At 54.3% G+C, this 113,282-nt stretch carries 110 protein-coding genes, 3 tRNA genes, 1 other RNA gene and 1 other annotated feature (2 of these 115 cut by a window edge); of the genes, 51 read left to right on the forward strand and 63 right to left on the reverse strand.

The features are described from left to right. The 5 genes from pdxY to uraH form a co-directional block, all read right to left on the reverse strand. Positions 1–291 carry the 5' portion of a pyridoxal kinase PdxY gene (gene pdxY, locus C1N59_RS11190; RefSeq protein WP_006119013.1) on the reverse strand. Its footprint begins 570 nt before the window's first position, so only the first 291 of its 861 coding nucleotides appear in the window; its start codon is at positions 289–291; its stop codon lies beyond the left edge, outside the window. Between the two features lie 56 nt (positions 292–347). Beyond that, entirely contained in the window at positions 348–1,622 is a 1,275-nt protein-coding gene (gene tyrS / locus C1N59_RS11195; RefSeq protein ID WP_110267562.1) for a tyrosine--tRNA ligase, read from the reverse strand. A 136-nt stretch (positions 1,623–1,758) separates the two neighbouring features. Further along, on the reverse strand, positions 1,759–2,415 hold the full coding sequence (gene pdxH / locus C1N59_RS11200; protein WP_033741468.1) for a pyridoxamine 5'-phosphate oxidase: 657 nt from the start codon (positions 2,413–2,415) through the stop codon (positions 1,759–1,761). Positions 2,416–2,438: 23 nt separating this feature from the next. After that, positions 2,439–2,753 carry an MliC family protein gene (locus tag C1N59_RS11205; protein ID WP_394549510.1) on the reverse strand — a complete coding sequence of 105 codons (315 nt, stop codon included), beginning with the start codon at positions 2,751–2,753 and terminating at the stop codon, positions 2,439–2,441. 275 nt (positions 2,754–3,028) lie between these two features. Further along, positions 3,029–3,445 (reverse strand): hydroxyisourate hydrolase, encoded by a 417-nt coding sequence (uraH, locus tag C1N59_RS11210; protein ID WP_006119009.1) that lies wholly within the window; start codon positions 3,443–3,445, stop codon positions 3,029–3,031. Positions 3,446–3,665: 220 nt separating this feature from the next. On the opposite strand from uraH, the gene C1N59_RS11215 reads away from it, so the two are divergent. The 4 genes from C1N59_RS11215 to ycgZ all read left to right on the forward strand — a co-directional run bounded on the left by C1N59_RS11215 (position 3,666) and on the right by ycgZ (position 5,458). After that, positions 3,666–3,899, forward strand: coding sequence for a YgdI/YgdR family lipoprotein (locus tag C1N59_RS11215; protein ID WP_054633875.1), 234 nt, complete (start codon positions 3,666–3,668; stop codon positions 3,897–3,899). A 31-nt stretch (positions 3,900–3,930) separates the two neighbouring features. Further along, positions 3,931–4,158: a YgdI/YgdR family lipoprotein gene (locus C1N59_RS11220; RefSeq protein WP_033741210.1), complete on the forward strand. Its 228-nt coding sequence runs from the start codon at positions 3,931–3,933 to the stop codon at positions 4,156–4,158. Positions 4,159–4,721: 563 nt separating this feature from the next. Next, positions 4,722–4,991 (forward strand): hypothetical protein, encoded by a 270-nt coding sequence (locus C1N59_RS11225; protein WP_033741209.1) that lies wholly within the window; start codon positions 4,722–4,724, stop codon positions 4,989–4,991. Positions 4,992–5,218: 227 nt separating this feature from the next. Beyond that, positions 5,219–5,458 carry a regulatory protein YcgZ gene (gene ycgZ / locus C1N59_RS11230; RefSeq protein ID WP_033741208.1) on the forward strand — a complete coding sequence of 80 codons (240 nt, stop codon included), beginning with the start codon at positions 5,219–5,221 and terminating at the stop codon, positions 5,456–5,458. Between the two features lie 144 nt (positions 5,459–5,602). Here the strand turns inward: ycgZ and C1N59_RS11235 are convergent, their stop codons facing one another. The 5 genes from C1N59_RS11235 to umuD all read right to left on the reverse strand — a co-directional run bounded on the left by C1N59_RS11235 (position 5,603) and on the right by umuD (position 9,392). Then, a complete protein-coding gene (locus C1N59_RS11235) occupies positions 5,603–5,806 on the reverse strand; it encodes a hypothetical protein (RefSeq protein ID WP_394549512.1) in 204 nt (67 codons plus the stop codon). 143 nt (positions 5,807–5,949) lie between these two features. After that, positions 5,950–6,591 (reverse strand): TetR/AcrR family transcriptional regulator, encoded by a 642-nt coding sequence (locus tag C1N59_RS11240; RefSeq protein WP_375096253.1) that lies wholly within the window; start codon positions 6,589–6,591, stop codon positions 5,950–5,952. A 140-nt stretch (positions 6,592–6,731) separates the two neighbouring features. Further along, entirely contained in the window at positions 6,732–7,577 is an 846-nt protein-coding gene (gene hchA / locus C1N59_RS11245) for a glyoxalase III HchA (RefSeq protein WP_394549514.1), read from the reverse strand. Between the two features lie 127 nt (positions 7,578–7,704). After that, positions 7,705–8,970, reverse strand: a complete 1,266-nt coding sequence (umuC, locus tag C1N59_RS11250) for a translesion error-prone DNA polymerase V subunit UmuC (protein WP_394549515.1) — start codon at positions 8,968–8,970, stop codon at positions 7,705–7,707. A gap of 2 nt (positions 8,971–8,972) precedes the next feature. Then, complete coding sequence (gene umuD, locus C1N59_RS11255; RefSeq protein WP_033741198.1) at positions 8,973–9,392, reverse strand: translesion error-prone DNA polymerase V autoproteolytic subunit; 420 nt, start codon at positions 9,390–9,392, stop codon at positions 8,973–8,975. Positions 9,393–10,057: 665 nt separating this feature from the next. Between umuD and C1N59_RS11260 the strand changes: the two genes are divergently transcribed. Continuing rightward, positions 10,058–10,345, forward strand: coding sequence for a helix-turn-helix transcriptional regulator (locus tag C1N59_RS11260; RefSeq protein WP_155489647.1), 288 nt, complete (start codon positions 10,058–10,060; stop codon positions 10,343–10,345). A 213-nt stretch (positions 10,346–10,558) separates the two neighbouring features. On the opposite strand, the gene C1N59_RS11265 is transcribed toward C1N59_RS11260, so the two are convergent. After that, positions 10,559–11,425: a LysR family transcriptional regulator gene (locus tag C1N59_RS11265; protein WP_162285647.1), complete on the reverse strand. Its 867-nt coding sequence runs from the start codon at positions 11,423–11,425 to the stop codon at positions 10,559–10,561. Positions 11,426–11,696: 271 nt separating this feature from the next. On the opposite strand from C1N59_RS11265, the gene bla reads away from it, so the two are divergent. Both bla and C1N59_RS11275 read left to right on the forward strand, forming a co-directional pair. After that, on the forward strand, positions 11,697–12,578 hold the full coding sequence (bla, locus tag C1N59_RS11270; protein WP_205955257.1) for a class A beta-lactamase: 882 nt from the start codon (positions 11,697–11,699) through the stop codon (positions 12,576–12,578). Positions 12,579–12,806: 228 nt separating this feature from the next. Then, on the forward strand, positions 12,807–13,595 hold the full coding sequence (locus tag C1N59_RS11275; protein WP_394549516.1) for a BPL-N domain-containing protein: 789 nt from the start codon (positions 12,807–12,809) through the stop codon (positions 13,593–13,595). 248 nt (positions 13,596–13,843) lie between these two features. Here C1N59_RS11275 and C1N59_RS11280 read toward each other — a convergent pair whose 3' ends face one another. Continuing rightward, positions 13,844–14,068, reverse strand: a complete 225-nt coding sequence (locus C1N59_RS11280) for a hypothetical protein (RefSeq protein ID WP_394549517.1) — start codon at positions 14,066–14,068, stop codon at positions 13,844–13,846. Between the two features lie 590 nt (positions 14,069–14,658). Here C1N59_RS11280 and C1N59_RS11285 point away from each other — a divergent pair. Both C1N59_RS11285 and C1N59_RS11290 read left to right on the forward strand, forming a co-directional pair. Beyond that, entirely contained in the window at positions 14,659–14,916 is a 258-nt protein-coding gene (locus C1N59_RS11285) for a biofilm development regulator YmgB/AriR family protein (RefSeq protein ID WP_033741464.1), read from the forward strand. A gap of 237 nt (positions 14,917–15,153) precedes the next feature. Beyond that, a complete protein-coding gene (locus C1N59_RS11290; RefSeq protein WP_039340546.1) occupies positions 15,154–16,011 on the forward strand; it encodes a manganese catalase family protein in 858 nt (285 codons plus the stop codon). Positions 16,012–16,057: 46 nt separating this feature from the next. Here the strand turns inward: C1N59_RS11290 and C1N59_RS11295 are convergent, their stop codons facing one another. Further along, a complete protein-coding gene (locus C1N59_RS11295) occupies positions 16,058–17,026 on the reverse strand; it encodes an apurinic/apyrimidinic endonuclease family protein (RefSeq protein WP_394549518.1) in 969 nt (322 codons plus the stop codon). A gap of 326 nt (positions 17,027–17,352) precedes the next feature. On the opposite strand from C1N59_RS11295, the gene C1N59_RS11300 reads away from it, so the two are divergent. The 8 genes from C1N59_RS11300 to C1N59_RS11335 all read left to right on the forward strand — a co-directional run bounded on the left by C1N59_RS11300 (position 17,353) and on the right by C1N59_RS11335 (position 30,946). Then, positions 17,353–17,529, forward strand: coding sequence for a con-10 family general stress protein (locus C1N59_RS11300; protein ID WP_072021692.1), 177 nt, complete (start codon positions 17,353–17,355; stop codon positions 17,527–17,529). A 513-nt stretch (positions 17,530–18,042) separates the two neighbouring features. After that, positions 18,043–20,307, forward strand: a complete 2,265-nt coding sequence (gene katE / locus C1N59_RS11305) for a catalase HPII (protein ID WP_039340551.1) — start codon at positions 18,043–18,045, stop codon at positions 20,305–20,307. A gap of 465 nt (positions 20,308–20,772) precedes the next feature. Beyond that, on the forward strand, positions 20,773–22,560 hold the full coding sequence (gene treZ / locus C1N59_RS11310; RefSeq protein ID WP_394549520.1) for a malto-oligosyltrehalose trehalohydrolase: 1,788 nt from the start codon (positions 20,773–20,775) through the stop codon (positions 22,558–22,560). Beyond that, positions 22,557–25,088: a malto-oligosyltrehalose synthase gene (gene treY, locus C1N59_RS11315; RefSeq protein ID WP_394549522.1), complete on the forward strand. Its 2,532-nt coding sequence runs from the start codon at positions 22,557–22,559 to the stop codon at positions 25,086–25,088. The genes treZ and treY overlap by 4 nt, the downstream gene beginning before the upstream one ends. Positions 25,089–25,147: 59 nt before the next feature. Further along, positions 25,148–27,220, forward strand: a complete 2,073-nt coding sequence (gene glgX, locus C1N59_RS11320) for a glycogen debranching protein GlgX (RefSeq protein WP_033741181.1) — start codon at positions 25,148–25,150, stop codon at positions 27,218–27,220. A 138-nt stretch (positions 27,221–27,358) separates the two neighbouring features. Next, a complete protein-coding gene (locus C1N59_RS11325) occupies positions 27,359–28,123 on the forward strand; it encodes a meso-2,3-butanediol dehydrogenase (RefSeq protein WP_033741178.1) in 765 nt (254 codons plus the stop codon). Between the two features lie 1,149 nt (positions 28,124–29,272). Then, the gene (locus C1N59_RS11330; RefSeq protein ID WP_394549524.1) at positions 29,273–30,484 is read left to right on the forward strand and encodes a diguanylate phosphodiesterase; all 1,212 of its coding nucleotides are present in this window, start codon (positions 29,273–29,275) and stop codon (positions 30,482–30,484) included. Between the two features lie 228 nt (positions 30,485–30,712). Beyond that, a complete protein-coding gene (locus tag C1N59_RS11335; protein ID WP_006119000.1) occupies positions 30,713–30,946 on the forward strand; it encodes a DUF4060 family protein in 234 nt (77 codons plus the stop codon). Positions 30,947–30,995: 49 nt separating this feature from the next. Here the strand turns inward: C1N59_RS11335 and anmK are convergent, their stop codons facing one another. Continuing rightward, complete coding sequence (gene anmK, locus C1N59_RS11340) at positions 30,996–32,117, reverse strand: anhydro-N-acetylmuramic acid kinase (RefSeq protein ID WP_006118999.1); 1,122 nt, start codon at positions 32,115–32,117, stop codon at positions 30,996–30,998. Between the two features lie 282 nt (positions 32,118–32,399). Between anmK and slyB the strand changes: the two genes are divergently transcribed. Further along, entirely contained in the window at positions 32,400–32,867 is a 468-nt protein-coding gene (gene slyB / locus C1N59_RS11345) for an outer membrane lipoprotein SlyB (protein ID WP_006118998.1), read from the forward strand. 46 nt (positions 32,868–32,913) lie between these two features. On the opposite strand, the gene slyA is transcribed toward slyB, so the two are convergent. Beyond that, positions 32,914–33,351, reverse strand: coding sequence for a transcriptional regulator SlyA (gene slyA / locus C1N59_RS11350; RefSeq protein WP_006118997.1), 438 nt, complete (start codon positions 33,349–33,351; stop codon positions 32,914–32,916). 143 nt (positions 33,352–33,494) lie between these two features. On the opposite strand from slyA, the gene C1N59_RS11355 reads away from it, so the two are divergent. From C1N59_RS11355 to C1N59_RS11365, 3 genes are read left to right on the forward strand one after another with little or no spacing between them, the layout of a single operon-like run. Continuing rightward, a complete protein-coding gene (locus C1N59_RS11355; protein ID WP_006118996.1) occupies positions 33,495–33,737 on the forward strand; it encodes a DUF1656 domain-containing protein in 243 nt (80 codons plus the stop codon). 5 nt (positions 33,738–33,742) lie between these two features. Further along, positions 33,743–34,600 (forward strand): efflux RND transporter periplasmic adaptor subunit, encoded by an 858-nt coding sequence (locus C1N59_RS11360; RefSeq protein ID WP_394550832.1) that lies wholly within the window; start codon positions 33,743–33,745, stop codon positions 34,598–34,600. Continuing rightward, positions 34,597–36,597, forward strand: coding sequence for an FUSC family protein (locus C1N59_RS11365; RefSeq protein ID WP_394549526.1), 2,001 nt, complete (start codon positions 34,597–34,599; stop codon positions 36,595–36,597). Before C1N59_RS11360 ends, C1N59_RS11365 begins: the two co-directional genes overlap by 4 nt. On the opposite strand, the gene C1N59_RS11370 is transcribed toward C1N59_RS11365, so the two are convergent. From C1N59_RS11370 to C1N59_RS11385, 4 genes are all read right to left on the reverse strand, one after another. Further along, positions 36,598–37,065 (reverse strand): hypothetical protein, encoded by a 468-nt coding sequence (locus tag C1N59_RS11370; RefSeq protein ID WP_039340576.1) that lies wholly within the window; start codon positions 37,063–37,065, stop codon positions 36,598–36,600. Positions 37,066–37,207: 142 nt separating this feature from the next. Then, positions 37,208–37,726 (reverse strand): superoxide dismutase [Cu-Zn] SodC, encoded by a 519-nt coding sequence (sodC, locus tag C1N59_RS11375; RefSeq protein ID WP_394549528.1) that lies wholly within the window; start codon positions 37,724–37,726, stop codon positions 37,208–37,210. Positions 37,727–37,808: 82 nt separating this feature from the next. Continuing rightward, positions 37,809–38,705: an aldo/keto reductase gene (locus C1N59_RS11380; RefSeq protein ID WP_033741168.1), complete on the reverse strand. Its 897-nt coding sequence runs from the start codon at positions 38,703–38,705 to the stop codon at positions 37,809–37,811. Positions 38,706–38,770: 65 nt separating this feature from the next. Continuing rightward, entirely contained in the window at positions 38,771–39,061 is a 291-nt protein-coding gene (locus tag C1N59_RS11385) for a DUF1289 domain-containing protein (protein WP_191091045.1), read from the reverse strand. Between the two features lie 124 nt (positions 39,062–39,185). On the opposite strand from C1N59_RS11385, the gene C1N59_RS11390 reads away from it, so the two are divergent. The 4 genes from C1N59_RS11390 to rnt all read left to right on the forward strand — a co-directional run bounded on the left by C1N59_RS11390 (position 39,186) and on the right by rnt (position 42,247). After that, positions 39,186–39,788 (forward strand): TetR/AcrR family transcriptional regulator, encoded by a 603-nt coding sequence (locus C1N59_RS11390; protein WP_394549530.1) that lies wholly within the window; start codon positions 39,186–39,188, stop codon positions 39,786–39,788. 46 nt (positions 39,789–39,834) lie between these two features. Further along, positions 39,835–40,932 (forward strand): alkene reductase, encoded by a 1,098-nt coding sequence (locus C1N59_RS11395; protein ID WP_394549531.1) that lies wholly within the window; start codon positions 39,835–39,837, stop codon positions 40,930–40,932. A 113-nt stretch (positions 40,933–41,045) separates the two neighbouring features. Continuing rightward, positions 41,046–41,453, forward strand: coding sequence for a lactoylglutathione lyase (gene gloA, locus C1N59_RS11400; RefSeq protein WP_033741163.1), 408 nt, complete (start codon positions 41,046–41,048; stop codon positions 41,451–41,453). A 122-nt stretch (positions 41,454–41,575) separates the two neighbouring features. Beyond that, positions 41,576–42,247, forward strand: a complete 672-nt coding sequence (gene rnt, locus C1N59_RS11405; protein ID WP_394549533.1) for a ribonuclease T — start codon at positions 41,576–41,578, stop codon at positions 42,245–42,247. 38 nt (positions 42,248–42,285) lie between these two features. On the opposite strand, the gene C1N59_RS11410 is transcribed toward rnt, so the two are convergent. Further along, entirely contained in the window at positions 42,286–42,621 is a 336-nt protein-coding gene (locus tag C1N59_RS11410) for a Grx4 family monothiol glutaredoxin (protein ID WP_170317969.1), read from the reverse strand. 364 nt (positions 42,622–42,985) lie between these two features. Between C1N59_RS11410 and C1N59_RS11415 the strand changes: the two genes are divergently transcribed. Then, positions 42,986–43,804 carry a C40 family peptidase gene (locus tag C1N59_RS11415; RefSeq protein ID WP_394549534.1) on the forward strand — a complete coding sequence of 273 codons (819 nt, stop codon included), beginning with the start codon at positions 42,986–42,988 and terminating at the stop codon, positions 43,802–43,804. A gap of 194 nt (positions 43,805–43,998) precedes the next feature. On the opposite strand, the gene C1N59_RS11420 is transcribed toward C1N59_RS11415, so the two are convergent. Next, on the reverse strand, positions 43,999–44,088 hold the full coding sequence (locus C1N59_RS11420; RefSeq protein WP_100208612.1) for a cytochrome bd-I oxidase subunit CydH: 90 nt from the start codon (positions 44,086–44,088) through the stop codon (positions 43,999–44,001). A 282-nt stretch (positions 44,089–44,370) separates the two neighbouring features. Here C1N59_RS11420 and purR point away from each other — a divergent pair, with 282 nt between their 5' ends. Then, positions 44,371–45,396, forward strand: a complete 1,026-nt coding sequence (purR, locus tag C1N59_RS11425) for an HTH-type transcriptional repressor PurR (protein WP_006118983.1) — start codon at positions 44,371–44,373, stop codon at positions 45,394–45,396. On the opposite strand, the gene punR is transcribed toward purR, so the two are convergent. Then, positions 45,393–46,298: a DNA-binding transcriptional activator PunR gene (gene punR, locus C1N59_RS11430; protein WP_394549536.1), complete on the reverse strand. Its 906-nt coding sequence runs from the start codon at positions 46,296–46,298 to the stop codon at positions 45,393–45,395. The genes purR and punR overlap by 4 nt on opposite strands. Positions 46,299–46,406: 108 nt before the next feature. Between punR and punC the strand changes: the two genes are divergently transcribed. Together punC and cfa are read left to right on the forward strand one after the other, a co-directional pair. Then, positions 46,407–47,609 carry a purine nucleoside transporter PunC gene (punC, locus tag C1N59_RS11435; protein ID WP_277281973.1) on the forward strand — a complete coding sequence of 401 codons (1,203 nt, stop codon included), beginning with the start codon at positions 46,407–46,409 and terminating at the stop codon, positions 47,607–47,609. Between the two features lie 284 nt (positions 47,610–47,893). Continuing rightward, the gene (gene cfa, locus C1N59_RS11440; protein ID WP_033741158.1) at positions 47,894–49,042 is read left to right on the forward strand and encodes a cyclopropane fatty acyl phospholipid synthase; all 1,149 of its coding nucleotides are present in this window, start codon (positions 47,894–47,896) and stop codon (positions 49,040–49,042) included. Positions 49,043–49,229: 187 nt separating this feature from the next. Here cfa and C1N59_RS11445 read toward each other — a convergent pair whose 3' ends face one another. Continuing rightward, the gene (locus tag C1N59_RS11445; protein WP_033741155.1) at positions 49,230–49,898 is read right to left on the reverse strand and encodes a riboflavin synthase; all 669 of its coding nucleotides are present in this window, start codon (positions 49,896–49,898) and stop codon (positions 49,230–49,232) included. Positions 49,899–50,091: 193 nt separating this feature from the next. Between C1N59_RS11445 and C1N59_RS11450 the strand changes: the two genes are divergently transcribed. The 6 genes from C1N59_RS11450 (at position 50,092) to C1N59_RS11475 (ending at position 54,161) form a co-directional block, all read left to right on the forward strand. After that, a complete protein-coding gene (locus C1N59_RS11450) occupies positions 50,092–51,465 on the forward strand; it encodes an MATE family efflux transporter (RefSeq protein ID WP_006118979.1) in 1,374 nt (457 codons plus the stop codon). Between the two features lie 152 nt (positions 51,466–51,617). After that, positions 51,618–51,694: transfer RNA gene (locus tag C1N59_RS11455), tRNA-Val, on the forward strand. A gap of 3 nt (positions 51,695–51,697) precedes the next feature. After that, positions 51,698–51,774, forward strand: a tRNA-Val gene (locus C1N59_RS11460). A gap of 10 nt (positions 51,775–51,784) precedes the next feature. Continuing rightward, a tRNA-Val gene (locus C1N59_RS11465) sits at positions 51,785–51,861 on the forward strand. Between the two features lie 344 nt (positions 51,862–52,205). Then, positions 52,206–53,618, forward strand: coding sequence for a pyruvate kinase PykF (gene pykF / locus C1N59_RS11470; RefSeq protein WP_033741152.1), 1,413 nt, complete (start codon positions 52,206–52,208; stop codon positions 53,616–53,618). Positions 53,619–53,924: 306 nt separating this feature from the next. Continuing rightward, positions 53,925–54,161, forward strand: a complete 237-nt coding sequence (locus tag C1N59_RS11475) for a major outer membrane lipoprotein (protein ID WP_006118977.1) — start codon at positions 53,925–53,927, stop codon at positions 54,159–54,161. Between the two features lie 244 nt (positions 54,162–54,405). Here C1N59_RS11475 and C1N59_RS11480 read toward each other — a convergent pair whose 3' ends face one another. Genes C1N59_RS11480 through sufA form a run of 7 tightly spaced genes read right to left on the reverse strand, consistent with a single transcriptional unit; the run spans position 54,406 to position 61,005 of the window. Then, positions 54,406–55,368, reverse strand: coding sequence for a L,D-transpeptidase family protein (locus C1N59_RS11480; protein ID WP_324019829.1), 963 nt, complete (start codon positions 55,366–55,368; stop codon positions 54,406–54,408). A gap of 55 nt (positions 55,369–55,423) precedes the next feature. Continuing rightward, positions 55,424–55,840: a cysteine desulfuration protein SufE gene (gene sufE, locus C1N59_RS11485; RefSeq protein WP_283786933.1), complete on the reverse strand. Its 417-nt coding sequence runs from the start codon at positions 55,838–55,840 to the stop codon at positions 55,424–55,426. A 21-nt stretch (positions 55,841–55,861) separates the two neighbouring features. Next, positions 55,862–57,085 carry a cysteine desulfurase SufS gene (gene sufS / locus C1N59_RS11490; protein ID WP_394550834.1) on the reverse strand — a complete coding sequence of 408 codons (1,224 nt, stop codon included), beginning with the start codon at positions 57,083–57,085 and terminating at the stop codon, positions 55,862–55,864. Beyond that, the gene (gene sufD / locus C1N59_RS11495; RefSeq protein ID WP_283786935.1) at positions 57,085–58,362 is read right to left on the reverse strand and encodes a Fe-S cluster assembly protein SufD; all 1,278 of its coding nucleotides are present in this window, start codon (positions 58,360–58,362) and stop codon (positions 57,085–57,087) included. Before sufD ends, sufS begins: the two co-directional genes overlap by 1 nt. Further along, positions 58,337–59,083, reverse strand: coding sequence for a Fe-S cluster assembly ATPase SufC (gene sufC, locus C1N59_RS11500; RefSeq protein WP_006118973.1), 747 nt, complete (start codon positions 59,081–59,083; stop codon positions 58,337–58,339). Before sufC ends, sufD begins: the two co-directional genes overlap by 26 nt. 46 nt (positions 59,084–59,129) lie before the next feature. Then, positions 59,130–60,623 carry a Fe-S cluster assembly protein SufB gene (gene sufB, locus C1N59_RS11505; protein ID WP_033741147.1) on the reverse strand — a complete coding sequence of 498 codons (1,494 nt, stop codon included), beginning with the start codon at positions 60,621–60,623 and terminating at the stop codon, positions 59,130–59,132. 7 nt (positions 60,624–60,630) lie between these two features. Next, positions 60,631–61,005 (reverse strand): Fe-S cluster assembly scaffold SufA, encoded by a 375-nt coding sequence (gene sufA, locus C1N59_RS11510; RefSeq protein ID WP_006118971.1) that lies wholly within the window; start codon positions 61,003–61,005, stop codon positions 60,631–60,633. Between the two features lie 391 nt (positions 61,006–61,396). Between sufA and C1N59_RS11515 the strand changes: the two genes are divergently transcribed. Beyond that, positions 61,397–61,801 (forward strand): hypothetical protein, encoded by a 405-nt coding sequence (locus C1N59_RS11515; protein WP_006118970.1) that lies wholly within the window; start codon positions 61,397–61,399, stop codon positions 61,799–61,801. Between the two features lie 30 nt (positions 61,802–61,831). Here C1N59_RS11515 and C1N59_RS11520 read toward each other — a convergent pair whose 3' ends face one another. Further along, on the reverse strand, positions 61,832–64,885 hold the full coding sequence (locus tag C1N59_RS11520; protein WP_185199506.1) for a D-2-hydroxyglutarate dehydrogenase YdiJ: 3,054 nt from the start codon (positions 64,883–64,885) through the stop codon (positions 61,832–61,834). A 207-nt stretch (positions 64,886–65,092) separates the two neighbouring features. Here C1N59_RS11520 and ydiK point away from each other — a divergent pair, with 207 nt between their 5' ends. Together ydiK and rprA are read left to right on the forward strand one after the other, a co-directional pair. Next, entirely contained in the window at positions 65,093–66,187 is a 1,095-nt protein-coding gene (gene ydiK / locus C1N59_RS11525; RefSeq protein WP_054633899.1) for an AI-2E family transporter YdiK, read from the forward strand. Positions 66,188–66,446: 259 nt separating this feature from the next. Next, positions 66,447–66,556, forward strand: an RNA gene (gene rprA, locus C1N59_RS11530) — antisense sRNA RprA. Positions 66,557–66,760: 204 nt separating this feature from the next. On the opposite strand, the gene ppsA is transcribed toward rprA, so the two are convergent. After that, positions 66,761–69,145, reverse strand: a complete 2,385-nt coding sequence (ppsA, locus tag C1N59_RS11535) for a phosphoenolpyruvate synthase (protein ID WP_033741141.1) — start codon at positions 69,143–69,145, stop codon at positions 66,761–66,763. A 439-nt stretch (positions 69,146–69,584) separates the two neighbouring features. Between ppsA and C1N59_RS11540 the strand changes: the two genes are divergently transcribed. Both C1N59_RS11540 and C1N59_RS11545 read left to right on the forward strand, forming a co-directional pair. Beyond that, positions 69,585–70,412 (forward strand): posphoenolpyruvate synthetase regulatory kinase/phosphorylase PpsR, encoded by an 828-nt coding sequence (locus tag C1N59_RS11540; RefSeq protein ID WP_006118966.1) that lies wholly within the window; start codon positions 69,585–69,587, stop codon positions 70,410–70,412. A gap of 151 nt (positions 70,413–70,563) precedes the next feature. Further along, positions 70,564–71,610 carry a 3-deoxy-7-phosphoheptulonate synthase gene (locus C1N59_RS11545; RefSeq protein WP_039340631.1) on the forward strand — a complete coding sequence of 349 codons (1,047 nt, stop codon included), beginning with the start codon at positions 70,564–70,566 and terminating at the stop codon, positions 71,608–71,610. Position 71,611: 1 nt separating this feature from the next. Here the strand turns inward: C1N59_RS11545 and C1N59_RS11550 are convergent, their stop codons facing one another. From C1N59_RS11550 to C1N59_RS11620, 15 genes are all read right to left on the reverse strand, one after another. Next, positions 71,612–73,048, reverse strand: a complete 1,437-nt coding sequence (locus tag C1N59_RS11550; RefSeq protein WP_033741138.1) for a protein adenylyltransferase SelO — start codon at positions 73,046–73,048, stop codon at positions 71,612–71,614. A gap of 91 nt (positions 73,049–73,139) precedes the next feature. Continuing rightward, the gene (locus tag C1N59_RS11555; RefSeq protein ID WP_006118964.1) at positions 73,140–73,874 is read right to left on the reverse strand and encodes an EAL domain-containing protein; all 735 of its coding nucleotides are present in this window, start codon (positions 73,872–73,874) and stop codon (positions 73,140–73,142) included. Between the two features lie 291 nt (positions 73,875–74,165). Continuing rightward, positions 74,166–74,624 (reverse strand): NlpC/P60 family protein, encoded by a 459-nt coding sequence (locus tag C1N59_RS11560; RefSeq protein ID WP_054633900.1) that lies wholly within the window; start codon positions 74,622–74,624, stop codon positions 74,166–74,168. Between the two features lie 66 nt (positions 74,625–74,690). After that, complete coding sequence (gene btuD / locus C1N59_RS11565) at positions 74,691–75,440, reverse strand: vitamin B12 ABC transporter ATP-binding protein BtuD (RefSeq protein WP_394549538.1); 750 nt, start codon at positions 75,438–75,440, stop codon at positions 74,691–74,693. Further along, a complete protein-coding gene (locus tag C1N59_RS11570) occupies positions 75,441–75,986 on the reverse strand; it encodes a glutathione peroxidase (protein WP_394549539.1) in 546 nt (181 codons plus the stop codon). It abuts the gene before it with no gap. A 15-nt stretch (positions 75,987–76,001) separates the two neighbouring features. Then, positions 76,002–77,009, reverse strand: a complete 1,008-nt coding sequence (btuC, locus tag C1N59_RS11575) for a vitamin B12 ABC transporter permease BtuC (RefSeq protein WP_394549541.1) — start codon at positions 77,007–77,009, stop codon at positions 76,002–76,004. Between the two features lie 99 nt (positions 77,010–77,108). Beyond that, the gene (ihfA, locus tag C1N59_RS11580; protein WP_006118960.1) at positions 77,109–77,411 is read right to left on the reverse strand and encodes an integration host factor subunit alpha; all 303 of its coding nucleotides are present in this window, start codon (positions 77,409–77,411) and stop codon (positions 77,109–77,111) included. A 4-nt stretch (positions 77,412–77,415) separates the two neighbouring features. Next, the gene (gene pheT / locus C1N59_RS11585; protein WP_394549542.1) at positions 77,416–79,803 is read right to left on the reverse strand and encodes a phenylalanine--tRNA ligase subunit beta; all 2,388 of its coding nucleotides are present in this window, start codon (positions 79,801–79,803) and stop codon (positions 77,416–77,418) included. A gap of 14 nt (positions 79,804–79,817) precedes the next feature. After that, the gene (gene pheS / locus C1N59_RS11590) at positions 79,818–80,801 is read right to left on the reverse strand and encodes a phenylalanine--tRNA ligase subunit alpha (RefSeq protein WP_394549544.1); all 984 of its coding nucleotides are present in this window, start codon (positions 80,799–80,801) and stop codon (positions 79,818–79,820) included. A gap of 71 nt (positions 80,802–80,872) precedes the next feature. Next, positions 80,873–80,998 (reverse strand) — a sequence feature (Phe leader region). Beyond that, positions 80,949–80,993, reverse strand: coding sequence for a pheST operon leader peptide PheM (pheM, locus tag C1N59_RS11595; RefSeq protein ID WP_106120997.1), 45 nt, complete (start codon positions 80,991–80,993; stop codon positions 80,949–80,951). It overlaps the preceding feature by 45 nt. A 116-nt stretch (positions 80,999–81,114) precedes the next feature. Then, positions 81,115–81,471, reverse strand: a complete 357-nt coding sequence (rplT, locus tag C1N59_RS11600; RefSeq protein ID WP_006118956.1) for a 50S ribosomal protein L20 — start codon at positions 81,469–81,471, stop codon at positions 81,115–81,117. A gap of 44 nt (positions 81,472–81,515) precedes the next feature. Beyond that, complete coding sequence (gene rpmI, locus C1N59_RS11605; protein ID WP_006118955.1) at positions 81,516–81,713, reverse strand: 50S ribosomal protein L35; 198 nt, start codon at positions 81,711–81,713, stop codon at positions 81,516–81,518. A gap of 100 nt (positions 81,714–81,813) precedes the next feature. Beyond that, a complete protein-coding gene (gene infC / locus C1N59_RS11610) occupies positions 81,814–82,365 on the reverse strand; it encodes a translation initiation factor IF-3 (RefSeq protein WP_006118954.1) in 552 nt (183 codons plus the stop codon). 3 nt (positions 82,366–82,368) lie between these two features. Beyond that, positions 82,369–84,297 (reverse strand): threonine--tRNA ligase, encoded by a 1,929-nt coding sequence (gene thrS / locus C1N59_RS11615; RefSeq protein WP_205950092.1) that lies wholly within the window; start codon positions 84,295–84,297, stop codon positions 82,369–82,371. A gap of 248 nt (positions 84,298–84,545) precedes the next feature. Then, positions 84,546–85,307: a DUF481 domain-containing protein gene (locus C1N59_RS11620; protein ID WP_006118952.1), complete on the reverse strand. Its 762-nt coding sequence runs from the start codon at positions 85,305–85,307 to the stop codon at positions 84,546–84,548. A gap of 351 nt (positions 85,308–85,658) precedes the next feature. On the opposite strand from C1N59_RS11620, the gene ghoS reads away from it, so the two are divergent. Both ghoS and C1N59_RS11630 read left to right on the forward strand, forming a co-directional pair. Further along, positions 85,659–85,961 carry a type V toxin-antitoxin system endoribonuclease antitoxin GhoS gene (gene ghoS / locus C1N59_RS11625; protein ID WP_054633904.1) on the forward strand — a complete coding sequence of 101 codons (303 nt, stop codon included), beginning with the start codon at positions 85,659–85,661 and terminating at the stop codon, positions 85,959–85,961. Positions 85,962–86,040: 79 nt separating this feature from the next. After that, the gene (locus tag C1N59_RS11630) at positions 86,041–86,934 is read left to right on the forward strand and encodes a fructosamine kinase family protein (protein ID WP_033741121.1); all 894 of its coding nucleotides are present in this window, start codon (positions 86,041–86,043) and stop codon (positions 86,932–86,934) included. Between the two features lie 4 nt (positions 86,935–86,938). Here C1N59_RS11630 and C1N59_RS11635 read toward each other — a convergent pair whose 3' ends face one another. Further along, a complete protein-coding gene (locus tag C1N59_RS11635) occupies positions 86,939–87,475 on the reverse strand; it encodes a YniB family protein (RefSeq protein ID WP_006118949.1) in 537 nt (178 codons plus the stop codon). Positions 87,476–87,628: 153 nt separating this feature from the next. Here C1N59_RS11635 and hxpB point away from each other — a divergent pair, with 153 nt between their 5' ends. From hxpB to C1N59_RS11655, 4 genes are all read left to right on the forward strand, one after another. Beyond that, positions 87,629–88,297, forward strand: a complete 669-nt coding sequence (hxpB, locus tag C1N59_RS11640; protein WP_054633906.1) for a hexitol phosphatase HxpB — start codon at positions 87,629–87,631, stop codon at positions 88,295–88,297. Between the two features lie 131 nt (positions 88,298–88,428). Continuing rightward, positions 88,429–89,019: a metal-dependent hydrolase gene (locus C1N59_RS11645; protein ID WP_394549546.1), complete on the forward strand. Its 591-nt coding sequence runs from the start codon at positions 88,429–88,431 to the stop codon at positions 89,017–89,019. Between the two features lie 149 nt (positions 89,020–89,168). After that, positions 89,169–90,560 carry an L-cystine transporter gene (locus C1N59_RS11650; RefSeq protein WP_172912410.1) on the forward strand — a complete coding sequence of 464 codons (1,392 nt, stop codon included), beginning with the start codon at positions 89,169–89,171 and terminating at the stop codon, positions 90,558–90,560. 193 nt (positions 90,561–90,753) lie between these two features. Beyond that, positions 90,754–91,164, forward strand: coding sequence for a DUF6515 family protein (locus C1N59_RS11655; protein WP_006118945.1), 411 nt, complete (start codon positions 90,754–90,756; stop codon positions 91,162–91,164). A gap of 53 nt (positions 91,165–91,217) precedes the next feature. On the opposite strand, the gene osmE is transcribed toward C1N59_RS11655, so the two are convergent. Beyond that, positions 91,218–91,553, reverse strand: coding sequence for an osmotically-inducible lipoprotein OsmE (gene osmE / locus C1N59_RS11660; RefSeq protein WP_006118944.1), 336 nt, complete (start codon positions 91,551–91,553; stop codon positions 91,218–91,220). A gap of 244 nt (positions 91,554–91,797) precedes the next feature. Here osmE and C1N59_RS11665 point away from each other — a divergent pair, with 244 nt between their 5' ends. The 4 genes from C1N59_RS11665 to cho all read left to right on the forward strand — a co-directional run bounded on the left by C1N59_RS11665 (position 91,798) and on the right by cho (position 95,815). Further along, entirely contained in the window at positions 91,798–92,988 is a 1,191-nt protein-coding gene (locus C1N59_RS11665) for a multidrug effflux MFS transporter (protein WP_006118943.1), read from the forward strand. Between the two features lie 128 nt (positions 92,989–93,116). After that, on the forward strand, positions 93,117–93,941 hold the full coding sequence (gene nadE / locus C1N59_RS11670) for an ammonia-dependent NAD(+) synthetase (protein ID WP_033741113.1): 825 nt from the start codon (positions 93,117–93,119) through the stop codon (positions 93,939–93,941). A gap of 79 nt (positions 93,942–94,020) precedes the next feature. After that, positions 94,021–94,884, forward strand: coding sequence for an aromatic amino acid DMT transporter YddG (gene yddG, locus C1N59_RS11675; RefSeq protein ID WP_394550837.1), 864 nt, complete (start codon positions 94,021–94,023; stop codon positions 94,882–94,884). Between the two features lie 67 nt (positions 94,885–94,951). After that, positions 94,952–95,815, forward strand: a complete 864-nt coding sequence (gene cho / locus C1N59_RS11680; protein WP_006118941.1) for an excinuclease Cho — start codon at positions 94,952–94,954, stop codon at positions 95,813–95,815. A gap of 198 nt (positions 95,816–96,013) precedes the next feature. Here cho and spy read toward each other — a convergent pair whose 3' ends face one another. The 6 genes from spy to C1N59_RS11710 form a co-directional block, all read right to left on the reverse strand. Then, positions 96,014–96,508 carry an ATP-independent periplasmic protein-refolding chaperone Spy gene (gene spy, locus C1N59_RS11685; protein WP_058701720.1) on the reverse strand — a complete coding sequence of 165 codons (495 nt, stop codon included), beginning with the start codon at positions 96,506–96,508 and terminating at the stop codon, positions 96,014–96,016. A gap of 290 nt (positions 96,509–96,798) precedes the next feature. Further along, positions 96,799–97,794, reverse strand: coding sequence for a succinylglutamate desuccinylase (gene astE / locus C1N59_RS11690; RefSeq protein WP_033741112.1), 996 nt, complete (start codon positions 97,792–97,794; stop codon positions 96,799–96,801). 49 nt (positions 97,795–97,843) lie between these two features. Continuing rightward, positions 97,844–99,169, reverse strand: coding sequence for an N-succinylarginine dihydrolase (gene astB, locus C1N59_RS11695; RefSeq protein ID WP_205956382.1), 1,326 nt, complete (start codon positions 99,167–99,169; stop codon positions 97,844–97,846). Further along, a complete protein-coding gene (astD, locus tag C1N59_RS11700) occupies positions 99,166–100,635 on the reverse strand; it encodes a succinylglutamate-semialdehyde dehydrogenase (RefSeq protein ID WP_394549548.1) in 1,470 nt (489 codons plus the stop codon). The genes astB and astD overlap by 4 nt, the downstream gene beginning before the upstream one ends. After that, positions 100,632–101,663 (reverse strand): arginine N-succinyltransferase, encoded by a 1,032-nt coding sequence (gene astA / locus C1N59_RS11705; RefSeq protein ID WP_033741105.1) that lies wholly within the window; start codon positions 101,661–101,663, stop codon positions 100,632–100,634. The genes astD and astA overlap by 4 nt, the downstream gene beginning before the upstream one ends. Continuing rightward, the gene (locus C1N59_RS11710) at positions 101,660–102,880 is read right to left on the reverse strand and encodes an aspartate aminotransferase family protein (RefSeq protein WP_394549550.1); all 1,221 of its coding nucleotides are present in this window, start codon (positions 102,878–102,880) and stop codon (positions 101,660–101,662) included. Before C1N59_RS11710 ends, astA begins: the two co-directional genes overlap by 4 nt. An 877-nt stretch (positions 102,881–103,757) precedes the next feature. Between C1N59_RS11710 and C1N59_RS11715 the strand changes: the two genes are divergently transcribed. After that, positions 103,758–104,849 (forward strand): porin, encoded by a 1,092-nt coding sequence (locus C1N59_RS11715; protein ID WP_162285623.1) that lies wholly within the window; start codon positions 103,758–103,760, stop codon positions 104,847–104,849. A gap of 68 nt (positions 104,850–104,917) precedes the next feature. Here the strand turns inward: C1N59_RS11715 and C1N59_RS11720 are convergent, their stop codons facing one another. The 8 genes from C1N59_RS11720 to C1N59_RS11755 form a co-directional block, all read right to left on the reverse strand. After that, entirely contained in the window at positions 104,918–105,823 is a 906-nt protein-coding gene (locus C1N59_RS11720; protein WP_033741099.1) for a bestrophin family protein, read from the reverse strand. A gap of 96 nt (positions 105,824–105,919) precedes the next feature. Next, positions 105,920–107,392 carry a YchO/YchP family invasin gene (locus C1N59_RS11725; RefSeq protein WP_394550839.1) on the reverse strand — a complete coding sequence of 491 codons (1,473 nt, stop codon included), beginning with the start codon at positions 107,390–107,392 and terminating at the stop codon, positions 105,920–105,922. 164 nt (positions 107,393–107,556) lie between these two features. Further along, positions 107,557–108,351 (reverse strand): SDR family oxidoreductase, encoded by a 795-nt coding sequence (locus tag C1N59_RS11730; RefSeq protein ID WP_162285622.1) that lies wholly within the window; start codon positions 108,349–108,351, stop codon positions 107,557–107,559. A gap of 12 nt (positions 108,352–108,363) precedes the next feature. Continuing rightward, positions 108,364–109,431: an ABC transporter permease gene (locus C1N59_RS11735; RefSeq protein ID WP_006118931.1), complete on the reverse strand. Its 1,068-nt coding sequence runs from the start codon at positions 109,429–109,431 to the stop codon at positions 108,364–108,366. Between the two features lie 16 nt (positions 109,432–109,447). Next, positions 109,448–110,974: a sugar ABC transporter ATP-binding protein gene (locus C1N59_RS11740; protein ID WP_394549552.1), complete on the reverse strand. Its 1,527-nt coding sequence runs from the start codon at positions 110,972–110,974 to the stop codon at positions 109,448–109,450. A gap of 10 nt (positions 110,975–110,984) precedes the next feature. Next, entirely contained in the window at positions 110,985–111,596 is a 612-nt protein-coding gene (locus tag C1N59_RS11745) for a DUF2291 family protein (RefSeq protein ID WP_110267593.1), read from the reverse strand. A 44-nt stretch (positions 111,597–111,640) separates the two neighbouring features. Beyond that, the gene (locus C1N59_RS11750; RefSeq protein ID WP_033741095.1) at positions 111,641–112,576 is read right to left on the reverse strand and encodes a D-ribose ABC transporter substrate-binding protein; all 936 of its coding nucleotides are present in this window, start codon (positions 112,574–112,576) and stop codon (positions 111,641–111,643) included. Between the two features lie 55 nt (positions 112,577–112,631). Continuing rightward, a protein-coding gene (locus tag C1N59_RS11755; protein ID WP_033741092.1) for a GolD/DthD family dehydrogenase crosses the window boundary here: on the reverse strand, positions 112,632–113,282 show its 3' portion. 147 nt of this gene lie beyond the right edge of the window; 651 of the gene's 798 nt are visible here — the last part of the coding sequence; its start codon lies off the right edge, out of view; its stop codon occupies positions 112,632–112,634.

Below are 113,282 nucleotides of genomic sequence, written 5' to 3' on the forward strand. Positions count from 1 at the left end.
ATGCACGATGTCCAGAATCTTTTCGCCCTGTTCGGCCGATCCCAGATAGCCGCTTAACACCGCATCACAGGTTTTCAGGCGGTCGATATCGGCGATGCCTTTGACAATGTCGGTGAGATGCGACGCCGGCATGACGGTGCCGGTCCAGTGCCCATACTGCGTATGATTGGAAAACTGCACGGTATTCAGCGGCCAGACGTTCACGCCCATACGGCGCATCGGGAACTCTGCCGCCGCATTGCCTGCATGACCAAACACCACGTGCGACTGAATTGCTAAAACGTTTTTCACTTTTTTACCCTGTCGTGCCTTGCCATAAAAAAGGGCCGGAAACCGGCCCTGAAAAGCTACTGCCAGTTGATCAGGCAGTAATGTTTTTTACCGCGGCGTAATAACGTGAAGCGGTTAAACAGCTTGTCGCTGTCGCGGAAGCGGTATTCTGCATCAGACTGCTTCTCACCGTTCAGCGATACGGCATTTGAGCCAATCATGGTGCGCGCCTGGCCGCGTGAGGGTACCAGCTCCGCTTTAACCAGTGCCTGCTGCAGATCGTCCTCAGCAGACAGCGTGATGGTGGGCATGCCGTCCTGCGCCAGCTGTTCGAAATCGGCCTCGGTCATGTCACTGAGCGCACCGGAGAACAGACTTTCCGTGATGCGTTTCGCGGCTGCCAGCCCCTCTTCGCCATGAACCAGGCGCGTAACCTGCTCGGCCAGGACATACTGTGCACGCGGCGCGGTTCCGCTGTTTTTATCTTCTTCTTCCAGGGCAGTAATCTCTTCAATGCTCAGGAACGTGAAGAATTTCAGGAAACGGTAAACATCCGCATCGGCGGTGTTGATCCAGAACTGGTAGAACTTGTACGGGCTGGTTTTCTTAGCATCCAGCCAGACCGCGCCGCCTTCGGTCTTACCGAACTTGGTGCCGTCCGATTTGGTGATCAGAGGAACGGTCAGACCAAACACCTGGTTCTGATGCAGACGACGTGTCAGATCGATACCGGAAGTGATGTTGCCCCACTGGTCCGAGCCGCCGATCTGCAGCGTTACGCCGTGCAGTTCGTTCAGGCAGGCAAAATCATAGCCCTGCAACAGGTTGTAGGAGAATTCGGTAAACGAGATCCCCTGGTCGTCACGGTTCAGACGCTGTTTGACCGCTTCCTTGTTGATCATCTGGTTAACCGAGAAGTGTTTACCAATGTCACGCAGGAAGGTCAGCACGTTCATATTGCCAAACCAGTCATAGTTGTTGGCCGCAATCGCACTGTTCGCCCCACAGTCAAAATCCAGGAATGGCGCAACCTGTTTACGGATTTTTTCGACCCATTCACCGACGGTTTCGCTGGTGTTGAGCTTACGCTCTGCCGCTTTAAAACTGGGATCGCCAATCAGACCGGTTGCGCCGCCCACCAGCGCCACCGGCCTGTGTCCGGCGTCCTGAAAACGTTTCAGGCAGAGCAGCGGTACCAGATGGCCCAAGTGCAAGCTGTCAGCAGTGGGGTCAAAGCCGCAATAGAGCGAAATTGGCCCTTGCGCCAGTTTCTCGACTAACGCGTCTTCATCCGTCACCTGGGCGATCAGGCCCCGTTCTTGCAATTGTTGTATCAGGTTACTGCTGGTCATCACTGACTCCAAATTGATCAGACTGCACCTAGGCTGGTACACAGCTTTCCGCTGAGTTGCGGAAGAAAAAAATGAGGGCTATAGCATAAAGCGCTGACGGCTTCTGTGCCAGCGCTTATAAGGGGAAAGCGCAGTTTTACGGGGCGAGTCGGTCAATTTTCCAGCCGTCGTTATCCCGTTGGTAGAGGAAACGATCGTGAAGGCGATGTTCGCCCCCTTGCCAGAACTCCATGGTGTTAAATTTTACCCGATAGCCGCCCCAAAAACTGGGCAGCGGCACATCGCCCTGCTGGAATTTCTGCTTCAGTTCCAGAAACTTCGCTTCCAGCACACCACGGGCAGAAATCCGGCTGGACTGACGCGAAACCCAGGCACCGATCTGGCTGTCACGCGGGCGGCTGCTGAAATATTTCAGGACGTCCAGCGGCGACAGTTTTTCGACTTCGCCCAGCACCATGACCTGGCGCTCCAGAAAATGCCACGGGAAATGCAGCGAAATACGCGGATTGTTGGCCAGATGTTGTGCTTTACGGCTGCCGAGGTTGGTATAGAACACCATGCCCTGCTCATCATAATGCTTCAACAGCACGATACGCTGATAAGGCTGGCCTTGTTCATCGACCGTGGCTACCGTCATGGCTGTAGGATCGGGCAATTGTGCCTCGCAGGCCTGCTTTAACCAGCTTTCGAACAGCGCCAGCGGATTATCCGGCAAATCGTTACGACGCAGACCACCGCGCGTGTATTCACGACGCAGGTGGGCAATGTTTTGCAGCATTTCATTATCACTCATCATGCACACTCACTCAGATAACGTTAACCAGCCGGTTGCAGCTCGCAGTCATTCACGACGATTTTATCGTTGCGCTCAATAAAAGCACCGTTTCCTTTAGACCAGAAAACATACTGTCCGTCGCTGTAGCGGGCCCCGGAGGCAGAAACGGTTTGCATCAGCGTCAGCGGTTTGCCATCCATGATAAAGCTGACCTGATCTTTAGCGTTATCCAGGGTGACGGTGAGCGGCAAGGTGCCACAGCGATAGTGTAACGTTTCTGGCGCGGGCGACGATTTGTGCATCAGGCTGCAGCCTGACAGCATGACCATGGCAACCACAGTTAATCCTTTTCGCATCAGCGATTCTCCTGTACGTAAAGCAGGCACAACGCGCCCTGCTTTGTTCGGTATGAAGGTTCCGGCACCGGCAGGTTAACCGTTCCGGCACAGAGGGGCAATTTAACCGATGATCGCACCCGTAGCAGCAAAAGTTTTTTTGTCCGGACGTGGCAAGGTGAAGACTGCAAAGCCAGGGTTTGGTCGGGAAAACGCGACATCGCGCGGCGATGACCAGGGCGGAGGGGGCGAAAGAGACCGGCAACAACCGGGTATTCAGGCGTTGCCGGTGAGGATTAATTACCGCGATAGGTAGAATAGCCGTACGGGCTCAGCAGCAATGGAATATGGTAATGCGATTCACTTTTGTCCATGTGAAATATCACCGGAATTTCCGGGAAAAAGGACGCGTGCTGAACCTTCTGATAATAATCTCCCGTTTTAAATACAACTTTATAATCGCCCGTTTCATATTGTTTATCTGTCGGGAATAGTGCACTAATTCTGCCGTTTTTATCGGTTACCCCTGAGGAAAGCTTAACCCACTTGCCCTGTTCTTTATGTTCGAGGTCAACAGAAATACCGGGAGTCGGCGTGCCGGTCTCCAGATTTAATACGTGTACACTCAGCGGATTCTTCATCGCGGTTGTTTCTGCCGCACAAGCAACGGAACCCATTAATAACGCTGCAACTGCACCCATTTGCCATTTCATTCTCGATTCCTTTTTTTCGTTAACCTGTCAACGAGCGTAAAGGGCCGCAGACTAAATACCAAACCGCAGGCGCTAAATGTGAAATTTCTGAGAGGAATAAATACGCTTTAGCTATTCGCGCTTTTTCTGCGCAAGTGCGTTTATTGTTTCGCTCACCGCCCTGCAAAATTCTCAAAAGCGACTATGCTGTTTAATTCAAGGTCCACTTCAAGGAGATGAAATGCATACTAAATCCCTGTCAGCTGCCGTTTTGCTTGCCCTCTCTCTGGCAACGTTAGCCGGTTGTTCTTCCAACCAGTCCATTAAAACGTCAGACGGCCGTACAATAGTGACCGATGGTAAGCCTCACATTGACAGCGATACGGGGCTGGTGTCCTATCGTGACGCCCAGACAGGCAAAACCGAACAAATTAATCGCGATCAGATCAGCAATATGAGTGAACTTGATAACTAACGGACTCAATCACAGAAATAAGGTGGATAATATGAAGAAGACTCTGATTTTACCGCTGGCAGTTTTGATCGGCATGACCGCATTAACAGGTTGTACCCGCACAAGCTACGCTATTCATACCAACGATGGCCGCACTATTATCAGCGACGGTAAGCCGTCTGAATCTGATGCCGGTTTACTGGGTTATACCGATGCCAATGGTGTGAAACAGCAGATTAATAAAGCGGACGTTAAAGCCGTTTCCGAAGTGCCAAAATAACAGCGTTGCCGCCTGATCAGGGCGGCTTTTTTATTTCCTGCCGCCTCTTCATTGCTTCACCCTCTCAATATCTTTTTATCCGGAAATAACAGATCGTCGAAAACAGTGTAATAACGACTTACACGGCATGTTCATGGCTCATATATCCTTTTGTCTTTCTGACACAGGCGCTCGCCTGTTATGGCCTTTTTCATTCCCTCTCACTTTGCTTTGCGACAATACAAACACATTAGCATCTCTTTCTTATGGACATTTTATTTACAGCGTCAGGTTGCGGTCCGGAATGCCGCTGACGGCCAGGTCACCGTGTCAGGGACCTATCGTAATTTCAGGCCAGTTCGCCACTATCTAGTGGTTTAATCACTTCAATTCTGGCGGATAAAACGGGTCTGTATAAATTTTCGCTCGCTTATTAAGGTGTTAGCCTGCGGTATGAAAGTTCACTTTTTTTAATATTTTCTTTGATAGGTATCACCGAATGAAATCACACTATCGCTATTCATTCCTTTTACTAAACTAATCACTGGGTCGACGACATTCTCACTCACTCTCAGGAGGTGCATATGAATTTTCACGATGAGGCTACCGGTCATAAGATTATTGGTGAAGCTGCGGTGAACCTGGCACTACAGAATGAGGAGATCACGGTGGTTTCACTGATTCGCCAGCTCAGCACGATGGCGGACCATGAAAGCGACGATGAGCGCGTGCTCCTGATCGCCGATGCGCGTAAATGGCTGAAAAGCTTTATTAACGTGGCCACGCGCGAGCGGGCCGAACTCAACTGGATGGTAGTAACGGGCCAGGTTCCCGCCAATGTGACCGAGCATTAACGCTGACAGGTTAGTGCGATACCGCGCTTCGCGGGCGCCGGATGCGTCCGCGTTTACTGCGTGCTAACTGTCTGTATTCTCTCTGTGTCCGCTTTCCGCCCTTCTCCTTGTCCCCGCCTGAATCGCGCCGCGCACTTTTTCTGCGAAAATAGCTGTACAAGTTTTATTTTATTGTATAACTTTACGCTACTTTCAACTGACTACTTTTGAACCACCCGAGAACATCTATGCAACGCAATCATCGCTTACCGCAGAGCGCCGACGATATCTCCCGCTATTTTTCTGCGGCGGGTCTCCCTTCACAGCAGGAAATGCTGGGGCAAATCGTGGTAGATATTTTACGCGCCGGTCAGAACGTGAACCGTAAGTCTATCTGCACTAAACTGCTGCGCCGTCTTGAGCTGTCAGCCAGTCAGGAAGAAGAGCGCCTTTGCCGTGAACTGATTGGGTTGCTGTTTGGTCGTTAAGACGGCCAGTGACTGCCGTGACGGGACGGGGCATCGTTGCGAAGCCGTTGCGGCCTTTTCGCTGCTGCTGCTGGCATTATTGTTGCTGCTGTCGTTACTGTGACGTGACGGCCGTACAGGCTTCCTTGCTTCAGCCCGTCGTCATTAATGGAGTTTATGCGCTAGGATACGGATAGCCTCTTCGCAGATCTGTCGGGTCGTTTTACAGCTTGTCTGTAGACTTTGCTGGTGCAACGCACCAATAATTTCCTGCAGTGTGAGCGTTTTACCCGGCTGCAGGATGTCTGACACAACGCGCCCTAAAAGCGCGTGAATCTCTTCACCGATGTTTGCCCTGTCATGTTTCACGCATAATCCTCAAATTTTACTTTTTCTGTAACAGCAAAGTGTTTTAGAGAAGGCACACTGTGCCTGTGTCTGGCAGCCCGTGGGTGACCGGCCACCCTGCATGGATGACATAAGGGAATATTTACTTCCTAAATGAGCAAAGATTAATCCAGGATTTTCAGGGCCAGCGCAATCGTAGCCTGTTCATCGTGTACATCCGCCACCTTGCCGGTAACACGCATACCAAAGGCAATACGCAAAATCAGTCCTGCAGCCGTCTCCACATCCAGGTCGCGCCTGATGGAGCCATCATGCTGCCCTTCCTGCAAGAGTGACATCAGAAAGGCCTTATTGCGGAAGATAACCTGTGTAACCTGTTGTGACAGCTCCGCATCCAGCACCTGTAATTCAATAGCACTGCCTACGACCAGACAGCCGGTCCGCCCTTCCGTTGACCGGGAAGAATCCAGATAAAACTGGAGTAGTTCACTTAACTTTGCGCGGCCGGTCGAAAAGCGGGCCAGGCGTCCGCGCAGATCCTCGTTGCGGAGCGTGATGTAACGCTGAAAAACCAGCAGGAACAACGATCGCTTGTCCTGAAACGCTTTGTAGATACTACCGACAGAAAGCTGCATTGCCTCACTCAAATCGTTAAGCGAGGCGGCATGATATCCTTTTTGCCGGAACACGATCATCGCCTGGTCCAGAGCCTGTTCGATATCAAATTCTCTGGGCCTGCCGCGTTCTTTTTGTTTATTCGCTGTGGATTGTTGGCTGCTCATGACGACCAGTTTGAGAGGCTGCATTTCCGACATTACCCGGAAACGATAGGCAGAACGATTGTATCTCAGGCACCGGGTGCAAGTACACCCGAATCCCACCCCGGCGCATCGTCTGCACAAAGTGCGGTGCAGGCGATGCCGTGGTGGGATAAAAAGCAGGCCGATCAGGCGTTGGCTTTAAGCAGCTCGTCTGCCGCCAGTTTACCGAGCGCGTTCGCCGCAAAGGGACTGTCGCCCGTCAGTACCCGGCGATCTTTATGCACGGTCCCTTTAATATCGCTGTTCACCAGCGTCAGTCCCATGGCCTGAAGTTTCTCCCCAAAGAACCAGGTTAACTGTCCCGGCATGTAGCCGATATCCGGTGTTTGTTTGTCGGTCGCATCGGGGAAGGCGCAAATTTTATAGCCATTAAGCGGATTGTCGCCTTTGTCCAGAGCAAGAAAGGCAGCCGGGCCATGGCACAGCGAAATCAGGTGACGATCGTTGGCCAGCGTCCAGCGGATCACCTCAGCGACGGCTTCACTTTCGGGCAGCCCTATCAGCGCGCCGTGACCGCCCGGAATAAAGACGCCTGCGTACTCTGACCGGGGCGTCAGTGACTGAACGACAGCGTTCAGCGTCAGCGGGGAACGAAACAGCGACAGGCAGTGATTGTAAAAGCCAATGACCACCTCATCCTGCTGGGGCATCGCCCAGTGTTCAAACTTCACCATCTGCCCGGACAACGTCGCCACATCAAACTGGAAACCGGCCTGATACAGGTGATACATCGGAAGCAGCGTTTCAATCGGATGGTTACCGGTGGAAAACAGGGTGTCGTTATCAAGCGGCAGATAGCGCTCGTCGGTGCAGATCACCAGGACCTTTTTATTCCCTGAATACGGCTGGGGATAGTCGGCATCACCGAGATCAGATGTGGGACGGGTGAACTGGTCAAGTGAGTAGGCAGAAGGAAAAAAGGCGTGATGTTCGGCCCGATCTGCCACCGGCGATTTACTGAGTTCTGACATGACAAAGCTCTCCTTAAGGGGATGGATACCTGTTTTAGCCTAGACCACAACGCCAGATTTAAACCGAGCGGCAGCCCAAACGGCCCCCTTATAAGAGCATTCTGTTGCTGTCATCCCTGCCCGCGCCTTACTTCACCACCGGCAGATCGCTGATGCGCGTGGTATAAGCTGGCGACAGCATTTCGCGCTTCATCGCCCAGCGCTTTTCTGTCCCCTGTCCGGCGAACCACATTTTCCCCTTGCCCGCTTTGTGGATCTGATCGATAACCTGCATCAGATCGTTACGGCCCGGGTTGACCGGTCGCTCATCAAACAAATCCAATTGAGTCACACCGTGGTCAAAGAAGTCGCTCAGGACAACGCCCGCTTTGATATAGCGGTGGCCCGCGATCCAGATGTAGTCCAGCATGTCGGTCGCCACCCGGATAATGTCGCGCGTATCGTGCGACGGCGTCAGTAACTGACCAGTGGCCTGATTACCGTAAAAGTTTTCACCAACGGCATGGGGGCTGGTGCGCAGAAACACCCCGATTTGTCGGCAGTACTGTTTTTCTTTCCGCAGTTTTTCGGCGGCACGTTCGGCATAGGTACAGACTGCCTCACGCACCTGTGCATAGTCTGAAAGACGGCTACTGAAAGAACGTGAGCACATGATCTGCTGTTTGGTGGGTTCGAGGGCTTCTAAATCCTGACAGGGTTCACCGCATAATTCTCTGACCGTGCGTTCCAGCACCACGCTGAAATTCTTACGAATCAGGCTGGGACGCTGACGCGCCAGGTCTGCGGCCGAGGTTATCCCCATCTCCTCAAGCCGCTGGCTGAGACGGCGGCCAACGCCCCAGATATCCTTGACCGGCACCTTCGCCAGCAGTTTTTGCTGGCGCACCGGATCGGACAGATCGACCACACCGTTGGTGTAGCCTGCCCATTTTTTGGCCGCAAAATTCGCCAGCTTCGCCAGCGTCTTGGTAGGGGCAATCCCGACACAGACGTTAAGATGAATTTCTTTTTTGATGCGTTTTTTAATCTGGTGCCCCAGGGTATCAAGCGACATGCAGTGGCTGACGCCGGTTAAATCCAGAAAGGCCTCATCAATCGAATAAATTTCTACCGACGGGGCCATTTCCTCCAGTAGCGTCATGACCCGGGTGCTCATATCCGCATACAGCGCATAGTTAGAGCTAAAGACCTGCACGTTATGGCGGGCAATGATTTCTCGCATTTTAAAAAACGGCACGGCCATGGTGACGCCAAGGGCTTTGGCTTCGGCATTACGCGCAATCACACAGCCATCGTTGTTAGAGAGCACAATAATGGGCTTGCCCTTGAGATCCGGTCGAAACACCGTTTCACAGGAGGCATAAAAATTGTTCACATCAACCAGCGCAAACATGATTAATAAACCGACTTGATCACATAGGTCACAACGCCAAACACTTCGAGCGCGTCTTCTGTGCTAATCACAATGGGTTTGAACTGACGGTTCATTGGCATCAGTTGCAGGCAGGGCTGAAGCTGAAGCCGCTTGACGGTAAATTCGCCCTCAATCGCGGCCACCACAATATCGCCATGAGAAGCCACCAGTGCGCTGTCCACCACCAGCATATCGCCGTCGTTAATGCCCGCTCCGGACATCGATTCTCCACTGACGCGCACAAAGTATGTCGAACTGGGATGCTGAACGATGAGCTTGTTCAAATCAATCCGCTGCTCAACGTAGTCCTGCGCCGGAGACGGAAAACCGCACGGCACCCGCTCGACAAACAGCGGTAATTGCAAAGGCGTGCTCACTTTTGCTGGCCTGATAAATTCCATATTCACCTCTCACGCCAAATTACTGTATATAATTACAGTAATCGCGATCCGCCAGTGCGATCAAGCGAAACCGGAGAGGTTTATGTAAACCAGTTGATGTGGATGGATATTTTTTTCTGCCCTTTTCACCGCCTTATGACAGGCCTGTGCAGCCATTAACCGTACCGGTTGTTTTTTCGCCGGCGCATGCAGAATTCTTCTCTTCGCTGAACGGATGTTTAAAAAGCACGGAACGCTGCCCGTTAGCGGCGCGTATTTATTCGCCGCACAACCCGGGCGGAAATAATGCTGACAGCGTTAGCAACATCAATCGGCTAAGCGTACAAGCGGCGCGTAGACGATAACGGAAATAAACAACCGCCTGACCGTGCATAGTGATAAAAATAGCCCTAAGCAAGTCCGAAAAAGGCGTCAAAATAGCAGGCGATAAACGGGGTCTGATTTGCCAGCGCTGTTTCACGCTGCACGCTCGCCCTTTATGACGGGAAAATCACTACAGCCAATCTTTTTTGCAAAAATGAAGACAGGATCGCCAGATACAACGTTCATCTTTTGTGATGTGAACGTGTCTCATCCGGATTAAAAATAATAATAATCATATAGTTAAAAAAAAATAAGATAACGTGAAATGATTTATACTGTGATATCCAACACGTTTGCCTATCATGCCTGCATTACCGCCAAACACGGCTATCACCGTGGCATTGAAAAAAGCATTGAGAGGCAGAATAAAAATGGAATTGAAAAGTACACAGGGAAAAAAGGTCTATTTAACCGAGCAGGAACTTTCTTTAAGCTGGCTTTTTATGACCGGTATGACGGTTAACCAGATCGCGTACCAGATGGCTTCACCTGTACACGTCATCTATTATCTTAAGCAAAAAATCATGCAGAAAGTAGGCGTGAGAAATAACAGTGAGTTTATCCTCTGGCTGATTCATCTCAGAAAATAAAAAACGTCGCGCTGTTTTGCCCGCATGGCAGGATAATACGTTGCCTCCGCCCGTGTGATGAATACGCACAATGTCCGCGCAGGCATCATCGGTTAACCCTGCGCCGTCATCATGCCGGGATAACGTCACCGCGCGCCTGACTCGCCCTGCGCTTTCCGCCGGCAACCGTAACCTGAGCGGCGTGTGGGGCGCATGGGCTTGTGACCGATCCGGTCAGCCATTTACCTGCTGCCTTATCCATTCGCGAAATATCTCCATCGATGGCGTCAGCGTTTTTGATCGCAGCCAGGTTAACCAGTAGCCACCGACATCAATCTCAATGTCAAAAGGCCGCACCAGGATGCCCGCCTCCAGCTCCCGCTGAAACATGCAGACCGGCACCAGCGCGACACCGCCCGTCTGAACCGCTGCCTCGACCATCAGCCGCGAGGAGTCGAAAACCGGACCAGTCATTCTGGGGGGCGTGATATTTGCCGCAGTGAACCAGTTGCCCCACTCATCCGCGCGATAAGAACGCAGCAGCGTTTCCCGTAACAGATCGCCGGGCTGCTGCAGCCGACGGGCGATATCCGGCCGGCAAAGCGCAGTCAGCGGTGCGGTAAACAGCGGTTCGTTGTGCGTTGCAGGCCAGGCCCCCGTCCCAAAGCGAATAGCATAATCGATGCCTTCGCCCGCCAGATTCACGACGTTATTATGGGTGCGCACGTTCACTTCCAGCGCAGGATGCTGCTGATGAAAGGCATCCAGACGCGGCAGCAGCCAGCCCAGCGCAAAGGTCCCGACACAGGCGAGGGTCATCACTTCGCGGTATTCACCCCCTTCAAACCGGCGCCAGGCTTTTTCAAGCTGGGTGAACGCCTCGGACACCTCGGCAAACAGCAGCCGGGACTCATCCGTCATCTCCAGTCCACGCGGTAAGCGCCGAAATAACGTCACGCCCAGCCGCTCTTCAAGTAGCCTGACCTGCTGGCTCACGGCCGCCTGCGAGACGAAAAGTGCCATACCTGCGTGAGTAAAATTCAGGTACCGGGCCGAAGCATAAAAGGCCCGGAGTGCATTAAGCGGAACATCATTTTTCATTGTTAACCCCAGAAATTCTTTTGGCTTCTCTCAAATTATCTCGCTTGTCGATAATTTGAAATCCCTTACTCTCTCCCTCGTCACACTTTTGACAGGCGATATGTCCCGCAATAACTCGACCTTCGTGTCATAACGGGGGCATCAGGTGGCAGAAACTGACATAAGTTTCACGAGGGGCGCATTTTACACGTTTCGCTCAGCACGCCCCGCTTCCTGAGGCGGTGAGGTGCCGGGCATGTCTGAATGCAGATACACATTAACGGAGGTTTATATGGCTACGGCTCCCCGGCTGCGCATCTGTGCAGCGGCAACCCTACTGGCGCTGGCAGTCCCTTTTGTCGCCGAGGCCCATTTCAATGACGCATTGTTAGCGCAACCTGTCCGGCAGCTGGAACATGCCGCAGGCGGACGCTTAGGCGTGGCGGCGATCGACACCGGTGATGGTTCTGTTTTTACTTATCGTGGTAACGAACGTTTTCCCCTTTGCAGCACCAGTAAAGTCTTTACGGTGGCGGCCATTCTGAAGAAAGCGGAAACCGCACAAGGCCTGCTGAATGAAAACATCGCGATTCGTCACGCCGACCTGGTGAATTACAACCCCGTGACCGAAAAACAGGTGGGCGGCACGATGACCGTGGCAGAACTCAGTGCGGCGGCCTTGCAATACAGCGACAACGCGGCGATGAATAAACTGCTGACGCGCCTTGGCGGGCCGCATGCCGTGACCGCCTTCGCCCGCAGCATCGGCGATAACACGTTTCGTCTCGATCGAACCGAGCCCACGCTTAATACCGCTATTCCGGGTGATACACGTGATACAACGTCACCGACAGCGATGGCGCAGAGCCTGCAAAAACTGGTTTTAGGCACGGCGCTGGCACCTGCTCAACGCCAGCAGTTAGCCGACTGGATGAAGGGCAATACAACCGGCACCTACAGCATACGTGCGGGTCTGCCTGCTGACTGGGTGGTCGCGGATAAAACCGGCAGCGGTGATTACGGCACCACCAACGACATCGCCGTGATCTGGCCACCGCATCATGCCCCGCTGGTGCTGGTGACCTACTACACGCAGACCGACAAACACGCGGCCTCGCGTAAGGATGTGCTGGCCAGCGCCGCAAAAATTATCGCCTCAGGTTATGAAAACTAAGCGACCGTAACGGCGTTAACACGTGATATGGCCTGTCTGTACGGGCTGTATCACGCCGCTGAAAAGGTTTGTCAGGTCAATAAACCCGTTGACAGGCATCCGTCACTTCCCTAAATTGAGCGCTTGCTCAAGTCACCGGTTTACCGCCAGCACGCCTGCCTGAGCACAGGCGACTGGCCGGGATTACGCCGTGCATACCCACGTTATTTAACCGACAGGAAATAACCTATGAGGCTGGCTTATCATGCAATCCTTCGCCCCCGTAACGGAAGACTGACCGCCCTGCTGCTTGCCTTAAGCCTGATGCCCGGCGCAGTGCTGGCTGTCCCGCCGCCGCTGAACATCGCCGTTTATCGCGGCGCGGCAGGATGTGACGGCTGTTCGGAAATGGTGGTGAAATCGCTCCACGGCCTCACCCGGCCGGTTCGCACAACGTACATCGGCGAGCATGAAACGCTCAGGCTGACGGCACAGAACCTGCGTCAGTTTGATCTCTATATTCAGCCTGGCGGCGGTCAGGATATTCCCGCGGCTTATGCCGCACTGGGAGAGGAAGGCGTCCGGGCTATTCGACAGTTTGTTCGCAGCGGCAAGGGGTTCTTGGGCCTTTGCATGGGGGCCTACCTGGCAGACAGTCAGTGGCTGGGGCTGATTAGCTCACCGCTGGAATCGGAAGTGGGCCGTCCAGGCTCGGGCATTGCTGATGAGGGCGATTACACGATTCGCGTTGACTGGCAGCGTCAGCCAACGCGGTTCTATTATCAGGACGGTCCGTACCTTGAGGGCAATCAAGCCCGGGATGGTTTTACCCCTCTGGCCTTTTACCGGAATGGTGACGTCGCTATCGCCCACTATACGTATGGAAAAGGCACGGTTGTGTTAACCGGACCGCATCCGGAAGCCGACGAGAGCTGGATGGGCCAGGCAGACGGCGGTAAAGACGGCGTTGACACCACGCCCCAGGCAAAAATGTCCCGCCTGTTGGCCGGGTTTGATAACACCCACCGCGTGCCTTAAGCCCGCACTGCGTGAGTGTCCGTGGCCGGGCGGCGTGGCCCTGTCGTGACGGTGCCGCTTTTCCTGTACGCGATGTGAGCGGCATCCGGCTCGCTGCGTAGCTGTCTGTCGTGAATATAACCGGGAGATCCGGCTGGCGGACAGCTGACGCTCACGTTCCTTAATCCGCCCTGCGCCCGCCAGGTCGCCGTGCCTGACGGCTGGCACGTGAAGGCAATCAGCGTCGCGCATCCCGTCAGGCAGGGAGATTACACGGTGCTGTCGGCCTCCAGCGCATCCTGAATCGCATCCGCCAGATTGGCAATTTCGTTTGCCACGGCCTGCAAATCCCAGGTTGCTTTAGAGCCATTCGCTGACGTCGAGGCGCTGACTGACTCTTTTGCCACTGCCAGCGCCGCCGCAACGGCGACCGTACGTTTGTGTTGTTCCTGCGTCATGCCCGCGGGCGGCAGTGAAAAATAGTCGTTAACCATTATCATGTCCTTGTGATTCAAGAGGCGTAAACCTTAACGCCCTGCGCGTTCATAAGAAAGTAAATTATGACCACGGCTCCCGACAGATTCACACGGCGCTTCCAGGCAACGCGCCCGCCCCGGCCTGTTTGCAGAGTTCACCTGCCAGACGCGGTTCCCCGTCTGCGCTCAGGGGTTATTAACCTGCCATGTCGACGTTGCCGCCAGGAAGGACGCCGCCGCACACAGCACGCGTGACAGTGATCCGTTCCCGCGTCGCCTGTACAATCCGGCCCGTTCAGAAAAGCCATCTTGTACAAGGTTGTACAACTTTCCAAAGAGGCGCCGCACAGAGGAGCATCCTCAATAACCCCTTAAAAATCAACAGAAAATGTTAATATTTTTAGATTTTATGTTGCAATAAGCGCCGAAAAGTCATCCGACCACTTAAAATTTTATACAAAAAATTGTACAATCTTGGTTTTTTTGTATAACTTTACGGCGTGATGTTAAGTCACTTGTAACGAAAGGTGCTTTGCACCGCATCTGAAGGTGAGTGGATTTCCACCTTCAGATGCAAAATTTTTCCTTCTAACGATTTTGAGGCCATGATGCAAACGACAACGAATACTGAGTCTCAGATTTCAGACTATTTCATGAACGCGGGTGCCCATTTCACCAGCGAAAAAGATGTGATTGCCGAAACCTGGTCAGAGCTTGCTGCCTATAAGGCTCACGTTTCTGAAAAAGACATCGTGCTGGGTTTGATCCACAAACTCGAATGTGAAACCGATGTGACCATGCAGGATATCTATCGTCAGGCCCTGGAGATTGTGCTTCAGCGTACGCCGGGCGATGTCCGTTTTTGATAAGTTGTGATGAAACGCTAATTAGCATGGATGCTTTGCCTTCCCTAAAAATTCGCCCCTGATTCAGGGGCTTTTTTTTTATTTTTTTTCAGCTTACCTCGCCTCTCCTTTCGCGGTAAATCAACAGGTTAAACGCAGCGGCGATGAAGAAAACCTACCTCGCTGCGCTTTATTTCTCTGGCATTCATGACCAGGCTTTTGGCTGTTGATCGATTCCTCACTAACCAGGAGATAACCATGTTTCATCACTCATCAAAGCTGCAGTACCCCGTGCGAGTAGAGAAACCCGATCCTGAATTCGCCATGTTACTCCAGCAAGCCATTGGTGGCGTGGAAGGCGAAATACGTGTGGCAATGCAGTACTTCTTCCAGGCCATGGGCGCACGCGGCGATGCGCGAATCAAAGATCTTCTTATCTCTACGGCAACTGAAGAACTGAGCCATATTGAGATGCTGGGCCATGCGGTGGCCCTCAACCTGGAGGGCGCGCCCCTTTCTTATCAGGAAGCCTCGGCAAAAGATCCCGTGGTGAATGCGATTCTCGGCGGAATGAATCCCCGTCATATCCTGTCATCAGGGCTGGCTGCCCTGCCGGTGAATGCGAACGGCATGCCTTTTGACATGAGCCATATTTACGCGTCCGGCAATGTGGCGGCCGATATGCTGGCAAACGTGACGGCTGAAGCCACAGGCCGGGTACTGGCGACGCGCCTGTACAATCTGACTGAGGATAAAGGCATGAAGGATTTCCTGTCTTTCCTGATTGCCCGCGACACGATGCACCAGCAGCAGTGGCTGGCGGTAATCGAAGATTTAGGCGGCCTGGATGCGTCGCTGCCCATCCCGGACAGTTTCCCACAGGAAGGGGAAGCGCAGGAACATGCTTACTACTGCCTGAATACCTCACTGGATAAACCGTTGCCGAAAGGCCGCTGGAGTGAAGGCCCCTCCTTCGACGGTCGCGGTGAGTTTAGCGCGAAAGAGCAGCCGGATATTTTAGGAGAAGAGCCGCTGCTGGGGAATGCCCGCCCCGGTTCCGGTGCTCAGCAGGCACAAATCGAAGGCGGCGTTCCGCCACTGAAAAAGGGATTGTGATGATCTGAAGGGCCACCGGCCCTTCTTTTTTTGCCCGCCGGTCCTGTCAGGCCACCAGCCTGTGACTTTTTGCCTGCGTGTAAAGCGTTTCTCTGGCCAGGTTCTTCATTTTCACTTCGCACATAATGTCGAAATCGCTAAACGACAATGCCCAGTCATTGAGCGTCGCGTTGAAATAATAATCGGAGTGCGCCCGCAGTTTGGTTTTTGGCACCGCCAGTTGCTGCTGATCGGGGAACCCCTTCTCAGGGATAAGGCCCTCCTGCGAAATGGAATAGTGCAATACTGGCCGTACCCCACGCCAGGACTCTGTAATTTGGGCAATACGAACATCATCGGCCTGAATAAACTGATTCTCCTTCACCCAGTGATGATGAATGTCTAACACGACGGGACACAATGCACGGGCCTGAAGCACGTCGTCCAGCGAACAGGATATCTCATCATTTTCTACCGTCAGCATCAGGCGGGCTTCGGGACTGAGACGGTGAAAGGCCTGTTTAAACCCGTCAAAACCCCGTTTGCCATTCATATGGATGTTGATTTTAAAATCCTGAAAGGTTTTGCCGTAGCCCATCAGGCAGGCGCACAGGGCATGGTATTCCACATCTTCCAGCGCGCGGGTTACTACATCAGGATTGTCTGACGCCAGCACGCTGTACTGTCCCGGATGGAATGACAGACGAATGTTATGCTGTCTGGCCAGTTCACCGCAGCGGGCAAAAAGCGGATACAGTTCCGGCAAAAAACGGGCAAACAGGGGTTTTGCTTCTGGCACGGTGTACAGCGGCAGTAAATCGCTGCCAATGCGCATCATTCTTAACGCATCAGGCTGTGTCGCTATCGCCTCCAGCGTTAAATACAGATTCTGCAAATTAGTTTGCGCGATCTCATAAAGCAGTGCGCTGCCCTGCGTCTTATCCAGGCTGAGAAAACGTGTCCGGGTGGTGGCGCGAAAGGGAAAGAACTGCTTGCCGTCCGCATTTAAGTACTTGCATGCAAAGCCTAATTTCATAGTCACTCCTGAAAGGTATTCAGAAAGTGTAACAGCTAATTTTTAACTCGCCATTTTGGGCAATTTTATCAATAGGTTAATGACCATCTTTCCAGGTAATGCTTCATTAAACCCATTCTGACAGTGGGTAAACGATAAGCGTCACTCATCCCGTCACAGCCGCTCACCCGTAAGAGAATATTACTTACTGATTTTTCGGGAAATAACTTACGAAAGCCGCAAAAAGTCTGCGTGTGCAGAGTGGCATAATTTCCTGTAACAACTAAAATGACAGTGTGACTAGCTAGTCCTTTTTATCTTACGGAACACTGATATGAGGTCTGACTATGACACAACAGAAATACAGAGGTGGAGCCGGAAATTTTGCTAACGATCCTGATCGCGCCAGTGAAGCTGGCAGTGCAGGAGGCAAAGCCAGCGGAGGTAATTTCAGGAACGATCCTGAAAGAGCCAGGGAGGCCGGTCGGAAAGGCGGCAAAACCAGCCGACGCACGTCTAAGTAGTTCTGAGTAAGGCGCCTTAAGGAAGGACGACGCCATGGACTGGCACTTTTCCTCTGTCAGTTCCCCTTTTATCCGCTCTGCACACTATCACCGGCTCTGCTTTGTCTTTTGTCTGACTCAATCACATCGCCCTTTATCTTAATAAGCGCAGCGGTATAACGCTATGCGTAAAATACCGTATCGCCAGCAAAGTGCGTTAATCACGAGAGGCGACCTGTTTCAGAAAATACCGCATGAAAAATAAACGTGCGGCGATTACCCCGGCCCTTCCCCGCCTTTACAGAAAACAATCAACCAGATGAAAAACAAATAAAAATCATCAAAAACTCGCCATTTAATTTCGCTAATAAATTATTTCCGCCTGTGCTTTGCTGAAAATAAAAAAACAGGCATCACACACCGTGCGATATTTAAGCGCACCGGTTAAACAGAATATTTTCAGGCGTAATCGGTGAGGTGTTCTATATTTACAGCCACCTCACGTCGTATAAAAAAAAGCTGGAGCAATGTGTCATGTCGAATGAGAAATCTACTACGCCCCTAAATCACCGTGCCCCAACCACCGGCCCCGAATCCTCACAGCCCGGCCTGGGATCATTAGCCCCCAAAGACGGTTCACATCAGCCTCCTGCCGAACCCACACCACCGGGGAAACAACCAACGGCGCCCGGCAGCCTTAAAGCACCTGAGACGCGTAATGCAAAGCTGGATCAGCTGGAGGTGAACCGCAAAGGCGGCACAGGCAGCGCGCTGACCACCAACCAGGGCACCCGTATTGCAGACGACCAGAACTCATTGCGCGCCGGATCACGCGGTCCGACGCTGCTTGAAGATTTTATTATGCGGGAGAAGATCACCCATTTTGATCATGAACGCATCCCTGAGCGCATCGTCCATGCGCGCGGCTCGGCCGCCCATGGTTACTTCCAGCCTTACTGCTCGCTGAAGGACGTGACCAAAGCCCATTTTCTGAGCGAGCCTGAGCAGATCACGCCGGTCTTTGTGCGCTTCTCAACCGTACAGGGCGGTGCCGGTTCGGCGGATACCGTGCGGGATATTCGTGGCTTTGCCACCAAGTTCTATACCGAGGAAGGCGTTTTTGATTTAGTGGGCAACAATACGCCCGTCTTTTTTATTCAGGATGCGCATAAGTTCCCGGACTTTGTGCATGCGGTGAAACCCGAACCGCACAATGAGATCCCTCAGGGCCAGAGTGCGCACGACACATTCTGGGATTATGTCTCGCTGCAGCCCGAAACCCTGCACAACGTTATGTGGGCGATGTCCGACCGCGGTATCCCACGCAGCTACCGCACGATGGAAGGCTTCGGCATTCATACGTTCCGCCTGATCAACGACGAAGGTAAAGCCACATTTGTGCGTTTCCACTGGAAACCGCTGGCCGGTAAAGCCTCATTGCTGTGGGACGAATCTCAGAAGCTGACAGGCCGCGATCCCGACTTCCACCGTCGCGATCTGTGGGAAGCGATTGAAGCGGGTGATTTCCCTGAGTTTGAGCTTGGCCTGCAGATGATTCCGGAAGAGGATGAGTTTAAGTTTGACTTTGATATTCTGGACGCCACCAAACTGATTCCTGAAGCGCTGGTGCCTGTGGTGCGCGTCGGCAAAATGGTGCTGAACCGCAACCCGGACAACTTCTTCGCCGAAACCGAGCAGGTCGCCTTCCATCCCGGTCACATCGTTCCCGGCCTGGATTTCACCAACGATCCCCTGCTTCAGGGCCGTCTGTTCTCCTACACCGATACGCAAATCAGCCGTCTTGGCGGGCCTAACTTCCATGAAATTCCGATTAACCGCCCGGTTTGCCCTTACCACAATTTTCAGCGTCAGGGCATGCACCGGATGGACATTGATACCAATCCGGCCAACTACGAGCCGAACTCGATCAATGACAACTGGCCACGGGAAACCCCACCGGCGGCAAAAGGAGGCGGCTTTGAAAGCTATCAGGAGCGCATTGAAGGACATAAAGTGCGCGAACGCAGCCCTTCATTCGGCGAATACTATTCACAGCCGCGACTGTTCTGGAACAGCCAGACTGCCATCGAACAGCAACATATTATTGGCGCGTATTCGTTTGAACTGAGTAAAGTGGCTCGCCCTTACATTCGTGAGCGCGTGCTCGATCATCTGCTGCGCATTGACGTCACGCTGGCGCAGGGCGTTGCCGCCAATCTGGGGATTGCGCTCAGCGACGACCAGTTGAATACCGCCGCGCCAAAAGAGGTTAACGGCCTGCAAAAAGATGACAGCCTGAGCCTGTACGCGATCCCGGATGGGGATATCAAAGGCCGCCAGGTGGCGCTGTTAGTCAGCGAGGGCGTTAACGCCGATGATGTGCTGCATATCCTGCAACACCTGAAAACGGCCGGCGTGCATACGAAACTGCTGGCGGCGCACATGGGCCAGGTCAGTGCCGACGATGGATCACAGTTACCCATCGATGCCACCTTTAACGGCCTGCCTTCCCTTACGTTCGACGCCGTGATCGTCCCCGATGGCAACATGGATGCGCTGCTGAAAAGCGGTGATGCGCGCTACTTCCTGCTGGAAGCGTACAAGCACCTGAAAGTCATTGGTCTGAGTGGGGAAGCGCGTCGCTTTAAAGCGCAGTTTGACCTGGATGAGAATCAGCAGGAAGACGGCATCGTGGAAGCCGACAATGCTGAAATCGCGCTGATGAATGATTTCACGGCGGCTATGGCCGAACACCGCGTCTGGTCACGTAGCCAAAAGGCGGAAACCATCCCGGCCTGATGGCGCGTCAGCCAGGCTTTCGGGTCTGGCTGACGTTATCGTGACAACGTCACATAAATTCACCTGTTTGACCGCGAAACCGCTGTTTACGGCGGTTTTTTTGTGCATAACGGCACAGGGTTTTATCTGATTTTCCATAAAATTCTGCGAAAACCAGGGCGGGCCCGATGGCGGTGCGTATCAGCCTCGCTGAGGAATAAATCGTGTACAAAGGCGGGCACGCGCAGTAAATGCGGCAACGTAGTCTATGATTAGGGCTTAAGCATGGTGTGAAACAGACGCTGCCTGGCGTCTGAAGCGGTATGACACATAACACTTTCTGAATAGTAACGCAGGCAGAGGTGATGAAGGCGTTCCCCTCTCCTGGGTGCCTGATCTCGTTAACAACATTTTCAACCCGTACCCTCGGCTGACCGATAGCGTGAGGGTGCTTATTGCGTACTTTCTGATTAAAGAGGCAACGGAATGGGATCGACAGCATTTTGTAAGAGTTGGGGGGCGGAGTTTCTGGCCGACGGGAGTGTGCGTTTCCGCGTTTGGGCGACCGGCCAGCAGCAGGTCACGCTGCGACTGGGCGGTCAGGATAGTGCCATGACACCCGCCGAAGACGGCTGGTTTGAATATCATGCCAGCGGCATTCAGGCGGGCGCAGCGTACAACTTTGTGCTGAACGATGGCACCGTTATCCCCGATCCCGCCTCACGCGCGCAGCAGGATGATGTCAGTGGACCGTCGCTGGTTATCGATCCGACACACTATCGCTGGCAGAACACCGACTGGCGTGGTCGTCCGTGGCAGGAAAGCGTGGTCTATGAAATGCATATCGGCACGTTCACGGAAGAAGGTACTTTCCAGGCCGCAATTAAAAAACTGCCTTATCTGGCTGAGACCGGCATCACCATGATTGAGGTGTTGCCGGTCTCGCAGTTTGGCGGCCAGCGCGGATGGGGCTACGATGGCGTGCTGCTTTACGCACCGCATGCCGCCTACGGTACGCCCGACGATTTCAAAGCGTTTATTGATGCCGCGCATGGCTATGGCATTGCAGTTGTACTCGATATCGTGCTTAACCACTTTGGTCCGGACGGAAATTATCTGCCGCTGCTGTCACCCGACTTCTTTCACAAAGATCGCATGACGCCGTGGGGCGCGGGTATTGCCTATGATGTTGACGCCGTTCGCCGCTATATCGCGGAAGCGCCCCTTTTCTGGCTGCAGGAGTATTGTCTGGACGGCCTGCGTTTTGATGCCATCGATCAGATTGAGGATATCGCTGACAAACACGTGCTGACGGAGATTGCTGAGCGGATCCGGGCGGACATTCCTGACCGCCAGATTCACCTCACCACCGAAGATTGCCGTAACGTCATTTTCCTGCACCCCAGGACGGAAAACGGCGGCGTGCCGCTGTTTACGGCGGAGTGGAATGACGACTTCCATAATGCCGTGCGTGTCTTCGCCACCGGTGAAACGCACGCTTACTACAAAGACTTTGCCGATCAGCCTGAAAAACGCGTGGCGCGCGCGCTGGCCGAGGGCTTTGTCTATCAGGGTGAGGTGTCCGTTCAGTCCGGTGAGAAACGCGGTGTAGACAGCACGGGACAGCCGCCTGTGGCCTTTGTTGATTTTATTCAGAACCACGACCAGGTGGGCAACCGTGCGCAGGGCGAAAGGCTGATTTCGCTGGCCGGCGCTGAACGCACACAGGTGCTACTGGCGACATTACTGTTATCACCGCATATCCCGCTGCTGTTTATGGGGGAAGAGTATGGCGAAACCCACCCTTTCCTGTTCTTTACCGATTTTCATGGTGATCTGGCTAAAGCCGTGCGTGAAGGCCGGGCAAAAGAGTTTGAAGGCCATGCCGGTCATGAGGGCGAAAGCGTGCCCGATCCAAACGACGAAGCGACGTTTGTGCGTTCAAAGCTGGACTGGCGCAAGCTGGAAAGTGAGGAAGGCCAACGCTGGCTGACGCTGACCCGGTCACTGCTGGCAATCCGACAGCAGTCCATTGTCCCGCTGCTGGCCACCGCAGGCGGTCACAGCGGTCAGGTGCTGGCGACCGCCGAGGGCTTTGTTGCCGTGAGCTGGACCTTTCCTGCGGGGACACTGTCCATGGCGCTGAACATAGGTGAGCAGGCCCAGCCGCTGCCTGAAATGCCCGGTGAAACCCTCTTTGCCTGGCCGAAAGCGGCCGATCGGTTGCCCCAACATTCCATCGTGGTTCGTCTGGCTGCGGGAGACAGCAAATGAGTATTCCAACCGCTACCTACCGTATTCAGTTTCGTAACGGTATGACGTTTGATCGTGCTGCGGCGCTGGTGCCCTATCTGAAAGACCTGGGCATCAGCCATCTTTATGCCTCGCCCATTTTTACCGCTACAAAGGGATCCACCCACGGCTACGATGTCACCGACGTCAACGCGATCGATCCGGCCATTGGCGGTCGTGCGGGCTTTGATCGTCTGGTCAGCGCCCTGAAAGCCGCCGGACTGGGGTTGATTATTGATATCGTACCCAACCACATGGCGGCCTCGCTGGAAAATGGCTGGTGGCGCGACGTCCTTGAGCATGGTCAGGACAGCCGCTATGCACGTTACTTTGATATTGACTGGTCACGGCGCTTAACGCTGCCGTTCCTGGGCGACGATATCGATACCGTGCTGGAAAATGGCGAGATCAGCGTGAAACGCGATCCCGATACAGGCAAGCCCGCGCTGGCCTATTTCGAAAGCTATTATCCGCTGACCCCGGCAAGCTGGGAGGGCCGAGAAGCAGCAGTGCTCCAGCTCAGCGGCAAAGGCGACCTGGCGGCACTGCATGAGCAGCAGCCCTGGCGGCTGATGTCGTGGCGCAATGCTGCACACGACCTCTCCTATCGTCGCTTTTTCGAGGTCACCGGTTTAGTGGGCGTGCGGGTGGAAGATCCGGCGGTGTTCGAAGATGCGCACCGGCTTATTCTGAGCCTCGTACACAGCGGTGCGGTTGACGGACTGCGCGTTGACCACGTTGACGGGCTGGCCGATCCCAAAGGCTATCTGGAGCAGCTCCGCCAGGCCGCCGGGCCAGATTGTTATCTCACCGTTGAGAAAATCCTGGGCGCCGGAGAACACCTTCCGGCCGACTGGCCCATCTCGGGCACCACGGGCTATGAATTTATTAGCGCGTTGTCTCATGTGCTGGTGGATAATAAAACGCTTGGGTCACTGCGTCAGGCCTGGGAAGACGTCAGCGGCGCTGACGTGCAGATGGAAGAGGAACTGCGTAAAACGAAATGCCTGATGGCAGACCGTAACTTTGCCGGCGAGTTTTCACGTCTGCTGCAGCTGGCCACGGCTATTGCCGAAGATGAAAACGTCGCCGTGCGCCCGGACGATATGCGCAACGCGCTGCGTGAGCTGCTGGTGGCGTTTCCGGTTTATCGTACCTATGGCAATACGCAGGGCCTGACCGCCGATGACCAGCAACGGTTACAGGCGGTCGCCGCAGACGTCAAGGCATCAGCTCATGCACCGGACAGCCACGCGCTGGATTTCCTGCTGCGCATTATGCAGGGTGATGTGGCGCATGCGGTGACCGGGCAGGCAGACAGCTTCCGTACACGTTTCCAGCAACTGACCGGCCCGCTGATGGCGAAATCCATCGAAGACACGCTGTTTTATCGTCAAAACATGGCGCTGGCGTTGAATGAAGTGGGCGCAGAACCGCTGCAGGCGCAGTTTTCACCGGCGCAGTTTCATGAGGAAATGCAGGACCGCCTTGCGCGCCAGCCCGATGCTCTTTCCGCCAGTTCAACCCATGATACCAAGCGTGGCGAAGATGCCCGTGCCCGTCTCTATACCCTGACAGAAGCACCGCAGCAGTGGGCAGCCTGCGTCGCGCGCTGGCGTGAGCTGAATCGCCCGGCGGTCCGCTCGCTTGCGGAGGGTCCGGCACCCGAAGCCACCGTGGAATGGCTACTCTTTCAGGCACTGGCGGGCGTCTGGTCGCCGACGTTGCAACCGGATGATCGGGCCGGACTGGCCGCCCTGGCCGAGCGCTTTGCCGGCTACGTTGAAAAAGCCCTGCGTGAAGCCAAGCTGCGTACCGACTGGACGGAAAACAATACGGATTACGAACAGGCGGTACTGGATTACGCTCATCATCTGCTCTCCCCTGATAATCAGGCTTTTCTGCAGGATTTTGTCGCCGCATTACAGCCGTTTATTCAGGCCGGGCTGATAAACAGTCTGAGCCAGCGAATTATCAAACTTACCGCACCCGGCGTGCCGGATATTTATCAGGGAAGTGAAGCGCTGGACTTCAGCCTGGTCGATCCGGACAACCGGCGTGAGCCCGATTACGCGGCGCTGGACAAGATGCTGCATGCTGGCATCACCGCGCTGCCCGATACGCCTGAGGGCTGGCTCAGTGGTCACGTGAACCAGTATGCCACGCAGGCCTTGCTGAACGCCCGGCAGTCGCACCCCGCGCTCTTTGCCCGGGGCGCGTACCTGCCGCTGACGGCACAGGGCGCCCATGAGGACGCGCTGCTGGCGTTTGCCCGCACGCAGGGTGACGAGGCGATTATTGTGATTACGCCGCGATTGATTTTTAACACGTTACAGACGCTGACGTCCCCGCCTGCCGGACGCTGGGATGACACCGCGATCCCGCTGCCTGAGGCGCTGGCGCATCGACGCTACCGCGATCTGCTGAGCGGCGAGGAAATCACCCTGACCGACCATATTGCGCTGGACAGGTTAAATAACTTTTGGGCACTGGCACTGTTAGCTTGCTAGAAACAGGCTGGTACAAGGACTAAAACGCCGTTACTGGGTTCGTTAATTGAGAGGGACAGATGTCAAATCATCGTTTTGAAATTACGTCGGGATCGGCCCATCAGCTTGGGGCAAATTATGATGGGCAAGGCGTCAACTTTGCGCTGTTTTCTGCGCATGCAGAACGCGTAGAGCTGTGTCTTTATGATCCCAGCGGCAAGCAGGAGATTGCCCGTCTGGAGCTGCCAGAGTTTACGCATGAGATCTGGCACGGTTACGTGCCGGGTTTACAGCCAGGTGCGCTTTATGGCTACCGGGTGTATGGCCCTTACGACCCGGAAAACGGTCACCGCTTCAACCCTAACAAATTACTCGTCGATCCGTATGCGCGCGAACTGGCCGGAGATATCGCCTGGAATGAGGCGCACTTCGCATATGATTTGTATCACGACGATAAAGATTTGACGTTTGACGATCGCGACAGTGCGCCTTTTACGCCGAAATGTCGCGTCATCGATCCGAACGAATTTGACTGGCAGGATCAGAACCGGCCGCAGATTCCCTGGTCAGAAACCATCGTTTATGAAACCCATGTGAAAGGCTTCACCCAACTGAACATGGCGTTACCCCCGGAGATGCGCGGCACCTACGATGGCATGAGCCATCAGTCGACGGTGGGCTATATCAAAAGTCTGGGCATTACGTCAGTCGAGTTGCTGCCGGTGCACTGGTTTCCCGACGATCAACACCTGCTGGATAAAGGGCTGAAAAACTTCTGGGGCTATAACTCACTGAACTTTTTTGCCCCGGCCACACGCTATTTCGGCCCGCGTGGAATTCAGGGATTCCGCGATATGGTGCGCGCCTTCCATGATGCCGGTATCGAAGTGATTCTGGACGTGGTTTATAACCACACGGCCGAGGGCAATGAGCTCGGTCCAACCCTGTCGTTTAAGGGCATCGATAACTTCTCCTACTACCGTACATTACCGGACCAGCATCGTTACTACATTAACGACACCGGAACCGGTAACACGGTCAACACCTCGCATCCACGTGTGTTGCAGATGGTCACGGACTCCTTGCGCTACTGGGCAGAATCCATGCATATCGATGGTTTCCGCTTCGATCTGGGTACAATTCTGGGACGTGAACCGGAAGGCTTCGATCCACGCGGCGGCTTCTTCGACGCCATTACTCAGGATCCGCTGCTTTCCCGATTAAAACTGATCGGGGAACCGTGGGACATTGGTCCGGGTGGTTATCAGGTTGGTGGTTTCCCGCCGGGCTGGGCGGAATGGAACGATCAGTATCGCGATACGGTGCGTGATTACTGGAAAGGCAATAATGTCTCTACCGACTTTGCGGCGCGGTTGCTTGGCTCCGGCGATCTGTATGACCAGCGCGGTCGCCGCCCCTGGGCCAGCGTCAATTTTATCACGGCGCATGATGGCTTCACGCTGAACGACCTGGTGTCGTACAACGAGAAGCATAATGCCGACAATGGTGAAGACAATAACGACGGGCATAACGATAACCGTTCGTACAATTATGGCGTTGAGGGGCCGACGGATGACGAAGGCATCAATGCCGTCCGTGAGCGTCAGAAGCGTAACTTCCTGGCCACCCTGTTTTTCTCGCACGGTACGCCCATGCTGCTGGCAGGCGATGAGTTTGGCCGTAGCCAGATGGGCAACAATAACGGCTATTGTCAGGACAGTGAAATTTCCTGGGTTCACTGGGACAATCTGCCCCCTTCCGCCGAAGCGTTACGCGAATTTACCCGTCACATTATCGCCTTACGTAAAACCCAGCCGTTATTGCGGCGCGAAAGCTGGCGCGATGGCATGGAAATTAAATGGTTCAATGCGGGCGGCGGTCTGCAACAGGCTGAACAGTGGGATGAAGGCTCAACCCTTGGCGTTTATATCGGTCGGCCCGACCTGCAGAATCAGGAAGGAATCTGGTATGACGTGCTGATGTTAATTAATCCTTTCGAGGGTAATGTGCCCTTCCGTATTCCGCAGTTCGGTGACGGCGGCTGGGTGCTGGAGCTGACCACCAGCGATGTGGATAAACGCGGTCTGGTGATTACCAAGGAAAAGGACTTCGAACTGGAAGGCCGCAGTATGGCGCTGTTCAGAAGGCCGTAGGCCGGCGTTAGCGCAACGCGTACCGCGATTGCTCAGGTTAAACTCTGCGCGTCCGGACGCGCTGCGCTTGACCTGAGCCTGGTGGCTGCCAGGCTTAAACGCGTATCAACAGAAAAGCAACGCCATTAAGGAGGCAACATGTCCAGATTTACAGGAAAAATCGTTGTAGTGACAGGCGCCGGATCAGGAATTGGCGCAGCGAGTGCAAAACGCTTTGCGGAGGAAGGCGCGTCTGTTGTGCTGGTGGGACGTACCCGGGATAAACTGGAAAAGGTCGCGGCACAACTGTCGGGTCAGGACCATATGGTTGCCGATTGTGATGTCGCTGAAGCCGACCAGGTTCAGGCCCTGGCAAGCCGCGTTGAAGAAAAATATGGCCGCGTTGATGTGCTGGTGAATAACGCCGGAATCATCGTGCAGGGCCGCATTCACGAGATTGAACTCGCTGACTGGAAAAAGCTGATGAGCGTTGATCTCGATGGCGTCTTCCACTGCGTGCACTATTTTATGCCTGCCCTGCTGAAAACCCGGGGCAATGTCGTGAACATTTCGTCAGTATCAGGCCTGGGCGGCGACTGGGGCATGAGTGTGTATAACGCGGCGAAAGGCGCAATCACCAATTTTACCCGCTCACTGGCGATGGACTACGGCACCGACGGCGTGCGGGTCAACGCCATTTGTCCTGGCTTTACGTTTACCGACCTGACCGAAGGCGTTAAGAACGATCAGGCACTGCTTGAACGCTTCTATGACCGTATTCCGCTGCGTCGCGCCGGGGAGCCGGAAGATATCGCTGATGCGATTGCGTTTATTGCCAGCGACGACGCCCGCTACATTACCGGGGCGAATCTGCCTGTCGATGGCGGCCTGACCGCCTCAAACGGTCAGCCTAAACAGGCTTAACCGTCTTAAGCAGCTGTTCGCAGCTGCTTTTTTATTGACTGCACGACAGTGTCGCTGCCCGTTATTTCACGGGCTCAGCAACCGCTATTTCAACTTCTGGCATTCACGTCGGGCTGATCGGCGCCCTCCGCCTTCTGACATCATAGTCCCCTGCTTTATCACTCAGCCTTATTCAGGATGATTTTGGCGTATGTCGTGTCGGCAGCGGACGGCCACGGGAAGTGAGACGGTTGCCAGCTGTGGGACAGACATAATGGCTCAGGCAGACCGTACACAGAATCGCTTCGGGATGATGGATTTTTGCCACTGTCAGCGCCTGCTGACGGCTATACAGTGAACCAATAAATTCCCGGCCACGGCTGTTATAAAGGTGAACACAGCCTTCTTTATGAATGATCCATCCGCTTCTGTTGTATGGACACACATAATAGTAGCTTGATTTAAGCATGGTACTGCCCCCGGTGGTTGCTGTATCAATCAGGTGAGAAAAAGCGAAGTATGATTTTATTTAATAATGTAGCGTCATTAACACTAGCTGAGAATTATGCCTAAAACTACGCAGGCAATTATAAAACGGTGGTTTTGAGATTTATTCGCAACCCATCTTCGCCCTTCCGTTAATGTTGTATCAGCATCCTGTTTTACAAAACGGTTTATACGGAAAGTTCGGTACGCCGTCTTAATCATTACGTTCAGCCTTATCGTCTGGCCTCCCGCTAAGAAAATCATACCAAATCAAGGCACTACCCTTTTTAAATCCCGTGCAGGAGAAGATGAAAGAGAAAATTTGATTACCTCGCGTAACCTGACTGCTGAGGCAGAGAAACCGCTTTATTAACCGTTCATAAACTGCAAAAAAGACACCAGGATTTCCTCGCCGGACGTCGAAGTACTGATATAATGGAAACGATGCGATACCACGCTGGTAAAGAAAAAACCAGAGCAAATCGGTTGATGCCCGACAGCGTGATCTGAACGCTATTAACCCGTCTGTGACAACGGAACCTCACAGGTAAGCCCCCTCCTTGCGCCATGCTGGAAACGCCTGGCTCAAACACATTTTGCAACGGGATTCACGCAGGCTCGGGGCCGCCCGGTCTGGGTTTTGGCAATGTGTGCGGTAAAAAGAACAAGAATCTGGAAGACGTTATGTTGTCGACAATTATCTATCGCAGTCACATCGCTGATCATGTTCCACTGAAAATGCTGGAAGGCCTGGTCGCTAAAGCCAATAAAATTAATGAGTCATCAAGCGTTACCGGCATCTTATTATTTAATGGCACCCATTTTTTTCAGGTTCTTGAAGGTCCAGAGAATGATGTACTGGCGGTTTACGAACGTATCTGCCGTGATACCAGCCACCATAATATTGTGGAATTAATGCGGGATTATGCGCCTTCCCGCCGTTTTGGTAACGTGGGCATGGAGCTGTTTGATCTGCGTGAATACGATAAAACCACTGTGCTTAATGCCGTGCTTGAAAAAGGCACAACCAAATATCAGCTGACCTATGAAGACAGAGCGCTTAAATTTTTGCGCACCTTTGTCGAAGCACGGGAAAAAGAGAATTATTTTGAAATTCCCTCAGCGGAAAGCTGGGATTTTATCAGTGATGATGAGGAAGTGCGCGAAGGTGACGACGCGCTGATTAATCACGAAGGCATCAATTTTGCTTTTCAGGCGATTATCGATCCCCTTGCACGGAAAATCGTCTCGCTGGAAGCCCTGCTTCGGGGCTCGCAGGGCGAAACACAACAGGATTACTTTTCACGCCTCCCGCCGGAGAACATCTACCGCGACGATCTGCAGTCCAAACGCATCGCTTTTGCACAGGCGAAGGCGCTGGGGATAGACGGCATTATGCTGTCAGTCAACCTGTTGCCCATGTCGCTGGTGCTGGTGCCGGATGCCGTAACGTTTCTGCTTACTGAAATCTACGCCCACGATTTGGTTCCTGAGCAGATCGTGGTCGAGTTTACCGAAAATGAAATCATTTCCCGTCCTGACGACTTTGCAGCGGCGCTGAAACAGCTCAAAGCAGCGGGCATTAGCGTGGCACTGGATGATTTTGGCGCGGGCTATGCCGGGCTATCCTTACTGACGCAGATTCAGCCCGACAAAATAAAAATTGATCGCAGCATTATCAGCAATGTGCATAAAAGCGGCCCGAAGCAGGCTATTGTGCACGCTATTTTAGCCTGTTGTTCGTCACTGGAAATTACCGTGATTGCAGAGGGCATTGAACAGCCCGAAGAATGGATGTGGCTGGAAGCGGCCGGCGTTTCACAATTCCAGGGGTTTCTTTTCTCCTGGCCGAAAGTCAACGGCGTCTCCTCTGTTACCTGGCCTGAGTTAAAATAAGACGGTTATCCGCAGGAAAGTGAATTTTTCGTTCTTCCTTGCCGGACTGAAAACGCGCTGCTAAATATTAGAAGCGCGTTTCAGATTGTGTCATCGCATTGCAATAGTCGACGTGCACGCTGTTTTTAAATTATCAAAGATGTTAAGCAGTCAGATGTTCAGTGTTAAAGGCCGAAGTCACGCGCCGTCTTCAGGCGCGCCCCACAGGTACAGCATTTGAGGAACTGAATGAAGCAAATCATCCGCGGTGATAAAGAACCCGTCCATATCGTAGCCGCCTCGCGCGCGCTTGAAGCCCATATGTCCCGCTATGGTGAGGGAAATAAATACCATCCGGTTATCTATTCAATTGCCTATCGCAGCAAATACTACCAGGTTGAAGTCATTACACGACGTGAAACGATCGTCGCCACCGTCATTACCGGCGTGCGTAAACTGACGCACCTGCCCGGCGTGGCCTGATGCTGTTTTACGCGCCTTCTGCTCAGGGGACAAACCTGTCCCCTTTCTCTCAGCGGTAAAAGCGCGGATTCGCCGGATAAATCGCCCCGATGATGCTTTTCTCCCGCGCCCCGGTCACCGCAGGTAAATTGCCCGGCAAACCAGACAGCGTGCGGTAAGCCAGCCAGGCAAACGCCAGCGCTTCCATATCGTCACCATTAATCCCGACGGTATCGGTTGTCGTGACTTCTGTTCCGGCCAGATGCGCCGCCAGGCGGGCCATCAGCAACGGATTTCGGCTGCCGCCCCCGCATACCAGCAACCGATCGCAGCCATCATTGAGTTGCACCTGTTGCGCAATGGTCACGGCGGTAAACTCGTTTAGCGTGGCCTGCACATCCTGAGCAGCGATGCCGGGAAAGTGGCGCAAATGCTGTTCAAGCCAGCCCAGATTAAACAGTTCACGTCCGGTACTTTTGGGCGGCACCCGCGCCAGCCAGGGTTCACGCAGTAGCGCTTCCAGTAACGCAGGACTGACCTTACCGCTTCGCGCCCAGTTCGCGTCCTTATCGTAGGCTTTCCCCTGATTACGCCATATCCATGCGTCCAGCAGCATATTGCCCGGCCCGGTATCAAAGCCGCGCACGGGCTGTCCCGGAATCAGCAGGGAGAGATTGGCAATACCGCCGATATTCAGCACCATGCGCCGTTCCGTGGCATCCATCAGCAGGGCCTGATGAAAGGCAGGCACCAGCGGCGCGCCTTGCCCACCCAGCGCCATATCGCGCCGACGGAAATCCCCGACCACCGTCACGCCTGTTGCCGCCACTATCTGGTTGTTATCGCCAATTTGTAAGGTATTGGGTGCCGCGCTGTGCGGCTCATGCCATACCGTTTGACCGTGACAGCCAATCGCCACCACATCGCTCATCTCCAGCGCCTCGCGCTGCATAAGCGTCAGTACTGCGTCAGCGAATAGCTGGCCCAGTCGCGTGTCCAGTTGCCCCAGTTGCGACAACGTCACTGCCTGGCCCTGACAAATCGCCAGAATGCTTTGGCGCAGGTCGGGCGGCATGGGATGGCAATAGCTCGCCTGCTGCGCCACCATATTTTCGTCGATGGCGGCCAGCACGACATCGACCCCATCAAGGCTGGTACCCGACATCACGCCAATGTAGCGTCCTGATTTCATAGCCGTTCCTTTCATCGGGGTGAAAAAGTGAATACGCTGCCTGTAGCCTGACAAAATATCGGCCCTGAATCCATGATTACTTTGTTTTAAATCAACAAACTGTCTGGTGGTTAACGTCCCGGATATTTTTATGATTGATTGAATCATTGTTAAAAATTTGCGGTCTATGCTGTCGACAGCCAAGTTTTATTCCGCAGAAGGTTAATTCGCCAGGTTTCTGTCTTATACTGTTTACAGGATTTCGCGATAGAGATGGCGCATTCTTGAATAAAGGAGTTTCAAATGATTAAGCGTTTAATTGTGGTCGCTTTGACTGGTGCGATGCTGGCGGGCTGTAGCAATACCGATACGTTATCGGGCGATACCTACAGTGCCAGTGAGGCCAAGCAGGTACAAAGTGTTTCTTACGGTACCTTAGTCTCAGTTCGCCCGGTTAAAATCCAGGGTGGAGACGACAGCAACATCATTGGGGCCATTGGCGGTGCTGTACTGGGTGGATTCCTGGGTAATACCATCGGCGGTGGTGCAGGACGTAGCCTGGCAACAGCGGGGGGCGCGGTGCTGGGTGGCGTTGCAGGTCAGGGCGTACAAGGCGCAATGAACAAAACTGACGGCGTTGAGCTGGAAATCCGTAAGGATGACGGCAACACCATTATGGTGGTGCAGAAACAGGCAGCCAGCCGTTATTCAGTCGGACAACGTGTTGCGTTGGCCACCGACGGTAGTCAGGTTACCGTTTCTCCGCGTTAACGCAGTGACCAACCGACGCCGGTGCCGGTCGCACTGCGCGTCGGTCTTATTTCTCTTTGTTTTGCAGTTCGAGAATATTCTTTTCAAGACGCGCAATCAGCGTCACCATTTGGTTGATTTCGTCGCGGCTGATACCGGAGAGAATGTCATCCCGGGTAATATCAATCACGTGTTCAACCTGCTGAATGACTGGCTCTGCCTGTTGTGTCAGCTTAATGCGTTTGGCCCGGCGATCGTGGGCGCAAGTGGTCCGGGTAATCAGCCCTTTCTCCTCAAGTTGATCCAGGGTTCTGACCAGAGAAGGCTGCTCGATACCAATGGCTTTCGCTAACTGGATTTGCGACTGCTCAGGCGGCAGTTGATGGATATTGTGCAGTGTTACCCAGTGCGTTTGAGTCAGCTCTAACGGCTTCAAACGTTGATCAATCAGTGCTCGCCAGATTCGCACCAGCCTGGACAGATCCGTGCCGAGAGGGGTATCCATGCTATCTCCTTATAATGTATGTACGCAGCTATCAAGCTGCATTGTATAGCATTTTGCAAGCCCGAAGTTTAAATTACAAATAACCAAGTGAACAGTTTCGGCTGAAATTGTTTCACGCACAGGTTCCAGGATACTGCACTGCAATGGATATCATTCGCCAAGGATTTTTCAGCATCAGCCCGCTTTCCGAATTGATTTTCGGCGCCTCACTCTATTTCCCTCCTCTGTTTAAAGCGGTGCTGGCCGGTTTTGTTCTCTGGTTATTTATCCACCCGCTTCTGCGCGGCTGGCTTGCGTCGGGTGAGGTCTGGCATCCCACCTTGTTTGATCTCTCGCTGTTTGTGTTGTGTGTAACAGGCGCACTCTGGTTAATGGCGCACGGATGAAAAAGATGAACCTTTCAGGATTAAAGTACTTTTCTACGTTGATTGTTTTCACGCTGGCGCTTCTCAGCGCCTGGTGGGCCTGGAACTACTACATGCAGTCACCGTGGACGCGCGACGGCAAAGTACGTGTCGAGCTGGTCACGATCACCCCGCAAATTTCGGGACGGATCACGGCACTGAACGTGGTCGATAATCAGTTTGTACATAAAGGGGATCGGTTACTGACGCTGGATCCTGTGCCCTGGCAAATCGCTTTGCATAGAGCCGACGCACAGCTGAGTCAGGCGCAGGCCGATATGGCGAAAGCCCAAAATGAATTCAACCGGCGCAGTAAACTGCCGCGCAATACCATCTCGGGCGAAGATCTGGATGTCGCCCGACTGAATGCAGCGGCGGCGCAGGCCAACGTCAAGGCCGCGCAGGCCGCGCGTGAACAGGCCGCATGGAATTTACAGCAAACCACCGTGAACGCCCCCACGGACGGTTGGGTCAGCAATCTGACCCTACGTCCCGGCAATTTCGCCACGGCTGGCACTCCGCTTTTTGCGCTGGTGGACAGTCACGCTTTTTATGTCGTGGGCTACTTTGAAGAGACCAAATTGCGCCATATTCGTCCGGGTGCGGCCGCGCAAGTGACGCTCTACAGTACGGGCCGGCAGTTATCCGGTCAGGTTGAGAGCATAGGGCGCGCGATTTACGATCAGAGTCTGGACGTCGACAGTGGGCTGCTGCCCGATATCAAGCCGAACGTGCCCTGGGTGCGCCTTGCTCAACGTGTTCCTGTACGCATTCGTCTCGATGCTCTCCCGGATAACGCTCTGTTAATCGCCGGTACGACCTGCACGATTACGATACAACCATGAACCTCAACGGACTGGCCTGGCAAAACCTGCCCTGGCTGAAAGCGGACAGCAATCAGTGGCGTTATGCTCTGCGTAACGCGACTGCCATGTGCCTGGCCCTGAGCATTGCCTATGGACTGGATCTTAACGAACCCTACTGGGCCATGACCTCCGCTGCGGTGGTAAGCTTCCCGACAATCGGCGGTGTGATCAGTAAGAGTCTGGGACGTATTGTTGGAAGCCTGCTGGGGGCAACGGCCGCCTTGCTGATTGCGGGCCATACGCTTAATGAACCCTGGCTGTTTGCCTTTTTTATCGCAGGCTGGCTGGCGCTGTGTACCTGGGTGGCCAACCACTATCAAAATAATGTCGCCTATGGGTTTTCGCTGGCCGGGTACACTGCGGCGATCATTGCCTTTAGCTGTGTCAATCTGACCGATATCAGTGGCCTGTGGGACATTGCCCAGGCGCGCGTCTGTGAGGTGATTTCCGGGCTGCTCTGTGCGGGTTTAATGATGATGATCCTGCCCAGTACGTCAGACGGTGAAGCCCTGATCACCGCCCTGAAGCAGATGCACACGCGTCTGCTGGATCACGCCACGCTGCTCTTGCAGGACACCCGGAACGACGAGATCCGTCACGCTCACGAAGCGGTGATTGGCCAGATCCTGACCATGAATTTATTGCGTATCCAGGCATTCTGGAGCCATTACCGCTTTCGTCGCCAAAATAACGTTCTGAACTATATCCTGCATCAGCAGCTTCGTCTGACCAGCGTCCTGTCCAGCCTGCGGCGCATGCTGCTGAACTGGCCAGATGCGCCGGAAGCGCTGTATCAGGCTTTAACACGCATTATGCAGGAGCTGGCAAAACCGGACTGTGATAAGTACCGGCTGGCAGCTTTGTTACGCAGCATCACCCCTGCCAGCGATGGTGATTACCGGCAACGGGCGTTTTGTCAGCGGTTGCGCTACTTCTGCTGGATGTACCTCAATGTGTTGCGCTGGATAAGGCAGCTGGAACAGGCTGATGCCGATACCCGCTTTCAACCGCCTGCAGTGTCTGCGCTGGCCAGCGAAAGTGACAGCGCCGAAGCCAGCTGGAGTGCGCTACGAACATTCAGCATCATCGTGGCAGGCTGCGCATTCTGGATCGCGACACAATGGACCTCGGGCGCCTCGGCCCTGACGTTTACGGCGATTGCCTGTGTCCTTTACGCCTCGGCCCCTTCGCCCACAGGCAGCATTACGCTGTTACTGAAAACGTTGCTCTGGCTGTTTGCTTTTAGCGTGCTGTTTAAATTTGGTGTGATGGTGCAGTTTAATCAGCTGTGGCAACTGCTGGCCATCCTGTTTCCGCTGCTGCTGACGCTACAACTGTTCCGGGTACAGCAAAAACAGCGGGCGGCGATGTGGGGCCAGTTTATTGTTTTTTTGGGGTCGTTTCTGGCCGTCACTAATCCGCCCGACTGGGATTATCAGGGGTTCGTGAACGATAACATAGCGAAAGTCTGCGGTGTGCTGCTGGCCTGGCTGGCTTTCCAGATCCTGCGTCCCAGCTCCGATTCACGCCGCAGCCGTCGCCATATCCAGGCGTTGAGGCTGGCGTTTCTGGATCAGCTTCGTCAGCATCCCCACCGGGATCAAAACCGTTTTGAGTCGCTGATTTATCATAAAATTGGTCAACTCAGTAACAGTAAAGATGAAACGGCGCGCGTCTGGCTACTGCGTTGGGGCGTCGTTCTGCTTAACTGTTCCCATCTCGTCTGGCAACTGCGTGACTGGCAAACAGACACCCCGATACTGAACCAGTACCGGAGCAAAGCATTGCACAATCTGCAGAATATTATGAGCTTACACGGTGTGCAGCATCGCCACCTGGACACCGCGCTGGACGCGCTTCAGGGCCTCACAGAAGAGGCGCTTAGTGTCAACAGTGCCGACGCCAGCACCCTGGCCGGCCTGCTGTGGCGGTTGCGCTGTTCACTGGCGCAGCTGAAACAGGCGATTCCCGACTGATTACTGGCAATACTGCTGGTGCTGCCGGTTAAAATCATCCTGAAGTTGCTGAACGGTTTTTTGCCCTTCGAACCGGGTTTTATCGGCTTCGGAAACAGGCTCAATCACCAGGGCTTTTTCGTCGGGTGAATAGATAAAACGCCGGTAAATCATCGACCCCGTAAAACTTTTGCCCAGGATGCCACCACAAATCATTGTCGTGTTGTGCCGGTAAATGGTGGTATCCGTGAAATTGGTTTCCGTGGCGCTGCGCAGAACATTCTGGCAATGCTGCGCTTCAAGCTTTTGCCGCACATCCCGACTGAGCCGTTCACGGCCCTTCGCAATCTCTTCGCAGCGAAGGCGTGCTGAACTGGTATCAATGGTGCGCTGCAGTTCACGTCCTGTTTCTGTGATCAGTTGCGTATCATTGGGTTTATCGCATCCTGCCAGCAACAGACACAGTAGCCAGGCGCCCTTCCATTTCATTTGCACTGCTCCTCAGTTTGTCAGGCTTTGTAACGGGAATCAGTATCATAGGGGGGAATAAGACGATGATGCTACAACAAATTGTCAACAAGCGAAAAGCCGTGATGGCGGCAAAATCTGCCGCCATCAGCGACACTCAGCGTCAGATAACACCGCAGGCAAACCGTGCCCCGCCACCGCCCAAAGGTTGTGGGTGATCCGCATGGTTATCCCCGCCCACATGCACCATCAACGCTTTGCCTTTCACCTCACTCAGCGTTTTAATGCGCGGTGCCAGCACCGGATAGGTGGCTTTACCCTGCGCATCGACATAGAGCGCAGGCAGGTCGCCTAAATGGCCCTCAGCATAAGGCCCCAGGTGCTTGCCGGTGTTCGCCGGATCAAGATGCCCCCCTGCCGCCCCCGCGGCCACCCTTTTTCCTTCCGATTCGCCGGGTTCACAGCTGCCTTTCGCATGGACATGAAAACCGTGAATGCCCGGCTTCAGTCCTTCCAGCATGGGCGTCAGTTGCAAACCGTATTGCGTCTCTTCAATATTTACCGTGCCGATGGCATTGCCGATTCCCTGCGCCGAAATGGCATGAATTGTCACCTGTTCGCTGGCCGCCTGCGCGGCACCGCAGGCTAACAGCGTCGCTATCGCAATTGCGTTCACTTTCATTGTGGCTCCTTTTTGCTCTGGGGTTCAGCTTAAGCCTGGCCCCGTAGCGCAAAGATTGCCGCAAATTGACGAATGTTTACGCTCAGGGCACGTCATAGCCCAGTGCGGCTTTGCGGATGCGGAACCACTGCTGCCGACTGAGCGTCAGCCCGGCCGCCCCTGCCGCTTCTGTAATGCGATGGGTTTTGCCTGACCCGATGATGGGCAAGGGTTTACTCGGCAGACGCATCACCCAGGCATAGACGACCTGCTCAAGGCTTGATGCCCCGATCTCCTGACGAATGGCTTCAAGCTCGTCGCGCAGCGGCTGAAAATGCGGATCGCTGAACAGACGTCCGCCTCCCAGGCACGACCAGGCCATTGGGCGCAAACGCTGCTGCTGGCAGTGATCCAGCGATCCATCAAGCAGAACATGTTGCTGAACGGGTGAGATCTCAAGCTGGTTGGTCACGAGGCTAAACGGCAAACGAGACTGCAGCAGGGCAAACTGCGAGGGGGTAAAATTGGACACGCCAAAATGCAACACTTTGCCTGCCTGATGCAGGTGCAGAAAGGCTTCGGCAACCTCATCGGCCGCCATGAGCGGGTCGGGGCGATGAATCAACAGCAGATCAAGGCGATCGGTATTGAAATGTCCCAGCGAGCGTTCGGCACTGGCCACAATATGCGCTTTTTCCGTAATGTAATGGCCAATCTGGTGTTCAGGTTTTGCGCGGGTCGCGATACCGCACTTGGTGACGATCTGCAGCCGATCACGTAATCCCGGGGCCTGTCTGAGCGCCTCACCAAATGCGGCCTCACAGCGGTAATCACCATAAATGTCGGCATGATCGACCGTCGAAATGCCCAGTGAAAGATGGTGCTCAATAAACCCCACCAGCTGCTGTGGTGTCATGCCCCATTCCATCAAACGCCAATAGCCCATAATCAGCGGTGAAAAGTCGGGACCCTGTGGCGCGATGGCTTGCGGTTGTAACATGGTGTTCTCCCTGTGGCCTTGAGGCTGAATGTGTGTCAGGGAGTATAACGGAAATCACCATGCGGTCAGAATAAGGTGGGTTGCTGCGGTTCCTGCGGTTCTTCTTTGTGCTGCTGACGTAACAGGCGCAAACGGCGCTGGTGACAGAGGCGGAGCACCTCACGCTTTTGACTGTCGCTGTATTGCAGCCAGTTAAAACGTTCCTCACGGCTGCGCAGGCAGCCTTTGCAGTAGCCACGTGAATCGGTTTCGCAAATACGCCGGCAGGGACTGGGTACCGGAAAAAACTCAAGCTGCTCTGCCACAACGGCCTCTACTGAAACGGTGATACGTCTATTGAAGCCAGAGTCCGGCATTTGTGCAAGAAATAATCATAACTTGAACAATTTATTCATTCTAAATCACCTTCAATTTAACACTGCGTGCCTGGCGCGCGATAAAAGTTTGCATTAGACCGATTGGTCTACCAGGATGAACCCCATGAATAAGATGCCGCAACGTAATGAAACCCGGGAACACCTGCTGACGACAGGCGAATCGCTTTGTCTGCAACGGGGCTTTACCGGCATGGGCCTGAGCCAGCTACTGAACCAGGCGCAGATCCCTAAGGGATCGTTTTATTACTATTTTCCCTCTAAAGAAGCCTTTGGCGTGGCGTTGCTTGAGCGGTACTTTGTCCGTTACCTGCAGAACCTTGAGCAGCAGCTCTTCCAGCCTGCGGGATCGGCGGGTGAGCGATTACTGGCCCATTTTCGCCATGCGCTCGATCTGTTTGAACGGCAGGGCAATATTGTGGGCTGCCTGAGCGTAAAATTATCAGCCGAAGTCTGCGACCTGTCAGAGCCTATGCGCATAGCCTTGCAGCAGGGAGCCAGCCACGTTATCGCCGCCTATGCTAAGGCGCTGACGCAGGCACAGCACGAAGAGGATTTATCTCTACCCTCGCCTCCGGAGCAACTGGCTGAACTGCTGTATGTTCTCTGGCTGGGTGCAAGTTTACAGAGCAAGCTATCCCGTAATGCACAGCCCATTCGGCTGGCCTTAATTACCATCGAACAGTGGCTAACAAAACCGCTGGTTTAAAAAAACCACCATTTGTAGACGACCGGTCTACTTGAAAGGAGTTGTTATGGCGAGTACTCAGTTGTTTCGTCCGTTAAAAGTGGGCGCAATTACCGTTCCTCATCGTGTCTTTATGGCCCCACTGACGCGTTTACGTAGCATCGAACCGGGCGATATCCCGACGCCGTTGATGGCCGAATACTATCGCCAACGTGCGGGTGCGGGGTTAATTATCACTGAAGCGACTCAGGTCTCCTTCCAGGCGAAAGGTTATGCGGGCGCGCCAGGCCTGCACACGCAGGAACAAATTGCCGCGTGGAAAGTCATCAATGAAGGCATTCATCAGGCAGGCGGCCACAGCGCAGTCCAGCTTTGGCACACCGGCCGCATTTCACATAACAGCGTTCAGCCTGAAGGTAAGGCACCGGTTGCACCGTCCGCCATTCCGGCAGGCACCCGCACCTCATTGCGTGCTGAAGACGGCAGCGTGTATCGCGATGATACCTCGATGCCGCGCGAGCTGAGCGTCAGTGAAATCCAGCAGATTGTGGCGGATTTTGGTCAGGCAGCCGCCAATGCGCGTGAAGCTGATTTCGACCTGCTGGAACTGCACTCTGCTCATGGTTATCTGATGCATCAGTTCCTGTCGCCGTCGTCTAACCATCGTACCGATGCCTACGGCGGCAGCGTGGAAAACCGTGGCCGTTTTGCGCTGGAGGTCGTCGATGCCGCCATTGCTAACTGGTCCGCAGACCGCGTAGGTATTCGCGTGTCGCCTGTTGGCAGTTTCCAGAACCTAGATAACGGTCCGAACGAAGAAGAAGATGCGCTGTGGTTTATCGCTGAGCTGGCGAAACGCAACATCGCTTATCTGCACATGTCCGAACCGGACTGGGCAGGCGGCACGCCTTACAGCGATGCGTTCCGCCAGAAAGTGCGGGATACCTTCCCGGGCGTCATCATTGGTGCCGGCGCCTACACCGTCGAAAAAGCCGATGACCTGATCAGCCGTGGCCTGATCGATGCCGTTGCGTTTGGTCGTGACTACATCGCCAACCCGGATCTGGCGCAGCGTTTACAAAAAGATGCTCCGCTTAACCCACAACGTCCCGAATCGTTCTACGGCGGTGGCGCAGAGGGCTATACTGATTATCCTGCGCTGTAAAACAGCAGGCAGCCGTGAGAAGGTGTCACGGCTGCGGTTATTGTTTGGCGATGATCGTCGCTATACTGCGTATTTATGTCATCCGGGGATGACGTTTTTTTAAAGAGGAAACTATGCGTTTACTTCATACCATGCTGCGCGTTGGCGATTTACAACGCTCAATCGATTTTTACACCCGTGTGCTGGGCATGCGTCTGCTGCGTCAAAGCGAAAATGCTGAATATAAATATACGCTTGCGTTCGTCGGCTACACCGAAGAGAGCGAAGGCGCGGTGATTGAACTGACCTATAACTGGGGCGTAGACAGCTACGACCTGGGGAATGCTTATGGCCACATTGCGCTGGGCGTTGATGATGTCGCGGCGACCTGTGAACGTATCCGTAACGACGGCGGCAACGTGACCCGTGAAGCGGGCCCGGTGAAAGGCGGTTCCACCATCATCGCCTTCGTTGAAGATCCTGACGGTTATAAGATCGAGCTGATCGAAAACAAACATGCCGGTCACGGCCTCGGTAACTAACCGTTGCCGCCCATCAGCCTGCCCCCTGCAGGCTGATTCTTACTTCCCTCGCCCACATCTGCTGCAGAGAGTGCGCTTTTTTGGCATACTACGCGCTGCCCTTTTTCTGCAATGAGATCCTGATGTCTGAATCGTCTTCCCCCAACGCACTCAATCAACGCTTTCGTGGTTTTTATCCTGTCGTGATCGATGTTGAAACGGCGGGCTTTAATGCGCAAACCGATGCGCTGCTGGAAGTCGCTGCCATCACCCTGAAAATGGATGATGAGGGTTGGCTTCATCACGACGAGACGCTGCATTTTCATGTGGAACCTTTTGTCGGTTCGCTCCTGCACCCTGAAGCGCTGGCGTTTACGGGCATCGATCCCACGAATCCCTTGCGCGGCGCAGTCACCGAATATGAGGCCCTGCATGCCATTTTTAAAATGGTGCGAAAAGGCATCAAAGAGACCGGATGCAACCGCGCCATCATGGTCGCTCACAACGCCACGTTTGATCTGAACTTTATGAATGCGGCGGCGGAACGTGCGGGCCTGAAACGCAATCCCTTTCATCCCTTTGCGACCTTCGACACGGCCGCGCTGAGCGGACTGGTGCTGGGCCAGACCGTGCTGGCAAAAGCCTGCAAAGCCGCAGGCATGGCGTTCGACAGCAGTCAGGCGCACTCCGCACTCTATGATACACAGCAAACGGCGACCTTATTTTGTGAGCTGGTTAACCGCTGGAAACGGCTGGGAGGCTGGCCGTTAGCTGTTACGGAAGCGTCGGCGACGGGTGGAGAAACAACCGAGTAACGCGCGTAAAAAAGGCCGACGAGGTCGGCCTTTTTCAGTTATTCCGCTTCTTTAAACTTCTCAGCGGTTTCTTTGATTAACGGCTGCAACTCGCCGCGCTGGAACATTTCAACAATAATGTCGCAGCCGCCGACCAGTTCGCCATCAACCCATAACTGCGGGAACGTGGGCCAGTTGGCGTATTTTGGCAGCTCTGCGCGAATATCCGGGTTCTGCAGAATATCCACGTAAGCAAAGCGCTCACCACAGGCAGACAACGCCTGGACCGCCTGCGCAGAGAAACCGCAGCTTGGCAGTTTCGGCGAACCTTTCATGTACAGCAGGATCGGGTTTTCTGCGATCTGGCGCTGAATTTTTTCTACAGTACTCATTATTGCCTTCCTTAATTCGTCACTTCGTGTTTCTTTATTGTAGCGACTTCACGCCAGGACTGAAAACGAGATTTTGGCTCGTCTGACGTTAAATCGCCATGTTTGCTAAGTAAGCTGGTCAGGCATCCGCAGGAAACTGTGACAAAGACTATGAATGTATTCATAATTTGCAATGAATTTGCTGTTATAAGAGACTGAAATTCCTGATTTATGCCTGATTTTTATCCAGGCCAGCAATTAATAAAAAAAGGACTTACTCTTTTAAAAAAAACTGGACTAGAATGACTTCGGCGCTGATCGGTGATCAGATTTTTCTTAACTTTGTCAGAGACCTGTTTGATCTGACAGCTTAACCAGTAAACGGACTATGCGTTCAATCATTACGCTTCTTATTCTGGCTTTTGCGCAACTCTTCTTTAACATCGCTGCTGCCTCCCCGCATGCGACGGTTAAGGCCAGCTTGCATAAGGTAGAGAAAAAAAGTGCGCGCGACGATGATCGGCGCAAACGACGCGCGGTTAAAGCCTCATCTAAAAAAAGTCGCGCCTCCGCTGTTCAGAAAGTCAGTAAGACCACGAAAACCAGCAAAACGACCTCTCACACCATCACGCACAAAACACTCGCTAAAACGACTGCCTCGCACAAGACGCTGAGCAAAAAAGTCGCCGCCAATGCCGCCAGCAAAAAACGGTATGGTCATCAACGTGCTGCGAAGGCGTTAACGGCAGACAATACCGAAACCGGCACCATTAAAATGAGTAAAGCGCATCGCCAGCGTTACCAGAAAGCGCGTGAAACGGCGATGGCAAAACTGATGGGGCAACTTGGCAAGCGTTATCAGTGGGGAGGCAAATCGCCCCATACGGGTTTTGATTGCAGTGGCCTCGTATGGTACGCCTACAAAGACGTCGTGAAGTTTAAGATCCCCCGTACCGCTAACGAAATGTACCATCTGCGGGATGCAGCACCGGTCAACCGCGAATCCCTTGAAAAAGGCGATCTGGTTTTCTTCCGCATCAACGGGCGTGGAACCGCAGATCATGTCGGGGTTTACCTGGGCAACGGTAAATTCATTCAGTCACCGCGTACCGGTAAAGATATTCAAATCAGTGCGTTGAGCGAAGATTACTGGCAGCGCCATTATATTGGTGCGCGTCGCGTTATGACGCCAAAGACCGTTCGCTAAACGTCCTTCATACAAAAAAGCCGGGAAAGGCAGCTTCCCGGCTTTTTTATTGCCCATATCGCCCCGATTGTGCAGCGGGGTGTTCCGGGCGAAAATGCCGCACTTGCCGGTGATACGGTCTGACAGACAGGACGTATCACCGGCAAGGCTGGACGCGCAGTCAGCCAGTATAGCGTCGCTGCAAACGAATGCGGCTAGTGCAGAATAGCGGTGAAGCTAAACGCGATGATCATCAACAGTGCGGCTGCCGTCGTCATTAATGACAGTTTTAAATCGGTACTCATCCCCTCTCCTTTAACCCTGACGTTTGTAAGGTGATAGCATTTTCACATACGCGTGGGTAAAAATCTCGTTTTATCCGCACAGCCTTGTTAGAATCCCCCCTTTGTTGCGCAACAGCGCGCAATATCGGTTGCGTCCGCGCCCTTTTCAGACGTTATTTCCTGCCCTGATGACTCAATACCGGACAGAAAAGCGATGTTTTTCGCAGAAATAACCGTCCGCTGACGCAAACGTTTAACAATATGCTTATCAATAATTTAGATAGGCCCGGGAGTTCGATTTACATGGCAACAATTAAAGATGTGGCGAAGCGTGCGGGCGTGTCCACCACGACCGTCTCACACGTCATCAATAAAACGCGCTTTGTCGCAGAAAATACCTGCGAAGCGGTGTGGGAAGCGATTCGGGAACTGCATTATTCTCCCAGCGCAGTCGCGCGTAGCCTGAAGGTGAATCACACCAAAACGCTGGGCCTGCTCGCCACGTCCAGTGAAGCGCCCTACTTTGCTGAAATTATCGAAGCCATTGAGAATCACTGCTTCGATAAAGGCTATACCCTGATTCTGGGCAACGCACATAATGACCTGCAAAAACAGCGCGCCTATCTGTCGATGATGGCGCAAAAGCGCGTTGACGGGCTTCTGGTGATGTGTTCAGAGTATCCGGATGATCTGCTGCAAATGCTGGAAGCGAACCGCAATATTCCGATGGTGGTGATGGACTGGGGCGAATCCCGTGCCGACTTTACCGATACCGTACTGGACAATGCTTTTCAGGGCGGTTATCTGGCGGGACGTTATTTGATTGAGCGTGGTCATCGCGATATTGGTGCCATTCCCGGCCAGATGGAGCGTAACACGGGAGGCGGTCGCCATGCCGGTTTCCTTAAGGCGCTGGAAGAAGCGGGTATTCAGCCACGTGCCGAATGGATTGTGCAGGGTGACTTTGAACCCGAATCTGGCTATCAGGCCATGCAGCAGATTCTGTCACAGAAGCAGCGCCCAAGCGCCGTATTCTGTGGGGGCGACATCATGGCGATGGGCGCAATCTGCGCGGCCGACGAAATGGGCCTGCGCGTGCCGCAGGATATCTCCGTCATTGGTTACGACAATGTGCGCAATGCGCGCTATTTCACTCCGGCACTGACCACGGTGCATCAACCTAAAGCCCAGTTGGGTGAGAAAGCGCTGGAGATGTTGTTAGATCGCATTACCAGTAAGCGGGAAGAGTCGCAGACGATTGAAGTCCACCCGACGCTTATTGAGCGACGCTCGGTGGGCTATGGTCCTTATCGCGATTACCGCCGTTAATCCTCGCTCAACCACTCCTGATTTAGCGTTTGCGCATCGCCCAGGTACTGGAGTAACCACCCCAGCGCCGGTGATGCGCGATCTTCCGCCCAGCTGACGCAGCAGGGACTTTCCGGAAACGCCTGTGGTAAGTTCAGCTCTGCCATCTCGCCGCTGTCCAGTAAGGGCCGCGCTAAATGGCCGGGTATCATCGCGACACACAAGCCGGCGCGCACGCAGTCCAGACCGGTTTGCCAGTCCGGGACCACCAGCCGGCGTTGGTTATCCAGCGCCCAGGTCATACGACGCGGTAACGCGCGTGACGTATCTTCCAGCACCAGAGAAGGCCAGTAGCGCAACGCCTCATCATCCAGCGTAGCAACCTGCGTCAGAGGATGCTGATGCGCCACCACGCAACGCCAGTTCAGGGTGCCCATATCGCGAAAGGCGAAACGCCCCCCCACCGGAATCGCCTGTGTCGCACCTATCGCCACATCCACTCGCCCGTCTGCCAGCGCATCCCAGACGCCGTTAAAGACCTCATAGCTGATGTGCAACTCCATGTCGGGAAAATGACGGTAAAAATCCCTGACAAACTGCCGGGTCCGCTGCGGTTTGACGATGCAGTCGACGGCAATACCAATCTGACCGCGCCAGCCGTTGGCGAGCTGTTGACACTGACGTCGTGTGGCATCCATTTTTTTGATAACGCTGCGCCCTTCCCGCACGAAATGCTCGCCCGCCGGCGTGAGAATCACCTCCCGGTGCTGGCGTTCAAACAGCGGCACAGCCAGCCAGGTTTCCAGCTGGCGAACGGTATAGCTGATGGCAGAAGGCACACGGTGCAGTTCCTGGGCGGCCGCGCTAAAGCTGCCACCGCGTGCGACCGCATCCACCACTTCCAGCGCATATTCAGACCACATAATTTGCCTTCAAAATTTTTAACAGCAACAGGCAAATTTTACCGTTTCACAGCGTGAAGTACAGCTTTTACACTGCCCCGCGTTTATTCTGCAACTGATGAGAACCCGATGTCCGCTTCAAAAGGCTTTATTCCCTATCTTGCCGTGCTCAGTATGCTGGGCTTTCTGGCAACCGATATGTACCTGCCCGCCTTCGGCGCTATGCAGCAAAGTTTTAGCACGTCAGCCGGGATGATCAGCGCCAGCATGAGTCTGTTTCTGGCCGGTTTTGCCTGTGGTCAACTGGTCTGGGGCCCCTTATCTGATCGGTTGGGGCGTAAGCCGGTGCTGCTGGCAGGCCTCGCCCTGTTTGCTCTGGGCTGTGCGGGTATGTTGTGGGTAGATAATGTGATCCTGATGCTGGTACTGCGTTTTGTGCAGGCTATCGGCGTGTGCGCGGCGGCCGTCAGCTGGCAGGCGCTGGTCGTCGATCGCTATCCTCAGTCACAGGCTAATAAAGTCTTTGCTACCATTATGCCGCTCGTCGCGCTGTCTCCCGCCCTGGCGCCGTTACTGGGCGCCTGGCTGATCGGCCATTTTCACTGGCGCGCCATTTTTGCGGTGCTGACGGGAATTGCTGTGGCGCTCATCCTGGTCACGCTGCGCCTGCCTTCGCCGCAAAAAAAGCAACGTTCCCCTGCTCCGCAGCCTGGGTTTCTGACGCTGCTGCGCGCACGTGCCTACAGCGGTAACGTACTGATGTATTCCGCCTGCTCAGCCAGTTTTTTTGCATGGCTGACGGGTTCGCCGTTTATCCTGGCTGATATTGGTCTGTCTCCTGCGGATATCGGGCTCAGTTATATTCCCCAAACCATCGCCTTTTTAATCGGCGGGTTTGGCTGCCGTGCGCTGCTCAACCGGTTTTCTGGCGCAACGCTGCTGCCGTGGCTGCTCGGCGTCTATAGCCTGAGTGTCGGGGCGCTGTTTGCCGTCGCGCTTTCGGGAAGCCCGTCACTCACGGCGTTACTGGTGCCGTTCTGCGGCATGGCGCTGGCAAATGGCGCGATTTATCCGATTGTGGTGTCCAGTGCGCTGCTGCCCTTCCCAAATGCCACCGGGAAAGCGGCGGCATTGCAGAACACGCTTCAGCTCGGACTCTGTTTTGCCGCCAGCCTTGCGGTGTCCGCAGGCTTGATCCAGGCTCTGTTTACGACCACGCTAATTATGATGGTGACGATTGGTCTGGCATGGATGGGCTATCAGCTACAGCGCCGCGCCGGCGCACAAACTGATATTGCCTCATCTGCACATCCCTGCCAGGATAATCACTGAGGCAACGATTTGCGTGTTACCCGTTTTCACTGACTGAATCAGGGTCTGCCAGTGTGCCTCCTCTGCCAGACCCACTCGCACTGTCATCATAATAAAAATGTTTCACACAGCCTTCAGGCTGTGACGGCATCTGTGTGAGCAACGCTGCATGGATACCGACGTTTTCTCTTCTCTGTACCCTTTTTGTTGTCTGGCGCAAGGCGTCATCTGTGACTTTTCTCATAATCCTGAGAAACAGCTCCTGCTTTTTCTCAGGTTCTGACGGTTCTGGTGATGGAGTGGCTATGAGTTCATCATGTGTAGAAGAAGTAGGCATCGAACGTAACCATTGGTATCGCATCGTTCAGGAGTTACTGCAAAAAGCCGATATTGAAATTAACGGTTCGCGGCCCTGGGATATTCAGGTTAAACACCCCGATTTTTTCAAACGGGTTCTGCAGAAAGGATCGCTGGGCCTGGGCGAGAGTTATATGGATGGCTGGTGGGAATGCGAGCGGCTGGATATGTTTTTTCATCGGGCGCTGAAGCATAAACTCGACGAGCAACTGCCGCATCATATTCAGGACATCCTGCGTATTGCGCTGGCGCGTCTGGTGAACCTGCAATCCAAAAAGCGGGCCTGGCAGGTGGGTAAAGCCCACTACGATTTAGGCAACGATCTCTTCAGCCTGATGCTGGATCCTTACATGCAGTATTCCTGCGCGTACTGGAAAGACGCCACCACGCTTGAGGCGGCGCAGGAAGCCAAACTCGATATGATTTGCCGCAAGCTGCAACTCAAACCGGGAATGCGCCTGCTGGATATCGGCTGCGGCTGGGGCGGCCTGGCGGCCTTTGCCGCCAGAAATTATGGCGTGAGCGTTCAGGGCGTAACCATCTCGGCAGAGCAACAAAAACTGGCTCAACAGCGCTGTGAGGGGCTGGATGTCCAAATCCTGTTGCAGGACTACCGCGATCTCGATCAGCAGTTTGATCGCATTGTGTCCGTGGGCATGTTTGAACATGTCGGGCCTAAAAATTACCCCACCTATTTTGCTACGGTCGATCGCAACCTGAAGCCTGACGGGATTTTCCTGCTTCACACAATAGGCGCGATCAAAACGGATATGCATGTCGATCCCTGGATTGGCAAATATATCTTTCCGAACGGCTGCCTGCCTTCTTTGCGCCATATCGCCGACGTCAGCGAACCCCATTTTATTATGGAAGACTGGCATAACTTTGGCGCGGACTATGACACGACATTGATGGCCTGGCACGAACGCTTCTTACATGCCTGGCCGCAGCTTGCCGGGCGCTATGACGAACGCTTCCGCCGCATGTTCACGTACTATCTGAATGCCTGCGCGGGTGCGTTTCGCGCCCGCGAGATCCAGCTATGGCAGGTGGTGTTTAGCCGAGGCATAGAGGGGGGATTGCGCGTAGCACGGTAACAGGACGCGCTGCGGTTTGGCGCCGCGCATTGCCCGAACCGGCTCAGGTCGGTTGACTGAGATGCCGGGGCGACGAAACGCGACGGCGCGTCAGCGGTTTCCCGATAAAAAAGCAGCCCTGATAACAGGGCTGCTTTTTTTGCAATACCCGCATGCGGATGACAACAAGATTGTTGCCAGGCGGGCCTTATTCGTGATCGGCTTCCGGCTGATCGGCCTGCTCCGCAAGTGCCTTCACGGCAGCGGCTTCACGCTGCGCCAGCACGCGCTCTACCGTATCCACAATGGCCTGTGTATGGGGATCGATTTCAATGTTGACCCGATCGCCAAAGGTTTTGGCTCCCAGAGTGGTGCGCTCCAGCGTTTCAGGAATCAAATGGACGCAGAACTTCGTTTTTGTCACATCACCCACAGTCAGACTGATGCCATCAATGCCGACAAATCCTTTGTGCAGGATGTATTTCATCTGCAGAGGATCCTGAATCCTGAACCACACTTCGCGGTTGTTTTCAGAGCGGATAATTTTGCAAATTTCTGCCGTGGTCATGATATGGCCCGACATCAGGTGTCCGCCAATCTCATCACTGAATTTGGCCGCGCGTTCAATATTCACCACGTCGCCCTGGCGCAAGTCGCCCAGATTGGTCACGCGTAAGGTTTCTTTGATCAGGTCAAAACTCACCAAATCACCGTTAATCTCGGTAACGGTCAGGCAACAGCCGTTATGGGCCACGGATGCGCCAAGTGCCAGGCCTGGCACCAGTTCAGCGGGAAGCCGGACAACATGAGTACGGAATAAACCTTTATCTTCAATGGACACGATTTCTGCGGTGCCCTGCACAATACCGGTAAACATAATCTTTGCCTCTGTGAAGTTTGCCTCCAGTTTATCACAGGCGCGCTTAACTTTTAGATTTCAACGTGCTGAGAGATGCGCAACCGCAAAGCGTGACAAAGATTGGAGAAATCGGCTGCGGCAGTTACACTAGTCCCGACTTCGCCTGAAGTCGTCCTCATTTCCTTATTAATCACACAAGTCAGGTGTTTACGTGCAGAAGTATTTAACAGAAGCGCGTCAATTGCTGGCCCTCGCGATTCCCGTTATCCTGGCTCAGGTGGCGCAAACCGCGATGGGATTTGTAGATACCATTATGGCCGGCGCCGTCAGCGCCACGGATATGGCCGCCGTCGCTGTTGGCACGTCCATTTGGCTTCCCGCCATCCTGTTTGGTCATGGTGTTTTACTGGCATTGACGCCGACCATTGCGCAACTTAATGGTTCAGGTCGCCGCGAGCGCATTGCTGAACAGATTCGTCAGGGGTTTTGGCTGGCGTTTTTTCTCTCATTGCTCATCATGCTGGTCCTCTGGAACGCGGGCTATTTTATTCGCTCGATGCATGATATCGATCCGCTGCTGGCTGAAAAAGCGGAAGGTTATCTGCATGCCCTGCTGTTTGGCGCGCCGGGTTACCTGTTTTTTCAGGTGATGCGTAACCAGTGCGAAGGGCTGTCTAAAACCAAGCCCGGCATGGTGCTGGGCTTTCTGGGATTGATGCTCAACATTCCGCTCAACTATGTCTTTATCTATGGGCATTTTGGTATGCCCGCGTTGGGCGGTGTGGGCTGTGGCGTCGCTACCGCCTCCGTTTACTGGGCGATGTTTATCTGTATGCGCTTTTGGGTGCGGCGCATGCGCAGCATGCAGGATATCCGGCCTGAACAGCGCTGGTCATCGCCCTCGGCCGCCATTCTGAAACGTCTGGCCGGTCTGGGCCTGCCGGTCGCCCTGGCGCTGTTTTTTGAAGTGACCCTGTTTGCCGTGGTGGCGCTGTTAGTCTCCCCGCTGGGCATTGTGAATGTGGCTGGTCACCAGATTGCCCTGAACTTCAGCTCACTGATGTTCGTGCTGCCGCTGTCATTGGGCGTCGCGACAACCATTCGCGTGGGCTATCGTCTGGGTCAGGGATCAACCGAACAGGCGCGCGTGTCCGCCTGGACCGCGCAGGGCGTGGGCGTGAGTATGGCCGTGCTTACGGCGATCTTTACGGTGACCTTCCGCCATCACATTGCGCAGCTCTATAACGATAACCCCGACGTAGTGACGCTGGCTGCTCAACTGATGATGCTGGCCGCCATTTACCAGATTTCGGATTCCATTCAGGTGATTGGCAGCGGTATCCTGCGCGGTTACAAAGACACAAGGTCCATTTTCTTTATAACCTTTATCGCCTACTGGCTACTGGGGCTGCCTTCAGGGTATATCCTGGCGTTGACCGACTGGGTGGTGCCGCGCATGGGCCCGGCAGGATTCTGGTGTGGGTTTATTGTCGGCCTGACCTCAGCCGCCGTCATGATGCTGTGGCGGGTTCGGCGTTTGCAGCAACTCCCGGCCGCGTTAATCCTTTCGCGCGCATCGCGTTAAAAGCAGAACGGGCCGTAACAGGCCCGTTACGTTCAAAAAAACGACGCTTCGCACAGATGATGTTCATTCATTTGCAATTTTGCGTTTTTCCCCTTGCCAGCCTTCTGCGCTGTCGTTAATATTCGTCCCCGCTGTCGCCCTGACAGCATGTTGCGCTCTTAGCTCAGTTGGTTAGAGCACCACCTTGACATGGTGGGGGTCGATGGTTCGAGTCCATTAGAGCGCACCAAGTGCGTCCGTAGCTCAGTTGGTTAGAGCACCACCTTGACATGGTGGGGGTCGGTGGTTCGAGTCCACTCGGACGCACCAAATTTACTTTGCGCTCTTAGCTCAGTTGGTTAGAGCACCACCTTGACATGGTGGGGGTCGATGGTTCGAGTCCATTAGAGCGCACCACTCTTTTACTTCCTTTCTTCACTTGCGCAACAACCCATTTCTTGATTTACATTACCTTTACGTACTGTTTTTCGATTGGTTTTCGCATACTTAGTGATTATACTGGCCGCGTTGTTTACTTGAAAGGTTTCAGCGACTACGTGCTTATGACGATAATTAAGATTGTTTGCGCAACAACGTCCCGGTGGTTAAGCCAACTAACCACGCAACTTCTCTGCACGCCTGGCCTTCGTCACCTATTCTTATCCTGTATCACCCTTTTCTCTTTCAACCAGCGTTTTCATTTCGGTGCGCTGTCATCGAAACCCTATTTATCATCCATCACAACTTACAGATAACCCGTCATGAAAAAGACTAAGATCGTTTGTACTATCGGCCCAAAAACCGAATCCGAAGAGATGTTGACCCAGCTGCTTGAAGCAGGCATGAACGTGATGCGTCTGAACTTCTCGCACGGCGACTATGCAGAACACGGTCAGCGCATCACCAATATGCGTGCTGTCACCCAAAAAACTGGCATTCCTGCCGCTATTCTGCTGGATACCAAAGGTCCGGAAATCCGCACCATGAAGCTGGAAGGTGGCAATGATGTGTCACTGAAAGCTGGCCAGACCTTTACTTTTACCACTGACCAGAGCGTGATTGGCAACAGCGAACGTGTTGCGGTGACGTATTCTGGCTTTGCCAACGATTTGAAAATCGGCAATACCGTTCTGGTTGACGATGGTCTGATCGGCATGAAAGTGACTGAAGTCACCGAAAACAGCGTCATCTGTGAAGTCCTGAACAACGGTGATTTAGGTGAGAATAAAGGTGTTAACCTGCCAGGCGTTTCTATCCAGTTGCCTGCGCTGGCCGAGAAAGACAAACGCGACCTGATTTTTGGTTGTGAGCAAGGCGTTGATTTCGTTGCCGCGTCCTTTATCCGTAAGCGCTCTGACGTGCTGGAAATCCGTGAGCACCTGAAGCAGCACGGCGGCGAAAATATTCAGATCATCTCTAAAATTGAAAACCAGGAAGGCCTGAACAACTTCGACGAGATCCTGGATGCGTCTGACGGCATCATGGTCGCCCGTGGCGATTTGGGCGTTGAAATCCCGGTTGAAGAAGTGATCTTCGCGCAGAAGATGATGATCAAAAAATGTAATAAGGCGCGTAAGGTTGTTATCACCGCCACCCAGATGCTGGATTCCATGATCAAGAATCCACGCCCTACTCGCGCAGAAGCCGGCGACGTAGCGAACGCCATCCTGGACGGGACGGACGCCGTCATGCTGTCGGGCGAAAGTGCGAAAGGCCGTTATCCGCTGGAGTCGGTCACCATCATGGCGACCATCTGTGAGCGTACCGACCGCGTGATGAAGCCGCGCATTGATGAGCAGAATGACAACCGCAAACTGCGTATCACCGAAGCGGTGTGCCGTGGTGCCGTTGAAACCGCCGAGAAGCTCGAAGCGCCACTTATCGTTGTCGCAACAGAAGGCGGTAAATCAGCGAAGGCCGTGCGTAAGTACTTCCCTAACGCCACCATCCTGGCCTTAACCACCAATGCCACCACAGCGCGTCAGTTGATTCTGAGCAAAGGTATTGAGACGCGTATGGTCAGCGAAATTGCCTCAACTGACGATTTCTATCGTCTGGGTAAAGAAGCGGCGCTGGAAAGCGGTTTTGCTCAAAAAGGCGATGTTGTTGTGCTGGTTTCTGGCGCGCTGGTGCCAAGTGGAACCACGAATACCGCATCGGTACACGTGCTGTAATACGGGGTTTATGGCTTTATTATCGAAAGCGCCTTAAAAGGCGCTTTTTTTATGGGCTTTGTAATACAGATTCCTGAAAACGCCAGCCCAAAACAACAATAAAAACGCCCCTGAAATTAAGGTTAATCCGATTAAATCTCTCTGTTTTAGCTAAATTTTTTTATCTTCTTCTTTGATCCGCTGTTTCTTTGAGCGAACGATCATGTTTAAGCATGTTCTTATCAAAAAATTATTCTCAAGTTAAAAAGCTTTGTGTAATACTTGTAACGCTACATGGAGATTAACTCAATCTAGAGGGTATAAATAATGAATCGTACTAAACTGGTACTGGGCGCGGTAATCCTGGGTTCAACTCTGCTGGCTGGTTGCTCAAGCAACGCTAAAATCGACCAGCTGTCTTCAGACGTTCAGACTCTGAACGCTAAAGTTGACCAGCTGAGCAACGACGTGAACGCAGTGCGTTCTGACGTTCAGGCTGCTAAAGATGACGCAGCTCGCGCTAACCAGCGTCTGGACAACCAGGCTCACTCTTACCGTAAGTAAGAGTTCTGGTTTTAAAAATGGTGCCCTTGTGGCACCATTTTTTTTGTCTGCTGATCCGCAACTAACGCCTTCTCTTTCACTGATGCCGCGTCGTTCGTCGACAGCACGTTTGCCCTGTCCTGCCTCGTTTACTGTCGCGACTGTCCGTTAGCCCCATTCCGCATCGGTTATGTCCAGGCAGGCCTGTCGCCTCAATCTGCTTCGGTTACTGCACTGACAGGACTCGCGCCCTGTCCCGCATTAATTAGTGTGCCGACAGGACGCTTGCCTCATCCCGCACCGGCTCACCGGCACTGACCAGCACCGGCATGCCCGAACGGCGCGTCAGCGTAGCGTTAATTAAGGCCTGGTCACTTTTCTCGCTCTTCATAAACGTCCTGAAGCCCGCACTTAAGGCCAGAGGCGCGGTTTGCGGATCGTCTTTCTCGCTACGCGACAAGGGCTGATGGACTTCAACGTAACGTTTGCCATCGGGCTCAACGGTATATTTCACCGGTTGGTTAATCACCTGCACACGCGTTCCCACCGGCACCGCATTAAACAGCGCTTCAATATCGTCCGTGCGCAGGCGAATACAACCCGAACTCACGCGCATGCCGATACCAAAATTGGCATTAGTACCATGGATAAGATATTGCCCGGTTCCCCGCGCCATACGCAACGCATGCAGCCCCATAGGGTTATCCGGGCCTGCGGGCACCACTGCAGGCAGGGTAATGCCCTCTTTCGCGTAGCGCTTACGAATATTCGCGGTAGGCGTCCAGGTGGGATTAGGGATTTTCTGGCTGATGCTGGTCACCATCACGGGCGTCATGATCCCCATCTGACCGATACCAATCGGATACACGATGACCTTGTTTTCACCTTTTGGGTAATAGTACAACCGCAGTTCCGCCAGGTTTACCACAATGCCTTCGCGTGGCGTATCCGGCAGAATCATCTGTAGCGGAATGGTCAGCTGCGTACCCGGCTTGGGCAACCACGGATCGGTGCCTGGGTTCGCTTCCAGCATGCCCAGCAGGCCAACCTGATAACGCGCAGCGATATCTTCCAGCGGGCGTTTATTATCTGGCACCTGGGTAACAAGATTTTCACCTGTCAGGCGGCTGCCAGGCGGCGGCAAGGGATATTCGGTAGCAAAACCGGGTGCAGAGAGCCCAAAACAGGTCAGCAGCAATGCACCGGCTATATAAAAAGCAGGTTTCATGCGATGTTCTCATCAGACAGTAAAAAGACGCCGGATGGCGTCTTTGGAGTGTATCTTAGCTGAGGTTCTGAGCGGTATGGCGAATTGACTTAATCATCGCCTCCAGCCCCTGCGAGCGCGTCGGCGTGAGGTGCTGAACGAGGGCCAGTTCGCTGAACCAGTGGCGAACATCCAGTGCCACGATTTCAGCGGGTTGCAGGTCCTGATAAAGGCTAAATACGATAGCAATCAGTCCCTTAACGATAGCTGCATCACTGTCACCTTCAAAGGCGATCGTACCGTCTGCCTGCGGGGTCATCTTGATCCACACCTGACTCTGACAGCCGGTAATGGCATTTTCAGGCTGGTGCAGTGTTTCAGACGATTCCGGGAGTTTGGCACCTAATTCAATGATGTACAGATACTTCTCTTCCCAGTTAGCGCAACGATTAAAGTTGCGCACCAGTTTCTCTTTTTCTGGCAACGTGGCCATGAATCACTCCGTTTACGTTGTTCAGCCGCCCAGCAGGCGATGAATACGCGTCAGACCTGCCGCCAGCCGATCCACTTCGTCTTCACTGTTGTAGAACGTGAAAGAAGCGCGACACATCGCGGGGACCTGATAATGGCGCAGCAGCGGCATAGCGCAATGGTGGCCGGTACGAATCGCGATACCGTACTGATCAAGGAAGCTGCCGACATCAAAGGCGTGATGTTTGCCCAGGTTAAAGGCAATCACACCGGTACGCTGCTGCGAACCGTAGATCTGGATATCCGGCACGGAGGCGAGCTTATCAAGCGCATAATTCATCAGGATTGTTTCCCGCTGATGAATCGTATCCAGTCCCAGCGCCTCAACATACTCCAGCGCGGCGCCCAGACCAATGATGCCACCGGTATTCGGCGTTCCGGCTTCAAAACGCCACGGTGCCGTATTCCAGGTGGTGCCGGTGGGCAGCAGGACTTCACCAATCATCGATCCGCCCCCTTCCCAGGGCGGCATGATGTTCAGCAGCGCCTTGCGGCCATACAGCACGCCAATGCCCGTTGGGCCATAGAGCTTATGGCCGGAGAACACATAGAAGTCGCAGCCGATATCCTGTACATCGACGGCGCTGTGCATCACGGCCTGCGCCCCGTCGATCAGGGTAACCACACCTGCTGCCCTGGCCTGCGCGACGATGGCTTTGACCGGATTCACCGTACCGAGCACATTGGACACATGGGTGACCGCCAGCAGGCGCGTGCGACTGTCAATCAGCCCCGCCAGTTGATCCAGCGCCAGCTCACCGTTGTCGGTCAGGGGCAGTACCCGAATTTCCGCACCACAGCGTTGAGCCACCATCTGCCAGGGCACGATATTCGCATGGTGCTCCATCTGCGTGATAATCAGGTTATCACCGGGTTGCAGTTGACTGCCCGCCCAGCTGTTGGCAACCAGGTTGATGCCTTCCGTCGTACCTTTAACAAAAACGATTTCTTCCGCAGAAGCCGCATTCAGAAAACGTGCCGCCTGTTCGCGAACGTTTTCCATATCGCTGGTTGCCTGCTGGCTGAGCGTGTGAATACCGCGGTGCACGGCGGCATAGCCGTGCTGGTAGAAATGGCTTTCGGCATTGATGACCGACAAAGGACGCTGTGCGCTGGCCGCGCTGTCAAGGTAAGCCAGCGGATGACCGTTGACCTCACGCTTCAGAACCGGAAAATCCGCTCTGATACGCTCGAGATCGAAGTTCATCATGAGTTGTCTCCTGGAAAACGCTGAGCAATGCGCTGGAGCACCGCCTGGCGAAGAACGGGGTTCTCCAGCGTTTCGGTTAACTCAGCCGCAAAGGCGTGAATGATCATGGTCTGCGCGGCATCCTGCTCAATACCGCGCGAACGCAGGTAGAACATCTGCTCGTCATCAATACGGCCTACGGTCGCACCGTGGCTGCATTTAACGTCATCGGCATAAATTTCCAGCTGCGGCTTGGTATCCACTTCGGCCAGGCGGCCTAACAGCAGATTGTTGTTGGTCATCTGACCATCTGTCTTTAACGCATGCTGCGCCACTTTGATGTGGCCGTTAAAGACCGCACGCCCTTTGTCACGCACGATGGTTTTGTGCATCTGACGGCTCAGGCAGTGGCCTTTGTTGTGCTCAAGATAGGTGCGGGTATCCGCCACTTCCTGATTCACGGGCAGCACCAGACTGTTCAAAGAAAGCTGGGTGTTTTCGCCATTGAGCTGCGTACTGGTGTTATGACGGCTTAAACCCGCACCCAGTAAGAAGCTGGTGCTGGTCACCTGCGCATCACGGTTAATCACGATGTCATTATGGGCAAAGTGATAACTTTTAGTGCTTTCAAAGGCCAGCTTGGTGTGCCTGAGCGTAGCATTATCAGCGACAGCAAAGGTAAAGCGACCGCCGGTGAAGTGCGCGCTGTCGTTCAGCGTGACATAGTGCTCGATGACTTCCGCTTCTGCACTCTCTTCCAGTTGCAGATGATGACGGTAATGAACGGTGTTCATGCCATCATCTTTGCCGCTGGTGATGTGCAGCAGGTAAAGCGGACGTGAAGCCGCCTTACCGCGCGGCAGACGAACATGGGTCACTTCTTCAGCCAGGCTTTCCGTCAGATGCAGAAAGACTTCTGGCTGAACGGGCGCAGGCAGATCGCGACGCTCAGCGGCAACGCTGTGCTGAATCTCGAAAAAATCAGTCCCGGTCGCGCTCAGCGCAGACTGGAATTTGCCGTCGACAAACACCAGACGAATGGCATCCAGCGGCAGAGCGAGCGCTTCAACCTGTGAAGCACTCACGTCCTGAGACTCAGGCAACACAAAGTGCTGTGCCAGCAGGCCATCCAGCGGCGTGTATTTCCAGTTTTCATGCTTGCGCGTGGGCAAGCCCAGACGCATTAACTGCTGCCAGTGCTGCTGTGCCTGCATGGAACGCAGTTCACCGCGCGATTCAAACAGGTGGTGCCACTGTTGCAGCGCAGTATCACTCTTCGTCGGTAAGCCAGCCATAACCCTGCTCCTCCAACTGTTTCACCAGCGAGAAGTCGCCAGATTTCACGATCTTGCCCTGATACAGCACATGCACAAAATCAGGTTTGATATAGTCCAGGATACGCTGATAGTGCGTGACAATGATGAACGCACGCTTCTCATCGCGCAGGCTGTTTACGCCGTTAGCCACGATTTTCAGGGCATCGATGTCAAGACCGGAGTCCGTTTCGTCCAGAATGCACAGATCGGGCTCAAGCGCGGCCATCTGCAGAATATCGTTACGCTTCTTCTCACCGCCGGAGAAACCGACGTTGACAGAACGGGTCAGCAGATCTTCAGGCATCTTGAGCAGATTAATTTTCTCTTCGATGAAATCCTGGAAATCAAAACGATCGAGCTCATCCTGCTGACGGTATTTGCGCACTGCGTTCACAGAGGTCTGCAGGAAAAACTGGTTGCTGACGCCAGGAATTTCAACCGGATACTGGAACGCCATGAAGATCCCTTCACCCGCGCGCTCTTCCGGCTCCAGCTCCAGCAAGTCTTTGCCTTTAAAGGTCACTGAACCGCCGGTGATTTCATAGTCTTCACGGCCAGCTAAGGTCGCAGACAGCGTACTTTTACCTGAACCATTCGGTCCCATGATGGCATGAACTTCGCCTGGTTTAATCTCAAGGTTCAGACCACGTAAGATCGCTTTGTCTTCAACGCTAACCTGTAAATCTTTAATACTTAACATACTTATTCCTTCACATTGCTTCCGGCAACGCGTGTGACGGCGTCAATCAGCCCACACTGTGCTCAAGGCTGATGGCTAACAGTTTTTGTGCTTCCACTGCAAATTCCAGCGGCAGCTCAGAGAATACGTCTTTACAGAAGCCGTTCACGATCATCGAGATAGCATCTTCTTCACTGATGCCACGTTGCAGACAGTAGAACATCTGATCTTCGCCGATACGTGAAGTGGTCGCTTCATGCTCCAGCTGGGCGGTGTTGTTGCGGGTTTCAACATACGGGAACGTATGTGCACCACAATCTGGCCCAATCAGCATGGAATCACACTGGGTAAAGTTACGTGCGTTGGTGGCCGTCGGCATGATTTTCACCAGGCCACGGTAAGTGTTCTGGCTTTTACCGGCAGAGATACCTTTGGAGATAATGGTCGACCGGGTGTTTTTACCAATGTGAATCATCTTGGTACCGGTGTCCGCCTGCTGGCGTCCGCTGGTTAAGGCGACGGAGTAGAACTCGCCCACGGAGTGATCGCCACGCAGGATACAGCTCGGGTATTTCCAGGTAATGGCCGACCCGGTTTCCGACTGCGTCCAGGACATTTTACTGTGGTCGCCTTCACACAGCGCACGCTTGGTCACGAAGTTAAGGATACCGCCCTCGCCTTCACCGCCCGGGAACCAGTTCTGTACGGTGGAGTATTTCACTTCCGCATTCTTGTGGATGATCACCTCGACCACCGCTGCGTGCAGCTGATAGCTGTCACGGACCGGTGCAGAACAGCCTTCAATGTAGCTGACATAGCTGTCTTCATCAGCAATCAGGATGGTGCGTTCAAACTGACCGGTTTTCGCCGCGTTAATACGGAAGTAGGTTGACAGCTCCATCGGACAACGCACCCCTTTCGGGATGTAAACAAAGGTACCGTCTGACGCAACCGCTGAATTCAGGGCAGCGAAGAAGTTGTCGTTGGGCGGCACTACCGTGCCCAGATATTTCTTCACCAGCTCCGGATGATCGTGAATGGCTTCACCGAACGAGCAGAAGATAATGCCCTGTTCCGCCAGCTTGCTACGATAGGTGGTGGACACCGACACCGAGTCAAAAATGGCGTCAACCGCCACTTCCTTGCCTTCACGCACCGGTACACCCAGTTGGTTGAAGGCGTTTTCCACTTCCTGCGTCAGGTAATCGTTGGCAGGCGCCGCGCCTGAAGCCTGCGTGGCTCCCGGCTCCGACGCACAGGTATCGTCACAGTTGCCGCACGACGGCGCGGAATAGTAACTGTAATCCTGATAGTCGAGCTTTTCGTAGTGCGCTTTCAGCCAGTGTGGCTCTTCCATTTCCAGCCAGGCACGAAAAGCTTTAAGCCGAAACTCCAGCATCCACTCTGGCTCGTTACGCTTAGCCGAAATTGCGCGTACGACATCTTCATTGATGCCGTTGGCAAATTCTTCGGTTTGCAACTGGGTAAAGAAGCCCTCTTTATAATTGAGCTTGCCTTCCCACATTTGTACATCGTCAGATGTTTCGCTGTGTCGTGACATATTTCACTTACTCGACGCCAAAGCTTTCACCGCACCCGCAGGCGTGTTGAGCTTTAGGGTTATTGAATTTAAAAATTTGATTCAGGCCTTCACGGACGTAATCCACTTCAGTGCCATCGATAAATGGCATCGCCTGAAGCGGTACAAACAATGTTGCGCCGTAGTAGGTAAACTGCAGGTCGTCATCTTCTGGTTGCTTCACCAGATCCATGACATAACCAAAGCCGGCACAACCGGATTGTTTAATCGCTAAACGCAGGCCCTTGACTTCTGGGTTTTCTGCGGCCAGATTTAGAATTTGTTTCGCTGCGGTTTCGGTCAGCGTTAACCCTTTCCACACATATTCGTCAGGTGAGAAAGAGTCTGCATTCACGGATGACATGTTGCTACCTCTTGTGAGTCCGGACCTTTTCAGGCTATCCCCCTATGGTAGTGATCTCACTGATCACTTCAACCTCTTGTTTTGCAGGGATAATCATTAGGTGCTGTTTTTAACAGCGCATTTATTAAGCATAGCGTCTTCAGCCAGGCTTGCATTCGCAAAACAGGCAGGAAGCACGACCCCGTAACCTGTTAATAACTGGTGAATTTTAAAATCATCACTTTATGATAAACCCTTTATTGATAGGTTACGCCTTTCTGTGTTGTAAATAGATTGTTATTTCCGATTATACCGACAGGTGAAATAAATCGGAAAAAAATTCTCATTTGCCAATTGCAATCGCTGTTCAGTTGAATATGATAATTATTATCATTCAGCATCAGGATGCGTTATGTCGTTATCGGTTTCCGCCTGGCTTCAGCACAAACTTGATGAATACCGTTTTTCGGTTCGCGATCTCACTGTCGATTTTTACCTGGCGCAGGCCAGACTTGACCGGGCTGAGTGTACCGTTCAGCAGTTACGTCAGTTCAATGATACCTGTCTGGATATGGCAGAACTTTGCCAACTGAACGGTGACGACCAGAGTTATTTGCATGCCATGGGTAAGCTTCATCACCGACTGGTCGTAGAAATGCAAAATCCCGACCGGGATCGGCTGTTTCGCATTCAGGCTTACCAGCTGGCAAGACTGTCACTCACCCGGCTATGCCACCAGCTGGCCATTACAGGTGAATGGGAACAGGCGACGGTGCTCCAGAGTAACTTTGTCAAACATGCAGGCTGGATATTCTAATCCAGCCTGCGGTTGACGTCTCCTGCCTTTTTACACCAGCTCAAGCAGAGCCTGAAGCGGATGGCGCATACCATTGCCTTCAACACGTTTAACCTGGCTCCGGCAGGAAAAACCGGTTGCCAGACAGCGTTGACGCGGCAGCTTTTGCAACTGCGGATGCCATGAGAGCGCGTAAATGCCCAGCGAATTGTCCAGATTTTTGCTCTCGTGTCCGTAAGTGCCCGCCATGCCACAGCAGCCCACGTTGATGTTTTCCAGCTTTGCACCAAACCGTAAAAAAATCGCCTGCCACTGACCGGGCGTTGCAGGCAAGGCGGTGACTTCGGTGCAGTGCGCAAACAGGTACCAGGCTTCGCCGCTGGCAATCTGGACGTCACGTTCCTGCACCGCATTCTGCAACCATTCATGCACCAACAGCACAGTGAAATCGCCCCGCGCCTCCCCCAGCGTCTGGCGATATTCATCGCGATAACACAGGACCGTTGCTGGATCGATGCCGACCATTGGCATGCCCAGCCGGGCGACGCGATTGAGAAAATCGGCGGTTTTACTGGCCGTGCGGGCAAAGCGTTGTAAAAAGCCTTTAACGTGCTGTGCCTTACCGTTTGGCGAGAAGGGCAACAGAACAGGTTGATAGCCGAGTTTCTCAATCAGCCTGATAAAGTCGCTGACCAGCCGGGCCTCATAGAAGCTGGTAAAGGGATCCTGCACCACCAGCACCGTTTTCGCCCGCTGCGCCTCCGTCAGCCCTTCAAGCTGTTCCAGCGTCATCTGCATTGCCGGATGGCCGCTCAGCTGCTGTTTGAGAGTGGGTGAGGAAAGCAAGGGCAAATCCACCATGCCAATGTGCGTTTTGCTGAACGATGCGGCCCAGGGCTGTTTAAGGAAGAAGTTAAAGACCGTAGGCGCTTTTGCCATCACGGGCGCATAGCTTTCCACCGCGGCCACCAGATGATCGCTCAGGGGACGAAGATAGCGCGTATGATAAAGCTGCAAAAAACGCGAGCGGAAAGCCGGCACGTCAATTTTAATCGGGCACTGGGTTGAACAGGCCTTACAGGCCAGGCAGCCTGACATGGCGTCCTTCACTTCATGCGAAAAATCATATTCGCCTTTATTCGCATACCAGGTGTTCCGCATGCGGCCAACCAGCCCCCGCAACGACAGTGTCTTCTCCGGCAGTTTTTTCTCCAGCATCACCGGATCCACGCCCTGCTCTGCCAGCAAGCGCAGCCATTCGCGTGTTAAGGTGGCGCGCCCTTTAGGTGAATGAATGCGGTTGCGCGTGATTTTCATCGAGGGGCACATCGGGCTGCGCACGTCGAAATTGAAGCACAAGCCATTACCGTTACATTCCATCGCGCCACGCCAGGTGTCACGCACCTGTACAGGAATCTGGCGGTCATAGCTGCCGCGTTTGGTGGCATCCACCTGCATCATCGCCGCATCGCTGTTGTAAGGCGTACAGATCTTGCCGGGGTTCAGCCGGTTATCGGGATCGAACGCCGCTTTGATACGGCGCAGTTCGTTGAACAGGGTGTCCCCGAAGAAGGCCGGACTGTATTGCGCGCGAAAGCCCTTGCCATGTTCGCCCCACAGCAGACCGCCATAGCGCGCGGTCAGTTCGACCACCTCATCAGAAATCTGCTTCATCATCATTTCCTGATGCGGATCGCACATATCCAGCGCCGGCCGGACATGGAGCACGCCTGCGTCCACATGGCCAAACATGCCGTAACTCAGGCCATGGCTGTCAAGAAGCGCCCGGAACTCGACGATGTAGTCGGCAAGGTGTTCCGGCGGCACGGCCGTATCTTCGACAAACGGAATCGGCTTCGCCCGCCCTTTCGCATTGCCCAATAATCCCACCGCTTTTTTACGCATGTTATAAATGCGTTCGATGCTGTCCAGGTCGTTACAGCGTTGATAGCCAATGACGCCGCCTTCCTGCTGCGCGATCAGCGCATCAAGTCGGCTGCAGAGTTGCGTCAGTTGCTGCTCAATTTTCGCTTCGTCATCCCCGGCAAACTCCACAATATTCAGCCCTGACATCGTTTTGTCGGGAACATCGGTGATCAGCGCTTTCACCGAGTGCCAGACGATGTCCTCCCGTGCCAGATTGAGCACTTTCGAGTCCACAGTTTCGACGGAAAGAGCCTGCGCCTGTACCATCAGAGGCGCATTGCGCAAAGCAGAATCAAAGGAGTCGTATTTGATATTCACCACGCGCCGCACTTTAGGCAGGGGCGTAATGTCCAGCCGGGCTTCACTGATAAAGGCCAGCGTGCCTTCTGCGCCGCACAGCAGGCGCGTCAGGTCAAACGTTTGCATATCGTCGCTGAAGACATGACGCAAATCGTAGCCAGTCAGGAAGCGGTTCAGTTTGGGAAATTTTTCCAGAATCAGGTCACGCTGTTCGCGACATCGCGTCAGGACCTGCTGATAGATGCGGCCCTCTGGCGTGGGCGTTTGCGCCAGGCTTTCGGCCAGCGCCGTGGGCATGGGCCGGGTATCCAGAATATCGCCCCCCAGCAGGACCGCCCGCAACCCAAGAACATGATCAGAGGTTTTACCATACACCAGCGATCCCTGGCCGGAGGCATCGGTATTGATCATGCCGCCCAGCGTAGCACGGTTACTGGTCGACAACTCTGGCGAGAAAAAGTAACCAAACGGTTTCAGATACGCGTTAAGTTGATCTTTAACCACGCCCGCTTCTACACGCACCCATCCCTGTTCGGTGTTAACCTCCAGGATACGGTTCATGTAGCGGGACATATCCACAATAATGCCCTGATTCAGTGACTGGCCGTTAGTGCCGGTCCCGCCACCGCGCGGGGTGAAAACCAGACTCGAGAACGCCGGGTCCCCCGCTACGCGGGCAATCAGCGCGACATCAGCCGTCGAGCGCGGAAACAGCACCGCATCGGGCAGCAGCTGATAGATGCTGTTGTCGGTTGAGAGAGAAAGCCTGTCGGCATAACTGGTGGCGGTATCGCCGGTGAAGCCCTGTTCTTTGAGGGTTTCAAGGAATGTCAGCACCCGCTGGATAAGACCCGGTGCCTGAGAAATCTGTGGGATCATGATTCTGTGACCAACGATGTTGTGTAGGTTTGCGTCTGTCGCGTGCGTTAATCTCCTGTTTTATCACATTTCTGTCAGCCCTGTCGTTTTTTCAGGAAAGGCTGAAACCATTTCTTTACAAGCCTGTTTAAACGCCCTCAAATAGCTCATGATGACGGGTCACTGTCATCCCCTGCGTTGAAGGATCTCAAAGAGGTAATGCTTAAGATGAAAAGCCTGGAACGGCAGATAGACCTTCCCCAAATGTTGTTCACTCTGATATTCATTTTGCTGTTGATTGCCGCCTGCTTATGGGTGGTGCAACCTTTTATCCTCGGCTTCGCCTGGGCCAGCATGGTAGTGATTGCGACCTGGCCGTTGATGCTGAGAATTCAGCGACTGCTCTGGGGCCGGCGTTCTCTGGCCGTCATTGTGATGACCATTCTGCTTCTGCTGCTGTTTATTATTCCGGTTGCCCTGCTGGTGAACAGCCTGATTGATAACAGTGCTCCGGTAATTGCCTGGGCGACGCAGGGCCATATGCTGCCGACGCTGAGCTGGCTGAATGACATTCCTGTGGTCGGGGAAAAACTGTATGCCAGCTACCAGAAACTGGTGGCCGGCGGCGGTGCGGCCATCATGGCCAAGCTTCAGCCTTACGTCGGTCGTACAACAGGCTTCTTTGTTGCGCAGGCCGGACACTTTGGCCGGTTTATGATTCATCTGGCCGTGATGCTGCTGTTTAGCGTGCTGCTCTACTGGCGCGGTGAACAGGCGGCGCTGGGGATTCGCCATTTCGCTGTGCGCATGGCGGGCCGTCGCGGTGATGCCGCCGTTTTGCTGGCCGGGCAAGCCGTACGTGCGGTGGCGCTGGGCGTGGTGGTGACTGCGCTGGTACAGGGCGTGCTGGGCGGTATCGGGCTGGCCATCTCCGGCATTCCTTATGCGACCTTGCTGACCGTCCTGATGATCCTCTGCTGTCTGGTCCAGATTGGTCCCCTGCTGGTGCTGGTGCCCGCCATTGTTTATCTCTACTGGAGCGGCGATACGACCTGGGGCACGGTGCTGCTGGTGTGGAGCTGCGTCGTCGGAACACTGGACAATATTTTGCGTCCCGTGCTGATTCGTATGGGTGCCGACCTGCCGCTGATTCTGATTTTATCCGGTGTCATTGGCGGACTCATCGCGTTTGGCATGATCGGACTGTTTATCGGCCCCGTCGTGCTGGCCGTCTCCTATCGCCTGGTGTCCGTCTGGATGAATGAAGTGCCCAGACCACCGGTCGATCCGCTCAAAGCCTTGGACAAAAAGACGGATCAATAGGCCCTGTTCTGCATTTCATATGATTAGTAGTGGTTAAGTAGGCTGGCTGATTAAGATATCACCAGCCTTTTTTCCATTAGTAGTTTTTAAGATAAAACGCATATTTAGCGCTTTAAGCCCATTTTTCGGCCTGAAATGATTATTTTTCATACATAATAACTCTCCTGAACGCTCTTAATGATGGTCAAAATATTATTTCCTTTAAACTAATAAGAGGATTCTTAAAGACGCCAGCAAGCGGTATGAATAACATATTTAACAAGTTTGAAATCAACTCACTGATTTCTAAACACCCTTATTTCCCCTGAGTAGCGTAAAGAATTGCTGTGTGTAGTCTTTGCCCATCCCCTGTGATGGGCTTTTTTTTTGCCTGTCGAAAAGGGGTTGCGCCCTCTTTTTACCGGTCAGGTTGTATGAACAGGCCGAAGAGCAACCTCGCCCCATATACGCTTTCCGCGCAAGTGATATCTCGACAACCGGAGCGGGTCAGCACTGATCAACCCCGTCTGTTTTTCCGCCGGGAATAAAAAAGCCAGCTTGCGCTGGCCTTAAAGTAACAGTGTAAACGTCGCGTCAGGCAGACTTATTCAGGGCCGCCAGGCTCAGCCACGTTTCCACGACGGTATCCGGGTTAAGTGACAAACTGTCGATGCCCTGCTCCATCAACCAGGCCGCAAAATCCTGATGATCCGAAGGCCCTTGTCCACAAATACCGACGTATTTACCCTGTTTTTTCGCCGCCTTGATCGCCATGGACAGTAAGGCTTTCACCGCCTCATTGCGTTCATCAAACAGGGCAGACACGACGCCGGAATCACGATCGAGCCCCAGCGCCAGCTGCGTCATGTCGTTCGAGCCAATGGAGAAGCCGTCAAAGTGCTGTAAAAACTGCTCCGCCAGCAGAGCATTTGACGGGATTTCACACATCATAATGACCTTCAGTCCGTTCTCACCCCGCTTCAGCCCCTGGCGACCTAACTCTTCGACCACCGCCTGCGCCTGGTCCACCGTACGTACAAACGGCACCATGATCTCGACATTGGTCAGTCCCATGTCATTTCGCACCCGCTTCACCGCTTCACACTCAAGCGCAAAACAGTCGCGGAAGCTTTCTGACACGTAACGGCCAGCGCCGCGGAAGCCCAGCATGGGGTTCTCTTCTTCCGGTTCGTACCGTTCCCCGCCGACCAGATTGGCGTATTCATTGGTTTTGAAGTCGGACAATCGCACAATCACCCGTTTGGGTGCGAATGCCGCGCCCAGGGTCGCGATACCTTCAGTCAGGCGCGCAATGTAGAACTCGACGGGATCGTCAAAGCCTTTCATCAGCTGACGAATGTGTTGCTGCAACGCCGGCGGTTGTTGGTCAAACTCAAGCAGCGCTTTAGGATGCACACCGATCATGCGGTTGATGATGAACTCCAGGCGCGCCAGCCCAACCCCTTCATTGGGTAAGCAGGCAAAATCAAAGGCGCGATCCGGGTTACCCACGTTCATCATCACCTTCAGCGGCAGGTCCGGCATGGTATCGACCTGCGAACTGGTCACGTCAAAATCGAGCAGTTCGTCGTAAACATAGCCGGTATCGCCTTCCGCACAGGACACGGTCACGGTATGACCTTCTTTCAGGCGCTCGGTGGCATCGCCGCACCCGACCACCGCCGGAATTCCCAATTCACGCGCTATAATCGCGGCATGACAGGTACGCCCCCCGCGATTGGTGACAATAGCGGAGGCCTTTTTCATGATCGGTTCCCAGTCAGGATCGGTCATATCGGTCACCAGCACGTCACCTTTTTCGATACGGTTCATTTCGCTGATGTCATGAATCACCTTAACCGGCCCGGCACCAATGCGATGGCCAATTGCACGGCCTTCAATGACCACATTTCCCTGGCCTTGCAGGGTGTAACGCTCCATCACCTGACCATTTGAGCGCACGGTTTCCGGTCGCGCCTGCACGATGAACAGCTTGCCGGTATGCCCGTCTTTTGCCCATTCAATATCCATCGGGCGCTTATAGTGCTGCTCGATCAGTACCGCCTGCTGTGCCAGCGCCTGAACTTCGCTGTCGTTCAGGCAGAAGCGGTCGCGTTCCGTTTCCGGCACATCCTCGATTCGCACCTGCTCGCCGTGCTCACGTGAATCGGCATACACCATCCGCACTTTTTTCGAGCCCATGTTGCGGCGCACGATTGCCGGACGCTTCGCGGCCAGTGTGGGTTTATGCACGTAAAACTCATCCGGGTTGACAGCGCCCTGCACCACCATTTCGCCCAGACCCAGCGCCGCCGTGATAAACACCACCTGATCAAAGCCAGATTCCGTATCAATGGTAAACATCACGCCTGATGCGGCCAGATCGGAACGGACCATACGCTGTATGCCTGCCGACAGGGCAACACCCCGGTGATCGTAGCCCTGATGAACACGGTAAGAGATGGCACGATCGTTAAACAGGGATGCGTAAACATGTTTCACCGCTACCATCACAGCTTCGATGCCCTGCACGTTCAGAAAGGTTTCCTGTTGTCCGGCAAAGGAAGCATCGGGCATATCTTCTGCGGTGGCCGAGGAGCGTACGGCAAAAGAGGCCTCGGCATCGTCTGCTGAGAGCTGTTCGTAAGCCGACAAAATGGCGGCTTCAAGTTCAGGCTGGAAGGGCGTTTCGACGACCCACTGACGAATCTGCTTACCTGCTTTCGCCAGTTGATCAACATCATCAATATTGGTGTCATCCAGCAATGCATAAATACGCTGGTTCAGACCGCTCTGCTCAAGAAACTGATTAAAGGCCCAGGAGGTGGTCGCGAAACCATTGGGTACCGAAACCCCCAGAGAGGATAAATTAGTAATCATCTCACCCAGAGACGCATTTTTGCCTCCTACCCGATCAACATCATGCATGCCAAGCTGGTTGTACCAGAGTACTAACGGCTGTTCGCCTTTATTGGACATTGAACTGATCCTTTATTAATGAATGGGCACATGGAAAATCCTGCTATTAACACAATCAGCCTGGCATAACGTTTTGGCAAACACGATCTGTTGAATCGTTAAAGCAGATTCTGCACGGCAGTTTCAGACTATAACCCGCTTTTTTAAGACGTTGCGCAAAGGATTGTTTTTATCACAACCCACTCATTTAAAAGTATTTTTCATTTCAGGGTCCTCTAAAGCGTCGTTTTTGTTGCGCAACAAGGCGGGTGGAAAAGGCAGCTTCAGGCGCGATTTTCATGGCAAATCTGTGGCGGAGAAAAGGAATACTTTCTGTCGGTTATGCTAAAACTGTACGACAAATGGTTAAGCCAGACTTCACATGCCCCCGCTGGGATTCGCGCGCCTGAACTTAACCCTGCTCCGTCTTTTCACGACTTCCTTGCACGAGGCCTGCTCCATGACCACCGACAGAAGCGTTTTTTATATCTCCGACGGCACTGCGATTACCGCCGAAGTATTAGGCCACGCGGTGCTATCGCAGTTTCCCGTTAACACCAACAGTGTCACCCTGCCGTTTGTTGAGAATGTTCAGCGCGCGCAGGCGGTTAAAGCGCAGATCAATGCCCTTTTTCAGCAAAGCGGCGTGCGTCCACTGGTCTTTTTTTCTATCGTCACGCCGGAAGTGCGCGACATCATTCTGCAAAGTGACGGGTTTTGTCAGGACATTGTTCAGGCGCTGGTCGCTCCGCTTCAGCAGGAGCTTGGTCTCGCACCGGCTCCGGTCGCACACCGAACGCACGGACTGGATGCCAGCAATCTGGGCAAATACGATGCGCGTATTGCGGCGATCGATTACACCCTGGCACATGATGACGGCATTTCACTGCGCGGCCTGGAAGACGCGCAGGTCATTCTGTTAGGCGTTTCCCGTTGTGGTAAAACCCCCACCAGCCTCTATCTGGCGATGCAGTTTGGTATTCGTGCCGCGAACTATCCGTTTATTGCCGATGATATGGATAACCTGAAACTGCCGCCCGCTCTGCGCCAGCATCAGCATAAACTGTTTGGTCTGACAATTGACCCGGAACGCCTGGCGGCCATACGTCAGGAACGCGCGGAAAATACCCGCTATGCTTCCCTGCGTCAGTGTCGACTGGAGGTGGGCGAAGTGGAAGCGCTGTTCCGTACCCACCAGATTCGCTATCTCAACAGTACCAACTATTCCGTGGAAGAGATCGCCACCAAGATCCTCGATATTATGGGCCTGACGCGCCGCATGTACTGATCCGCCGCCGGCAGCGCCCTGTAACGTGGCGCTGCCGTAATTTTGCCTGCCATTGTCACGTTGATGCTTGAATTCACAAGCTAATGGTTTATTGTGACCCTCATCACTTCCCGGTATTCCACCGCTGCGAAGAACACATTTAGAGAACACCATGAATAAAACTGACGAACTGCGCACGGCGCGCATTGGCAGCCTGATCTCTCCTGCCAGTCTGGCAGCTGAATATCCGCTTTCCTCCGCCATGGCCGATAATATCACCGCAGCACGCAAGCGCATTGCGCGCATCCTCACGGGCGACGATCCCCGTCTGCTGGTCGTGATTGGTCCCTGCTCCCTGCATGACCCGGTGGCGGCTTTAGACTATGCCCGGCGTTTAAATGCGCTGCGCGAGCAGTATCAGGACCGGCTGGAAATCGTGATGCGGGCCTATTTTGAAAAGCCACGTACGGTGGTCGGCTGGAAAGGCCTGATCTCCGATCCGGATCTGGACGGTAGCTTTGATGTGAACCGCGGCATCGGCATTGCCCGTAAACTACTGATTGATATCAACGCCCTCGGCTTACCCACAGCAACGGAATTTCTGGATATGGTGATCGGGCAGTTTATTGCCGATCTGATCAGCTGGGGGGCCATTGGAGCCCGCACCACTGAAAGCCAGATCCATCGTGAAATGGCCTCTGCGCTCTCCTGTCCTGTCGGCTTCAAAAACGGCACCGATGGCAATGTGCGTATTGCTGTGGATGCCATTCGCGCTGCCCGAACCAGCCATATGTTCCTGTCGCCGGATAAACAGGGGCAAATGACCATTTACCAGACCAGCGGCAACCCGCACGGCCATGTGATTTTACGTGGCGGTAAACAGCCCAATTATCATGCCGCCGATGTCGCCGAGGCGACTGCCTGCCTGAATGAATTCGGCTTAGCGCCACAGCTGGTGATTGATTTCAGCCACGGCAACTGCCTGAAACAGCATCGTCGTCAGCGCGACGTTGCTGCTGATGTGGCTGAACAGATCAAAGGAGGTTCACGCGCGGTAGCGGGCGTGATGATCGAAAGTTTTATCGAAGAAGGCAATCAGAAAGTAGTGAGCGGTGAGCCCCTGACGTACGGTCAGTCCATCACCGATCCCTGCCTCAACTGGCAAGACAGCGAAGCTGTACTGGCCCTGTTAGCTGAGGCAGTTTCTCACCGTTTATAACTTAGCTGGAACAACTGACTTCCAGTGATTTGCCCCAGTCCGGCGGCCGTTGACGATACTCAGCGGCCGTCGCGTCACTGAAGGGCTGCTGAAGCGCCTGATGTAAACGGGCCAGCGCCCCGCTCTCACCCTGCTCCGCCGCCTCGATCGCCTGCTGTGCCAGATAATTTCGCAATACCAGTGCCGGATTGGCCGCTTTCATTACCTGTTGGCGCGTCGCATCGCTGACCTGCTCCTGCAACAAACGGGTGCGGTAATCCTGATACCAGCGATCAAAGGCAGCGCGATCGATAAATTCATCCCGTAACGGCGATCGCTGTTCTGACTGCTGCGTTTCACTGAGCAGGCGGAACGTCAGCGTATAATCGCGCCGTTCCTGACTCATTAAGCTGAGCAGACCGGTCAGAATCGCGTTATCCCCTGCCTCTTCGGTCAGAAAGCCCAGTTTCGCCCGCATCCGCTGGCCCCAGACGCGCATCAGTTCGTTTTCATAACCGCTCAGCGCCTGCTTTAGCTGCTCGGTACTGAGTAATCCTGACAGGGCATGCGCCAGACGATTAAGGTTCCACAGACCGATCATCGGCTGATTCTCGAAGCTGTAGCGCCCCTGGTAATCGCTGTGATTACAGATAAAGTCCGGCTGATAGTCATCCAGAAAACCGTAAGGGCCGTAATCCAGCGTCAGGCCAAGGATCGACATGTTGTCGGTATTCATCACACCATGCGCAAAGCCCACGCTCTGCCACTGCGCAATCAGGCGTGCTGTGCGCAGGACGATATCGGCGAACCACAGATAATAACGGTCGGCGTCCTCCGCCAGATGCGGCCAGTGATGACGAATGGCATACTCCGCCAGCTGTTTGACCTTGTCAGGCTGCTGGCTGTAAAAGAAGTGTTCGAAATGGCCAAAGCGCAGATGACTCGGCGCGATCCGCATCAGCATTGCACCGCGCTCAGCGGTTTCACGGTAAACCGGCTCATCGCTGATGGCTATCGTTAACGCGCGCGTGGTCGGGATCCCCAGATGGTGCAGCGCCTCCGAGGCCAGAAACTCACGCACCGTCGAGCGCACCACAGCACGACCATCGCCCATGCGCGAATACGGCGTCAGCCCTGCGCCTTTTAAATGCCAGTCGAGACGGCTGCCATCTTGCTGGCGCTGCTCACCCAGCAGAATGCCGCGCCCGTCACCCAGCTGACCTGCCCAGACGCCGAACTGATGGCCACTGTATACCTGCGCCAGCGGTTGCATACCCGGCAACAGTGACGCACCGTACCAGACACCGTGCCCCTGCCCGGTAAACAGATCGCTCTCCAGCGCCATTTCGTGCGCCAGCGGACCGTTGTGATATAACAGTCTGCCACCGGCAAGCGGGGTGGGATGTAAGGCGGTATAAGTACCCGAAAGCTCTCGAAACCAGCTGTTGTCAAAGACCATGTCTACTCCCAAACGACACCGGGTATCGTATGATAAAACCCACAGTGTAGCGTTGATAGCCGGGATTAAACAGGCGACAGTCGTGCAAATATCAGGGAGAGTGCAGGAATTGCTCGGAGTAGATCAAGGACTCAAACGCATCAGATTTCACCACCGGGAACAAGGCCCCCTGCAGATGCACATTACTTAGATGGCTAACTTTATCCAGTAAAATTTCGTCATCTACGCCACAAATAATCATCCGATCGCAATGGCTACGGAAATTATCAATGATGCTTTGCATAAATGGTAAAAAAGAAGCACGTTTAGCAAGCGACTGAATAAAGTGTTTGTCCAGCCTGATACAGCTAAACAGATTATCGTAAACGGCAGTCGTCGACGATTTCCCCGCGCCAAAATGCGACAGAGACAATTTAAACTCACCATATAACGCCGCGAGAAGCGGATTATTTTTTCCCAAATGGAGCGAGAGAAACGTTTCGCTGATATCTAACCTTAAAAAGGGCAGTTGTTTTATTTTACGCGTCAGAAACTCACTTTCGAGCAGGGTGCTTGCCATGCCCTCGTCTGTGGGCATAAAGGCCAGCAGATTGTGCGTTTCGAAAAAGGTCTGATGCTTTTCCAGTAACGAAACCTGCCGCTGCAGCAGGCGCAGGCGCTGTGTCTCATCAAGCTGCGGCAACAGAACATCCTGCGGCAACGTGATAGGCGCACTTTCGTGGACGAACTGGGTAGCCAGCTCAATAGCGGTTAAGTGCCCTTCCTGGGAACAGGCGGCATAAAACCAAATTTCCGACTCATAGTCGGCCGACAGATGAATTTTCATTTTACAGCCAGTATATGTGGCGATAGTGCATCGTATATGATTAAAAACTTACTGGCAATAGTAGCAAAGGACTGATGAGATAGATATTTTTAGGCCATTACTGGCTTTAGTTTTAAGAAAATAAACTTTAAGCCAAATAATTTTTGGGACAATTCTGTAAAGTATGAAAAAGATTCCCGCTCCCAATGTTATAAATAAAATGAGTTGGTTAAAGCCAAATTAGGAATATTTTTTAGATCCGGTCATTTTCTGAATTAATCCGCACTAACCGGGCGGGCTTAGGTTGACAAATTATATGCGTCGCGCCTGCCAAAACACTTTCCGCCAGTAGACATTATCCAGCGAGGATCGAATGACGCCCTGACTGGTTGAAGCATGGATGAAGGCGTTATCCGTGTCGTAAATGCCCACATGTAAGCCATTTTCGCCACTGCCGGTCCTGAAGAACACCAGGTCGCCGGGCAGAAGGTCCTCTTTGCTGATACGCGTGCCGATATCACTCTGGGCGGCGGTACTGCGTGGGAGCTGCAAATCAAACTTATCCCGAAATGTCAGATAGACAAAACCCGAGCAGTCAACGCCATTGCGGCTCATGCCACCATAGCGATACGGTGTTCCCCGCCAGCTCCCCAGTTGATCGTTGAGCTGCGCGATAACGGTAATGGAGTCAGAGAGGCGACCATTGACAGGCGGTGCACGATGGCTACAGCCCACCAACAGTAACACCACGAACAGCAACCCCATGCGCATCACAGCTCATCCTTAATCAGTTATAACGGGGTAAATGTAGCGGCAAAGCCCGCCACGTGGCAAGTCTCAGGGTAAAACCGTTAGCAGCGGACGGCCTTCCAGGATGAGTTGTCGGAAAGGGATACCGTAGAGTGGCGTGAGCTGTTCCGGACGCAGGACCTCACAGGGTTTGCCCTGTGCCACAACCGCGCCCTGATGCAACAGCCAGACCCGATCGGCATGCCACAGGCTGTGGTTGAGGTCATGGCTGCTGGCAATCACACAAACCCCTACACGACAGAGTTCCTGAATCAGATTATCGACAGCGTGTTGCTGCGCAACATCCAGCGCCGTCATGGGTTCGTCAAGAATCAGCAGTTTACCGTCCGCATTAATCTGCGGATCGATTTGTGCCATGACCGCACAGAGCCGGACGCGCTGCCATTCGCCCCCGGAAAGCTGATTCAGCGGTCGGGAGAGTTTTTCTGTCAACTGCAGCCGGGCGAGTAAGCTCATTAACCGCGCATCATTGTGTGGCCCTGAAGACGCCAGATGCAAACGAAGATAGTGATAAACCGGCATCATGCCAGGTGGCAGTTGCTGTTGAGGCAGCCAGCCGCGCACCCGGGCCAGCGCCGGTCCGGGCCAGTCAGCCAGCGCTTTATCCTGTAAAGTCATCTGACCGGTTATCGGCTCCAGACCGGCCAGCGCGGACAACAAGGTGCTTTTGCCCGCGCCATTCGGCCCCACCAGATGGATCAGATGCCCGGCATGAAGCGCACCGCTTACCGGTTGCAGCCGTCCGGCAACGGCGACCGCTTGCAGGCTGAGTAACACCTACTTCGCTAGCGCGACCTTAATCGTTTCCAGAATAATCGGGTCTTCTGGCGACATATCGGGCGAGAAACGCTGGATCACGCTGCCGTCACGTCCAATCAGGAATTTTTCAAAATTCCACAAAATATCCCCTGGCGCTTTTGGTGCCCGGCCTTTACTGACCATACGCTCATAAAAGCCACTTTTTTCCGGCCGAACGGCATCCGGTTTTGCGGCCACCAGCTGCGCATAAAGCGGATGACGATGTTCACCATTCACCTCACATTTTTCGAACAGAGGGAAGGTCACACCGTAGGTGGTGCTGCAAAACGTCTTGATTTCTTCGCTGGTGCCGGGTTCCTGCTCCAGGAACTGATTGCACGGGAAACCCAGTACACTGAAGCCCTGGTCATGCCAGGCTTCATGGATATTTTCCAGTGCTTCGTATTGCGGCGTTAAACCACATTTCGAGGCCACGTTCACCACCAGCAGGACGTTGCCCTGCCAGGCAGACAGCGTGGTTTTCTCACCATCCAGCGTAACCAGTTCAGTTTGATAAATGCTCATACGGGGTTCCTGTGGTTAAGACTTGTTTGTCAGCGCAGGCTGACGTGTCGATTTGACTAACAGAACGATAAACAATGGCGCACCCAGCGTGACCGTGACCACGCCAACAGGTAACTCAGCCGAGGCCAGTGCCAGACGGGCAATAATATCTGCCCCCAGCAGTACGCTGGCCCCTGCCAGCGCGGAGGCCGGCAGCAACGCACGATGATCGTGCAATCCCACCAGGCGTAACAGATGAGGAATGACCAGCCCGACAAATCCTATCGCCCCGGCCAGCGCAACGCTGACCCCGACCAGCCAGCCCATGGCCAGCACCAGCAGATTACGCCAGCAGACCAGAGACAGTCCTAACTGGCGCGCGGAGGTCTCACCGAGGGCCAACAGATTGAGCGCGCGGGCCGCCGTCATGCTGGCCAGAATCACCGGCAATAACGCCAGCATCATCCAGCCATAACGCCAGTCGATGCCGCTGAATCCGCCCATCATCCAGTACATCAGTTGGCGCAAATCGAGACTGCTGCTGAAATACACCGCCCAGGTCATCATCGCGCTGCAAATCATGCCCAACGCTACGCCGGTGAGCAACAAACGGCTGACGGATAAATGGCGGTGGGCAAAGTGCAGCAGAATCAGCGTAATCACCAACGCGCCCGCTATCGCCGAAAGCGAGAGGCTCCATAATGCGCCGCCGCTGAACAGCACGCCCGCCACCAGGCCAATGCCTGCCCCGCTGGACACCCCCAGCAGGCCGGGCTCGGCCAGCGGATTGGTAAACAGCGCCTGCATCATCACCCCGCTCAACGCCAGCGCCGCCCCCACCAGCATCACCGCGACGGTACGGGGTAAACGTAACTGGCCGACAAACAGCCTGCCGCTCTCACTCCACCAGGCGGCAGGCCCTATCCAGCGCTCGCCTGCACACAGGCTGACCGTAAAAAGCGCCAGCAGCAGCAGACTCAGGCCCATCAGCCATTTTTGATTTTGCCGTGTGCTGTGCCGTGCAAGTTGTTCAAGCTGGGACATAAGCGGAATTGATCTGGGTAACAGGGAATTGATTGTAAAAGGATTGCGAAAAAAAGAAATGAAAAAGGCCGCTTGCGCGGCCTTTTTAAAACACTGGGATCAGTCACTGTCTTTGGGTGTGGCGTTCTCAACGCGACTTTTAAGCTTCTGCCCTGGACGGAAGGTGACTACGCGACGTGCAGTAATCGGAATATCCTCTCCCGTTTTTGGGTTTCTGCCCGGACGTTGGTTTTTGTCACGCAGATCAAAATTACCAAACCCCGACAGTTTAACCTGTTCTCCATTTTCCAAAGCGCGGCGAACCTCTTCGAAAAACAGCTCCACTAACTCTTTTGCATCACGTTTGCTCAGCCCGAGTTTCTCAAACAGGTATTCTGACATCTCAGCTTTTGTAAGCGCCATAGGTTCAATCCCTCAAGGTTGCCTGGAATCGCTCTTTTAATGCCGCAACGCATTTGGCAACCGTCGCGGCAATCTCCTCTTCTTCGAGTGTCCGGCTGGTATCCTGCAAAATCAGGCTGATTGCGAGGCTCTTATAGCCCTCGGAAACACCCTTACCTCGGTACACGTCAAACAAGTTTACGCCAACTACCTGATTTACGCCAACTTTCTTACACTCTGCGATGATATCTGCTGCGGGCACGTTTTCCGCCACAACAACGGCGATATCTCGGCGGTTTGCCGGGAAGCGCGAAATCTCTTGCGCATCAGGCAGGACGCGGTCTGCGACCTTATTCCAAAGCAGTTCAAAGACTAAGGTGCGACCGTTGAGATCCAGCTTACGTTCAAGTTCGGGATGAACCACTCCGATAAATCCGATTCGTTCATCATGCAAATAAATTGCCGCACTTTGTCCCGGATGTAACGCCGGATTCGCTTCTGCACGGAAAGTGATGGCGTCGAGCTTACCGGTTAAATCCAGTAATGACTCTAAATCGCCTTTCAAATCATAGAAGTCAACCGCCTGGCGCGCCAGATCCCAGTGCTCTTCGAAGCGATTGCCACTCAGTACGCCGGCCAGCATCAAATCCTGACGGATACCTAAATCTGCCTGTGTATCAGGCACAAAACGCAGGCCGCTCTCAAACAGGCGCACGCGGCTCTGCTGACGATTCTGATTATAGACCACGGCGCTCAGCAAACCGGTCCACAGCGACAGACGCATGGTGGACATATCGCTGGAAATCGGGCTTGGCAGCAGCAATGCCTCTTCGCCGGGATGCAGCAACTGCTGGACTTTTGGATCCACGAAGCTGTAGGTAATGGCCTCCTGATAGCCTTTATCCACCAGCAGCATCTTCGCGCGTTTCAGCGACAGGTTGGCTTCACGGTGCTTCGTCATCACCAACCCGGCCTGCACCGGCACGTTGGGGATATTGTTGTAACCGTAGATGCGCGCAATCTCTTCCACCAGGTCTTCTTCGATAGCCATATCGAAGCGCCAGGTCGGTGCGACCGCCTGCCATTCCTGATTGTCTACGCTCACCTGACAACCGAGGCGGGTCAGAATGTCGGTCACCTGGGCATCGCTGACCACATGACCGATTAAGCGATCCAGCTTCTCACGACGTAAGGTGATGGTGGCTGGCACCGGCAACGCGGCCTCTACCGTCTGATCGATAACCGGACCGGCTTCGCCGCCACAGATGCTCAGCAGCAGCTGCGTCGCCCGCGCCATCGCCTTGTGCTGCAGCGCCGAATCCACACCACGCTCGTAACGATGTGAAGCATCCGTATGCAAACCATGACGACGCGCACGGCCGGTAATCGCCAGCGGCTCAAACCAGGCGCATTCCAGTAAAATATTTTGCGTTTCGGTGTTTACGCCGGAATGCTCACCGCCAAAAATGCCGCCCATCGCCAGCGCTTTCTGGTGGTCAGCAATGACCAGCGTATCGCTGCTGAGTCTGGCTTCTGTACCGTCCAGCAGCGTGAGTGCTTCGCCCTCTTCTGCCATGCGCACCACGATCCCGCCGTCAAGACGATCCAGATCGAAGGCGTGCATCGGCTGACCCAGTTCCAGCAGCACGTAGTTGGTGATATCCACGACCGGATCGATAGAGCGAATACCGCAGCGGCGCAGTTTCTCTCTCATCCACAGCGGCGTTGCTGCGGCAACGTTCACGCCTTTGACCACCCGGCCTAAATAGCGAGGACAGGCATCGGTCGCGTCAACGCGAATCGGGAAGGTATCGGGAATCGTGGCAGTGACCGACTCGATGGCGGGCGTATTCAGCGGCAGGCCGTTCAGGACCGCAACATCCCGAGCGATGCCCATGATGCCCAGACAGTCAGCGCGGTTAGGCGTCACGCTGATTTCGATGGTGTTGTCATCTAACTGCAGATAGTCACGGATATCGGTGCCCACAGGCGCATCGGCAGGCAGTTCAATAATGCCATTGTGATCATCGGAAATACCCAGCTCCGAGAACGAGCACAGCATGCCTTCCGAGGGTTCACCGCGCAGCTTTGCGGCTTTGATTTTGAAATCGCCCGGCAGAACGGCACCCACGGTGGCGACGGCCACTTTCAGGCCCTGACGACAGTTCGGTGCACCGCACACGATATCCAGCAGACGATCGCCCCCGGTGTTGATTTTGGTCACGCGCAGCTTGTCGGCATTCGGGTGCTGACCGCACTCTACGACCTCACCGACCACCACGCCATGAAACGCGCCAGCCACTGGCTCAACGCCATCCACTTCCAGACCCGCCATGGTGATTTGTTCTGACAGCGCTGCGCTGTCAAGGGCTGGATTTACCCATTCGCGTAACCAGAGTTCACTGAATTTCATTGGATAACCTGCCCTTACTTAAATTGTTTGAGGAAACGTAAATCATTTTCGAAGAATGCGCGTAAATCGGTCACGCCGTAACGCAGCATGGTCAGACGCTCCATGCCCATACCAAAGGCGAAGCCCGAGTAGACTTCCGGATCGATACCGACGTTGCGCAGCACGTTAGGATGCACCATGCCGCAGCCCAGCACTTCCAGCCACTTGCCGTTTTTCCCCATCACATCCACTTCCGCAGACGGTTCGGTGAACGGGAAGTAAGACGGACGGAAACGGATCTGCAAATCTTCCTCAAAGAAGTTGTTCAGGAAATCGTGCAGCGTGCCTTTCAGGTTGGTGAAGTTGATGTTCTTATCGACGATCAGGCCTTCCATCTGGTGGAACATCGGCGTGTGTGTCTGATCGTAGTCGTTACGGTACACGCGGCCCGGGGCGATAATGCGCAGCGGCGGCTGCTGGTTTTTCATCGTGCGGATCTGTACGCCGGATGTCTGCGTACGCAGCAGGCGAGTGGCATCGAACCAGAAGGTGTCGTGATCGGCACGTGCCGGGTGATGGCCGGGGATATTCAGCGCGTCAAAGTTATGGTAATCGTCTTCAATTTCCGGGCCGGTTACCACCGCAAAGCCCAGTTCACCAAAGAAGGTTTTGATGCGATCGATAGTACGGGTAACCGGATGCAGCCCACCGTTTTCGATACGGCGTCCCGGCAGCGAGACATCGATGGTTTCCGCCGCCAGACGGGCGTTGAGCGCCGCCGACTCCATCGCTTCTTTGCGGGCATTCAGACGATCTGTCACCTGCTGTTTGGCTTCGTTAATCACGGCACCGGCTGCTGGACGCTCTTCTGCTGGCAGCTCACGCAACGTGGTCATCTGCAAAGTCAGATGCCCTTTTTTCCCCAGATATTCGACGCGCACCGCGTCAAGGGCGGCGATATCGGTCGCCCCGTCGATGGCCGCCGTGGCGTTCGCCACCAGTTCTGCTAGTTGGGACATGTTTTCCTCTTTTTCCAGTCAGGCTGGTTAGTACTTGTTGGGACCTGCCGGTCCAATATGCCAGCGCCAAAAATAAAAAAGCCTCCACGTGGGAGGCTTTCAGCGCGATTTTTCGTTTCTTTTCTTATGCGCAAAAGCCCCTGATTGTCAGGCGCTAAAGTAAAAAAAGAAACGGAAAATAGCAGCATTCATGCTTGCGTTACCTTGTCGTGATACTCAACGGCACTATTGAAAAGCGCAGAGGCGAAAAAGTCAATCTTTTGCTCAGGTTACAGGTAATAAAAAAGGGAGCAAGCTCCCTTTTTCAACTGACTTACGCCAGAGCTGATTTCGCTTTTTCTACCAGTGCAGTGAATGCCACTTTGTCGAATACAGCGATGTCGGCCAGGATTTTACGGTCAATTTCAATGGCTGCTTTTTTCAGACCATTGATGAAACGGCTGTAAGACATACCGTTCTGACGCGCCGCTGCGTTGATACGCGCGATCCACAGCTGACGGAACTGACGCTTACGTTGACGACGGTCGCGGTAAGCATACTGACCAGCTTTGATAACAGCCTGGAAGGCAACGCGGTAAACACGTGAACGTGCACCGTAGTAACCTTTAGCTTGTTTTAAGATTTTTTTGTGACGTGCGCGAGCAACTACACCACGTTTTACACGAGCCATTTAGCTCTCCTGTTTAATATTCTGAATTAATTAAAAAAATTTACTTATGCGTACGGCAGGCAGGCAACAACCAGACCCAGATCGCCTTTAGACACCATGCCTTTCGGACGCAGGTGACGTTTACGCTTGGTAGATTTCTTAGTCAGAATATGACGCAGGTTCGCGTGTTTACGCTTGAAGCCGCCAGAAGCGGTCTTCTTGAAGCGCTTAGCCGCGCCACGTACAGTTTTAATCTTTGGCATTTTAAAAAATATCCACTTCGCATTGTTGATAACATGACCCAGACAGGCGAACAACAAACCGCACAACGCGAGCGCTGCGCGGTCATTGCTACTTGAATGCCTACTGTTTCTTCTTAGGTGCGAGCACCATGATCATCTGGCGGCCTTCGATCTTCGAAGGGAAGGATTCGACAATAGCCAAATCCAGATCATCACACAGGTCTTTACGGACGCGGTTAAGCACTTCCATACCGATCTGCTGGTGCGCCATCTCACGACCGCGGAAACGCAGCGTGATTTTGGCTTTATCGCCTTCTTCCAGAAAGCGAATCAGGTTGCGTAGTTTGACCTGATAGTCGCCATCATCGGTTCCAGGACGGAATTTAATTTCCTTAACCTGAATAACTTTTTGCTTCTTCTTCTGTTCCTTAGAAGATTTGCTTTTTTCATAGAGGAACTTGCCGTAATCCATAATGCGGCAAACCGGCGGTTCGGCGTTCGGGCTGATTTCAACTAAATCTACACCCGCTTCCTCAGCTTTTTCCAAAGCTTCGCGTAGACTGACAATACCAAGTTGCTCGCCTTCAACGCCTGTTAAGCGCACTTCTGTTGCGCGAATTTCACTGTTGATGCGATTCGGACGCGTAGGTTGTACTCGTTTTCCGCCTTTAATACCTTATTCCTCCAATTGGTGAAGATTGCGGCTGCGAATCTCTTGCTGCAGCTTCTCAACAAACACATCGACATCCATCGACCCAAGGTCTTTACCACGGCGGGTGCGAACGGCCACTTTGCCAGCTTCCACCTCTTTATCACCACAGACCAACATATAAGGGATGCGACGTAATGTGTGCTCGCGGATTTTAAAGCCTATCTTCTCGTTTCTCAAGTCCGCTTTCACACGAATGCCAGCATTCTGCAATTTACGTGTCAAAGTCTCAACATATTCTGCCTGACCGTCGGTAATATTCATGACGACAGCCTGCACTGGTGCCAGCCAGCTAGGGAAGAAACCGGCAAACTCTTCGGTCAAAATACCGATAAAGCGTTCCATCGACCCCAGAATCGCACGGTGAATCATCACGGGCGTCTGACGATCGTTGTTTTCACCCACGTAAGTGGCATCCAGACGTTTAGGCAGGGAAAAGTCTAGCTGAACTGTTCCGCACTGCCAGGCACGGTCAAGGCAATCGTATAGAGTAAATTCAATTTTCGGGCCGTAGAAGGCGCCCTCACCCGGCTGGTATTCAAACGCAATGTTGTTTTCATTGAGCGCCGCAGCCAGATCCTCTTCTGCACGATCCCAGGTTTCATCAGAACCGATGCGTTTTTCAGGACGGGTAGACAGTTTCACCACGATCTTTTCAAAGCCAAAGGTGCTGTACATGTCGTAAACCATGCGGATACAGCTGTTCACTTCGGCGCGCAGTTGATCTTCCGTACAGAAAATATGGGCATCATCCTGAGTAAAGCCACGAACGCGCATCAGACCATGTAACGCACCTGAGGGTTCATTACGGTGGCAGCTCCCGAACTCGGCCATACGCAGTGGCAAATCGCGATAGGATTTCAGCCCCTGATTAAAGATTTGCACATGACCCGGGCAGTTCATTGGCTTGATGCAGTACTCACGGTTCTCCGAAGAGGTCGTAAACATCGCATCTTTGTAGTTTTCCCAGTGACCGGTTTTTTCCCACAACACGCGGTCCATCATGAACGGACCTTTTACTTCCTGGTACTGGTACTCTTTCAGCTTACTGCGGACGAACACTTCCAGTTCACGGAAAATTGTCCAGCCGTCATTATGCCAGAAAACCATACCCGGCGCTTCTTCCTGCATATGGTAGAGGTCGAGCTGTTTACCGATCTTACGGTGGTCGCGCTTCGCCGCTTCTTCCAGACGCTGCAGATAGGCAGACAGCTGCTTTTTATCGGCCCAGGCGGTGCCGTAGATGCGCTGCAACATTTTGTTGTCGCTGTCGCCACGCCAGTAGGCGCCTGAAATTTTCTGCAGTTTGAAATGGTGACAAAAACGCATATTCGGTACGTGCGGACCGCGGCACATATCGACGTATTCTTCATGATGATACAGCCCAGGGCGATCATCATGACTGATATTCTCGTCCAGGATGGTGGTCTTATAGACTTCACCCCGCGCCGCGAAGACATCGCGCGCTTCCTGCCAGCTGACCTTCTTCTTCACGACATCGTAGTTGGTCTCAGCCAACTGATGCATGCGTTTTTCCAGCAGCTCAATATCTTCCTGGGTCAGCGTGCGATCGATGTCGACATCATAGTAGAAACCGTTGTCGATAACCGGACCAATAGCCATTTTCGTGTCGGGCCACAGCTGCTTAATGGCATGGCCTAACAGGTGCGCGCAAGAGTGACGGATGATTTCAAGACCCGCTTCGTCTTTTGCAGTAATAATGGCGACAGACGCGTCGTCGGTGATGGGATCAACCGCATCGACCAGTTCACCGTTCACTCGTCCGGCGATACAGGCTTTGGCCAGACCGGGGCCGATATCAAGCGCGATGTCCATCACGCTGACAGGGCGATCATAAGTGCGCTGGCTGCCATCAGGAAGCGTAATTACAGGCATAGAATGTCCTTAGTTGCAGTGGTAAGCCACACGAAAGCCTACATACAAAATTGAGTAGTTTGATTCACCTGGCGTGAAATCAGACCCACATTGTCGGAATGTCGCCAGGAAGTTGATGCGGCACGAATAATAGCAGTTTTCAGACGTGAGCAAAACCCATGCCTTTCCGCTAACTCTCAGACAGATCGAAAAAAAAGCGGCCAGGCCCCAGGCCAGACCGCTTCTCCGTCAGACAGAGTTAACGCGGATTACATCGCGTACGTTAGCATGACCGTGGTTTTGGTATCCGTATGGTCGGGCGCAGACTCAGGTGGATTGTTGTTCCAGGTGACGTTATACGCCAGTTTCAGGGCGAAATGGTCGTTAATCGCTACCTGTAAGCCCGTTTCAGAGTTCACTGTCGTATCGTCACCCAGTGAGCTCAGCACGGAAACACCCTGAATGAATTTGGTGGTATCTGTCAGCTGCCACTGGTAGCTCACCGCACCGTAAGCCAGCGCCTGCGTTTTATGGCCACCTTCGCGGTAATCGTCGTAACGGACACCAGGACCGAATTCCGCACGCAGTGAATGCACCGGGCCATTCAGGATCTGACGACCATAACCGGCGGTCAGGACATCGCGTCCGTCATAACCATTGTAACGGTCACTTAACCAGCTTGCCTGACCAAACAGGTAGTCATAGGCACTCATGTTGTAACGCGAACGCGCACCTACGTTATAGGTTTCGGACGAGCGCTCATCGTTTGCAGAGGTATTCGCGGCATTGCCCCACAAGCTGTAGGCCATTGATTCTGTATACCAGGTCATGTTGGTCTGTGCGGTCAACGATGAGCTGGTGGTGTTACCGGTTTGCGCCAGGTAACCTGCAGAGGCCGATCCTTCAAAAGGCTTTTTCGCCGTTGAAGGGTCATCCATCGCGGTGAAGACCGCGTTATCGGCCAGCGCCTGGTGACAAAACGCTCCGGCAGAGAGCAATAGAACAGCAGACAGCTTGTTAAAGGCGTTCATTAAGTGTGATCCGTGCAACAGTTTTGAAAACGAAGATTCTGAAGGGTTTCCCGGTGCGATCAATCCCCTTTACCGTAACTTTTGTAAAGAGATATGAATTCGCTCAGAACATCATGCATTAGCGTAACGTCCCGTATTTGCTGGACGTTAACCTGAGTTCGGCGCGCATTATAGAGTTGTTTTTGCCAAATAACATCTGTTCGTTTACAAGATTTACATACGTTCGGGTCGCCAGCATCCGCACAAACGGTAAACAGTTTAGTCCGAATTGTTGGCTCATCCCCTTCATTATTCGCCTGTTTTTTCACCCTGTACTACGCTGTGTGATATTTAACCCTTTCGAGGTGCAAAATGCGCAGTGGAGATCTACATCGCTATGTCGTGACCTTTCATTATCAGGAAGCCGGACTCAGTGACGTTCTGAACCTGACCGGTGCTCTGACATCAGGGGGCTTCTCTACCACGTTAATGGATGACAGTGGCACCGCCCATGAGCTTGGCACCAACAGTTTTGGCATTGTCACCACACTGGATGAGGCCGCGCTAAAACAGCAGGCTCTTGCCGCGGGCGAAAGCGCGCTGGGCCAGAAACCCGACGTGACGTTGACCACGCTTGACGACTTTCTGCGCCAAGCAACAGGTGCCGCAGACTAGTCTGTGCACACGCGCAGGTTTTTATCGCGTGCGTCCGCGTTACAATTGAACTCAGGCAGCGAATAAAGAGGATAACCCGATGTGGTCAGCCATTAGTCGTCTGTTAAACGAGCAATTTGGCAACGCCGAAATTACCCAACGTCACGAACTCCCCGGGGGTGATGTGCATCCCGCCTGGCTCATCCGCTATGGTGAGCAGGATGTGTTTGTGAAGTGCAACAGCCGCGATAAAGTGTCCCTGTTTAGCTGGGAAGCCGATCAACTCGCCCTGCTGCGCCGTACCCAGACGGTCCGCGTTCCGGACGTTTATGGCGTTGGCAGCGATCGTGACTACAGTTTCCTGCTGCTGGAATATATCAAACCTCAGCCCCTGGATCCGCAGAGCGCCTACCAGTTAGGCCAGCAGTTGGCGCGTCTGCATCAGTGGAGCGAGCAACCTCAGTTCGGGCTTGATTTCGATAATAATCTGACCTCTACACCACAGCCCAACAGCTGGTTGCGGCGCTGGTCAGTTTTCTTTGCGGAGCAACGAATCGGCTGGCAACTGCAGATTGCCGCTGAGAAAGGCATTCTGTACGGCGATGCCGAACGGATTATTGATTGTGTGCAACGGACCCTGGCGTCCCATCACCCTCAACCTTCCCTGCTCCACGGCGATCTGTGGCCAGCTAACTGTGCGGGCAGCGAGACTGGCCCCTGGATTTTCGATCCTGCCTGTTACTGGGGCGACCGGGAATGCGACCTGGCGATGCTGAGCTGGTTTACCGATCTGCCGAAGGCGATCTTTGACGGTTATCACCAGAGCTGGCCATTACCCGATGGCTTTTCGCAGCGTCAGCCGGTTTATCAGCTTTACTATCTCCTGAACAGGGCCAACGTGTTTGGCGGCAACTGGCTGGGCGCGGCGCAGTTTGCCGTGGGCCAGTTGCTGGATGACGATGCACGGGCAGCCGGTCAGGTGAAACCGGCCTGATCGTTTAGAGAAAACCAAGCAGAGAAAGCAGAAAGTAACCGGCGATGGCAATCACCAGCGGCAGGATGTAGAGCGGGAAAATCTGCAGAAAAATGGTGTGGCGCGGGACCCGTACCTTTTCTTCCAGCTGCTGCCGGGTCCGGCCATCGCTGCCTTTTGCCTGCTCAAGAATCATCTGATCTTCAATCCCTTCCCGCACATGGCGCACCTGACGTCCCATGCGCGCACCGGACGCTTCCAGCGCCAGCCCGACAAAAATCAAAATATAGATAAACCAGAAGCCCAGATTCATCTGTCCATTGAACTCGGGCACCGGTGAGTTTTGCCAGAACACATTCAGAAACGGCGTATTAAAGCGAATCATATCCACCATGACATGAATGAAATCCAGCATCACGGCATCAATACCGGGTTTCTTTTCACTGTGCTTAAACAAAAAGCTCAGCAGTGAAATGATGGTAGACAGCAACGCGAGTAAAAAAATCACCCAGCCAGCGACACGCTTAAGGATGGCAATGCGGCCAGCCTGTTGATAGGTCATGATATCTCCTGAACCCAAAATCCCATTTGCTTCAGTCTACCTGCCCTTGCAGAATTTTCCCAAAAAAAAGAGCGGTCTGCGCCCGTTTCGCCTCATCTGCGCACCAACCCTGTGTTCATGCTAAGGTAGCCTGAACTTTTTAAGGAGCGACACATGTCTTACCACCGCCCTGTTTTTGCAGCTTTATTTGATATGGATGGCTTGTTGATTGATTCTGAACCTCTCTGGGATCAGGCTGAAATGGACATCTTCTCAACCCTGAATATCGATTTGACCCGACGCCACGAATTACCTGATACGCTCGGATTACGTATCGATCAGACGGTGCGCATGTGGTACGAAACGTTGCCCTGGTCGGGACCGAGTCAGGAAGCGGTCACACAGCGTATCATCGCCCGTGCAATGGAACTGATTGCGATAAACCGCCCGCTTCTGCCCGGCGTTGAGTCCGCCCTCTCATTGTGCAAACAGCACGGCCTGAAGACCGGCCTGGTTTCCGCATCGCCCCGCTTCATGCTGGAACAGGTACTGGCGATGTTTAACCTGAATCACTCTTTTGATGTGCTGTCTTCCGCCGAACATCTGCCCTACAGCAAGCCGCATCCGCAGGTCTACCTCAACGCCGCCGAGGCGCTGGGCATTGATCCGCTTCACTGCGTCGCGCTGGAAGATTCGGTGAACGGCATGGTAGCAAGCAAAGCCGCACGAATGCGATCAATTGTGATTCCGGCAGCCAGCCATCAGGATGATGCCCGCTGGGCGCTCGCCGACGTGAAGCTGAGTAGCCTGACGCAGTTAACGCGGGAGCATTTGCAGGCTTAACGGCAAAGGCGCTGTAACCTGTTGCATCCCCTTAAAAAATTAACGCTTCGTTACAGCGTCACAGGTTCTCATTTACTGGATAAATCCCTATACTGGATGCATTGACAGTTTCTTTTGCAGCCAGGTTTATCATGACGGCCGAAGGCCATATCTTTTTTGCTGTTGCCAGCGCCATTTTTGCGAAACGGGCCGAGCTCACCCCGGTGATGGCTCAGGCGGACTGGTGGCATTTAATTCCCGCCAGCCTGCTGACCTGCCTGCTCCCTGACATCGATCATCCTAAGTCCTTGCTGGGCCAGCGCCTGCGCTGGTTGTCGCATCCCATTGCCCGGGCATTTGGTCACCGCGGGTTCACCCACAGCCTGCTAGCCGTTGCGGCTGGCCTGTGGCTGTTTCAGATTAACGTGCCGAAGAGCTGGCCGCTGCCCGCCGATGTTCTGCAGGGCATGACGCTGGGTTACCTGAGCCACATTGTGGCCGATATGCTCACTCCCGCCGGCGTTCCTCTGCTCTGGCCCTGCCGCTGGCGTTTTCGTCTGCCCATTCTGAACAGCCAAAAAGGCAATCAGCTGGAGCGCGCTCTGTGCCTGGGCCTGATGGCTTACGCGCTGTGGTTCCCGCCAGGGATGCCTGCGTTTGGCGAAAATGGCTGGCCCACCCAGGTATTTGATACCTTGCAAAACGGCGTCAGTCGCCTCCTGTCGGGGCATTCCGGCTCCTGAGCCACTGGCCGCTCAAACAAAGTTATAAGCTATTCCATTTGGATATAAGATCGCACTAAATTCACCTGATACCATTTCCGGACACCTGTATGAACAATAACTACTTTTGCTTTCCTTACCAGGGGAATGCTGCATGATTCGGAGTTTCTATGGATATCCCTTTAACGCTTAATATCATTGCCTTTGTGGTGCTGCTGCTTCTGCTGTCACGCCTGAGCCGCGCCAACTGGAGTCTGTCCAAAAAAGTGCTGGTCGGGTTAGTGTTTGGCGTCGCGTTTGGCCTGGCGCTGCAGTTTATTTACGGCAGTAACAGCGATACGGTCAAAGCGTCGATTGGCTGGTTTAACGTGGTCGGTAACGGCTATGTCCAGCTGTTGCAGATGATCGTGATGCCGCTGGTCTTTGTCTCAATTCTGAGCGCGGTGGCGCGCCTGCATAACGCCTCTTCGCTGGGCAAAATCAGTTTCCTGACCATTGGCGTGCTGCTGTTTACGACCGCGATTGCGGCGCTGGTCGGAGTTTTCGTGACCGGGCTGTTCCATCTTAATGCAACCGGCCTGGTACAGGGTGCCCAGGAAACGGCGCGCCTGAGTGCCATCCAGAATAACTATGTAGGCAAAGTGGCCGATCTGACGGCGCCGCAGCTTATCCTGTCCTTTATCCCGAAAAACCCCTTTGCCGATTTAACCGGTGCCAGCCCCACCTCGATTATCAGTGTCGTCATCTTCGCAGCCTTTTTAGGCGTGGCGGCCCTGCACCTGCTTAAAGATGACGAAGTGAAAGGCCAGCGCGTCCTGACGGCGATCGATACGCTGCAGTCATGGGTGATGAAGCTGGTGCGCCTGATCATGAAACTGACGCCTTACGGCGTGCTGGCGCTGATGACTAAAGTGGTTGCCGGATCGAACCTGCAGGACATCATTAAGCTGGGTAGCTTCGTGGTCGCATCCTATCTGGGCCTGGGCATTATGTTTGTGGTACACGGTCTGCTGCTGTCCGTAAATGGCATCAACCCTATGCGCTTTTTTCGCAAAGTCTGGCCCGTGCTGACCTTTGCCTTCACCAGCCGCTCCAGTGCCGCCAGCATTCCGCTGAATGTGGAAGCGCAAACCCGTCGTCTGGGCGTGCCGGAATCCATTGCCAGTTTCTCGGCGTCGTTTGGCGCTACGATCGGGCAGAACGGTTGTGCCGGTCTTTATCCGACCATGCTGGCCGTGATGGTGGCGCCGACAGTGGGCATTAACCCGTTTGATCCGCTGTGGATTGCCACCCTGGTGGGCATTGTGACGTTGAGCTCAGCGGGCGTTGCCGGTGTCGGCGGTGGCGCGACTTTCGCGGCGTTAATCGTGCTGCCCGCGATGGGCCTGCCCGTCACGCTGGTCGCGCTGCTGATTTCGATCGAGCCGTTGATCGATATGGGCAGAACCGCGTTGAACGTGAATGGTGCAATGACCGCAGGTTCCCTGACCAGTCGCTGGCTGGGCCTGACAGACCGACGCGTTCTTGAGCAAGACGAACACCATGAATTAGAGCACAGCTAATCACAGCTGACCTGGCACCCGGTGCCAGGTCTTCTCCCTTTTCCCTGCCTGTTTCTCCTTATTTCCCCTCTCTCTTTACATTCACGTTAAGGAAACGTTAAGCGTGGTAAAGGGGCAATAATACGTGCGCTTTCTGCTTGTTTTTGGACGCTAAAAGGAGAATTCTGCAGCGAGTCACAGCAGGAGAATGCACATGAAAACGGTTATCGCTTCATTCCTCGCGTTAGCGATGATTACGCCCAGCGCAGTGTTTGCGCGCCCCGGCGACTGGGGGCCCGGCCCTCACTGGTACCGGCCCGGCCCAGGCTGGCATGGTCCTGCGCCACGCTGGCATGGTCCTGACCATTTCCACGTTCTGCCACTGGCGGCAACGGCGGTTCTGATTGGGGGATTAACCTACTATTTGCTGAATGGCAGTTATTATCAGCGACACGGTGATGAGTACGTGGTTGTTGAGCCGCCTGCTCCGACCTATGTCAGCAGCGTCGGCGGTATGCGGGTGCTGGATTTTAATGGCCGACGGTTCTACGTGCAGGACGGGCATTACTATCAGCGGGAGATTAACGGCAGCTACGTTGAAGTGCCGCGTCCGGCTGGACTGTAGAGATAAAAAAACGGCTCGCCATAAGCGAGCCGTTTTTTCAGGTCAGCGGAAATTTACTGCTTAACCTGCGGATCGGTATCGTATTCAGCACAGCTCTGGAAGCCGTAGTTCATCACGCGACCCATATCGTTATAGCTCACAAAGTAAGTCTGTGCTTTACCGTCACGCTCGCCAATCACATAGGTCTGACAGGTACCGCGCGCATGCACCATGGTGATTTCAGTTGAAGCAGGGCCAGCAATCTGACGGACCTGCTGGCGGGTCATGCCTTTTTTGACGTCCTTAACCACTGGCTTAGTCACGTAGCTTTCCGCACGATCGTAAGTCGTACAACCAGAGAGCGCAGCCAGCGTCAGCGCTGCAGCGATACATCCCATCACTTTATTCATCTTGTTGTTCCTCATTTTTTGTCCATGTGGTGAAAAGCCTGGAACATAAAACGGTTTTTATCAAGTTAATGACAGACTTAAACTCAATCTGTCTCGCGGGATTTGTTAAAATGCGCCGGAACAGACCAGGCATGCTGGCTCACTGCACCATTGCGTGTTGGCCAGTGCCGTTTTTACAGGCACAAAAGACGCGCTGAATGCACTTTTGTGACAACGTCACTTAAACATTATCATCAGAGGCCAAATGACGCTTTCCTCACCCAACCGGCTGGTTTACGCCATCACCCTGGGATTACTGGCTGCGCTGGGACCGTTGTGCATCGATCTGTATCTGCCCGCCCTGCCGCAGTTAGCCAGTGACCTGGCTACGCCAACGTCTACGGCACAGCTCAGCCTTACCGCTGGCCTGCTGGGACTGGGCGCCGGTCAGCTTCTGTTTGGTCCCATGAGCGACAAATTTGGTCGTCTGCGCCCTCTGACCCTGTCACTGACGTTGTTGTTTATCGCGTCGCTGGGCTGCGCCCTTGCCCAGACTATTGATCAACTGTTACTGGCTCGTCTGTTTCAGGGATTAGCGGGAGCGGGCGGTGCGGTGCTGTCACGGGCGGTAGCGCGCGATATGTACAATGGCCATGAACTGACGCGCTTTTTTGCGCTGCTGATGCTGGTTAACGGCCTTGCCCCTATTGGCGCCCCCGTACTGGGCGGTGCCCTGATGACCGTGCTGGACTGGCGCGGTATTTTTGTTGTGCTGAGCGGCATCGCCATTTTGCTCATCCTGCTGGCGCGCGGGAAACTGCATGAAAGTCTGCCCGTTGATCGGCGGAGTCAGGGCTCGGTTTTTGCTGCTTATGCTGCGCTGGGGCAGGTCATCACCCACCGTGCCTTTATGGGTTTCTGCCTGACGCAAGGGTTTATGATGTCGGGCATGTTCGCCTATATCGGCGCATCGCCGTTCGTGCTGCAGGAAATCTATGGTCTGTCACCCCAGGCGTTCAGCTTTTGCTTTGCCGCCAACGGTATCGGTTTAGTGATTGCCTCACAGACCAGCGCCCGCCTCTGCCCGCTGTGGGGTGAATATCGCGTCCTGAAAGGCGGCCTGATGCTGGCATTCGTGGCCTCCAGCGCGCTGCTGGCCGCCGGGTTAACGCACGCCCCGCTCCCGCTGCTGCTGGTTGCGCTGTTCTTTTCGATTGCCAGCAATGGTGTCATTGCCACCACCGCCGCCTCACTGGCGATGCAAAGTCAGGGGCAACGTGCCGGTAGCGCCTCGGCCGTCATTGGCGTGACGATGTTCACTCTGGGCGCACTCGCCGTGCCGGTAACCGGGATGGGCGGCACATCAGTAATCAGTATGACGTTGACGATATTTGGTTGCTTCATGCTGGCTATACTGACCTTTATCGTTTTGGCAAAAAAACCTCCGCTGAGGTAAAAATTGTCGGATTCAGACCAGCAAAAAGAAAACATCACCCGCTTTGGCTTGTTGTTTTCGGGGATGCGCGTTAGCTTTAAGACAGGCTTTGTATTGTGCCGGCTGGCTAAAGACTTAAGGAGATGTTGATGTCACTGCAGCAGGAAATCATTACCGCACTGGGTGTGAAACCCACTATCGATCCGCAGCAGGAAATTCGTACCAGCGTGGATTTCCTCAAAGCGTATTTAACGCGCCACAGCGGCCTGAAGGCGTTAATACTCGGTATCAGCGGCGGACAAGATTCTACCCTGACGGGCAAGCTGGCCCAGATGGCGATCACGGAGCTTCGCCAGGAAACAGGCGATAACGACTACACCTTTATCGCGGTGCGTCTGCCTTACGGCGTGCAGGCTGATGAGCAGGACTGCCAGGATGCGCTGGCCTTCATCCAGCCAGACCGCTCGCTGGTGGTCAATATTAAAGAAGCGGTGCTGGCCAGTGAGCGCGCGCTGAAAGACGCCGGCATTGTGCTGTCGGATTTCGTCCGCGGCAATGAGAAAGCCCGTGAGCGTATGAAAGCGCAGTACAGCATTGCCGGTATGACCAAAGGCGTGGTGGTGGGCACCGACCATGGCGCAGAAGCCGTCACGGGCTTCTTTACCAAGTACGGCGATGGCGGCAGCGATATTAACCCTATCTTCCGCCTCAATAAGCGCCAGGGCAAACTGCTGCTGAAAACGCTGGGTTGCCCGGAACATCTGTATCTGAAAAAACCGACCGCCGATTTAGAAGACGATCGCCCCGGTCTGCAGGATGAAGTCGCACTGGGCGTCACCTACGACATGATCGATGACTACCTTGAAGGGAAAACGATCGATCCGGACAGCGCGAAAATCATTGAAGGCTGGTATCTGAAAACCGAGCACAAACGTCGACCGCCTATCACTGTTTTCGACGATTTCTGGAAATAACGCCGCCGACCCTTGCCGCCCGGCAAGGGTTGCCTTAACTGCTGAAACCCCATGTCCGTAACGTTACACGAACGCCACCCTGACCGGGCTGAGCGCAATTTTACTCTGGAGTACGACCCTGGGTCTGCTGCGTAGCGTCAGTGAGGCTTTGGGCCCCACCGGCGGTGCCGCCCTGATCTATTCCATCACCGCCCTGCTGTTGTGCCTGACAAGAGGCCTGCCCGATCCGCGTGTCCTGCCCCGTCGCTATCTGCTGGTGGGCGGCGGGTTGTTTGTTGGATATGAAATCTGTCTGGCGCTGGCGATTGGACTTGCCCACGATCGGACACAGTCGCTGGAACTGGGCATGATCAATTACCTCTGGCCATCCCTGACCATTGTGCTGGCCATTCCGTTTAATCAGCAGCGTTTCCGCCACTGGCTGTGGCCCGGCCTGCTGCTCTCTCTGTGCGGCATTGTCTGGGTCATGAAAGGCACACATGACAGCGTGGCCACGCAGATGGCGTTACATATGGCCCATAACCCGCTGGCTTATCTGCTGGCACTGGCGGCAGCGCTGGCCTGGGCGCTTTATAACAATGTGACACGCCGTTATGCATGCGGTAGCAACGGTGTTTCACTGTTTTTTATCGTCACCGCGCTGGCGCTCTGGCTTAAATTTGCGTTCGGCACACAGCAGGAAGCGATGCACGTCAGCACAGCCGCGCTGGCGCAAGTGCTGTTCGTGGGTGCTTCTACCGCCGTGGCCTACTCTGCATGGAACTACGGCATTCAGCAGGGAAATTTGCCCCTGCTGGCGACCGCCTCCTGTTTTACGCCCGTGCTGTCCGCCTTGCTGGCCAGCTTATGGCTGGGCCTGACACCGCCCGCCAGCTTCTGGCAAGGTGTTGCCCTGATCACCGCAGGCTCGCTGATCTGCTGGCGGGCAACATACCGGTTATGAATCTGAGGCTGGCGATCATTTAACCTGCCTGTTATGCTGTATGGACAACCAGTATAGGGAGTTCGTTTTGGCAAGACGTGCAGCAACCCACCGCCTCGAATTTGATGCGGCAGCGATTTATGAATACCCGGAACATTTGCGTGAATGGCTGGAAGGCTTGCCCAACCTGCCCGGCGTGTATACCTTTCATGGCGAAAGCGACACGCTGCCGTTATACATTGGCAAAAGCGTTAACCTGCGTTCGCGCGTCATGTCTCATTTCCGTACACCTGATGAAGCCAAAATGTTGCGCCAGTCGCGACGCGTGAGCTGGATCCCCACGGCGGGCGATCTCGGCGCGTTACTACTGGAAGCGCAGATGATTAAAACTCAGCAGCCGCTCTTCAATAAACGCCTGCGCAAAAATCGCCAGCTCTGCTCGCTGCAAATTACGCCCGAAGGGAAACCACAGGTCGTGTATGCGCGCGATGTCGATTTCAGTCAGTCGCCCAACCTGTTTGGTTTATACCGCAGTCGCTTCGCTGCCCTGGAACGGCTGAAACAGCTGGCCGATGAGTATCAGCTTTGCCACGGCTTATTAGGTCTGGAAGCACTGAGCCCCAGCCGGGGCTGTTTCCGCTCAGCGTTACGCCGCTGTGCGGGTGCCTGCTGTGGCAAAGAGTCCGTGAGCGATCATCAGGACCGACTGTTGGCGGCGCTGGAAAACGTTCGCGTCTTCTGCTGGCCCTGGCAGGGGGCGGTGGCGCTGGTGGAAGAAGGAAAACAGATGACGCAGATTCATGTCATTGACCACTGGTTCTATCTGGGCTCAGTTGACTCACTTGAAGAAGCCAGACGGCTGAAACGGGGTAAAGGCGGGTTCGACCACGATGGTTATAAGATCCTGTGCCGTCCGGTGCTGTCCGGCCAGTATCCGGTCATTCCGCTCTGAACCGCCTGCTGACGGCACAAAAGGCGGACAGATGGCGACCTGCAACGCAACCCTGAGTTGACCGCGTGACGCGACAGAACTGCCTTTCCCTTAACCGCCTTCCCGCTGGCGCGCGTGCATAAAAAAACCGCCGACACTGCCCACGCAACGTGGACAAGGCCGGCGGTCTCAGACTCTCTTTAGTGATTAACCCGAGGCTTATTCAGCAGGTGCAGGGGCCGGAGCCGCTTTGTCATGCATCGGGCGTTTTTCAGTCAGGTGCTTTTCAAAATTCGCGTTGTACTGCTTTTTCTGCTCTGGCGTCAATACGTTGTACAGTTTGTTCTGGGTTTCCATCATTGCCACCGCGTTCGCTTTGGCGTTGGCGGTCATTTTCTCCGCCTGGGCTTCGGCCTTCGCTTTGTCGAAGCTGTCAGAGGCGATAATCGCATGGTTAGCGCGACGCTCTTCGATTGACGGGCGCTGCATCTCGCCACGGCCCGCTTTCATAATTTCATGCATTTTTGTTTTTTGTTCTGGCGTCAGATTCAGTCCGCCAAACATCATGTCCATCCCACCCCGGTGCATCGGCTTGTGCATCGGTTTCTCACTGCCTGCTGGCGGTGGCGTCAGGTTATCCGCTTCGGCATGCACTACAGATGCCGCACCAAATGCCAGGGTAGAAGCCAGTAACAGAGAAGTCAGTTTACGCATAACAGTGTCCTTTTTTACTTGTTCACTTTCGTTACGACAGCGCGCTGTCGCGTCTTCGGAAACAAGCATACGACGTTGAACGTCAACTACTGCGAGTGAGCGTAAAAGCGTGAAAGCACAAAAGTCATATTTCAGGCGATCATGGAGGGAATAAGAAGAATGGCGTCAGGAATTGCAAAAGAGTATGAATAATCAGGAAATTTCGGATAAATCGTGGAGAATTGTAATGCCTTTAGCAGTAAAGCGGAAGGTTTCTTCCGCTCTTTTTTTATACTGCGCGGTGAGACCGTTCAGAGAGGTAACGCCTGAGTCTGCTCGCTCTCTTCAATCAGCATTAAACCCGCCCGCAATCCCAGCGCGACATGGGGATTGGGAAAGAGCACGTATTCCCGCGCCTGCTGGACAAAGTAGCGCGTCTCGCCATCCTCAGCTAACAACGCCCCCTGCGGAAACGCGGTAAAATTTTTCGTGTCATCCGGCATATGCAGCTGAAACGCCTCACTTAAGCGCGTGATCTGCTGGCAGACCCGATAACGGCGCGGGCGACCGGCGGGCTCAGGCAATGTTTCACCATACAGCAGGGCAGCCAGCGCCTGAGACGCGGCGCTGAACTGCGACAGATCGTTTTCGCCAAACGGCCGCGCCTGCCCCAACTCCAGGGTACAGCTGGCTGCGCCAAAATGTTCACAGCTGAAATGGGTAAAGGTGCCCCCCGGCGAACGATGAAATACCAGCGCCTCCAGACCGGCTGCGCCCAGCCAGTGCAAAAACGCATCCGGCCAGGGACGCGGATTATGCGGCAGTACGCCAAAACGGGGATGGTAAGAGCCGCGCAGTGCCGTATGCATATCCAGGTGCCAGCGGGTTTCGTCACATGCCCCCCGCTGCCAGAAGTTTTCCAGCGTTTGTTCCAGCCGCAGCACCCGCCGCGCTTCATCGCCGTCATCAATCTGCTGCCAGCGACCGCCAAACAGTCGGTTAATGTCACAGGTCACATAACGCTTCCCCGCGCGCAGCGCCGAGGGATTACCTAACACCACCAGCATACGCTGCTGAAGCGGTTTTTCGCCCCGGAGTAAAGGCGTGATGAGCTGATTAAGGATTTCAACCGGGGCGGTTTCATTTCCGTGAACGCCCGCAGAGAGTACCAGCGCCTGGTTAACCGGTGCCTTTGGCTCCATAAGCAAGAGACCATGGTATAACCACTGCCAGCGAAGATGCGCCGTCTCACCGCTACGCAAACGTGGCGCTTCACCCGACAGCGTTTGCTGCAAAAAGTCCTGCATCGTTTCTCCTTAAAAGCGGAAGCGGGCAACCCTGACGGCACCACCTGCTTCACTGCTGAAATGTATACACATTTCCTAAGTCTAGCAGCCTGGTCAATTCATCAAGGGCAACCCGCCCTTCTTCCAGTAATTGCGGATCGCCTAAATCGCTTTGCGTCAGCCTGTCGCGATAGTGCTTATCGACCCACTGGTTCAGCGTGGCGAACACGTGATCGTTCATTAGCACCGCCGGGTTAACGGCCCGGTGCTCCTCGGGGGTTAATACCACGCGCAACCGCAGGCAGGCGGGGCCGCCACCGTTGTGCATACTTTCCCGCAGGTCAAACACCTGCAGGGACTGTAACGGACCGCCGCCTTCCACCTGTTCACGCAGGTATTCCCAGACGCCGGGATGCTGGCGCGACTCTTCCGGCAGCACCAGCATCATGCTGCCATCCGGGCGCGTCAGCAGCTGGCTGTTAAACAGGTAGGTACTGACGGCATCCTGCACGGAGACCCGGGCTGTTGGCACTTCCAGGGCGACAAAACCCGGCACACGGTCGCGCAGTTGCGCCAGTAAACCGGGCTGATCAACAAAAGCCTGCTGATGGCAAAACAGCAGCTGCTGATTGCTCACGGCAATGACATCGTTATGGAAAACGCCCTGATCGATGACCGCCGGATTTTGCTGCGCAAAAATGACTTTTTCAGGCGAGAGCTGATGCAGGCGGGCGACCGCTTCACTGGCTTCACGGGTTTGCCGGGCCGGGTAGCGTCGGGGGGCCGTATCAGACTGGCCGTCGCGACCATAGATAAACAGTTGTACACCCGCGTCACCATAGTCGCCGCCCAGACGATTGTGGTTGGCCGCCCCTTCATCACCAAACCTGGCCACCTGCGGTAGTGCATCATGCACAACAAAATGTCGCGGATCGCGAAACAGCGCTCGCAGCAGAGCGGCCGTTTGCGGGGCTTCAATGGAACGGTGAAATTTGTTGTTGAGATTCGCGACGGTGAAATGCACCCGACGGTCAGCGCTGTCGGCTGAGGGTGATACCGTTGCCGCATTGGCCACCCACATCGCCGAGGCCGAGCTGGCGGCTGACAGTAACGCGGGGGCCGTTTTATGGGCTTTTTCCAGGACCTGCGCATCGCTGCCGCTAAAACCCAGCTGACGCAGCACGGCAATGCCGGGCCGCTCATGCGGCGGGATCACGCCCTGAACAAATCCCATGTCGGCCAGCGCTTTCATTTTCAGTAAGCCCTGCTTTGCCGCCAGCCGCGGATTCGACGGCTGGTGTTGATGGCGCGTCGAGGCTTCGTTACCGAATGACAACCCCGCGTAATGGTGCGTCAGTCCGACCAGCCCATCAAAGTTGGCTTCTGTGGCTTTCATGGGCGACCTCCTTGCGGTGAAAAATCCAGGCCCGGTGACAGTGTTGCCGGAAGCGTAAGCTGCGGCGATTCCAGCGAGGCCATCGGCCAGGCACAATAGTCTGCGGCATACCAGGCGCTGGCGCGATGGTTACCCGAGGCGCCAATCCCGCCAAACGGTGCCGTACTGGCAGCGCCAGTCAGCGGCTTATTCCAGTTCACAATACCGGCACGCGCTTCCAGCAACAGCTGGTCAAACTGCTCGCGGGAAGGTGAAATTAACCCGCACGCCAGGCCGTAACGCGTCTGGTTAGCCAGTTGAATCGCCTGCGGATAATCGTCGTAACGCATCACCGCCAGTAGCGGGCCAAATACTTCTTCATCCGGCAAATTGTCTACCGCGGTCACGTCAATAATGCCGGGCGTTAACAGCGCCTGTTGCCGGTTGGGCCAGCGCATTGCCAGCAGTATCTTGCCGCCCGCCGCGACGCGCTGCTGCCATTCGGCATAAATTTTTTTGGCAGCGGCGCAGGAGATCACGCTGCCCATAAAAGGTTGCGGATCGGCGTTCCAGGCGCCAGGTTGCAACCGCCCGGCTACCTCAACCAACCGTGTCAGGAAGGCATCACCGGCCGCGCCCCGTTTGACCAGTAAGCGGCGCGCGCAGGTACAACGCTGGCCTGCCGTGATAAAGGCCGACTGAATGGCGATATGCACCGCCCCGTCGGTATCCGCGGGATCGTCCACGATCAGTGCATTGTTACCGCCCATTTCCAGCGCCAGCATTTTTTCAGGCTGCCCGGCAAACTGGCGATGAAGCTGATAACCGGTATGTGCGCTACCGGTAAACAGCAGGCCGTCAATGCCCTGCTCAGCCGCCAGCGCCTGGCCGGTTTCACGTCCGCCCTGCAGCAGTCCCATGACGCCATCTGGCAGGCCCGCCTCCCGCCACAGCTGTACCGTTTTCTCAGCGGTGGCCGGCGTCAGCTCGCTGGGTTTGAACACCACACAGTTACCGGCGAGTAAGGCGGGCACAATGTGGCCATTCGGTAAATGGCCCGGGAAATTATACGGGCCGAATACCGCCAGCACGCCATGAGGACGATGACGCAGGGCATTTTCGCCCTGTTGCTGCTCCCCGGTGCGAGCGTGATAGGCTTTAACGGAAATCGCAATTTTGTTGATCATCGCGGTCACTTCCGTCAGCGCTTCCCAGCGCGGTTTCCCCGTTTCCTGCGCAATGCAGTCGGCCAGGGCGGTTTTGTGGTTCTCGAGCTGTACCGCGAAACGTTCAACGATGGCCTGACGGGCGGCAAAAGGCTGTCTTGCCCACGCCGGAAAGGCCGACCGGGCCGCCTGGCAGGCCGCTGTAACCTGCTCCGATGAAGCCGCGCACCCCTGCCACAGCGTGTCGCCGCTGACCGGGTCCTGTTTGGAAAAGTGATCTGACTCGCCAGCGAGCCACTGTCCGTTAATCAGGTGCGTCATGCCTTTTTCTCCTCACTACACAGCGTCACTACGCGCAGGCTGTCACCCGGCTGGCACTGCAACGCCTGTAACTGTTCGTCATTAAGCTGAATATGTTCAGCGCTCGGATCGACCGGTATAAGTGCGACACGAAACCGGTGATAATCGGTGTTGGCGACCAGACAAAGTGGCGCATCCTGCCGGGCCTCGCCTTTTCGTGCCGTCAGTAACCGGCTGTCCCGCACGGCGCGGATGTCATCAATGTCACATTCCAGCGTCGGCCCGCCATCAAAGATGTCAATATACTGGCGGTAGCGGAAACCCTCCGCCTCCAGTACCGCACGTGCGGGCGCGGTTTTAGGATGGACCTGACCAATGACGGCCTGCGCTTCCGGGGTTAAATAGTGCAGATAAAGCGGGTGCTTGGGCATGAGTTCCGCAATAAACGTTTTCTGCCCGGTACCGCTCAGAAAATCGGCTTTGCGAAATTCCATCGAGAAAAAGTGAATGCCCACGCTGTCCCAAAACGGGGAATGCCCCTGTTCATCGCTGACGCCGCGCATTTCGGCAACCACCCGCGCCATAAAGCAGTCGCGAAAGTTCGCCATAAACAGAAAACGGGACTTCGATAACAGATAACCGTTTTTACCGTCACGATAGTCGGGATCCAGAAACAGCGTGCAGAGTTCGCTACTGCCTGTATGGTCATTGCTTAATGACAGTGTCGGCAACGTGGCGTACACGTTCAGCTCTTTTGAGGCATGCACCTGTGTGCCGACCCGAAAGTTGTACCAGGGTTCCTGTAGACCTACAGCCACCTCAATGGCGCAGATCCCCACCGCGCGATTGTCCTGGCTGTCAGCCAGCACAAACACATAGCCCTGTTCAGCACGCGGCAGCGTGCCCTGCCAGGTATGCAGCGAGCGTTCAATTCGGGCCTGTAGCGTGGCGCTGTCAACCGGCAAGGAGGTCAGTCCGCCGCCTGTTTTTGCCGCCAGTGCCATCAGCTGACTCAAATCATCCCGCTCGACCGGACGAATCACCATCATGATGCCTGGCCCTTAAACAGCTGTTCACAGGCCTGGGCAAAGCGCGCCATACCGGTCTTTACTTCCTGTTCGCTGATATTCAGCGCCGGCGCAAAACGCACCACGTTAGCCCCGGCGATCAGTACCATAACGCCCTGTTCAGCGGCGGCGAGGTTGATCTGTTTGGCTTTCCCCGCAAAGTCGTCGTTCAGTACGGCCCCAATCAATAACCCTAACCCGCGCACCGTTTTAAACAGATGCAGACGTTGATTGAGGTCATTCAGCGCCGCCATAATCCAGTCATGGCGCATCTTCACGCCGTCCATCACTTCAGGCCGGTTAATCAGTTCCATGACTTTCCCTGCCACCGCGCCCGCCAGGGGATTACCGCCATAGGTTGTGCCATGTGTGCCCACGCCCATCACCTGCGCCAGGTCTTCACGCGTTAACATGGCACCAATGGGAAACCCACCGCCCAGCGCCTTGGCACTGGTCAGGACATCCGGCGTCACGCCATAGTGCATATAGGCGTACAGCGAGCCGGTCCGGCCAACGCCGCTCTGCACTTCATCGAAAATCAGCAAGGCCTGATGTTTATCGCACAGTTCACGCAGGCCGCGCAGAAACGCGGGCTCTGCCGGAACAACACCGCCTTCCCCCTGAACAGGTTCGACAATGACGGCACAGGTCTGATCGGAAACCAGTGCGGCAGCAGACGCAAGATCGTTAAATTCCGCGTGCTGAATATCTGCCGGAAGTGGCGCAAAATCTTTTGAATAGGCAGGCTGCCCTCCCGCAGAAACGGTAAACAGCGTGCGGCCATGAAAGGCATTTTTAAATGCGACGATGCCGCTTTTATGGTTACCAAACCGGTCATGTGCCACTTTTCGGGCCAGCTTCAGCGCCGCTTCGTTTGCCTCTGCCCCGGAGTTGCAAAAGAACACACGGTCAGCAAAGGTGGCATCGATCAGGTGTTTCGCCAGACGTAAAACGGGTTCATTGGTATATCCATTGCCTGTATGCCACAGACGTGAAGCCTGCTCCTGAAGCGCCTGCTGAAGCGCGGGATGCGCATGGCCCAGCGCATTAACGGCGATACCGCCGGCGAAATCGATATAGTCTTTTCCCTGCTGATCCCAGACGGTTGAGCCCTCTGCGCGGACCGGTACAAAACTGGCGGGTGCATAAACCGGCATCATCCAGTGATCAAAATCATGACGCGAAACCTGCAGTGGCATAGTCCTTCTCCTGTACCCCAGGGGTAATCTGTTTGTTTGTTAAATGTTAAGAATGTAAAGACTCGTCCTACGATAGATTGCAGATAACGTGCCAGCCAAGGACTAAAATGCATAAAATGGAGCGCATAACCAATTATCAATAACTTACGAGTGGCGATAATTCATTTAAAATGCATAAATAGTGAATAACAGTCTGAGGGAGACGGGATAGTAGCGTTTTTTATAGCGGAATTATGCAAGGGCGATATGAAATATTGCTTTTGTGATCGCTGATAAATTATTTGTTTAAAAGCGTGCAAAGTGCGCCTCACAATGGGGCGCTTGCATGGTTGTTGTGCAAAACAAAAGAAAACTATTATGACCGGGATGAATTAACTCAAATAAAAGACAAAAGAATGAACTGGAATAAATCACTCCTGGTTTCATAATTTATAATTATTCATCTGTTTTTTTATTTTATTTCCAGGGTGACTATCAGGAATTTAATAACCTGTACCAGGCCAGAATTACAATTACCACGCAGACTAATGATATGAAATCTGTCCTTTTTAGATTATTTTTTAGTCATAAAAGGTTGATTATTTCACCACGGTCGCTAGCGCTTTCGTTTTTTTACTGGTCTGAACAGGTCACGTTAATGATATATATCAAATGACTGTTATATATGACATTTTCTTATTTTTATTGCCAGATAATTCATAAGGAAAAACAATAACACCGGCCACAAGCCAGTCAGCAAAAGCGTTTTTATCGTTTAGTTCCCTGAAATACACATTTAGTTACACTTATTGCGCTAGGCTGAATTAACAATTTGTGTCATTTTCTTTTCACCCCACCAGAGGGGCAAATAATAAGACAACCACAGGGTAAATAATAAATGATGAAGCGCACTTTAGTGGCGGCATTAATGCCGTTACTGATCGGCCTGCCGACTGCTCAGGCCGCACAAATTTATAATAAAGACGGAAATAAGCTGGATTTAACAGGCAAGGTCAACGTCATGCGTCTTTTTTCTAAAGACGATTCGAATAATGGCGACTCCAGCTACACTCGTATCGGTTTCAAAGGTGAAACCGCCATCACCGATCAACTCACCGGTTATGGTTTCTGGCAGTATCAGTACAGTCTGTCTAACTCTGAAGGGTCAGATGCCAACAACACCAACAAAACCCGTCTGGGTTATGCCGGTCTGAAATTTGGTCAACTGGGTTCACTGGATTATGGTCGTAACTATGGCCTGGTCTATGATGCACTGGGCTATACAGACATGCTGCCGGTATTTGGTGGTGACTCCGCTAACACCGATGCCTTCCTGAGCCTGCGTTCAGGCGGTTTGCTGACCTGGCGCAATAAAGATTTCTTCGGTCTGGTTAAGGGCTGGAACGTCGCGGCGCAGTATGAAGGCAAAAACGACCGTACCAGCACCACGGATGCAGGTCTGGAAGTCCGTCGTTCGAATGGCGATGGTTATGCCCTGTCAACATCCTATGACTTTGACTTTGGTCTGAGCTTTGTCGGCTCCTTTGCCAGCCTGAACCGCATTACGGCACAGAACAGCGCGGCCTTTGGTCGCGGTGATAAAGCGCAGCTGTGGGCAACGGCCGCCAAGTACGATGCTAACCAGATTTACCTGGCCGCAATGTACGGTGAAACGCTCAACGCCACCCCAATCAAAGTGGGTAATTCTTCGGGCTTTGCGAATAAAACGCAAAATCTGGAACTCGTGGCTCAGTATCAGTTCCTGAACGGCTTCCGTCCTTCCGTGGGTTATGTCACATCGAAAGCGAAAGATGTCGAAGGGATTGGCGACGGCGATCTTTACAAGTACACCTCTGTGGGTGCCACCTACTACTTCAACAAAAACATGTCCGTCTATGCAGAGTACAAATTTAACCTGTTGAAGAAAAACAATGCGCTGGGCAGAGCAACAGACGATATTACTGGCGTCGGTCTGACCTACCAGTTCTAAGCGTTACCCCCTCATTGTTAAACGGCCCGGCCTGTGTCTGACGGGCCGTTTCTCTTTACCCCGTCCTCTCAGCTCAGGCGATAGTGACAGTCTGGCTGCATCGGTTGGGGCAGATCCTTCTCTCCCGACATTTCCCGCAAATTGATTTCTATGTTGATGCAGATAGCATCCATCGGCAGATGGTTATTCTTATAGCCAAACGGCATTTCCAGCTCTTCCGCCAGCGTATCGAGTGACAAAAAGGTGTAGGAAATAAACATCGACACCAGCGGCGTCATCGCATGCAGGTCCGGCGCCAGCGCAAACGGCAGCAACGCACAAAACAGATAAACGGTACGCCGTAGCAGCAAGCCATAGGCAAACGGCACCGGCATGCTGGCCAGCCGTTCACATCCTCCCAGTACTGCCGCAATCTGGTTGAGGTTGTTGTCAATCGTGCTCCAGACAATATCGCTGATTACCCCTATTTGTCGCTGCTTTGCCAGCCACTGCGACAATTGCAAATGCAGCATATTTGCCGCCGAGTGCTGGCCCAGCAGCACCTCGGCCTCGCTGCCCAGCAGGCGCGTCAGGTCGTCACGTGCATCCGTATGACGGAGTTGATGTTTCAGACTGGCACAGAATGCCAGCAGCATGGCCTGCACCCGCTCCGCATCTGCCGGACAGAAGGCAATAACCTGACGCAAAATATTACGGCAGGCAATCAGCAACGCCCCCAGTAACAGGCGGGCCTCGCTGAATCGCGCATAGCAAACGCTGTTACGGAAACCCAGAAAGATAGCGATGGAGACGCCCAACAGGCTGAACGGCGCCAGCGTGAGCTTAATGCCCAAAGTTTCATACCAGTCCAGCAACGCCAGGGCGAGCAGCGACATTAACAGGTTAAGAAACAGGCGGAACAGGATATCGGGCAGAACAGAGCCATGCCAGGCAAACAGGCGGATAAACCAATGGTTGGGTGGTCGAAGAATCATGGTGTGCAGATGAATGGATATTTTTGCCGATTCTGCGAGTGTGCGTGTGCTTTTACCAGTGAAAAAGTGTGACAAAAATCACACTTTATTGTGACGTTAGTTACTGAAGCTCAGCGGATCGGTAACCGGCGAGCGCGCCTCCGCCTGTTCCGCGGGCGGCTCATCCAGCGACAACGGCGGCTGGACCCTGAGGGTGATCCAGTTGGACGTGACGCGCTGTTGTTTACTGTCTTCGACCGTAACCGACAGATGGTAAGTATTGCTGGCCCCCGGAGTGCTGTCCCACGGCGGCACAATCACGCTCCAGCCGTCCGTTGCACTGTTGTTCGGGGGAGCAGTCAGACTCAGCGCCGCCGTGTCGCCCTGCCAGCTCAGCCCCTCAATCGCATGACTGGCGCGTACCTGCAGCTTAAGTGGAACGCTCTCGCCCGGATTAAGCTGCCATGGCGGCGTCGCCAGAAACACGGAGAGGGTTTTGCGCTGCCGGTAAGCCATTACCGGCGTTTGGCTGCGCGTGACGGTATCGTAGCGACTGCCACGCAACGAACGCATCTCGGCGACGTTACTGGCATCCAGCTGGCGGCTTAAAGCCACGCCAAAACGATAATTCAGTTTCAGCCCAACCTGATCCTGGGTCTCGCCGGCACTGCTGGTTTTGTGGCTGGCCGTAAAGGTCACCAGCGGCACGGGCGTGTAAGACAGCCCGAGCGAGAGTGCCGCCGGATTGTGGTAGCGATTACCGCTGTTAAACAGATCAACCTTTTCACCCAGATACTGCTGATAACTGAATGACACGCCCAGCTGACGGTAAAAAGGCAGATAGCTTTGAGTGGTGATGTCGTAACCTTCGGCCATGCGGTATTGCTGGCTGCTGTCACGATTGCGCCATCCTGAAAGCGGATGATAGTAATTAGCGGAGAGCCGCAGGTTGTTGCTCCAGGCTTCCGTTCCCACCGATGCGCGCTGGAGGCCGCTGCGAAAACTGCGATCGATAAAACTGTTGTAGCCTAACAGCCAGTTGCCCAGATCCCAGCGCTGGCCCAGTCCCGCATTACCGACCACCCCTTCCACCGTATCGTGTAGACCAAGCTGACTAAACGTCAGATAGCGGTTTTCATCGGCCAGCGGACTAAACAGATTACCGCCGGTCCCGTCAAAATTGCCGTCCATGTCGACTTTCAGGTCGAACTCTGCATTGCCGTAGGGAGAGAGCAGCGACTGCCCTTCCGTTTCCACCCGCGTCGCAACTTCGTCACGCAGATGATTAAACGCCCACTGCCCGGCCTGCTGACCAAAGGTCACATCGCTGCTGCTTTCACTGGCTTCTGCAATGCTTTTCGCCGCCTTCGCCAGTTTTTCACTCCACTGATGATCCTCCTCGACATGCCCCAGCGACGGAAGATCGTCAAGCGACTGCCGAAAACGAGCGGGATCGCCAAATGGGGTGGCAGGAATCTGACTGTCGGCTTGCAGCGCACGAACAGGGGCGGCGGCGATGGCCGTCATGACAGTCAACGCGAGAAGAACAGGTCTGTAAATCACATCATCAGGTCCGGGCATAAACATTATCAGGTGGTTTCTCAACGAGAATGACAAAACCAGCGCAGACTATTTTAGCATAATGTGACCCAGATTAATGATTTGAAGCGATATTTGTGCTCAGCGAAGCGGCAAACCCCGCATGAAACGGGGTTAAGATAACCCCTCACCGACGTAACGCGCCGGGGAAAAGATCAGGAGAAAATCAATCCGCCGTCCACATTGATCGTTTGCCCGGTAATATAGCGCGCATCATCCGAGGCCAAAAACGCCACCAGCCCGGCCACATCCTGCGGCTGTCCGGCGCGCTTCAACGGAATCGTGTCGACCCACTCCGCCATTAGCTCGCCTTTGCCATAGGTTTTCTTATCGCTGCTGAGAATGGCTCCCCAGGCCCGATCGTTGTAATCCCACATTTCACTTTCAATAATGCCCGGGCAAAACGCATTCACGGTAATGTTCCAGCGCGCCAGTTCCAGTGCCAGACTTTGTGTAATACCGATTACCCCCATTTTACTGGCGGCGTAATGCGGCGTGTAGATAAAGCCTTTGCGTCCCTGGCCGGAGGACGTATTGATCAGGCTGCCGCCGTTTTGCTGCACCATGTATTTGGCCGCCTCACGACAGCACAGCCAGACACCGGTGGTATTGACGGCGAGCACGCGCTCGAAATCGCTTTTCGGCAACGCATCAAACGCATCAATGGTGATAACCCCTGCGTTTTGAATCGACACGTCAATGCCGCCAAAACGTTCTGCGGCCTGCCGGTACAGGCGTTGTACCTGCGCTTCATCCGTGACATCCGCCTGCAGGGCCAGGATAGCGGCCCCGGTGGCGCGAAGACTGTCGGCCGTGGCAAATACCCGATCAGCGTTGGAGACCATCACAAGGTTTGCGCCGTCCTGGGCAAAGCGGGCGGCGATGCCGGCACCAATCCCGCGGCAGGCACCGGTGATCACCACGGTTTTTCCACTAAAATTGCGGTTCATGCTGCTCCCCTGTTATCCATGACTGATATCAGCCCGTGGCGTGACCGGCTGCTTTTTTTCATGACGACGCAGCAGTATCACTTTGCTCTGCAGGCGCTGCTGGAACTGGTCAATCACCACGGCGGTCACTATCACCACGCCCTTGATCACCATTTGCCAGAAATCACTGACGCCCATCATGACCATGCCGTCAGCCAGAAAGACGATAACAAAGGCCCCGATGATTGAGCCGGAGAGACGACCGCGTCCCCCCGCCAGCGCGGTACCGCCCAGCACCGTGGCACCGATAGCATCCATTTCAAACATATTGCCGGTCATCGGATGCGCAGTCTGTAACTGGGAGGCAACGATCAGGCCGACCAGTGCGGCACACAGACCCGAAAAGGCATAGACGAATACTTTCACTTTGATAATCGGCACACCGGCCAGCCTTGCGGCCGGTTCATTGCCGCCCGTCGCATAGATGTAGCGACCAAGCGGCGTTTTACGGGTGAGATAAAGGCCAAGCAGCAGGAAGCCGATCATCAGCCAGATCGGAATGTACACGCCCAGGAAGGTGCCCGATCCTAACCACGCGAAGCCGGTGTTGCCTAACGCAGGCAGGCCCACCAGGTTGGCATAGGTCGCGCCATCGTTAAACAGCAGCGCCGCGCCACGGGCGACATACATCACGCCCAGGGTACAGATGAAGGGGGCGACGCCCAACCGGGTAATCATCGCCCCGTTAAGCATGCCCACCAGCACACCAAACAGCGCTACCACCAGAATCACCTCCGGCACGTTCAGAAAGAGCCGGTTCCCGTCCCATAACGGGATGCCTGCGGTCAGCAACGCCCCCGCGACCATGCCGCAGATACCGGCAACCGCGCCCACCGAGAGATCAATGCCGCCGGTCAGGATCACCAGCGTCATGCCAATCGCCAGCAGGCCGGTAATCGCCACATGCTGCGTCATGATCAGTACGTTAGAGGGCGTCAGAAAATTCGGCACCATGACGCTAAAGAAACCGACGACGATCAGTAAGGCAATAAAGGTACGCGCCTTGAGCATATACATATAAAGCAGATATTTTTGGTTCATGGAGTTCTCCGGCACCTCAGGCTTGCGGGGTTGACGCGCTAATCAGTTTTTCGCGCGTGGCATCCGCGCGGGGAAGATCGGCAGTAATATGGCCGTCGGCCATCACCAGAATGCGATCGGCCAGCGCCATGACCTCATCCAGTTCAGACGACGAAAACATGACCGCCAGCCCCTGTTGCGCCAGCTGACCAATCAGGTGGTACACATCGGTTTTGGCGCCCACATCAATGCCGCGCGTGGGTTCATCGAGCAGGACGACCTGAGGACCGGTCATCAGCGCTTTGCCCAGCACCACTTTCTGTTGGTTGCCGCCGCTCAGCGAGGTGATGGGCAGTTCGCTGTCGCTGACTTTAATGGCCAGCTGCCGAATCATGTCATTCACCCGCTGCTGCTCCCGTTCAGGGTTTACGAGGCCCAGCGCGCGTCGAAACCCGCGCAGGCTGAGATCGGACAACGTCATGTTGGCGGTGATCGACATCAACCCCACGATGCCTTCGCCCTTGCGATCCTCCGGCACCAGCGCAATACCACGCCTGAGCCGCTGCTGAAAATTACAGGTATCCAGTCGCTGCTCACCCAGACAGATATGCCCGTCCTGACAGGACTGTAGCCCGATCAGACCTTTAAACAGCTCCGTTCGCCCGGCACCCAGCAGACCATAAATCCCAATCACCTCGCCTTTGCGCAGGCTAAAACTGACTGCATTCAGGCGGTAACCGCCGTTCTGATGCAGCGCCGTCAGCCCGTCGACTTTCAGTACCGTTTCGCCCTGTACGGCAGGCTGATAGTCGAAGTGTTTTTTCTTGTCGCCCACCATTTGCGCAATGATCCAGGGCACGCTGGCCTCGCGAACCTCCCGTTCCGCAATAAAGCGCCCGTCCCGGAAAATGGTGATGTGGTCGCCAATTTCCATCAGTTCTTCCAGCCGATGAGAGATATAAATGATGGTGACGCCACGTCGCTTGAGTTGCTCAATCACGTTGAACAGCACTTTGACTTCCGACTGACTCAGGGCGCTGGTGGGTTCGTCCATGATCAGCACGCGCGTGTCCTTTGACAGCGCCCGGGCGATTTCTACCAGTTGTTGATGACCAATGCCCAACTCATCCAGCGGCGCACAGGGATCGACGTCCAGCTCCAGCCGCTCCAGCAGCGCCTGGGCCAGCTGATACTGGTACTTTTCATTGATGACGCCGCGCTGAAAGAATTCGTTGGCGATAAAGATGTTGTCCATCACGTTCATATTGGGGAACAGGTTCAGTTCCTGAAAAATAATGCTGATGCCCAACTTCTCAGCCTGATGAGTGGAACTGAGCGTAACCGGCTTGCCATCCAGCCAGATTTCACCTGATGAGGGCGTTTCAACCCCCGCCAGCATCTTCATCATGGTGGATTTGCCTGCGCCGTTCTCCCCGATCAGCACATTTACTTTGTTGCGATACACCCGATAATTGACCTGATCCAGCGCGGTCACACCGGGATACACGCGTGACAGGCCACGCGTTTCAATAATGACGTCGTCTTGCGGTTGCGCTTCAGGCATGATCACCTCCTCACTGACGCGTAATCTGGGCTGGCGTGATAGCAGGAAGGGCGCGCGGAATATCCCAGCTACTGAACACCCCTACCACCTGGACGTGATCACCGGTTTTGATATGGCTGTCCTTCATCATGTTGACGGCCTGCTGATTAATGGCTTTGCCAAAATCACTGAACAGGTCCTGATTGTTGAAGTCCTGATAGCTGGTGCCTTTATACGCATCCCGCAGCGCCGTACCACGAATAATCGGGCCCGTCTGAATAGTGACAGTGTCACCTGATGCATCTTTGACTTTCATTTTGCCGTTGCGCGAGGTGGTCTCCAGCGCCGTGACATCGCCGCTGACACTGACGCTAAAGACACAGGGGTTTTCGCTTTGTGAGCGATAGCCGAGCGCCTTACAGGCGCTGTCCAGATCCTTCTCTGCCTGCAGCCGCTGCATCAACTCGCCCAGCGGTCTGGCCTGAGCGACGATCTGCGGAACCAGCTTCTGCTGCCAGAGGGCGTGGATGTTGGCCATGTGCGGATTGGGGGGATTCTTGAGATCGGCCAGTTCCTGCTGCGAGACAATACGGCAGCCACTCAGCGCGGCAACCACCAGTATCAGACAGAGTCGGTTGTACATACATTCTCCCTGGCGCCCGTAAAGACGGGCGCAATACGCGTGAATTACGACTTGTAGTTAAAATCTTGTACGTTTTTGGCATTGTCTGGCGTGATCAGAATGCCGCGGAACATCACACGTTGTTTCTCCGGCTTGACGCCCTTCTGGATGTAGTTATCCAGGTCAGTCATGCCCTGCGCGGCAATCGCCTGGGCCTGCAGCATGACGGTGGCTTTTAAGGTCCCGGCTTTCACCGCATCACGCTCGTCATTGCTGCCGTCAATCCCGACCACGACCACATCGTTGCGGCCTGCCGCTTTCAGTGCGGCAATCGCGCCCAGCGCAACCGGACCATTACCGCAAATCACCCCTTTTACGTCCGGGTGGGCCTGTAAAATGCTGTCCATGATGCGTTTGCCGTCGATAAGCGTGCCTTTGGCATCCTGACGGGCGATGCTTTGCATATCGGGATACTGTTCCAGTACCTGGTGGAAGGATTTTGAACGGGTGACGCAGTTGTTGTCTGCGAGATTACAGGTCAGCTCGGCATACTTGCCTTTCTCACCCATTTTCTCGACAAACACGTTGGCCACATCCGAACCGGCCTGAAAATTGTTATGGGTGATTTGTTCCAGCGCCACATCGTCTACCGGGATTTCGCGATTGATTAACACCACCGGTATCCCGGCGTCTTTCGCTTTCTTAATGGCTGCGACGCTGGCTGTCGAGTCCGCGTTATCCAGAATGATGCCCTGCACTTTTTTGCCGATGGCCGCATCGATCAGCTCATTTTGTTTTTTGACATCCTCACCATGAGACAGCACCGAAGTTTTGTAGCCCAGTTCCTGCGCTTTCAGATTGGCCCCCTTCGCTTCTGAGGCGTAATAGGGATTATCCAGGGAGTTAACCAAAATCATGATGGTGCCCTTTTCCACGGCAAGCGCCGCGTGGGAAAACAGGCAGGCGGCAATCGAAGTACAGAGCAACGTCGTTTTTTTCATGGTGATGTCTCGCTATTATCGTTGTGGCAGGGAAAAGATGACGGGGCCGGTCGCCTTACCAGATGGTGAATCCACCGTCGATCATCAGGTCAGCACCGGTGATCATGTCGCTGCCATTGCTGGCAAAGAACAGGACGGCGGCGGCAATTTCGTCGGTATAGGCAAAGCGGCCCAAGGGGATGAGTTTTTTCATTTCTGTGCCCTTCTCACCGCGCCAGGCTTTTTCGCCCATGGGCGTCAGTACCACCGTCGGTGATAAGGTATTGACGTTAATGCGGTGCGGGGCGAACTCTTTCGCCATCACCTTTGTCATACCCAGCAGGCCAGCTTTCGCCGAGGTATAGGCCACATGGTTGTCGATAGCGATGGACGCCGCCTGAGAGGCGATATTAATAATCTTGCCGCCGTTGCCAGCCCGGACCATGCGTTTCGCCACTGCCTGCGAGCACAGAAAAGGCCCGGTCAGATTGACGGCGATCTGCTTTTGCCATTCCGCAAATTCGGTGTCCAGCACCGGCTGGAGCATCACATAGCCCGCGCAGTTCACCAGAATGTCGATATGTCCGTAGTGGTTTTCCACCGCCCCGAACGCCCGTTCAACGTCGGCAGGTTCCGTCACATCACAGCACACCAGCTGCACCGGCTGACCGGCGAACGTCTCACGCAGGTGTTCCGCTTTTTCGGCTTCAAAAGGCGGATAAAGCAG

The organism is Pantoea sp. SGAir0183, assembly GCF_043545505.1.

What these genes read in the sequence shown, in the direction of transcription:
- tyrS (WP_110267562.1), bottom strand. Translation starts at nt 1,622, where the DNA reads ATGACCAGCAGTAACCTGATACAACAATTGCAAGAACGGGGCCTGATC.
- pdxH (WP_033741468.1), bottom strand. Translation starts at nt 2,415, where the DNA reads ATGAGTGATAATGAAATGCTGCAAAACATTGCCCACCTGCGTCGTGAA.
- C1N59_RS11205 (WP_394549510.1), bottom strand. Translation starts at nt 2,753, where the DNA reads ATGCGAAAAGGATTAACTGTGGTTGCCATGGTCATGCTGTCAGGCTGC.
- uraH (WP_006119009.1), bottom strand. Translation starts at nt 3,445, where the DNA reads ATGAAATGGCAAATGGGTGCAGTTGCAGCGTTATTAATGGGTTCCGTT.
- C1N59_RS11215 (WP_054633875.1), top strand. Translation starts at nt 3,666, where the DNA reads ATGCATACTAAATCCCTGTCAGCTGCCGTTTTGCTTGCCCTCTCTCTG.
- C1N59_RS11220 (WP_033741210.1), top strand. Translation starts at nt 3,931, where the DNA reads ATGAAGAAGACTCTGATTTTACCGCTGGCAGTTTTGATCGGCATGACC.
- C1N59_RS11225 (WP_033741209.1), top strand. Translation starts at nt 4,722, where the DNA reads ATGAATTTTCACGATGAGGCTACCGGTCATAAGATTATTGGTGAAGCT.
- ycgZ (WP_033741208.1), top strand. Translation starts at nt 5,219, where the DNA reads ATGCAACGCAATCATCGCTTACCGCAGAGCGCCGACGATATCTCCCGC.
- C1N59_RS11240 (WP_375096253.1), bottom strand. Translation starts at nt 6,591, where the DNA reads ATGCAGCCTCTCAAACTGGTCGTCATGAGCAGCCAACAATCCACAGCG.
- hchA (WP_394549514.1), bottom strand. Translation starts at nt 7,577, where the DNA reads ATGTCAGAACTCAGTAAATCGCCGGTGGCAGATCGGGCCGAACATCAC.
- umuC (WP_394549515.1), bottom strand. Translation starts at nt 8,970, where the DNA reads ATGTTTGCGCTGGTTGATGTGAACAATTTTTATGCCTCCTGTGAAACG.
- umuD (WP_033741198.1), bottom strand. Translation starts at nt 9,392, where the DNA reads ATGGAATTTATCAGGCCAGCAAAAGTGAGCACGCCTTTGCAATTACCG.
- C1N59_RS11260 (WP_155489647.1), top strand. Translation starts at nt 10,058, where the DNA reads ATGCCTGCATTACCGCCAAACACGGCTATCACCGTGGCATTGAAAAAA.
- C1N59_RS11265 (WP_162285647.1), bottom strand. Translation starts at nt 11,425, where the DNA reads ATGAAAAATGATGTTCCGCTTAATGCACTCCGGGCCTTTTATGCTTCG.
- bla (WP_205955257.1), top strand. Translation starts at nt 11,697, where the DNA reads ATGGCTACGGCTCCCCGGCTGCGCATCTGTGCAGCGGCAACCCTACTG.
- C1N59_RS11275 (WP_394549516.1), top strand. Translation starts at nt 12,807, where the DNA reads ATGAGGCTGGCTTATCATGCAATCCTTCGCCCCCGTAACGGAAGACTG.
- C1N59_RS11280 (WP_394549517.1), bottom strand. Translation starts at nt 14,068, where the DNA reads ATGGTTAACGACTATTTTTCACTGCCGCCCGCGGGCATGACGCAGGAA.
- C1N59_RS11285 (WP_033741464.1), top strand. Translation starts at nt 14,659, where the DNA reads ATGCAAACGACAACGAATACTGAGTCTCAGATTTCAGACTATTTCATG.
- C1N59_RS11290 (WP_039340546.1), top strand. Translation starts at nt 15,154, where the DNA reads ATGTTTCATCACTCATCAAAGCTGCAGTACCCCGTGCGAGTAGAGAAA.
- C1N59_RS11295 (WP_394549518.1), bottom strand. Translation starts at nt 17,026, where the DNA reads ATGAAATTAGGCTTTGCATGCAAGTACTTAAATGCGGACGGCAAGCAG.
- C1N59_RS11300 (WP_072021692.1), top strand. Translation starts at nt 17,353, where the DNA reads ATGACACAACAGAAATACAGAGGTGGAGCCGGAAATTTTGCTAACGAT.
- katE (WP_039340551.1), top strand. Translation starts at nt 18,043, where the DNA reads ATGTCGAATGAGAAATCTACTACGCCCCTAAATCACCGTGCCCCAACC.
- treZ (WP_394549520.1), top strand. Translation starts at nt 20,773, where the DNA reads ATGGGATCGACAGCATTTTGTAAGAGTTGGGGGGCGGAGTTTCTGGCC.
- treY (WP_394549522.1), top strand. Translation starts at nt 22,557, where the DNA reads ATGAGTATTCCAACCGCTACCTACCGTATTCAGTTTCGTAACGGTATG.
- glgX (WP_033741181.1), top strand. Translation starts at nt 25,148, where the DNA reads ATGTCAAATCATCGTTTTGAAATTACGTCGGGATCGGCCCATCAGCTT.
- C1N59_RS11325 (WP_033741178.1), top strand. Translation starts at nt 27,359, where the DNA reads ATGTCCAGATTTACAGGAAAAATCGTTGTAGTGACAGGCGCCGGATCA.
- C1N59_RS11330 (WP_394549524.1), top strand. Translation starts at nt 29,273, where the DNA reads ATGTTGTCGACAATTATCTATCGCAGTCACATCGCTGATCATGTTCCA.
- C1N59_RS11335 (WP_006119000.1), top strand. Translation starts at nt 30,713, where the DNA reads ATGAAGCAAATCATCCGCGGTGATAAAGAACCCGTCCATATCGTAGCC.
- anmK (WP_006118999.1), bottom strand. Translation starts at nt 32,117, where the DNA reads ATGAAATCAGGACGCTACATTGGCGTGATGTCGGGTACCAGCCTTGAT.
- slyB (WP_006118998.1), top strand. Translation starts at nt 32,400, where the DNA reads ATGATTAAGCGTTTAATTGTGGTCGCTTTGACTGGTGCGATGCTGGCG.
- slyA (WP_006118997.1), bottom strand. Translation starts at nt 33,351, where the DNA reads ATGGATACCCCTCTCGGCACGGATCTGTCCAGGCTGGTGCGAATCTGG.
- C1N59_RS11355 (WP_006118996.1), top strand. Translation starts at nt 33,495, where the DNA reads ATGGATATCATTCGCCAAGGATTTTTCAGCATCAGCCCGCTTTCCGAA.
- C1N59_RS11360 (WP_394550832.1), top strand. Translation starts at nt 33,743, where the DNA reads ATGAACCTTTCAGGATTAAAGTACTTTTCTACGTTGATTGTTTTCACG.
- C1N59_RS11365 (WP_394549526.1), top strand. Translation starts at nt 34,597, where the DNA reads ATGAACCTCAACGGACTGGCCTGGCAAAACCTGCCCTGGCTGAAAGCG.
- C1N59_RS11370 (WP_039340576.1), bottom strand. Translation starts at nt 37,065, where the DNA reads ATGAAATGGAAGGGCGCCTGGCTACTGTGTCTGTTGCTGGCAGGATGC.
- sodC (WP_394549528.1), bottom strand. Translation starts at nt 37,726, where the DNA reads ATGAAAGTGAACGCAATTGCGATAGCGACGCTGTTAGCCTGCGGTGCC.
- C1N59_RS11380 (WP_033741168.1), bottom strand. Translation starts at nt 38,705, where the DNA reads ATGTTACAACCGCAAGCCATCGCGCCACAGGGTCCCGACTTTTCACCG.
- C1N59_RS11385 (WP_191091045.1), bottom strand. Translation starts at nt 39,061, where the DNA reads ATGCCGGACTCTGGCTTCAATAGACGTATCACCGTTTCAGTAGAGGCC.
- C1N59_RS11390 (WP_394549530.1), top strand. Translation starts at nt 39,186, where the DNA reads ATGAATAAGATGCCGCAACGTAATGAAACCCGGGAACACCTGCTGACG.
- C1N59_RS11395 (WP_394549531.1), top strand. Translation starts at nt 39,835, where the DNA reads ATGGCGAGTACTCAGTTGTTTCGTCCGTTAAAAGTGGGCGCAATTACC.
- gloA (WP_033741163.1), top strand. Translation starts at nt 41,046, where the DNA reads ATGCGTTTACTTCATACCATGCTGCGCGTTGGCGATTTACAACGCTCA.
- rnt (WP_394549533.1), top strand. Translation starts at nt 41,576, where the DNA reads ATGTCTGAATCGTCTTCCCCCAACGCACTCAATCAACGCTTTCGTGGT.
- C1N59_RS11415 (WP_394549534.1), top strand. Translation starts at nt 42,986, where the DNA reads ATGCGTTCAATCATTACGCTTCTTATTCTGGCTTTTGCGCAACTCTTC.
- C1N59_RS11420 (WP_100208612.1), bottom strand. Translation starts at nt 44,088, where the DNA reads ATGAGTACCGATTTAAAACTGTCATTAATGACGACGGCAGCCGCACTG.
- purR (WP_006118983.1), top strand. Translation starts at nt 44,371, where the DNA reads ATGGCAACAATTAAAGATGTGGCGAAGCGTGCGGGCGTGTCCACCACG.
- punR (WP_394549536.1), bottom strand. Translation starts at nt 46,298, where the DNA reads ATGTGGTCTGAATATGCGCTGGAAGTGGTGGATGCGGTCGCACGCGGT.
- punC (WP_277281973.1), top strand. Translation starts at nt 46,407, where the DNA reads ATGTCCGCTTCAAAAGGCTTTATTCCCTATCTTGCCGTGCTCAGTATG.
- cfa (WP_033741158.1), top strand. Translation starts at nt 47,894, where the DNA reads ATGAGTTCATCATGTGTAGAAGAAGTAGGCATCGAACGTAACCATTGG.
- C1N59_RS11445 (WP_033741155.1), bottom strand. Translation starts at nt 49,898, where the DNA reads ATGTTTACCGGTATTGTGCAGGGCACCGCAGAAATCGTGTCCATTGAA.
- pykF (WP_033741152.1), top strand. Translation starts at nt 52,206, where the DNA reads ATGAAAAAGACTAAGATCGTTTGTACTATCGGCCCAAAAACCGAATCC.
- C1N59_RS11475 (WP_006118977.1), top strand. Translation starts at nt 53,925, where the DNA reads ATGAATCGTACTAAACTGGTACTGGGCGCGGTAATCCTGGGTTCAACT.
- C1N59_RS11480 (WP_324019829.1), bottom strand. Translation starts at nt 55,368, where the DNA reads ATGAAACCTGCTTTTTATATAGCCGGTGCATTGCTGCTGACCTGTTTT.
- sufE (WP_283786933.1), bottom strand. Translation starts at nt 55,840, where the DNA reads ATGGCCACGTTGCCAGAAAAAGAGAAACTGGTGCGCAACTTTAATCGT.
- sufS (WP_394550834.1), bottom strand. Translation starts at nt 57,085, where the DNA reads ATGAACTTCGATCTCGAGCGTATCAGAGCGGATTTTCCGGTTCTGAAG.
- sufD (WP_283786935.1), bottom strand. Translation starts at nt 58,362, where the DNA reads ATGGCTGGCTTACCGACGAAGAGTGATACTGCGCTGCAACAGTGGCAC.
- sufC (WP_006118973.1), bottom strand. Translation starts at nt 59,083, where the DNA reads ATGTTAAGTATTAAAGATTTACAGGTTAGCGTTGAAGACAAAGCGATC.
- sufB (WP_033741147.1), bottom strand. Translation starts at nt 60,623, where the DNA reads ATGTCACGACACAGCGAAACATCTGACGATGTACAAATGTGGGAAGGC.
- sufA (WP_006118971.1), bottom strand. Translation starts at nt 61,005, where the DNA reads ATGTCATCCGTGAATGCAGACTCTTTCTCACCTGACGAATATGTGTGG.
- C1N59_RS11515 (WP_006118970.1), top strand. Translation starts at nt 61,397, where the DNA reads ATGTCGTTATCGGTTTCCGCCTGGCTTCAGCACAAACTTGATGAATAC.
- C1N59_RS11520 (WP_185199506.1), bottom strand. Translation starts at nt 64,885, where the DNA reads ATGATCCCACAGATTTCTCAGGCACCGGGTCTTATCCAGCGGGTGCTG.
- ydiK (WP_054633899.1), top strand. Translation starts at nt 65,093, where the DNA reads ATGAAAAGCCTGGAACGGCAGATAGACCTTCCCCAAATGTTGTTCACT.
- ppsA (WP_033741141.1), bottom strand. Translation starts at nt 69,145, where the DNA reads ATGTCCAATAAAGGCGAACAGCCGTTAGTACTCTGGTACAACCAGCTT.
- C1N59_RS11540 (WP_006118966.1), top strand. Translation starts at nt 69,585, where the DNA reads ATGACCACCGACAGAAGCGTTTTTTATATCTCCGACGGCACTGCGATT.
- C1N59_RS11545 (WP_039340631.1), top strand. Translation starts at nt 70,564, where the DNA reads ATGAATAAAACTGACGAACTGCGCACGGCGCGCATTGGCAGCCTGATC.
- C1N59_RS11550 (WP_033741138.1), bottom strand. Translation starts at nt 73,048, where the DNA reads ATGGTCTTTGACAACAGCTGGTTTCGAGAGCTTTCGGGTACTTATACC.
- C1N59_RS11555 (WP_006118964.1), bottom strand. Translation starts at nt 73,874, where the DNA reads ATGAAAATTCATCTGTCGGCCGACTATGAGTCGGAAATTTGGTTTTAT.
- C1N59_RS11560 (WP_054633900.1), bottom strand. Translation starts at nt 74,624, where the DNA reads ATGCGCATGGGGTTGCTGTTCGTGGTGTTACTGTTGGTGGGCTGTAGC.
- C1N59_RS11570 (WP_394549539.1), bottom strand. Translation starts at nt 75,986, where the DNA reads ATGAGCATTTATCAAACTGAACTGGTTACGCTGGATGGTGAGAAAACC.
- btuC (WP_394549541.1), bottom strand. Translation starts at nt 77,009, where the DNA reads ATGTCCCAGCTTGAACAACTTGCACGGCACAGCACACGGCAAAATCAA.
- ihfA (WP_006118960.1), bottom strand. Translation starts at nt 77,411, where the DNA reads ATGGCGCTTACAAAAGCTGAGATGTCAGAATACCTGTTTGAGAAACTC.
- pheT (WP_394549542.1), bottom strand. Translation starts at nt 79,803, where the DNA reads ATGAAATTCAGTGAACTCTGGTTACGCGAATGGGTAAATCCAGCCCTT.
- pheS (WP_394549544.1), bottom strand. Translation starts at nt 80,801, where the DNA reads ATGTCCCAACTAGCAGAACTGGTGGCGAACGCCACGGCGGCCATCGAC.
- rplT (WP_006118956.1), bottom strand. Translation starts at nt 81,471, where the DNA reads ATGGCTCGTGTAAAACGTGGTGTAGTTGCTCGCGCACGTCACAAAAAA.
- rpmI (WP_006118955.1), bottom strand. Translation starts at nt 81,713, where the DNA reads ATGCCAAAGATTAAAACTGTACGTGGCGCGGCTAAGCGCTTCAAGAAG.
- thrS (WP_205950092.1), bottom strand. Translation starts at nt 84,297, where the DNA reads ATGCCTGTAATTACGCTTCCTGATGGCAGCCAGCGCACTTATGATCGC.
- C1N59_RS11620 (WP_006118952.1), bottom strand. Translation starts at nt 85,307, where the DNA reads ATGAACGCCTTTAACAAGCTGTCTGCTGTTCTATTGCTCTCTGCCGGA.
- ghoS (WP_054633904.1), top strand. Translation starts at nt 85,659, where the DNA reads ATGCGCAGTGGAGATCTACATCGCTATGTCGTGACCTTTCATTATCAG.
- C1N59_RS11630 (WP_033741121.1), top strand. Translation starts at nt 86,041, where the DNA reads ATGTGGTCAGCCATTAGTCGTCTGTTAAACGAGCAATTTGGCAACGCC.
- C1N59_RS11635 (WP_006118949.1), bottom strand. Translation starts at nt 87,475, where the DNA reads ATGACCTATCAACAGGCTGGCCGCATTGCCATCCTTAAGCGTGTCGCT.
- hxpB (WP_054633906.1), top strand. Translation starts at nt 87,629, where the DNA reads ATGTCTTACCACCGCCCTGTTTTTGCAGCTTTATTTGATATGGATGGC.
- C1N59_RS11645 (WP_394549546.1), top strand. Translation starts at nt 88,429, where the DNA reads ATGACGGCCGAAGGCCATATCTTTTTTGCTGTTGCCAGCGCCATTTTT.
- C1N59_RS11650 (WP_172912410.1), top strand. Translation starts at nt 89,169, where the DNA reads ATGGATATCCCTTTAACGCTTAATATCATTGCCTTTGTGGTGCTGCTG.
- C1N59_RS11655 (WP_006118945.1), top strand. Translation starts at nt 90,754, where the DNA reads ATGAAAACGGTTATCGCTTCATTCCTCGCGTTAGCGATGATTACGCCC.
- osmE (WP_006118944.1), bottom strand. Translation starts at nt 91,553, where the DNA reads ATGAATAAAGTGATGGGATGTATCGCTGCAGCGCTGACGCTGGCTGCG.
- C1N59_RS11665 (WP_006118943.1), top strand. Translation starts at nt 91,798, where the DNA reads ATGACGCTTTCCTCACCCAACCGGCTGGTTTACGCCATCACCCTGGGA.
- nadE (WP_033741113.1), top strand. Translation starts at nt 93,117, where the DNA reads ATGTCACTGCAGCAGGAAATCATTACCGCACTGGGTGTGAAACCCACT.
- spy (WP_058701720.1), bottom strand. Translation starts at nt 96,508, where the DNA reads ATGCGTAAACTGACTTCTCTGTTACTGGCTTCTACCCTGGCATTTGGT.
- astE (WP_033741112.1), bottom strand. Translation starts at nt 97,794, where the DNA reads ATGCAGGACTTTTTGCAGCAAACGCTGTCGGGTGAAGCGCCACGTTTG.
- astB (WP_205956382.1), bottom strand. Translation starts at nt 99,169, where the DNA reads ATGAAAGCCACAGAAGCCAACTTTGATGGGCTGGTCGGACTGACGCAC.
- astD (WP_394549548.1), bottom strand. Translation starts at nt 100,635, where the DNA reads ATGACGCACCTGATTAACGGACAGTGGCTCGCTGGCGAGTCAGATCAC.
- astA (WP_033741105.1), bottom strand. Translation starts at nt 101,663, where the DNA reads ATGATGGTGATTCGTCCGGTCGAGCGGGATGATTTGAGTCAGCTGATG.
- C1N59_RS11710 (WP_394549550.1), bottom strand. Translation starts at nt 102,880, where the DNA reads ATGCCACTGCAGGTTTCGCGTCATGATTTTGATCACTGGATGATGCCG.
- C1N59_RS11715 (WP_162285623.1), top strand. Translation starts at nt 103,758, where the DNA reads ATGATGAAGCGCACTTTAGTGGCGGCATTAATGCCGTTACTGATCGGC.
- C1N59_RS11720 (WP_033741099.1), bottom strand. Translation starts at nt 105,823, where the DNA reads ATGATTCTTCGACCACCCAACCATTGGTTTATCCGCCTGTTTGCCTGG.
- C1N59_RS11730 (WP_162285622.1), bottom strand. Translation starts at nt 108,351, where the DNA reads ATGAACCGCAATTTTAGTGGAAAAACCGTGGTGATCACCGGTGCCTGC.
- C1N59_RS11735 (WP_006118931.1), bottom strand. Translation starts at nt 109,431, where the DNA reads ATGAACCAAAAATATCTGCTTTATATGTATATGCTCAAGGCGCGTACC.
- C1N59_RS11740 (WP_394549552.1), bottom strand. Translation starts at nt 110,974, where the DNA reads ATGCCTGAAGCGCAACCGCAAGACGACGTCATTATTGAAACGCGTGGC.
- C1N59_RS11745 (WP_110267593.1), bottom strand. Translation starts at nt 111,596, where the DNA reads ATGTACAACCGACTCTGTCTGATACTGGTGGTTGCCGCGCTGAGTGGC.
- C1N59_RS11750 (WP_033741095.1), bottom strand. Translation starts at nt 112,576, where the DNA reads ATGAAAAAAACGACGTTGCTCTGTACTTCGATTGCCGCCTGCCTGTTT.